The organism is Paenibacillus sp. FSL H7-0943 (assembly GCF_037963265.1).
Classification (GTDB): Bacteria; Bacillota; Bacilli; order Paenibacillales; family Paenibacillaceae; genus Paenibacillus_AQ; species Paenibacillus_AQ odorifer.
Genome location: NZ_CP150148.1, coordinates 1,557,128 through 1,672,470, shown reverse-complemented (window position 1 = coordinate 1,672,470; position 115,343 = coordinate 1,557,128). Strand labels below are relative to the sequence as shown.

The window sequence follows — 115,343 nt, the reverse complement described above, 5'->3', positions numbered from 1 at the left end:
TCCAGCTTGTCGGAATAAGCAAGGCAGCTGCGAGTAAGATCGAGATTACTTGTTTAAGCATTCTACTCATTTAATGCATTCCTCCTCTAGTGATTTTCATAAAAATCAGTTAATGACCTACCTTATTAGCACCAGCCCTATATTCCCACGCTAATTTCCTTACCTGCTAAATCCTTAATTTCAACAGTGGTACAATCATCCCGAAGAGCAGTAGAACATCATCACAAATGAATCTTTTTACTTACAGATCCCCTCCTTTTATGTAAACGCTTTCATGTCTACTCACACTATTTTACAGCCTCGCTGCTACGCACTACTACGCTAATATTAAAGGTGTTACCCCCCATAATTATAGGAAAACATAGGTATGATTAAAGATTCTACAAATTTAACCCAAAAAGAAAACCCCACTTACGGACCGTTGAACGTAACGGAAGGTAACGGGGAATTGGTTTGTTAGTTGTTCTGCCGCATAATTAAATGGTCTGTTTGGATAACGCTCCAAAATATTCTACAACTACCTCCCAAAATTCCAAAGCGGCCTGCGAAATGTACCGGCTCCTGTGCCACAATAAAGCTATCTCCCTTTCCAATTCGTGATTCTCTACTTGGAGGTATTGGATATCTTCCCGTGAATTCCGTGCCGTGCTTGGTATGAAAGCTAAACCAATTTCAGCTTCCACAAGAGTGCTAAGCCTTGCGGGCTCATCTCCCTCATACACATATTTAGGCACAAATCCAACTGATTTGCATACAGAGTCTATTAAATCGCGAGTACCATAGCCACTCTTTACCCCGACAAACCACTCATCCCTTAGCTCTATCAAAGATACGCTGCTTCGATTGGCCAGCCGATGCCCCTTTGGAACAGCCACAAGAATTGGATCGATAAAGACGATTTGACATTCGATGTCATCCCCTTTTATTGGAGGTGAGGATAAGCAATAATCAACCTCTCCTCTATTAAGAAGTGTAACCATTTCCTGCGTGGTCAGCATTTGCACATGGTATTGAATATCAGGCCGCTTTTTCCGAAACTCTCGCAGGATATTGGGTAATGTGCTTGCGGTCGTCACCGCTAATTCGAGTGTGCCATGTTCAGGACTGGATAAATCGCTAAGCTCCTGTTTTCCCTGCTCCAATTCAAACAATGCCCTTTCAGCTCGGCGAAGGAACCGGCTTCCGGACTCATTCAGTCGCAGCTTTCTTCCTACCCGATCGAATAAAGGTACCCCCAGATCCTCCTCCAAACGCTGAATCGTTTTGCTCAGTGAAGATTGAGTAACGTGTAGATTTCGTGCAGCTTCAGTCATATGTTCCAACCGAGCTACCGCGAGAAAATATTGCAGTTGCAAAAGTTCCAATTCGCACCTCCGTTCATTCCCTCAAGTCAATGAGATCATAACATAAAATGCGTTGGAATGAATAATCGATTTCAAGTACGATGACATTAATAAGCTTTAGGGGGATTTAAAATGAGTGTTCGCAACAGGTGGTTAATGATTTCAGTAGGTCTGGGGATTTTATTGAACCCTTTAAATTCTTCAATGGTGTCTGTGGCTATTCCAAGGCTGCAAAATGTATTCCAGCTTGACTATACAGGTGTTTCCTGGATTATTTTTTCTTTTTACATTGCAAGTAGCATCGCTCAACCTGTCATGGGAAAGGCCAGCGATTTATTCGGCCGGAGGAAAATATTTCTTACCGGGCTTGTCGTATCCTTCATTGCAGGTTTATTAGCTCCTTTCTCCCCAAACTTTGGCTGTCTCATCGTGTTCCGTATTGTGCAAGCCATTGGAACTAGCATGATGGTTGCCGTTGGAATGGCCATTGTGCGGATTCATATTACGGAGAAACAAGCGACCGCACTATCTGTTTTATCCATCTTCCTATCCGGCGCGGCAGCAATTGGTCCCTTTATTGGCGGGGTTATTATTCACTGGTGGGACTGGCCAGCTATCTTTTTCGTCAATATTCCATTCGTGGTGGCTAGCTTTCTATTATCTTGGAGGCATATCCCCAAGGACGAACCGTCAACAACCGTTACCCGGGGAATGTCCCTGCGCAAATGGTTTGATTTGATTGATGCGTCAGGAATCCTGCTCTTCACTGTGGGGCTGATTGCCGTGCTCCTTGGATTGCTTTCAGCAAAATCATCCGGACATATCTCATTAATACATGTCATTACCTGGCTAACAGGACTCGTTCTGCTAGGAGTATTCGTCCGGCATGAGCTAACAGCGGCATCACCCTTTATTCCTTTACGTACATTTGCCAAATACCCGGCAATGACTTGGGTTAATGTTGAATTCATGCTCGTTAATGTACTTTTTTACTCACTCTTTTTCGGGATCCCATCCTACTTGCAAATGGTACGTCATGTCAGTGAATTCCAAACAGGAATTCTCATGCTAACGCTGGGATTATGCTCACTGATTACTGCTCCAATAGCAGGACGCTGGATCGATAGATCAGGACCCCGGCCAGCATTGCTAGTGTCCGGGGTCCTGATGACATTGGGATCAGTGTGGCTTGTGACCTTAAATCAGACTTCACCAGTTATCAGTGTATGTGTGGCTTTAGCTGCATTCGGTATTAGCAACGGATTGAACAATGTCGGCCTGCAAGCAGCCTTGTTCCAAAGTTCTCCAAAAGAAATAATCGGTGTAGCCTCCGGATTATTTAATACATCGAGATACCTGGGAACCATTCTCTCTTCGTTGTTAATAGGTATCATAATGGGAGGTAAGTTTAGCTTCGAGGGATTTCAAGTCCTTGGGGTTATCCTCACGGTAATTGCATTGTCTTTGGTATTCATGAGTCGGAAGCACCGTGAGTCAGGGCAATTGCAGGAATCGGCTAATTCGGGCGCTAACAAATAGGAAAGTGCAGACAAATAAGACCTGTCATCAGACGGGTCTTGTTTTGTTATTTTAATGCGTAGCCTCAGCTCTTTATGAGTTTTATTTAACTCTTCAAGGTGGGGATAAACTCGATTCATAAATAGGATAATAAATAAAGCGCCCATAGTAAACTTGTGCTCGGTGAGCCAAAAACATAATGAAGAAACCAGATTTACATATATTTTTCCGTCCAATTTCAAGCTCAAAAGACACATTTATAATGTGAAAACAGTTTCGGCAGCTCGATATTTTGAAACTTGTCCCGGCTTGAACCGTAATTTTTAAGAACAAAGACACAGCACAGCAGAGAGGAGCTATCATTAGTGGAATATTACCGCAACAATGTAGCCGACAGTTTACAGGATGTTCAGAGTTCAGCTAACGGGCTTACTTCGGCAGAAGTCGACAAACGTCTGAAAGACTATGGTTTTAACGAATTAAAAGGAAAGAAAAAAGATCCTGTTTGGAAGCTTTTTCTTGAAAACTTCAAAGACCCTATGGTAGTCGTACTGCTTATAGCCGCCATTGTCCAGATTGTTATGGGCCAAGTTATGGAGTCGCTTATTATTTTCCTCGTGTTGATTCTCAATGCAGTTATAAGTGTCATCCAGACCCGTAAAGCGGAGAGTTCACTTGATGCCTTGCAGCAGATGTCAGCACCCGAGGCCAAAGTGCTGCGTGATGGAGAATTAAAAACCGTCCCGGCAAGGGAACTTGTACGCGGTGATATCGTATGGCTGGAAGCCGGCGATTTCGTACCCGCCGATGGCCGGATTATAGAATCGGAAAGCTTAAAAATAAATGAGGGTATGCTAACCGGAGAATCCGAAGCTGTGGAAAAGCATACGAATATCATCGCGAAAGAATCTCCGCTTGGAGACCGGCGTAATATGGCGTTCAGCGGTTCACTAGTTGTATATGGCCGCGGAACCCTGGTAGTAACGGGAACTGCACTCATTACCGAGATCGGAAAAATTGCTGAACTCATTGAAAGCGCCGAAGCTAAGCAAACGCCGCTGCAGCGCAAGCTCGAAACATTCAGCAAGCAGCTGGGGGTAGCAATTATACTCCTGTCCATTGTAATCTTTGCCATCCAGGCCGGACGTGTTTGGTTGTCAAATGATACTGTGGATACAACAGAAGCTATCCTGAATGCGTTAATGTTTGCAGTCGCTGTAGCGGTTGCTGCGATTCCCGAAGCTCTTTCCTCAATAGTAACTATTGTCCTATCCGTAGGTACTAACAAGATGGCTAAGCAACATGCGATTATTCGTAAGCTACCCGCTGTCGAAGCCCTTGGGTCAACCAGTGTCATCTGTACAGATAAAACCGGTACCCTCACCCAGAATAAAATGACTGTTGTAGATTACTTTTTGCCAGAAGGGGACCGTGATCAATTCAATCAAGCGCCTGAAGAATGGTCTGAAGAAGCCCGGCGGCTCCTGCATATAGCCGTGCTCTGCAACGACTCTAACATTAATGAGGATGGTAAAGAGCTGGGTGATCCTACAGAGGTAGCACTTATTGCCTTCAGCAACAGCAAGAATAAAGATTATAAGGAAATACGCGATAATTTCCCGCGCGAAGCCGAGCTACCTTTTGACTCGGATCGCAAGCTAATGACGACCTTGCATACTTTTAACGGGCAAAAAGCAATGATTACTAAAGGTGGACCCGATGTGCTCTTTGGTCTATGCTCGCATGTACTGTTAAGTGGAAAAGAAGTACCGATAACACCAGAAGTTCTTGAACGCTTCTTCGAAGCCAATGAGGAGTTCTCCAGCAGAGCACTACGTGTACTTGCCTATGCCTACAAAACCGTACCAAATACGGTTACTGAAGTAGGATTAGAGGATGAACAAAATCTGGTGCTCGTAGGTTTGACAGCTATGATTGATCCACCTCGGGAAGCTGTCTACGGCGCGATCGCAGAGTCTCAGAAGGCTGGCATCCGAACCATCATGATTACCGGTGATCATAAGACAACCGCACAAGCGATCGGCCGCGATATCGGTCTGATGACTGAGAATGAAATTGCCGTAACCGGCCAAGAACTCGATGCCATGTCTGACGAGGAACTTGATCAAAAACTCGAACAGATTGGTGTGTACGCCCGTGTCTCCCCGGAGAACAAGATCAGAATTGTCCGCGCGTGGCAGCGGAAAGGCAAAATAACAGCCATGACCGGTGATGGTGTAAATGACGCGCCTGCTTTGAAGCAAGCAGATATCGGAGTTGCCATGGGCAGTGGAACCGATGTTGCCAAAGATGCGGCTGCCATGATTTTGACCGATGATAATTTTGTATCTATTGTCAATGCTGTATCTGTGGGCAGAACGGTATTTGACAATATCAAAAAAGCGATCGCCTATTTGTTTTCAGGTAACCTGGGTGCAATTATCGCCATCCTCTTTGCCCTTATTTTCAACTGGATTAATCCTTTCACAGCGATTCAGCTTCTATTCATCAATCTGGCGAATGATTCTCTGCCCGCCATTGCTCTCGGGATGGAAAAACCTGAACCTAATGTGATGAACAGAAAACCAAGAGAGCTCAAGGAAGGAATATTCGCAGGAGGAATGATGCAGGCGATTGTCACTCGTGGTCTACTCATAGGTATAGCTGTAATCATATCCCTGTATATCGGACTTCAGGATTCGCCTGATATGGGCGTAGCTATGGCATTCACAACCCTGATCTTGTCTCGTACGTTGCAGACCTTTGCCGCCCGTTCGAACAGTCAAACTGCTATTGAAGCTGGCCTTTTCAGCAACAAATACGTCATCGGAGCCGTTCTGGTCTGCTTTGCCTTTTACGGCATTGCGGTACTGCCAGGGGTTAGAGAAATCTTCTCGATTCCGGCTTCATTTGGAATGTCAGAGTGGCTGATTGCAGCAGGCTTAGCCCTCGGCTCCCTCATCCTAATGGAATTAACGAAGGTTGTTCGAAGAGCTTTTACACCCAAATCTGTTGAACAGAACCCTGTAAATTCCTGAGTAAGCTATAATCGACCGAAAAGACAAAACAGCGATTCTCCAATGATGGAGTATCGCTGTTTTTCTGACATCTAGAGTTAAACCTAGAAAAGTTTCTGTTGATTTTAATCAAAATAAAATAATTCTTCGAATTTTTTATCCAACGCAATACATAAAATCAAAGCCAATTTTGCAGTAGGGTTAAACTGTCCGGTTTCAATCGAGCTTATAGTATTTCTTGAGACACCCACCATTTCTGCCAATTGTGCTTGCGATAATTTTTGTTCTGTTCTAGCTTCGCGCAGTTTATTTTTTAAAACCAAATGTTCACTCATACTAATCACTCATTCCATAAAAGTAAATAAACAAAAAATAAACACTTATAATTAATCCTAAAATGAATTTGAGTAAATCCATCTTTTTCTTAGTTACAGAATACATTCCAAGACCTTCAAAGCCCAAATATCCAAAAAACATAGCTATCATAGCTTTTAATGCAAAATTTGTTTCCTGACTATGATTATATAAATTGAAGACACTCAGAATGCAAAATACAATCAACATTCCAATGAATCCGCTTTTTCTGCCTTTAGCAAAAACAAATTCTTTTCCTTCGTCTCCTTTTTCATTTCTGCTTTTTTCTAATATTTCTTCCTTTTTCATAAAAATTTCTCCTTTCAGATTGAAAAGATGATGACAAGAAAACTTGTCATCATTATTATAATACGCCAAGTTTTCTTGTCAAATAAAAAAATAGCCCACTCCAATCCAAAGATTGGTAGTGAGCTATTTTCTATACCTTCATATATTCGTTATATAATTGCTCGAAAGTATTGTATCGTTCGACTTTCCTGCCTACCTTGTTGTATTCCTCCAGATATTCATCCATGACCTTCAGAAACTCATTCTTAAAGACTTGAAGATGGTCAGAATCAAAATACTGCATGATATCAAACTTTTTGGTTCCCTTCCATTCTGTCATTTCATCAAGAAAACCTTGTATGCCCATTGCTGCTAGATACGCATACGATCTATCACCCGATTCTACACTTGCTATAATCTTATTGCGGTAGTTGCACCATAACTCCTCATAAGTTCCGCCAAGATTATCATAGCTTGGGACTGGCTGCACTACAAAATCCTTATACATTTTATTATATAAATCATTGATGTTTTTAAGTGCCTTATATGCTGCACTTCTGATTTCATCGATAGTCTTCGCCTCTATCACAGCCATATATGTCTTTTCAAAATCATCAGGAACATAACGGTACGTAGCTATTTCCTCCAAATATCTTTTCATTCCCCGTTTGAAATAAGTATTGTTCAAATGAGTTAGCGCATTTAACAAATTGTATAAAACTTCGCTTGAAGCATACCTTACTGCTCCTATATCTTCAGAAAGTAATGTATTCGCATATTCCTGTTTTGCTATGTCTATACACTTTTTCGCTCTACTGATACATTCTCTCCCTATAGGCATTGCCAGAGCATCGAGTGCTCTCTGTTTATATAAATTTAGCTTTTCCAAATATTCGGGTTTTGCACAGTATAACACCTGTAAATCCACCAGACATGAAATCATTGGACTCTCGAGATTGGCTTGATCTTCTATCCTTGTTTCCCATGGCGTACAATATAGATCGTATCCAATATCATCCAAAATAAAACACGAAGATATTCCCCAGCCTTGCTCTGTGTTATTAATTATGATTAGATCAAGATCGCTTTTTTCATGAAAATCCCCAGTACTAAAAGAACCTGTAAGCCCAATAATTGCAATATCATCAGAAAAATCTCTCTTAGCCCGTTCAATGACCATGCTAATAAGCTTTTCATTTTTGATTAAGATCTTTTCTTTATGAACAGCATCCATATCCATGTCCCCTCTCCAACCTTATTAATTCTATTGTATAAGCATGTTGTTAGAGTAGGTATTCCAACTTTAATTATATTAAATCTATACCAAGCCTTTCCTCTCCTTCAAAGAAAACAAAAAAACGCGCTGGCAAGAGCATAATTAGCTTCTCTCCAACACGTTTTATAGTCGTTAGTGAATATTTTTCTTTTTGAAACTGCCACCTTTAACTTCTGCAACATCGTAGACTACTACAAAGGCATTCGGGTCAATTTCACGAATAATATCTTTTATTTTACTTTCTTCCAGACGGTTAATTACACAAGTAATTTCTTTGAATTGTTCATTGGAGTAGCCGCCATAAGCATCTGTATAAGTGGCTCCACGACCCAATCGGTCACGAATAGTCTCGACCATGATTTCCGGTTGAATGGTGATGATTTTAAACGTTTTAGAGCCACTCAAACCTTCTTCAATAATATGAATGACCTTAGAAGCAATAAAATAAGCAAGCGCTGATAGAATAGCCCCTTGTAGGCCAAATACTGTTGAAACAACAATAAAGACAAACATGTTTAGAAATAAGATTAAATCACTGGTCCCAAAAGGTAATTTTCGTGAAAGTAAGACAGCTAACATATCTATCCCATCTAATGCTCCACCATTACGTAAGGCTAAACCCATACCAAAACCGATAATAATCCCGCCAACAACGGTAATTAATAAGGTATCACCTTCTATAATCGTCGGTACATGATGCATAAGACTAGTGCCAACAGCCAGTGAAGCAATACCGATAACGGAATAAAGAGCAAAGCTTTTACCAATTTGCTTATATCCTAGCCACACAAAAGGGATATTAATTATGCCAATTAGCAGCCCTAGCGGTAAGCCAAACAGTTCAGAGCCAACGATGCTTAGACCTGTGACACCTCCATCTGAGACGTTGTTGGGTATCAATACGGATTCTAGACCATAGGCAGCTATTAGCGCCCCAATAATAATCATGAATACTTTTGTGAATATCTTGAGTTTATTTGATTTCTGTTTTCGCGTTTCAATCATTGAATTTCTCCGTTTCACATTGCTTAATTTAGTCCATAAAAATTTCCTCTAAAGGTCTTCCGTCACCTGGATTAAAATCAATCCCTAAAATCTTTGCCATCGTGGGGGCTATATCTACCATTTCGATGTCCCCTATATGATGCCCATTTCTAATCTTTTCCCCGGAGACAACCAAGTTGCATCTATAGCCGTCTTTATCAGGAGAATAGCCATGCGTGGCAAATTTAACGCCTTGTTTGTCCAAATCAACAATCGTTGGTTCATCCATACTTTCGTCGAAACAATAACCTCTCTTAGCCTCAAGCATATACTTTGTGGTTTGGCCCACATGAAAATAATCCAGTTCATCTCTAGCATACAATTTCTCTATACCTGAAGATTCATCTCTCATATTATCTCCAATAACAGCTAATGCTATTTGCTCAGCTTCTTCATCGCCCTGCCGGATATGCAAGTAAGCCGCTCCACCCCCACACTGAAAGTAAGCTCTCCACTTCATTTCGCCGTTCTCTTCATAGATCAGGCCCTTTTCCTGCAAAAGGTTGTTCAAATGCACCTTGTACCTAACATTAAACTGGCCATGGTCCCCCAAAATTAAAAAAATCGTATCATCCTTTATCCCCGCTTCATCCACTGCCTGCATAATATCGCCTAACCTTTTATCCATACGTGTGATTACCTGCATCACTTCGTCACTGTCAGTTCCATAAGCATGTTTGGCATCATCCAGATCGATCAGATGCATCATTAGAAGATTAGGTTTTTTGCGCTTAATCGTTTCTATAGCACATTTGGTCGTGAAGTCATCCAGATAGGGCTGCTCAATCCCTTTGCGGATCCGGCCATATTTCAGCTCCATATCCACGCAGTATAAGGGGCTTCCGCTTTTTAATATCTTCAGTGCCTGATTTTCGTTTTTGATGGCTCTGATTTCAGGTATATTGTATTGGATGGAGGATTTACCCGATACTGGCCATAGGATTCCGGCGGTGCTCATCTTATGCTCGCGCGCAACATCGTAAATCGTTGGCACCTTGATCGCATTTCTAAACCAGAACCAATTCTGCTCCTCTTCCTTAATAAAGGGTTGAAACGGATTGTTGTGATGGATGCCATGCTTATCCGGATATACACCGGTTGCTATGGTGGTGTGCACTACATATGTGAGCGTGGGATACACACTTTTCAATTTATGGCTGTGGGCTCCGTTTTTAATTAATTCCGCTAAGTTTGGAAGCCGGCTGGCCAATGCCCAGTGGTCTTCTGAAAAGGCATCGTAAGAGATGACGATCAAATGCTTGGCCATAGCCGTTTGTGCTTTAATTGACTTCATAGAATAAGCCCCTTAGATTCGTCATGTTCAGGCTGCTCTTTAGGTAAAGTTATAAATACGAATAATCCAATAATAAAAAGTGGGATAATCGCTAAAATACTAAATTTAGCATTACCTGTTAAGGTTGTTGTTAAAGACATTACAGCAGGACCAACAATGGCCGCGAACTTGCCAAAAATATTGTAAAAACCAAAGAATTCATTGGAATTCTCCTTTGGAATGATCTTCGCATAATAAGACCTGCTGAGCGCCTGAATGCCTCCCTGAGCGGAACCAATTAGCGCACCTAGAATAAATATATGCCACACTGAAGTGATAAAAAAAGCTGCGATGCAGGAAATGATATATGTAACAATCCCCACGATGATCAAAGTCCTGGCGGAGTATTTTTTGGCGAGATTACCATACAGGATTGCACAAGGAAAAGCGATGATCTGGATAACTAATAATATCCCCAGTAAGGTAAAGGTGTCAAAAGCATCCGCACCCAGAACCGATGTGGCATAGGGCACCACCATTTTAATAATCGTATCTACCCCATCAATATAAAGAAAGTACGCAATTAAGAAAACAAATACAACTTTATGCTGTCTAACATTCCTAAAGGTGTCCCCCAGTCTTTTAAAACTGTTGATTACAGGTCTTGGTTCAGGCTCAATATAATATCTCTGCTTTACATCTCTGATCATGGGTATGGTCAACAGCCCCCACCAAAGAGCAGTAATGATAAACCCAATCTGATAACCGATCGACTTATCCATCCCCATAAACAGAATCAATAGCAGGCTGATGCCAAATGGAATGACGCTGGCGATATATCCATAAGCAAAACCTTTTGTGGATACCTTATCCATCCTTTCATCAGTGGTTATATCCACAAGAAAAGAGTCATAAAAAATATTGGCTCCGGCAAAACCTATGACAGACAGGATGTAAAACACAATCAATAACTGCCACTGCCCGCTCGCAGGTGCAACGAATGCCAACGAAGCCGTAGCCAGCACACCGATCAAAGAGAAAAATAAGAAAAAGCGCTTTTTCTTATCCTTGTAATCTGCGATCGTGCCTAAAATCGGACTAAGGATAGCCACAAGAATACTAGCAATGGAGTTAAAGTACCCTAAATCCATGCTGCTGTTAACATTTGAAAACATGCCAAATACAATAGGCAATAATGCAGTTGTAACCGCCATCGAATAGGCTGAATTCCCGCAGTCATATAAAATCCATGATTTTTCCTCTTTGCTAAGTTTCATCTAACAGCCACCTTTTCACCTATTTGTAACTGTTATATCATTTCAGCATAAGAGGCATGTTAAATGAATGTTAATTCCATCACAACTTCTTCATAAAAAAACGACCTTTTAAAATCGAAAGGTCGCTTACTCGCTTTTATATATGAATTTAATATTTGACGATATATTCGCAATATTCATCCCCATTAACATTACATTTTATTTCCCGGACGGAAACCCGCTTTCCACGAATTTTAGTAAGTGCTCCTTCGATAATGGCTCCCTCCAGGTCACAAACCATTTTCCCTTCCATAATAGGTAACCCTTCGCAGAAACAATCGTGTACTGCAATCGTCATCCCCTTGTCATCTTCATGGGTTATTATAGGAATCCCTATCTTCAATTGTTCGAATAACTCGAATAGTTCATTAACCGAGGTAACACCAAATTCTTCCCCAATTTTTCTTCCTATAGTCAACGTTGTACCCTTACCATTCATGGGTAACGCTTGATATAAACCAATAAGTCTAATCGTTCTGAAAAGCTCCAAAGGTACGACATTACCTAAATTTTTTCTCTTTATTTTTTTCATATCTGTAAAAGTAAATTGATCCATGCCAGTAGCCTCCAATTGCTTATGTAATTTATATTTCAAATTTAATTGATATATTGAGTATAAACGTATCCAATAATTGCTTTGTGATCTTACGCACATCCTGATTTTTTGTAGAACCATAACAAAAAAAGCAACTTCCCTGTTGGCAAGTCGCTCCTTCATTCATTAGATGCAGCAGCATCTCAAATATGATAATCATAAACCCAAGGCAAAATAACCATCACGCTAGTTCCAACCTGAACCTCTGAATCTACCTTAATATGCCCCCCATACATTTCAATTAATTGTTTACAAATCGATAATCCAATCCCTGTCCCTTTTTGCTTGGTAGTAAAGAAAGGGTCAAATATCCGTTTTAATTTATCCTGTGGAATTCCTTCTCCGTTGTCTTTAAAGAGTAGAATAATTTCGTTTGTCTCAGCAGCTGTGGTAACAGAAATATCTATTCTGCCTCTAAAAGCTGTGAAGGAATCGATACTATTTTTCAAAATATTAAGAATTACCTGCTCTAGCTGAGAGGCGCTTCCAAACGTTAGTACTTTTTCTAAAGAGCACTCTACTGAAAGTATAATATCATCACTAAGTATGAGTTGATTCACAATGTTATTAACTCTATGTATAACCTCCATAACGTTAAATACTACGCCGTTATTTTTCGTACTGTCACCTTTTCGAGCCAGTATTAGAAAGTCCGTTACTAATCCATTCAGAGCATCAATCTCTTTGATGGTGATATCCAGATATGCACGCAATTCATCCGCTTTGATCTCCGGCTCATTTAGCCTGATATTTACAAGCTGAGCAAAACCTTTAATCGAAGCTAGCGGATTTCTTATTTCATGCGCCATTCCTGCTGCCATTTGTCCCATAACAGCAATTTTTTGTTCATGTAAATTGTCAATCTGTTGATTTTTATTAGACAAATAACCTTGTGCAAAGCCAGTAAAACGGGTCCAGTTGCATTCCATTAAACGATTATAAAAAAACAATCGGATCGCGGAATCATCTACAAACTCTTCAATGATCTTAAACATAATATTCTGAGCGGTTAAATTTAAATCCTTGCTCATATCAAGTAAAATATCAAAATGATCACCGAATATTTCTGCAGTATAAACCCCTTGCTCAGCCCCCTCTTTTTCTAGCAGGTTTAAGTATTGATCGTAACCAAAAGAATCAAAAAACAAGGCTTCTACCATACTCATTAATATCGTACTGAATGATGAATCTAACAATTCCTTATGCGTCTCTACAAACCAGGAGAATTCGATGTTTTTCATAGTCATGGAATGATAATGCCTGTTTAAAATGATTGGAACTGCTAAGATTAATGACGAACGCAATTCATTTTCTTTGTATGACATTGTCATCCTCCTTCTTTGTAGTTTGTATTCAAGATATGTGTATATTTTCCTGCTTCAAAAACACAGTAATTCACTTTGTTTTAATCATCATATTATATTCTGGACTTGACTGTTAGAGTGGCATCGAAGATAATTACAACCTCACCAAAAAACCAAAAAAACTATAATTAGGAAGATCATTGATTTTGAAAAGGGGCGGTCGTCATTAGCTGGTTAAGTGATCTCTACAAATTACAGAAGCAGGAGCTAAAGAAGGACATCGAGCCCTCTTTAGTCAATGCTATCTTTCGCATGTATGATAAATTTCCCAGGATTGGACTTAAAGAGCGGATCGGCCAGCAGGATATGTCTCTAGATATCGCTGATGCCTATATTAATGGTCGTAACGCGATGATTGAAGCTGGAGTCGGCATCGGCAAGTCCTTTGCCTACCTCATTCCCAGCCTGCTTATTAACCAAATCTCAAGGCAACCGGTTATTATTGCGACATCCTCCATACAACTTTCAGAACAAATACATAAAGATCTGAGATTCATCGGAAGTCGGCTCGGATTTACAAGGGTACGTTCGGTAGTTGGAAAAGGCATGGGGCAGTATGCTTGCCGGTATAGGGCAGCAGATCTGTTCCAAGCGGATGATTCAAACACCCCTCTGTCTGCGCTTGCTCAACAGATTGTGAATTATGAAATTGATGAGCGGGCGGATATTAAGGGCGGGGTTAGTGATGCAGTATGGTCTAACGTTTGTGTGAATGATTGCAAATTTGAACGTTGCCATTATAAAAGTACATGTACGTTTTATGAGATGAGAGCTAAAATTAATGCCAACGCGAGCGATATGGATTTTATTATCGTAAACCAGGATCTGCTCATCCGTGATTTAATCAAGAAAAAGGAAGGAACGAAGGGGTTAATCACTGAACGGCCGGCTCTGATCGTAATTGATGAAGCTCATAATCTGGAAGCAAAGGTTAGAGATGCAAGAACGGTCGAATTTACATACCGGGGAACCTGCCGTATTCTGGATGACGCCTTACAGATTCTCTTCAAGCAATCTGCCGATACGGAGCTTATGCCGCAATTTAAATTTATAAAAAGATGCGTTGGCCATATTTTCAAACAAGTAGAGGCAGACTTACTGCAAACAGCCAAGCAGGACAATGACCGTATAAAAATATCGCAGATCACAGGAATCCCCTTAAAACGAGCAGCTCAGGTTTTAAAAGATTTTAATCTCATCCTTTCCGTCTTAACTTCACGGCATGAGCGGGAGATTGACAATATTTTCGAAGCCATGAACGGACTTATCGACCTCTTTGATGTACTCGACGGAGTAGAGGATAACTATCTGATCTGGGCAAGCAATACTCAGCGGGAGAGTACCCTTAGTATCTGCCCTAAAGGGATAAGCCAGTTTCTGAAATATACCTTATTTAACGGGAAAACCTCTGTTATTTTAACGTCAGCAACGATGTGTCAAAACGGAGAAACGCTGGAGGAACAATACGCTTATCTCACTGAGTCCCTCGGTTACAGGGGAGATTATATGGAGCGCCAAGCTTCACCGTTTGATTATGATAACCACACCATGCTGTATATTGCCAAGGACATCCCCTACTATAACCATCAGCGGCGGGAAGATTATCTTGAAGCGGCATACAAGGAAATGATGAGGCTCTGTAATTTAACAGACGGGCGGACATTGGTTCTTTTTTCAGCTAAAGAGGATATGAAGTATATTCATAAGAAATTAAACTCTGAGAAGCTTGCATGGGCATTGCATGTTCAAAGGGAAGGTTCGTCCCAGGACGGGGTGATCGCTGACTTTCGGGGCAGTAAAGGCGTTCTACTTAGTACCGGTGTATTCTGGGAAGGTGTGAATATCGAAGGTTCCGATTTGTCGCAGTTAATCATTTTCCGTCTGCCTTTCCCTGTTCCTGCCGATCCTGTCTATGAATATAAGACTTCGATGGCAAAGAATCCCTTGAAAGAGGTTTTTGTACCGGACATGCTGCTTCGGTTAAGACAAGGAACCGGGCGCCTGATCCGCAGTGAAACTGACCTTGGTGTGCTCAGCATACTTGATTCCCGCCTGTCCATTGCCGCCAAAAAGGATTACCGGGATCAGGTACTGGAAGCCTTACCTTTTAAAAAGGTTACTGAGGATTTCAAGGTTCTGGAGAAGTTTGTGAAAGAAAAAGGGATACAGCTTAGTGATACGTAGAGAGATGAAAAAAAGCAACCCATCCGCAGACAAGTCGCTTCTAAACCCTATAACGTTATCTAGCAATTAAACTACTTTATGTTTGTATACCCGCATCGCTATTAAATAAGCAACTACTAGAATGGCTATGCACCATATGATGGCTCCCCAAATATCATTGCCAACAGGCTGCCCCATCAGGAGGGAGCGAACCGCCTCTACTATAGATGTAACGGGTTGGTTTTCAGCAAAGGCGCGAACGACTGGCGGCATCGATTCGGTAGGCACAAAGGCCGAGCTGATGAAAGGAAGGAAAATAATCGGGTAGGAAAAAGCAGTCGCGCCGTCCACCGATTTTGCGGATAGTCCAGCAATTGCTGCGACCCAAGTTAGAGCCAGCGTAAACAATATCAGGATGCCGGCAACCGCCAGCCATGAGAGCACTCCTGCCGATGAACGAAACCCCATAATCAATGCAACAAGAATGATGACGCTAACTGAAATCGCATTGGATATCAGGGAGGTCAGCACATGTCCCCACAGCATGGTAGAACGTGCAATCGGCATAGAATGGAATCTCTGAAAAATCCCTTTTTGCACATCATTAAACAGGCGGTAAGCCGTATAAGTTACACCACTGGCAATAGCGATCAGTATGATCCCGGGCAATAAATAATTCACATAGTTATCCGTACCCGCCTGGATGGCCCCACCGAACACGTAAACAAACAACAGCATAAATGCAATTGGCATGATAGTTACCGTGATGATGGTATCCATACTGCGGAGAATATGGCGCATAGAGCGTCCGAGCATTACACTCATGTCACTGAAAAAGTGCTTCTTAATCATTTCCATTTACTTTCCCTCCTTTTTGCCGATGATTGCGAGGAATATTTCCTCCAGCGTCGGCTGCTTTTCAATGTACTCAACTTTTGCGGGCGGAAAACGCTTTTTTAGTTCTTCGAGTGTACCGCTCGCAATAATTTTACCTTCATGTAGAATGGCGATTTGATCAGCAAGCTGCTCTGCCTCTTCCAAATACTGCGTCGTCAAAAAGACAGTCGTACCGCCGTCGGCAAGCTCCTTAACCATCTTCCATACATCAATCCTTGCCTCAGGATCAAGTCCAGTGGTTGGTTCGTCGAGGAAAATAATCTGCGGCTTTCCAACAAGACTCATCGCGAGATCTAATCTCCGGCGCATCCCGCCTGAATAAGTGGATACCTTGCGATCCGCGGCAGCGGTCAAAGTGAAGCGTTCCAGCAGATCGTCCGCAACTTGACGCGGATGCTTCTCATGGCGGAGCCTCGCAATCATGATCAGATTTTCCCGGCCGGTCAGAATCTCATCCACGGCAGCAAATTGACCCGTCAGGCTGATGGACTGGCGTACATAATCAGGCTTTGTGGCGACATCAAATCCGTTCACTGTAGCAGTCCCGCCATCTTGATTCAGCAAAGTGGTGAGGATTTTGACAATGGTGGTCTTGCCTGCACCATTGGAGCCCAGCAGAGCAAAAACGCTGCCCTGCTCCACTTCAAAATCCACCCCCTTTAAAACTTGAAGCTGTCTGTAGGACTTTTCCAACCCAACCACTTTAATGGACTTGTTCATTGCATTCCCTCCTCAAGGTTTTGTTAGCATATCTTTATGGAATTCTCCCCGCAAAACTCACTTCGGAAGCTCAGGCTTATAGAACTGTAACCTTTGTCAAATCAGCTTCCATGCCTTTGAGCGCAGCAAAGGTCAACTTATCCATCATTGCACCATCAAAGTTGATCGTTTTGATTGCACGATAAAACTTCTTGGATAACGAAAACCCGGAGAGGAATGACACATTCTTTAACGTCGCACCTCTAAACGAAATATCGTTCAGCGCCGACTTTTCAAACTTGACCCCGATAAAGGTCTGGCCGTCAAAACATAATCCCCGCAGATCAGAGGTTTTAAATTCCACACCGTCAAAGATACAGTTCTCAAAGATTGTTTTCGTGAGATCAGTCGTACACAGCTTGACGTCGGTCAGTCTTGCACTGATAAATTTCGCCCCTGTAAGTCCTGATGAGCTAAAGTTGGTGCGAACAAGAATAGATTTGTGAAAGCTCGCATTTGCGAGTTCAATGCCGGACAGATTGCAGTCGGTCAGATTAGCGCTGTCGAACTTGGCCTCGCCTACGTCACTGCCCGCGAAAGAACTGCCGGTCAAGTCAGCGCCTGTAAAATCGGAACCCCGCAACGCGCTCACTTTAAAATCCCCTTTATGGGCGGTAACGCCTGCAAAATCACTCTTCGATAAGTTGCTCGCCCTAAAGCTCGTCACCACCTGCCGCTCAAGTGAACGGGAGAGATTGGCAACCTCCTGCACCGTCTGTTCAATGTCGCCGATGCTGTCTATCGTCATCTTAAACGCCGTTTCATCATCCTTGCCTTCAGCCTTGAGTTCACTGAACCGCTCCTGCAAATCGGAAAGGAGGTCACTCTTTAATTCAGCAACGCTTTTTATCCCGTCATAGGGTGCGAATACGCCATTTAAATACATGTTTAATTTCTCATTCATATTATCAAGTCTCCTTATAATAAGTTTTCAAGCACACGCTTTGCGTACTCCCAATTAGTCTTGTTATTGGCGTAAACAGCTTTCCCCTTCTCGGTAATCCGAAAATACTTCCGTCGTCCCCCCTGAGACTCATCCCCCCAATACCATTCAATGTCACCGTCTGCCTCAAGCCGCCGGACGCTGGAGTACATCGTAGCTTCTTTTAATTCATACTCGCCTCCGGAACGCTCAGCAATCAATTTGACGATTTCATATCCATAACGATCGGCTTCGGACAAGAGCCGTAATACCATCGTATCGGTATGTCCTCGCAGCAGATCGGATGTGATTTTGTTCTCACTCATTTCATCACCTCATAATCGCATTGTATATCATACTACTGTGACAGTCAAGGTACTTTGATCATCATGTTTATACAAAATAAAAAAATGCCGTCCTTAGTTGTCTAAGGCAGCATTTTTCTCTTTTAAGTCTGCTGGTAATTCACAGCTACCTGCCGGCAACCCTCACACAAAAATGCATAATAAATCCCCTCGCTGTCCTCGGCCTGTTCCATGTCCATTTGGGCAATAAACTTCATCGTCGTCGAACAGCAAGGGCACACAGGATATTCCGCATCCTGAATCCAAGCCGGATGTCCTCCAATCTGCGACGCAGGCGCCTCAAGCATCCAATACGAATTTTCATAGGTTCCCATCTGCCGTTCCGATAGCTGCATGGCATGCCATGCTATTTCTTCCCTGTCTTCATTTGCAGGCAAAAAATCAGGAACGGTATTATATTCACTCCACGAATATTGGCCATCCAGCTCCGCTTTCATAAACACGGTGCCATAACAATTACAATGCATGCAAGCTGCAACCCTTAACCGCTGGCCGGAAAGCTTCATAAATTGAACCAGTGGATTCTGCAAATCGTAATCAAACAGCACTGTCAATTTACCGCCACACCAAGGGCAGGAATGCTCACCCTCCTGCAGCGCCGCTACCGCCGTATGATCCCGATCCAGCCCATTTTTTCCGTCCCTGTTTACTTCAAAATGATAACTCTCGGGGTAAAAGAGCAGCCTTTTCCCACCGTCGGGATCTAATTCCCATCCTGCTTCGTGAGCATAGGTTTCCGGAGCCACATTTAACTCCGATGTCCATCGAGGCGGATGCTGCCGCCATGTCTCGAACTGCCGTACAACCTCTTTATCGCCAATCCAGGCCAATGCAAGCAGCAAATGATTACGGTTTTCCGAGTCATGCTCTAACTGATGAATGATCATATCGCGGATCTCCTGACCCGCTTCTTTATAGAGAATACCGGGATAATACTTCCCTTTGTGAAAAAAAACCTCCAGCCCCCGTTCAATGCACGCACTTGAAAAACATATAAGCGACAGTAAAATAGCCTCAGCCTGGTCAAAATCATCTTCTTCCATCAATTCAATGGCGTAGGATTCCAATCCCTCCCTTTCGCTTTCAGTCAGTTGACGATACAATTCTTGCGCGGTTTTGTGATAGGAGATTTCGTGTTCAAGCGGGCTCCATCTCCGCGGTTTGTGCATGATTTTAAGAATTTCAACCGGATCATTCACACCTGCGTACAAATCAATGTCTTTTCGATTTTGTTCAATATAAGCCTTTTGCTCCAGCGCAAGCTTCCTTTGATGACAGGGCATGCAGATCCCCCCCGTCTTTAAAGCAGTTGCAGGAAGTATGCTTCCCTTGCAGCCTGAGGTTTGGCAGGGTATACGCTCGCTCATCGTATCTCTCCTATTCTGTATAAGTTATTCTCAAAGACTATTATTAATAAGCTAAACTGCATTATAGAATTAGCTATATTATAGAATTAGCTGCATTAAATATACCACCGGATTTAGCAGCTTTAAATTCATTTCAGATTTCAATTGGATATATCCCCCACCATCACCTTAAACGGAAACAAAAAAAGGTCAACCAAATATTTCTGGTTAACCTGATAAACGAAAACTCCCCCGGATAAAGAAGAACCGGTGCCCTTGTATTAGGCTTAATCCGTAATCTTCACATTTCCAAACACAGCCTTATTCCTCGAGTCATCCCCGGGATTGCTAAGTGCTATGCCAATGTACACCTTGCGGTTCATCGGAATCTGAACAGTTCCGACCGTTTGCCAGTTATTCCCGTTCGTCGAAATAGCCCCTTTGAAGGTATTTCCACTTCGGGTCAGCTTTAGCCATCTTGGAGCCGAGGCAGCCGCAGTCTGATCAACCATATTGCCCGCAGTCTCTGCACGATACTGGAAGGTGGCCCCATTTTCGGGGGTAAGCATCATATCTGCGTGCTTCGAATTATGACCCAGCGACTCCCGAATCATAATGCCGGCCTTGGCCCAGCCGTCCAATCGGCTAGTGGACTGCACTTTAACAATAATCTCCGCATCGCCCCGCACGGATTGGTATATATAATTCAGTTGATCTCCATTTCCCCAGATATCCGTAGAGCTGCTGCTGAGTGTAAATTGCTTATTGGAAGAATTGTAGGTAACGTTCCCCGGCATGGAACCAATATTTCGCGCCTTCCACCCTGCTGGTAATTGAGCCGGATAGTCTTGTTCTACCGGAGGCGTCCAGCCTGGCGTAGGCCAGGTTTCACGTTCTTTGATATTGGCTAGCTCATCTTCTGGCCAGGCCCCGTAAGCAAAGAACGACAGACGCTTCACACCTGGATAATTCTCGCGGATTCCCTTGTAAATCTCCTGATATTGATCATCTGTCCAGTCATTATCCAGCGTCGCAACAATTTCCACGTCACTGCCGCTAATCCGGTCGCTCGTATCCTTCAGGATTCCGTAGGAAGTGCTGTATACCCAATCACTGTTGAACTCCCAGTCATCAAAGTACGCCATTGGTGCAACAAAGTCGATATCATCCTTGAATTTGGCTACATTCTGCCCAACTTCAATGAATTCTGGCGGCAAAATATACACGCCGAGCTGCACATCCGGCTTCGAGGACTGTGTGATATCCTGACGGATATCGCCCACATACTGTCCGATTTGTTCGGTTCTCCATTCATTCCACTGCTCACGCTGAGGCGAATCTGTCTCGAAGTCAATGCTGAGCGGTGAATACCCGAACTGCGCCTGATACTTCAGGGCCGTGTAATCACTGACGTCCATGTTGTAATTGTCGAAGCGGATCCAATCCAGCACAACGCCATCCACATCATAATTCTCGATTACTTCCTGAATAATGGAACGCTCATACTCCTGCACTTCATGGTGAATCGGATTGACGAAGTATTCGTTGCCGTTAGAACCTGTAAACGGTGTCTGAACCCCGTCAACCAGCGCCTGCATCTGCCATTCATCGTGCTCCAGGAAAGCCTGCTGATCATGGAACTGCGGAATCCAGGCATGAACCTTGATTCCTACAGCATGGGCTGCCGTAATGACAGCCTGCAGGGCATCGAAATTCTGGTAGCCTTGGGCAATTGGTGCGATATCACTCTGATAAAATACACTTCCAGACGGAACCTCATCATCTTCATCCTGCTTCACGTTCATGCTAATAACATCGACGCCATAGCTTGTAGAGCGCGCGATGAAATTCTGGACATCCGCCATGTTCTTAAACTGGTTTACGGTCCGTACAATAACTTCCGTTTCGAAAGGGGGGTTACTCTCCTCTTCGGCCATAACAGGAACGGAACCACCGGCTATCGAAGAAACCAACACGATGCTTAACAGTGCTATGAACCTCGATCTCAACGCAAATGCCATAATCTCGCCTCCACAATTATAAGATTTTATAAATAGTCTTATTTCGTCGCGTTGATTTTCTTAACATTTTCCTGCCATTTTTCGGTTCTGAATTCAAGCAGCTTAGCAAGCCCCGCTTTTTCGGTGTTCTTTTTAGCTGTCTTTAGCGCCGACAGCACCGCTTCATCCGACTTCGCCTGAACCATCTGGGCGTAAGCAAGGGTATAAATATCCCCGATATTCTGTGCGATGATGCCGATCTCCGTATCCGGAATCGGATCGGTATTTACAAACTCTGTGATATCCAACGCGGTTTTCCAGGTCACCGTGGACTGCGCCACGGTCTCCCAGGATTTCTGGTTCGCGGAAAGCAGCGCCTCGAGGCTCATTTTCGCCGTATCAATAAAGGTCGTATTTCCCGCCCAGTTAAAGTCCTCGAATTTCCGCATCGTTTCCGTACGCTCGTTAGCAGGAGTCGTCTTGTATTTCTCGTTCGGGATTGGAGCTCCGTCCGCATCCTCTTCATCCCAGTACAAGCCTTTAGGACCGAAGAAAAGCACCTTCTGCCCCTCCGGACCCGTAATCCAGTCAAAATAAGCGAAGATGGCCTCTGGATCCTTGGCCTTTTTCGTAATGACATTAACGTTCCAACCCAGCGTCTCAAAGCCGCTTACAAACACTCGTGTTTTGTCTAGTCCGGATTTATGAATCGGCCATATAATCTCATAACCGCTGTCCGGATTGTTCGCTGTCAGTGCCCGGTGTCCCTCGGCTCCATACGTAGTGATATTGGATTCGACCATGACTGCTACCCGGTTGGTATTGACCTTTTCTTTGACCGCATCCTGGGTTTGCTGCAGTGCATCCTGCGTAATCAGCCGTTCACGATACAGCTTATTAATATACAGCACCATCTCTTCGTAAGCAGGATCATCCAAGATAGATGACAGCTTGTCGCCATCCGGATATCCCATGAGTGAAATAAACTTACTGGTGGAGTTCTCCTTAAAACCACCATACATAATTTCCAGACCTGCCCCCTTCTCCCCAACCTCCAGAGGTACTACATCCGGATACTTTTCTTGCACCTTAAGCAAATATTGATACAAATCATCAAAGGTCTCCAGCGCCGGTCTGCCGAGTTCGTTATAAATATCTTTATTCACCATCCATCCGCCGTTGCCGAATTGCCCGGATGTATACCAGTTCGGGATTTGATAGATTTTCCCGTCTTCTGAACGGAGCAAATTCAGGGTGGATTCCTTCACATATTTCTTGAAGTTCGGATACTTCTCATAGTAATCATCCAGCGCAACGAGTTGTCCTGCCTGCACCAGCCGCTCCACTGAGGATCCCCGGTCAGTAAAAATGACATCCGGTAAATCACCGCCGACGATCATCGTGTTGAGCTTTTCTCCGGCCGCTCCTCCGGATTGTATGGGTTCAACAGTAACCTTACGGTTCTCCTGAATCCATTTTGTCGCCTCATTATCCCCCCAGGGTGATGTCGTAAGCCAGTCATAGTTTCCATAGAAGCTGAAGGTGACGGGCTTGATCCCGCTGCCGTCATCTGTGGCGGCCTCAGTATTCAGATTTTTCTCGCTTGTGTTTGGTGAAGTGTTAGAATTTCCTCCTCCGCTACAGGCAGCGAGAAGAAGCACCAGTGAAGTCAGCAAAAGAGATACCCATTTCATACGATTGCGCATCTTTTCCCTTCTTTCTACATAATATGGAGACTGCTATTCTTTCATCGAACCAATCATTACGCCCTTAACAAAGTACTTTTGGAGAAAAGGATACGTCAGGATAATTGGAATGGTAGCGATCATCATCGTAGCCATAGTCAGTGACTTCGTGGTAATCGTCCGATTCCGGTTCATATGATCCAGCGCGATAGCATTCGATGAGCCAATTTGGGTCATGATGTTGGAGTTCATAATCTGGCGCAGCAGGGTCTGTATAGGGAGCAAGTGATCCTTTGTAATATAGATCGCTCCCGTAAACCAGTCATTCCAATAACCTACTGCGGTGAATAAGGCAATCGTGGCCAGCACCGGGCCGGAGACCGGAATGACGATTCGGAAAAAAATGCCGTAGTTGCTGCTGCCGTCGATTTTGGCAGATTCCTCCAAACCCTCCGGCAGAGCATGGAAGAAGGTGCGGATGACAATCATGTTCCAGACACTGATGATGCCGGGGATAATCAGCACCCAAAAGGTGTCCAGCATACCCAAAGAGCGAACTAGTAAATAACTAGGGATGAGCCCCCCACTGAAGAACATCGTAATCATGAAGAACACCATATATTGTTTTCGAAAAAGCAATGTCTTCTTGGACATTCCGTAGGCTAACAGTGCCGTGAAAAAGACAGACAATGCCGTGCCGCTTAACGTTCTAAGAATGGTGATCAGAAAAGAATTCAGCAGGCGTTGATCCTGAAACACAATATAATAATTTTCCAGGGTAAAAGCTCTCGGTAACAAGGTTACACCGCCGAGCGCCGTATCGCTCCCTAGATTAAAGGAAATGACCAACGCATTCCAAAACGGGTATAGCATGAGTAACGCCAGCAGCGTCAAAAGGGTATAAATACTCCGCTGCATGATTTTGTCGCCAAGGCTTAGTCTCATTGTTCACTCCTCCTAAAAGGTTTATGGAGCATCGGAAGCATTCGCTATGAGTAGTAGTACTACCAGAGACTAACATCTGCCCGGCGAGCGATTTTGTTGGCCGTCACTAGCAGAATGACACTGATCACCGCCTTGAATAGCCCTACAGCTGTCGCATAAGAGAATCTGGCATTTAAAATCCCAACACGGTACACATAGGTGTCGATAACATCGGAGTAGGGTCGCAGAATTGGATTGGTTGCCAGCAGCAAAATGTCCTCGAAGCCCGCACTGAGCAGACTGCCGATGGCAAGAATCATAAAGATAATGATAATGGGGGTAATGCTGGGGAGTGTAATCAAGTGAATTTGCTTAAACCGGCTTGCTCCATCTATAGAAGCGGCCTCATATAGGGTTGGATCAATGCCTGCAATCGCGGCCAGGTAGACAATGCTCCCGAATCCGACCTCTTTCCACACATTTACGCTTACTAGAATCGACCAAAAGTATTTGGGTAACGCCAAGAAGTTAACTGGCTCCCCTACCAAATTGAATCGCTCCAGCAAATAGTTCACCGTTCCGTTATCAACGGATAACAGCGAAAATACAAAACCGGATACAATAACCCAGGACAGGAAATAAGGTAAATAGCTGACGGTCTGGATAATCCGTTTAAAGCCCATATTCCCGATTTCATTCAGCATCAGTGCAAGAAGAATCGGGGCAGGAAAAGAGATAATCAATTTAAGCAAGCTAATCACAAGGGTATTTCGCATCACATTCCAGAACTCCGGCGCCTCGAAGAACATTCTGAAATGCATAAATCCAACCCAGGGGCTCTTCATAATGCCGCCAAAAATATCGTATTGCTGGAATGCCATAACCACGCCATACATCGGAATGTAGCTAAAAATGAATACAAAGATAATTCCCGGCCAAACCATGGACTGCAAATCCAATTGACTGATAAATTTCTTCCATCTACGCGGTTTCTCGGCCGTGTTCATCCGCTTTTCCTCCTCTGGACGATTCTAGTGAAACAACGGCAACAACGATTTGTTCTTCTCCAGCATTTCATCCAGCAGTTGTTCAGCTACGGTGACCGAAGGCACGAGCGGATGATGAACCATAGCCTGTAGGGCTATATCCCGGTCTCCGTGCACAGCCGCCTCGATGGTGAGGCTCTCGTATTGCTTGACCGCGGCCAGCAAGCCTTTGATGGGCTGAGGAATTATACGCAGCGGAATCGGCAGCGGGCCTTGCTTGGTTACCATACAGTTCACCTCAATAGAGGCATCGTCCGGCAAGAAGTCAATCATTCCGTTATTCCTTACATTCAACGTCTGGATATCGCGGGAATCATTATAAATGGAGCGCATCAGCAGCACTGCCGCCTCCGAGTAGTAGGCTCCGCCGCGCTGTTCCAACTGCTTGGGCTTTTCCTTCAGCTCTACGTTCCGGTACAGTTCAAACAGCTCTTCCTCCACCTTCTTCACTACCTCAGCGCGCGATCCAGTCGTTGCTGCTGCTTCCTTCTGTTCCGCAAGCATCGCGTCCGTCATATAGTAATAGCTCAGGTAATAAGAGGGAATCGCTTTCAAAGCATTCAGAAACCGGTAGTCCCAGGAATCAAACGGCACATTGCTCGCCTTGTAACTCTGCGGGTAATCAATGAGCTCCTGCAGCTTGCTTTTACCGTCAATCACGATATCGGATACCCAGTGCAGATGGTTGATGCCGACAAACTCCGCGTAGATCTTCTCCATAGGAAGTCCGAAGAATTCGGAGAGCCACTTTTGAAAACCAATCGGCGAGTTGCACAAGCCTACGCTTTTTACCGATGAGTATTTGTGAACAGCTTCAGTCACCATACCGGCCGGATTCGTAAAATTCAGCAACCAGGCATCCGGAGCCAGCTCCTCAATGTCTTTGCAAATATCCAGAATGACCGGGATGGTCCGTAGACCTTTCATCATCCCTCCGGGACCTGTCGTCTCCTGGCCGATGACATTGTATTGAAGCGGAATTAATTCGTCCCATTTGCGCGCTTCCAGCATGCCTACCCGGATTTGCGTACATACAAAGTCCGCTCCGGCAATGGCCTCCCTGCGCTCAAGTGTCTGGACCACGGTAATCGGCAGTCCGGACTCAGCAATCATGCGTTTGCTCAGTTCTGCAATCGTATGCAGCTTCTCCCTTCCCTCCTCAATATCCACCAGCCATACTTCGCGAATGGGAAGCTCTTGGTGATGCAGGATGATGCCTTCAATAAGCTCAGGCGTATACGATGATCCCGCTCCGATGACAACCAGCTTCAATGTTTCCTCCATGATAGACCCTTCCTTCATCTTTTTCATTTTGGTCTTATAAAAACTAGCCTATTGTGTTCAGTACTTTCCCCTGTGATAGATTATCTAGAACCTTCTGATCTACACGCATACCGCTGCTTTCCATAGCCAGAACGACCGATCCTACAACCGGCTCCCGGGTCAAAATCCTTAAAGTGCCATTCGGAGCCGACAACTTCACTCTTCTCTCAATGGCCCGCCGGATGATGCCTGAGCGGTCTCCCTTTGTCAGCAGGCTGCCTGCAAGTACGATGTCGAAGAAGTCCTCCTCCATGCCCAAGCGATGGATGGCCGATGCCGCGGCCAAACCCAGCTCATCCCCTTGCTTGACCAGCAGCTCGGTGGCAACCTGGTCCCCTTCCTCTGCCGCTTGAAACAATAGTTCAGCAATATGGGGAGGCAGGTCTCTGAAATGATCCAGGTAATCCTCTCTTAGCTCCGAAACATTGGAATAGCCCAACAATTCCGTTAAGCGTTCGGTTAGGACCGTCTCCTTCTCTCTTCCCTCATCCGCCCGAAGGACGCTACGGAATACCTCAATACTTAAATCATAGCCACCGCCATAATCCCCGAACCGGTAGCCGAATCCACCACATTGGTATGTAGCACCCAACGGATTTTTACCACTACAGTTCACGCCTGATCCGCAAATCAGCACGATCCCATAGTTCTTCTCTGTACCTGACCGCAAGGCAATCCAGGTGTCGCAGGAAATCTCAGTTTGGGGAAGATCAAAGCTGCTGATGATCGGTCGCAAAATCCGGAAATCAGCCTCTCTGTCCGCTCCCGCTAAGCCGAACCAGGAGTAATCCAGCTGATCCTTGGTCAGCCCTGACGCCATAATTGCTTCCGATATGGCCTGCTGCAAACTGTTCACCGCCTGCTCACGGTTTATTTGATGATTTCCGATCCCACCCTTGCCAACTCCGATGACCTTCCCTTGTTCATCTGCAATCATTGCGTGGGTTTTACTGCCTCCTGCATCAACTCCCAAAAAATACTTCACGGATGATTTCACTCCTAAAATTCAAGGTAATCTAACAGATGCGGTGGATTCACGAATGAGTAGCTGCGGAGCAAGCTTCGTTACAGCGGGCGGCATCACCTCCCCGTTGATCATTTTTAGTAGTAAATCAACGCCTATATTGCCCATTTGTGCCTCAGGTTGTCTGACCGTCGTTAACCGCGGGTAAAATTCACCTACGAACTGCTGATCATCAAATCCAACAATTGAGATATCGTGGGGTACTCGAATTCCCTCTTCCCGGAGAGCCTGAACCATTCCAAGAGCAATAAAATCGTCCCCGGAAAAAAAAGCTGTCGGCAGCTTATCTTCGCGGATCCATCTCTTGGCCACCTCATAGCCGCCGCTTACTGTAAAACTGCAGTATTCCGTTCCGAATGGCGTTAACCCGGCATCCTCGAGCGCTTGGACATAACCGCGCTTACGCTCCGCTACACTTAGAAATACCGAAGGGCCGCCAATATAGGCGATTTGAGTGTGCCCAAGATCGAGCAAGTGCTTTGTAGCCTCATACCCGCCTTGATAGTTATCGACCACGACGCTAGGCACATCCTCATGCTGAAACTGGTTATCCAGCAATACAAACGGAATATTTTTTCTTTTCAGTTCCTCTACATATGCCTTTTCTTCAAGTGGGGACAACAGGATAATTCCATCAACGCGATCCTTCTGAAACAGGAAATTATCGCCTTCATCCTCATTCTCGGCGATCGATAGGGCTAAAAAATACCCTTGCGCCGCCAGCTTCCGGTTCACCACGCGAATAACCCGGTCATAGAAAGAGTCGTTAAAGTTGGTAATCGACATCCCGATGACTCCCGTTTTGCCTCTCACAAGACTCCGCGCTGCTGAATTGGGCTGATAATTTAATTCCTCCATAGCTTTCAGCACTTTCTGTCTATTAGCTTCCCGTACAGAGGGTAAATTGTTAAGCACCCTGGATACGGTCACTACAGAGAGTCCCGACTTTTTGGCTACATCATGTATATTCATCTTAGCTTCCATACCTCCGTCACCCGAAAGTTTAAACGATTAAACTTTTTAGGTAAATAAAAAAACCTTACCTTTCGTGATATTTCTATGTTCTGATTGAAAATTGCACACTGAATGTCAGTTTTGCCTTTATCAAGAACACCAAAATTCTTTACAAAAGTTTTAAGGTTTTAACTAATTTACATTCTACTTACATTTCCAATATCCGTCAATACATAAAATGCAGCCAAAACAAAAAGCAACTCATCCGCAGACAAGTTGCTTTTTAGACACGCTATTCCCCCTTCCATTGCTTCTATCATCCTCAGGTTAATTGGTAATTACCCATTTTTGTCGATCAAGAGTAGGATCAAGCTCGCTAAGGGACAGTGTCGACCCATCCGCTGATACTTCCAGCGCTTTCTTATGATGAGCAGAAATAATACTTACGGTACCATCATCATTTTTGTGAAAAATCCAACGCTGATTGTTATATCCGAGATAAGGGTATAACTGGATTTTATTTTGCCCTGTGTCTAGATCAAGCGCCTGACCGGCTGTTGTACGAATAGAATAGGAGCCTGCATCGTCCCCCGTCGGCACGAATACCCACTCCTGATCCGTAAAATCATTCGCAGCCTTCAGTGTAACAGCTTCACCATTTGCGAGATTTGCTGTATAAAGGGATTTCTGTAGTTCTGCATTTACTAGACTGGAAGTGTATAGATCGGCAGGTGTTTCTCCGCTCACGTTAACGTTTTGATATGAAGCATATCCGCCAAATACATGTAGTCCAAAGCGGCCTTCTGCAAATGTGCCGTCCTGCAGGTCGATCACTTTCTGCCCATCCACATAAACCACGATATGCGGGCCCTTCGCTTCGATTTTCACTTTGTAGGTTTGACCCGGCTGAATGAACGTCGGAACTTTTGCTAGAATCTGACGTTCTTCAAAACGGCCGTCGATTTTATAAAACAGACGGATGGACTTCATATTCGGATCCAGATTTAAGTAGTATCCGCTGCGTCCATCTTCGCTGGCACGGAACAACATAGAGCCTGCTCCTCCGGATTTCCCTAACATCATCTCTGCTTCATAAGTAAAATCTCCTGCCTGCTTCTCTGCGATATAATTCGCGTCACTCCAGTAATTTCCACGAATCCCATTTTCACCAATGACCCAGGAGGCTGCAGATAGATCTTTAGTCCACCCACTTAAGTTCGTATGAAATTCACCCCCAGATACCTTAACTAATAAGCTAGCCGATGTCTTCCCATTTGGAGTAGAGACGGTAATGATAGACTCGCCTTCTTTTTTAGCTACAAGGGTTGCCTGGGATTTATCCACCACGTTTAGTTCAACAACATCCTTGTTACTGGAATTCCATTTAAGCGGCTGTGCCCCATTACCGGTACCATTCTCTACCATCGCCAAAAGTATGTCGCTTTGCCCCTTGCTCAGTTCGCGATCACTTGTATCCATCATTATCTTGGTAGCTGAGCCCGTCTCCTGATTCCATACAGAGCCTAACTGATTCACCTTCAGAGATACGACTTTTACGTTGCCTCCTTTGGTGTAAAAACTCAAAGCTCTGCTGGCTGGATCCGGAAAAATGACGTCAGAGAAAACAACTTTACCGTTGTTGCCAAAAACCTCAATAGAAGACTCATCTACAAGGATACGCATCTTAACTCGCTTGTTCTCCGTTTGCATTGCCGCTTCATGTCTTGTATTAAATAGACTCGAAAAATCCGTCAAACCAGATGCAGACCGATCCACGAAAATCCGACCCTCACCAGGTTTATATCCAACAACCGTTTTTTGACTTCCCCCTACACGAACGTTAAAGCCAAATTCACTAACCTGACTACCTGCTGGAATTTCTACTTCAGCTTCAATTTCGTATGCACCAGAGGTAACCCCTTTCAATAGATTCTGAGAAGAAGGACTCACCTCTTTGTTAGCAGTAGAATACAGCTGACTACGCAGCGATCCCAACTCCTTGATCGGGCTTTGAGCGAGCTGAATCCCATCTTTTGTCGTTACTAATGAGACTTCTCTTGGGATTGACAGTACGCCTTTCCAATGGCTTGTTGGAAAAGCAAACGGATAGTCCCAGTTTGTCATCCACGCCATCATTACGCTGCGATGATCTGGCATGTTTGAAAAAGACATTGAAGCGTAGAATTCTTTTCCAAAATCTGTTCGCAATACTTTCCCTGCCGGATTATCATTAACGAATTTACCATCCGCTGTTAAATGACCCACAAAATATTCAGCATCTGATCCGCCTGTTTTTGAATTCGCTCCTGTACTAATCATCAGAACCCATTTCTTCTGTGATGTTCCGTCTACCGAAAGCTGAAGCAGATCCGGACATTCCCATACACCGCCGCGAACATAGTCCCCGTATCCCCAACTATCTGTCAGGTTCCAATCAAGTAGATTCGTTGAAGCAAAGAAACGAATATGGTCTCCACCGGATACAACCATTACCCACCTGTTATTGTCATTATCACGAATCACTTTCGGATCACGGAAATCCCAGCCTCCCGGCTCCCCTCCATTATCGCCTGGATTTCCGATAACCATTGGACGCGTCTTGGAATATTCCCAAGTACGACCTTGGTCCTTGCTGTATGCAAGACCGATACGCTGATTCCCATTCGGGCCATCGGGATTATAGGAAGTGTAGTAGGCAATTAGACCTTTACCTCCTGAATCCCCGAACAAACCTGATGCATTCGTCAGATCTGCCACAGCTGATCCAGACCAGACATGCCCATGATCATTCCACGGCAGCGCAATCGGAAGCCGCTTCCAGTTCAGCATATCCTGACTGACAGAATGTGCCCAAGTGCCTCCGTCCTGATGGAATAGATGATATTCACCTTCGAAGTAGACAAGTCCGTTCGGATCACTGGCAGAACCACGAATTGGCGTATAGTGGTATTGAGGACGATATTTTTCACTATAATAATTGCTGGCATCCGTCACATAGGTATCCTGGAAGTAAGCTGTTCCCTGTTTAACAACGATTCCTGCATATCCATCGGTATAGGTTTTATCTGTTAGATCGATTGCGGCCGGGGTGTATCCGTCTAGAAAGACCTGAATTCTGTTTCCCTTCGCCTTTATCTCTACATGATGTTTTGCTCCGGTCTGACTTGGATAGATATGCTGTGAACTTGCAATTGTTGTTCCGTTAGCTTTCGTCAGACTTACACGAACCTGATTTCCTTCCTTTGTCAGGGCTGCTTCATATCCCTTTGTTCCATCAGCCGATGAACGAAAGGCGAGCGCTGCAACAGAATCAGGACGAAGAGATAGATTTCCTTCATATACAAAATCAGTAGCTTGTTTGTTATAAATTTGCTGTGACTTACTCTGGTTTACTACCATTCCTTTCTTGCCGTTGATATTAGGCTGCCATTGTCCTTTATTTGTAACCACAGCACCCAAATTTCCTTTCAGGTCGCTCACGAAAATATTTTGGAACAAAACAGAACCATTCCATACATTGAGTCCCAGCTTACCAGTACGATACGCATCATCCTGAACCTCAATCAAAGGTTTATATTCGTTGTCCCAATATACTTTCAGTGATGAACCCTCTGCTTTCACCTTGAGATGATAGATCTCTCCTGCCTTAATAGTAACCTTCCGCTCCTCTTTTAATTTCCCTTCACCATCACTTGCGTCTCGTAAGCGGATCATACCTGCATTCGGAACAATTTGGAGCATGTAGGAACTCCAGCCATCTTCATTAGAACGGAACAATAAGGTCGCGTCCGCTTGCATATCCTTGATCATGACATCATCTTCATAGATAAAATCCTCTGACACCGTTTCGGAAATTGCCATTACATTTTCTTGTGGATCAGAAGTCAGTAAAATCCCTTCCACAGTATCCGCCAACTTACCTTTTCCTTTTATTTGCCAACCTGTCAAGTTTGTGTTTGTTTTGGTTACGCTTTCAAAAATAGAAAGCCCCTCCTTAGCTTGTTTACTTACCTCCTGATCAGCGGGCGCAGCCCAACCCATACCGGGATTGGCTACATATATGCCTGCGGAAGTCATAACAAATCCTGTTGCCATGAGAAAGGATAAAACTACTTTTCCCTTATTAACCATCCTCTTCACCCTCTTTTTCTATCATCAATCATTTCTTTTATTGTAAAATAAGAAGGAGGTCAATTCATTGCACTGACCTCCTCTCTATATTCTTTTACAATTGAGCAGAACTCTGACTTTCCAGTGCTGTGAGTCCAAGAGCGAGAGCACCACATAATCCCGCCTGTTGGCCTAGTCCTGGTGGAACGATATACTCATCTATGTGTTCCAAAATAGTACTTGAGCTGACATAACCGTTCAGGTTCTGTAGCACGGCCTGCCGAATAAGTGGAAACAATTGTGACTGCTGCATAACACCACCACCCAGAATGATTTTCTGAGGAGAGTTAAGCAATATAGCACCCGTAATCGACTGCGCAATATAAAATGCTTCCATTTCCCATGCAAGGTGATCTATAGGAAGTTCATGTCCCTTCTTCCCCCACCTTGCTTCAATAGCAGGACCTGCCGCCATCCCTTCTAGGCAGTCCCCATGATAGGGACATCCCCCTGGGAATTCATCTTCAGGATGGCGTCTTGTAAGAACATGACCCCCTTCAGGATGCACAAGACCATGAATAAGTTTGCCTTCTGAATACACTCCCACACCAACACCTGTGCCAACTGTATAGTACAAACAGCTGGATAACCCTTGGGCTGCGCCCCATTTGGCTTCACCAAATGCCGCTGCATTGACGTCCGTGTCCCAGCCAAAGGGAACCAAAAAGTTTCTTTTCAAAGTGCCCAGCATATCGTAATTTCCCCAACCTGGTTTTGGTGTTGTTGTAACGTAACCATACGTCGGGCTATCTGGGCGTATATCGATTGGACCAAACGATCCAATTCCGATAGCTTCTACTGGTTTGTCTTGAAAATATTGAATAACTTTGGGCAACGTCAACTCAGGATGTTCTGTCGGGAAACTGATCTGATCTTCAATGATCCCATTTTCATTCCCGATGCCACATATAAACTTCGTTCCGCCAGCTTCAATCGCTCCTATACGCATATACAAGACTCCTCTCGGTGACTAATTCTTGTCTTGCTCAGCAGAGAGAGTAAGCTCATAGATATCCAGGGAAATCAGCAAGTCATTCTCATTTTCTGCAAACACAGCAATACCTTTAGATTCTAGTCCAGGGAATATAAGATCCGTAATCACTGCCTGGCCTCCATTACTAAACGCCTCAACGGAAGAGCGATCCACATAAATACGGAGATCATTTGACTCATCAAGCGCTGCGAGTTTGGCTGAATGATGTCCTACGAAATGTTCATGGAAATCATGCTGGCCCGAAGCCTTCCTGTCTACATAAAGTTCCTCTGTCTCACCGTTGATACCGATCACTGTTTGTTCATCCGCACCAACTCTTACCTTGAAACCTACAGATTTACCCCGAGCGAACTCAGCTATAATCTCATAAGATTCCAAGTGAATCTCTTTAAGAAGAGTATTGATTTCTTGCACCGTTGCATTTTTTATAGAAAGGACTTGTACACGAGCTGATTCCAACTCTTGTACCGGCTTCTGCACAAGAAAGGTTCCCCCTTGTCTTGATTCGAGCTGAAGTTCTCTTGCAATTGTCATCGCGCCACGGAATTCTTCTGCTGGCGTCTTGTTAGCATACATCCAGTTGCTCATCCAGCCGATAAATAGCCTTCTTCCATCTTCCGCCGGTATATCGGACCAACTTACACCTGCATAGTTATCTCTTCCATAATCAAGCCAGCGAACTTTTATCGAATCTTCATCTGGCGTGAACACTTCTCCATCAAAACCCCCTGTAAAATACTGTGTTCTTGATCCTTCCACAAAAGCGGGATCCGCACCGATGCTCACTAGCATCACCCATTTCGTGTTCGAAGGATCGCCATCAATGGCCAGCGGGAACAAGTCCGGGCATTCCCATACCCCGTCATGAGAACCGATTCCTTCTCCGAATTCACTGGCAAATGTCCAGTTCATCAGATCAGGAGAATGATATAGACACACCGTTTGACCACAAGCTACAATCATCACCCATTGATTAGTATCTTTATTCCAAAATACTTTCGGGTCACGGAAATCAATGAATGTATCATGTTCAAGCACCGGGTTTCCATCATATTTCGTCCAGGTTCTTCCGTTATCCTTACTATAAGCCAAGCTTTGACGCTGAATGGCTGGCTTGCCTTCCGGCATATCCAAATGGTGTGTAAAAATCGCTACTAGACCTGGTTTATCTTCAAAAAATCCAGTCGTATTATTCCAGTCAACTACGGCACTGCCGGAAAAAATCATACCTAACTCATCTGGAGCAAGAGCGATAGGCAGCTCCTCCCATGTAACCAGATCCTTGCTGACCGCATGGCCCCAGTGCATAGCGCCCATAGTCATTCCACCTGGATGGTGCTGGAAGAACAAATGATATTCATCCTCAAAATAAACCATTCCGTTTGGATCATTCATCCACTTTTCCTTAGGGGAAAAATGATACACTCCGCGGTAATTTTGTTTCGCAATCGTAGACATTATTGTTTTCTCCTTTACTCCCGAACACGGTCTTTACCGTATATTATTTATAGTTTATTATTTGCTTGCTCTGTCATAGCCGCCTTGTTTAATTTCAAGCCATTCTTGCAAGCCCAGACGGTCCAATTCTTTCAAATATTCATCCCACTGCGCTTCGACTTTACCGTTTTGGTACCATTCAGTACGCATTCTAAGCACGTAGGCAAAAAGATCCGTCTCAATTGTCGTAAGGCGATCAAGTTCTTGAATGGAATGGAATACACTCGGCATTACGTTTTCTGCTTTCATTTTAGGCGCCATGATGTTCTTGATAATATCCATTCTGCCTTTGGCATCATCCGGCATGGTTGTGTATTTGCCATAATAGGAATCAAGGATAGCTAAGGGTCCACCGACACTTGTTTTCTCACGTAGTTCTACAGGAGCTGCACCCTCCAGCGGCAAATGCTTCAGCATTTCTTTTTCTTTATCAAATTCGAAAATATTTTGCTGTTTATCGTCTCCATACGTTCCCCAGTTGTTCTGTACAGATTGAATCGGATCGTAGAGTTGATCAACCCATTTCGCTGTCGTTTCTAAGTTCTTATTGGCGCTAGTAACAACCATCTTACCTCTGCCCAAACCAAGCGCGTTCGTTCTTGTTACGTTAACTTCACCATCTGGTCCAGCAAGTGGAGGCATAACCTCGTAAATGTCATTTGCTCCAGTGATGTTAGCTTTATCCCATGAGAAGTAAAGTCCGTATCTCTGATCCTTTCCTTTTGCAAGGTAAGTACTCCAGTCCTGAGTATAGGCTTCAATATCAATGAGTCCTTCTTTATACAGCTCGTTAATAAAAGAAACGGCTTCTTTGTAATCATCTTGTGCCGCCGTAAATATTACCTTCCCATCATTGCTTACAACCGCGTGGTCGGGGTTCTCCCCCAATCCGAATGAAGCAAATAGGAAAACCAGATCTTCTGCTCCAGGCTTGTTAATAAAGGACAAAGGAATTTCGTCAGCCTTACCATTGCCATTTGGATCTTTTGTCTTGAAGGCAATTAATACTTCTTTTAATTCTTCTGTTGTTGTAGGCATATCAAGGCCCAGCTTCTCAAGCCATTCCACATTGATCCAAGGCATACTGTCTACCGCCTGGATTCTTTCTTTGCCATTGCCCAGCTCTTCGATCCACGGAAAGGCATAAATATTACCGTCTGGTGCCGTAATCATACTCTTGTATTCCGGTGCTTCTTCCAGCACCTTTTTGAAGTTGGGCATATTGTTCTCGATAAGCTCATTCAGCGGAATAATGGCACCATCTTTAGCAAGCTTGAGCAGCTCATAGTCGCTATAGTCCGCATTAAAAATTGCATCAGGAAGATCGCCGCTTGCCACAGCCAAGTTTCTTTTTTCAACAAATACGTCTTTCGTGAAATTCTTCCAATTAATATGAACATTCGTCTTTTCTTCAAGACGCTTATTAATCAGTTTTTCATTTGGATCAACGGGTGCAAGTGGAGAGCTTTGCGTAATAAAGTTCAAAGTTACTTTACCGCTGGTGTCCTGTTCTTTACTAGCTGCACTTCCCCCTCCTCCGCCGCCACCGCATGCAGTAAGGAACATAAACGAAGCAAGTACAGATGCAGAAGCTACTTTCGTTGATACTCTTGATTTCTTAATTCTTTTCATAGGGTATGACCTCCAAATTAGATATGAATGAATTAATCTTTATCTATGTGCAGCCTGTTTCCTACTTAAGGGAACCGACCATAACACCTTTTTCAAAGTACTTCTGGAAGAACGGATACATAACAATAAGTGGCAAACTGGAAACAACAATGGCAGCGTACTTGATGATTTCAGACAATCGTTTCATTTCCGCCATGGCGAGTTGATCGCTGATCATGCCCGGATCTACCTGATTCTGGATCAAGATCGACCGCAACACGAGCTGCAGTGGATGAAGATTCGGATTATCTAAATAGATCATGGCGTCAAAGTAGGAATTCCACTGGCCCACAAAAGCATAAAGAGCGAGCACGAAAACAATCGGTTTGGAGAGCGGTAATACGACACTGAAGAAAATCCGCATCTCCGAGGCTCCGTCGACATTAGCGGCTTCCTTCATTTCATTCGGTACTCCTTTGAAAAAAGTTCTAGAGAGAATGATGTTCCATACATTGACTGCTCCTGGAATGATCACCGCCCATACTGTATCAAGCAGACCAAGATTCTTAACGAGCAGGTATGTAGGTATAAGCCCACCCCCAAAGAACATGGTGATAATAAACAAGGTCATGAAGAATCCTTTTCCTTTGAGCCTGTCATCAGACAGTGCGTACCCTGCACAGATTGAGACGAGAACGGTAAGCATAGCAAATGAAACAGAGTATAAAACAGAGTTTCCAAAACCTCGGATCATGGCCGGATTAGAAAGAATTTTTATATACCCTTCTAATGACCAGTCCGAAAGGTTGAATGATAATCCTTTACTGAGCAGAACTGATGGATCCATAAAAGATGCAATCACTACATAAATCAAAGGAAGTACAATGATAAGTACGGCCAGTGTCAGGAAGATCGCGTTCAGCACGACGATAAAGCGATCTAATCCGGAATGTTTAATGGGCATAGCTTGTTGCTCCTTTCTTAGTAAAGACCTTCGCCCTCATTCAGTTTCTTCACGGTGAAGTTAACGGTGACGAGCAAGACGATGTTGATGATAGAGTTAAACAACCCTACTGCGGCTGAATAGGCATAATCGCCCGACTGCAAACCAATTTTATAAACGTAAGTCGGAATGATTTCTGAGGTTGGCAAGTTCATCGCCGTTTGCATGAGATAGGCTTTTTCGAAACCAATGGACATAATCCCACCAGCTGCAAGGATAAATACGATAGCCATAATTGGACGAATGGTTGGCAAATCGATATGGCGTATTCTTTGTAGAAGATTAGCGCCGTCAAGATTGGCTGCATTATGTAACTCAGGATCGACATTAGCAAGTGCTGCTACATAAATAATGGATGCCCAACCGGCTCCGGTCCAAATATCGGACAGAATGTAGATCGAACGGAAGTACTCCGGACGAGACATGAACATGATTGGTTCACCTGTAAGCCAGGTAAAAAACTGGTTAATCGGTCCCGTTGGGGACAAGAAGATAAACAACATCCCGACCACAACGACAACAGAAATAAAGTTAGGTGCATACAAGAACAACTGAATGTTCTTTTTGACGCCTGCACGGCGAATTTGATTTAACATCAACGCAAGCAGGATTGGGATTGGAAAACTCAGAATTAATCCGAAAAAACTTAATTTAAGCGTATTCATAAAGATAACTTCGAAGTTGGGGGATGACAGGAATTTCTCGAAGTTGTACAAGCCTACCCATTCACTCCCCATAATCCCTTTGATTGGGCTGAAATCTTTAAAGGCGATAATCGCACCATACATAGGACCGTATTTAAAAATCAGGGTCAGGATCACAGCTGGTGCGAGCAAAATATAAAGAAAGTAGTATTTCTTTAGATAGTCTAGTAAGGAGCTCTTATGTTTGGTCACCATTGTTCTGTGTTCAGCTTCTATTAGGTTTTGCAATGCCTTTACCTCCGTTCTTATCAATGTTTATATCTTGATGCAGTAAGGGCTTTCAATTGGCTTATGTCCTGCTGCTTTTACAATTTACCAAACACTTAATCGTTCGTCAATACATTTTGTAAAAATATTTATGTGCATATGACAAAATATTTTGTTCATAAATGACGCTTTAAATTTTACAAAATTACAAATACAGCCAATTTAAATAGGATTGTATACTTTAAAGTCAACATATTCTCATTAATACGAAAACAAAACTACCTTTTTCGCACACTTACCCACTGGTAAAATGTAAACTAAATTGTGCATTTGTAAATATTATATTGCTATTTTGAGTAAACTAATATACATTAAAGAGAGTTGGAATCATGACAAATAGTACACTATTTGTGGCGAAGGTTAAGAACAAGAATATAGAGGTGAATTACATAGATGGCCAGGGAAAAAGTAACCATACAAGACATCGCGGATGCTTTAGGAATCTCCAGAAATACAGCTTCCAAAGCCTTAAATGGAACGAATGGTATACCTGATGAAACCAGAAACAAGGTTATAAAGAAAGCGATAGAGTTAAAATATAAACAATTTGCTTTTATGGACACCGAGAGTGTTCAACCAAGAAACTCTGGAAATATCGCTTTATTAACAGAAAACTTACCTAACACTTCCCACTTTGGATCGAAACTGATCAGTGGCATGGAGAAACGAATCAGCGCGGAAGGATATAATTTATCCATGCACATTATAAGAGACATTGATCAGGAGTCCTTGTCTCTTCCAAATAATTTTGATGTCGCCAATGTAGACGGAATTATTTGTATTGAGTTGTTCAATTCCGAATATAGTAAGCTGATTACAAGTCTAGGCATTCCAACTATTTTCATCGACTGTTCTGCAGATATCTGCTACCCTGAATTCCAAGCAGATGTACTTCTCATGGAAAACGAACACAGCACATATCAACTTACAAAAAAGTTAATTGATGGCGGTTACACATCACTGGGGTTCATCGGGGACTATAATCACTGTAGGAGTTTTAATGAAAGATGGGTGGGCTTTAATCGCGCATTGATAGAATCTGGGATTCATCTCGATCTCTCACAATGTATTCTCGATGACGATCGACTATTTTTTTCGAGTCCGGAGTGGGCAGATGCTAAGCTAAGCCAAATCAATCAGCTTCCTTCTGCTTTCGTGTGTGCTAACGATTATATTGCGGTTACCTTTATGAAGTCACTCAAAAATATGCTTTCCATTCCTAATGACCTCGTCATTTGTGGTTTTGATAATGGTCCTGAATCAAGCATTGTAGAACCCCATCTCACTACTGTTCATATTTATAGTAATCAGATGGGTGTCAAAGCAGCTGAAATGCTACTTTCCCGAATTCATGATCCGAAGCAACCCTATCAGGTTTCTCATATTTATACCAAACTCATCCTAAGAGAATCTACACCTAATATCAGTTGATGGATTTAAAAAGAACCCAAGCGATTAAAAATTCCGTCGCTGGGGTTCTTTTTTTTCGTTGAATTGTTCCAATTACAATGTCCTGTATTTATAATCCCACAATTAGTTTAAGGAAGGATTGTATTCTTCATAGGATAGAACAATATGCTCTCGTTTTAGCAGACAATGCTCTATAATCGCCTTACGTTTCGCTTTCAGGACAATTTGTTCAATATCAGCAAAACTGCAACCGGAAAGACGTTCACATGCCTCCTCCATCAACCCAGCTTCACTTTCAAAGTCATTAATTAACAGTTCGACATATTGACGCCTACTTGATTCATCCGGGTTAGCATAAATCATTTTTGTATCAAACCTTCGCCAAATAGCTCTATCCAGTTCATTTTCTAGGTTCGTCGCTGCTACAAAAATGCTATTGTCACCAAAATCATCGAGACATTGCAGCAGTGTATTCACCGCACGAGCCATTTCTTTAACCTCGTCATTACTCTCCCGTGTTCTTGCAATGGCATCAAACTCATCCAGGAAAAGAACACAAGGAGATGCTTTGGCATACTCAAATATTTTCCGGATATTACTTCCAGTCTCGCCCAAATGGCTGTGAATAATTGCATCAAGTCGAACCAGGATAAGTGGAAGCTCCAGCATTTGAGCCATATAAAATGCCGTCAGTGTTTTCCCTGTGCCCGGTGGACCATACATAACCACTTTATTGGGAATGGGAACTCGATGTTCTTCAAATCTTTCCCTCATACCTAAGATTGTGATGAATTCTTCGACAATCTTTCGATTCATATCGGGTAGGACGAGATGTCTAACCTTTTTGGCACATTCTTTGGGTGTATAATAGGTACCCATATCAATCCCTTTTGCTCTGGGTAGACGTTGATTGGTGCTGCTTTTATTCATTATTTATTGAAGCTCCTTTAAAATGGTTATTTTCAAGAAATCCAAAAGATCCTTTCTGAATCCAGTTCAACCTGCTCTAATTGCCGCTCGAAGTTCTCGTGAGGAACGATAGAGTCCGCTTGTGACCATTCATTATCCACAAATCAATTCAAATACACATTGTTTTTATTCGTAATTATTACGATTTAAAATATCATACTTTCTTTTTGTTTATAATGTCAACCAGTAGCACAAAAAAGAGCCTTTATAATTCCAAGGCTCTTTTAGGGTATATCTATTAAATCGGCCACCAGGCAAAGCAGAAGTTTCAGCATTTTGCGTTCACATATTGTAAGTCCTGGCTAGCTTGGGCTTAGCTCTGAGCCGGGTGAATTCCTTAGTTACCAGGATTACCGTCCACACTACAACCACAGAATCAATTACAAGCGAACCCCAATATACTCCGGAGACGCCTAACCATCTTGGCAAAACAAGCATCACTGGCACATAAAAAACAAGTTGTCTGGTGATGCCGATAACGGCTGCCGGCTTCCCTTTATTAATCGCAGGGAAAAAGGTCATGGCCATAAAAATGAGCGACAATAACGGCAGAACCGCCATGTTCAACCGGAAATATAACATTTCGCTGGTCTTAAAGATTTGATCCGGCAGCATTAGCCCCAGAATGGAAGCCGGCGAGATCATGGAAATTATCCAGAAAGGCAAAGTCAGCAGCATGGAGACAAGGGTGAATATTTTATAGGCTTTGATGGCGCGCTCATACTGTTCTGCTCCAAAATTTATGCCGATGACTGGCTGCAAGGCGCGCATTAATCCGAATATCGGCGTCAACAGGAAGGTGAATACACGAAAAACCACACCATAAAATGCAATATCTGCTGTAGTCCCGTATCTCGACAGTGCATTAAATACTACAACAGCCTGTACCAGATTCATAAAGTTCATAATGAAAGAGGACATTCCCAGACCAATTATGGATTTGATTGTGGCAGCATCCCGATAGATTGCAAAGACATTCGTTCGGAATGAGGCAAATCCTTTGCCAAAATAAATCCATCCCAGCAAGGTGTAGACCAGCATCCCGATATTTGTAGCCCAGGCAGCACCCTCTACTCCAAAATCCAGCCAGGCTACCAGAATATAATTGGACAATACATCAACTGCCAGTCCAATGCCCATTACCACGGCTGCCGATTTCATTTTCCCTTCGGCACGTACAATCATGTTGGCAGCCAGTCCATAAATCCAGAAAAATGAACCAATCACCGTAATTCTAAAATAGCTGTCTCCAAGAGCCAGAGTTTCCCCTTCTCCTCCCATGATTCGCACCAGCTGTGTAGAGAAAAGCAAACCCAATACCATATAGATAAGCGTTACAAGGATGGACAGATAATTAACATTCCCCATCAAACGCTTCTGCATTTCTTTGTCCTGCCTGCCGAGGGCTAAACTTAAAGCAGAACCGGCACCCACCCCAATCAAGGAGCCCAGTCCCAAGCTGATCTGGGTTAAAGGATAAGCTACCGATACCCCAGCCAGTGCTTCCTCTCCGACAAATCTTCCCACAAATACAGCGGCAATAACCGCATTTAAGCCATAGAGGACCATTGCGATGATAGCGGGCCATGATAACTGGACCATAATATTCCAAAGATTACCGTTGAGAATAAAATGCGTCTGCTTGTCTTTGCTGTTGTTTATCTGTGTTACTGTGTTCATAATATGAATTTACTCTCCTTCTTTTGACTGAATATGCAAAGTCCTCGTTCAAAAATTATACGGGACTCCTTGCATTAACTAGTCTATAAGACATGTTGGCTAGCAACTACCGCAAAAAGGATTGTTTCTATCTCATATAGGATTTTATCTTTGAATTTATATAAATCTCCCCGGAATAGCCCACTCTCTCTTCCATTCCTATTAAAAAACTGCAGCAGGAGTGGTCGCGGCTCCGCAAGTTTCCGGTGCATGGTCAATTTTGAATGCTAGGCAATCATTTAGTCCCCCCTACTTAACTCAACAAAAAAAGCAACTTCCCAGTTGGCAAGTTGCTTTTAAAAAAACTCTTTTGTGATAAAGTAACGATGAAAAAAAACGATTGAAGTCAAGTCAAAAACCGACCTAATAAGCAGCGAACGGATCCGCATTATTCGAAAGGAACTGAGCCCATGTGAATTTGAATTCAGGACTGCCTACAACACTTTCTGCTATATCACCTGGAACAAAAAACACAGTGAATCCTGCATTAGTCAAGTAGAAGTTATCCAGGTATGCATTAGAATCTTTAGTTAACTTATTGAACAGGTCAATAGAGTAGATAGAAGACTCAGTACCTTTTTGGACTTGTTCTTGAAGTGATTTCTTAATAACCTGACTGTAATTGCTGTTGGATTTCAGCAAATCTCCCAGCTTCATTGTCCTACCATCCTGCAGAGAGTAAGTAAGACCTGTTTGTGAGCCGCCTCCATGAGCTCCGCCGAGGTATTGATAATTGGTAAGCAGGAAGCTAATCACTCCATTTTGATTGTAAGTCACCTTGTAGGCCAGTTCGAAATCGTATGTCGCTCCTTCCGCTGGAGCACCAGACTTAGCCAGTTGTTTTTCCGAGGCATCTAGAAACTTCTGTGCCTGAGCTTTCACCGCTTTATTAATTGCCACTTCGGCATTTTGATTCGCAAGCTGCGATACAACTGGATATACGATATTGATGGTTACATCCTTATGGGAATTAGAAGACTGGAGTTTACCGGCAGTTATAGTCAGTTCATTCATTCCTGCATTCGTGATATTGACAGTACGGGTTTGTCCGTTCCATTGGGCCAAATATCCGAAAGGTTCAACCAAGGCTTGCACTGCAACAAAAGAAGTTCCTCCGATTACCTGAGCTTCGTATCTTTGTCCCAGACCGCTTCCATTTAACTTTACAAGTGTACTGTCGATATCCTTTGAATAATTTACAGTATTCTCTCCCAGGGTAAGCTCTACACTATGATTTTTGTTATCGTATTTAACAGCTGCGCCTAATGCTTGCGCTGCGTCTTTAAGCGGAATGAGTGTATTACCTAATGGGCTTAGGAAAGCCTGAGTCCCGATTGCTTTACCTTTAACCTGGACGTTCACCCTGGAGGTTATTGTTGCAGTAGTGGATGCAGCATGAACTGATCCGACAGACACGGGTAAAGCCGCCGCTGTGCCAACTGCAGCCAGTGCTGCTGACAATAAAAGTACGGACATCCGCTTTTTAGTTGTGAATTTTTTAACTTGAGTTTCCATTTTGAAGATCTCCTTTTAGTCATTTTCTTACTATCACACTATAATCCCGTCATTTCCCGGATGGTTTACAGTATTTTCAGAAAAAGATTACAATTTTTACATGGAATTCGCTAATCAATGATGCATTGAAACCATAAAGGCAAATCCAAAAAGTGTCCAGTCATTTAGCACATGCACTATAAACGATGTCCAAATGTTTTTAGTCTTAATGTATGGATAGAGCAGAACAATCCGTACAATGCCGATACCGAGAATGGCTTGTGCAATATTCCAATTATAAGTTGGTAAATGGTATGCGCCAAAAATAATGGATACTACAATCCACGCTAAGATAATCGCAGACTTTCTGTTCAGTTTAAGTTTTTTTACTCCTAAGTACAAAATGACTAAGAATGGAAGGATCGTTATTAATTCTTCTCCAAAAAGCATCGGGAGCATTGTCAGGAACGTCGTAATTGTATCGGAAAAATTACCATTGAATCCTTCACTCACTGGATTTGCACTAAAATTAAATAATTTCGTAATAATAAAACCAACACCATAGGTCACAATAAGATTTACAATGTACGTCCCAAGAATTAATATAATATCTTTAGCAACTAATTTTCTGAAAAGTAATGTCCACTGACTCCGTGCAACAAAGATAACTGCTGCTAATGGGAAAATCACATTTATAAAAGGATGTCCATAAGTACCTCCAAACCCAATAAGAAACAATGCAAAACCTGCAGCAACAGCTATCAGAAATATTAGGCTGGTTTTCAAATTTAGAGTAGGGGATTGCAGTTCACTGTAGAATGGAAAATCATCATTTTTACGCTCAAATCTAAAAAAATTACTTTTACTCATCATTAATCAAATCCTTCCTGAAAATAATGAAAAGCTATACTCTCTGAATACTAAAACCAATGATGCGGAGAATAGAAATACAGTCAGCTGTTTTTTGTACTATCACACTATACTCCCATTTTTTTCTGAAACATTTACAATTTTTTCAGAAAATAATTACAATATTTACACGAGTTTTGAATAACTGAAATTAATTCATCGCTTAATTTTGCAAATTCATGAAAATGTTTTAAAAAAATGAATCTATTTCAGAAATAATTATGTTGTTTTGATAAAATAGACAGGTAATAATAGAATAAACAGTTCCCTTGTTAAAAAACTAAAAAGCGAGGTTTACCAATGTTATGGACCTGAAGCTGTTAAAAAAAATTAAAACGATAAATTTCTTCACATTCTTCTTTTTTTGGACTGTCATCTTTTTTGCTCTTGCGGATAAGCCACCACCTGCTGGTTTCTATGGGCTTATTGCCCTATTATTAGTTTATGGTATTTTACTTATTATCTATTTAAATGATTTTATTGAAAGCTTGATTAAGAAGCGAAGAGGAGTTTTTCTACTCAATTTGTTATATTTCTCCTTGGGAGGTTTTGCTTTCAGTCTAATTCTTTCAATTATTGTCATTAATCTTGTTTCAAATGTAGAAAATGAAGGATATCTAATCTCGGCATTCAGTTCAACCGTAATAGGATTCCTTAACGGGTTATGTTTTTATTTTTTCAACAAGCTGCTTGTGAAGAGGTACAACCTAATGATTGAGCAGAACCGCTCTGAATAATAAAAGAGCCGAACTAGCTAAAGAATGACGTATCGCCAAAAAGCAACTTATCCGCAGATAAGTTGCTTCTTTATCATGTTCGCCTTATAGAACTCATGATACAGCTTCGGAGCCAAAGATATCGATAAGTGCATCAGGTTTTCGTTTTCAATACAATGACCAGTGTTATCTTGAAGTGGCATACAAGAAAATGATGAGGCTCTTTAATTTAACGGATGGGTGTACATTGAAGCTAATTTTTCAGTCCCGTCAACGTGATTCCTTCTACGAAATATTTTTGACCAATCAGATAAAAAATGACGCCCGGCGCAAAGGACATACACGTAGCCGCCATCGTCAGCGACCAGTCCTGCTTTAGTTGGCCTCTAAAGGCGGTTAGTCCCAAGGCTATCGTATACTTATCGCTTGAGTTTATGTAAATCATCTGTTGAAGTAGATCATTCCATAAACCGATAAAGATAAATAATGCGACGACGATCATCGCAGATTTAATGGCCGGCATAATAATGCTGAACAAAATGCGGTAATATCCAGCGCCATCGATCGTTGCTGCTTGATCAAGCTCTCTCGGAATAGACATGATAAACTGCCTAATCAAAAAGATATTAAAAGCCCCGCCACCACAGAAATAAGGCAAAATCAACGGCAGATAGCTGTCATGAATTCCTAAACCTCTCGTCCACCCAATATATAGCGGAATAAGTGTAACCATGGCAGGTAGAAGCATCGAACCGACACAAAGAGCCCAAATCAATTTTTTGCCCCGAAAACGCAGTCTTGCAAAGGCATAACCGCATAAAGTCGCTGTAAAGGTTCCTGCCAAACAGGCGGGTACAATAATAATCATAGTGTTCCATAAATATTTCCAAAACTTAAAGATCTCTAGCGTTTCTGCATAGTTTGAAAACAACCAATTTCCTGGCAGCAGTGAAGGCGGATATTGGTATATCTCGGCATTCGACATGAGCGACGTGCGAAATATCCACCAGATTGGAAAGAGCACGAGTATAGTAAAAAAAATAACAACGACAAACGAGATCAGGTTCATCCATTGACTATTACGTTTTTTGCTCTTTAATCTTCCGTATGAGGCTACACTCATTTGTCATCGCCTCCTTCATTAAAGATCCATAGATTGGAGGTTTTGAATAATACACCAGTAAAGCCTGCAAGAATAACAAAAATAACGGCTGTTGTCGCACAAGCATACCCCAATTTATAATTTACAAAAGCTTGATCATACATCAGATAAGTTAAAAAGCGTGAAGAATTACCCGGGCCGCCATTCGTTAATGAAAGAGCCGGCGTAACAATTTGGAGATTGGCAATCAAGCTCATTAGCAAATTGTAAAAGATAATGGGCGACATGCACGGTAAAGTGATATGCAAGAATCGTTTCCATCCATTCGCACCATCCATTTCAGCCGCTTCATGGTAGACGACCGGAACATTTTGCAGCCCAGCTAAGAAAATAACAATTAAGTTACCTGACAGCCAAACCGAAATCAAGGATAGGGATGGAATGACATAGCTGGAATCCGCGATAAAAGAAACTTTGTTCAAACCCATCTCAGAGAGAATAAAGTTAAAAAATCCAAAATTAGCTTCGTATAACCAGGACCATCCTACATATATTGCGGCTGCCGGCAAAACGTACGGTACATAGAACACAGCCCGGAAAAACCCTCTAGCCGGAATTTTACGATTCAGTAGCATCGCAATAAAAAGTGAATAAATCATGCCTCCAACTACCGATAAGACGGCAAAGTAGACCGTAGCGATAATAGAATCTTTAATATAAGGATCAGTGGTAAATAGATTAATATAATTCTCGAAGCCAACAAATTTGGGGTCTGAAAGTCCCGTCCAATTCGTTAAGCTGATCCCGAGCACCCCAATAAGAGGTAGATACGTTAGAAAGATCAGCCCAATGAAGGCAGGGATCAATAATATATACGCGGCTCGTGCCTCACCTGCATGAATATGTGAACGACGTTTCGGAGATTTGTTAATCATTTCCATCTCTATCTCCCCACCTGAAGATCATAATATGGCCGCCGCGTGTGTGAGCTTGGCAGCGGCCAGTCTTTTACGAACTTTACTAATTGCCTGAATGGGCTGCTTTCAACGCATCGAGATTTTTAGAAATAGCATCCTTAGCGGTCGTCTTTCCAGTCCATACATCCCCTAGAACCGACCCGAGCAAGGTGTTAAACTCTGTCGTATGATTCGTATAGAACCACGCTGCGGACTTCACAGCAGGTGATTGCGCATAGTCGACTACTGCAGATTTATATTCGTCATAAACAGGGAAGTTAGGATTTTCGACCCATTTACGGGTAAGGGTCTCATCCGTGTACCACTTCTCCAGCGTCGGCATCCAGATCCCCGAGCTAATGAGGCCCCAGTTATTTTCTTCTGAGTTGTACCATTTCAGCCATTCCATCGCTTCTTTTGGATGCTTAGTCTGGGAGAAGACGACATTGGCGCCACCCGTGTTGAGGGTAACCTTTTCCTTCATGTAAGGCAATACTGCAACGCCATAGTTCAAGCCTTCATTCTTGGCCGTATTCAGACTAGTTCCCACGTTCCACGCACCGTTAGTAGCCATGGCAACAGTTCCCGCGATGATGGTTCGTTGAATGCCATCATCAGTCTGTCCGACAGACAACGGAGCAACATGATCCTTCAAGTAAAGATCTGCAACCTTCTGAATTCCCTCTATACTGGCGTCTTCTCCAATTCTCACCTCAGTCCCATCACCCGAATAGAACCCTCCACCATTACCAAGCGCCCAGGTCTCAAGCTGCCATGGTAAGTTTTCAACGGATGCGCCAAACTGTACGATACTCTGCTCATTAAAGCCACTCTCATCAGGATGTTTACCATTTTTATCAAGGGTCAGCTTCTTTGCTGTTATTACAAATTCGTCCCATGTCCACGCTTGGTCTAAAGCGGCTGGGGGATAGGGTACATTGGCCTTGTCAAACATATCTTTGTTGTAATAGAGGAGTAAGATTTCATTGGCAGCCGCGTAGGCTACGGTTTTCCCTTGATATTTGTAGGCTAAGCTATCCAGTGGTTTGCTGTCGCTTCCTTCGTACATTGTATTTACATCATTCAGCATGCCTTGGGTAGACCACTGAACGACCCCATCTTCTCTGAGCATCCCTGTATCAGGCAATTGCTCTGCCGTAGCCATTGTATTCAGCTTAGTCATGTAGTTTTCCCAAGGAATTGCTTGTACTTCTACTTCAATTCTGTCTTGAGAAGCATTAAACTTATCCGCCACTCCCTGGGTTACATTTCCCTCTTCCGCACTTCCCCACATCGAATAGATAATCTTGACCTTCTCCTCAGGCTTGGAGGTTGCGTTCTCAGATGCTTTGGGTGCATCAGATGCCTTGGTTGCTGTGTTTGTCTCGTCTTTCGCGCAGCCAATGACACTTAACGCTAGTGCAGTTGAAAGAATACCTACCCCGAATGCTTTACCTACTTTCATTTCCCTCTCCCCCTTCATAATTACATAGATATGTCTAACCGTTTGACCCCTTAAGTTATTGAGTTAAACGTTTAGTACCAACTTTTTTAATAATTTCAACCTTTGCTTGGAATCCGCAATTTCGGCCAGCAGATACGACTTTTAATATCGTAAATATTTTCAAAAAGTGGTATAGAGTCTTCATGAACTTGGGATGTTTTAATGAAGTAAGCGCTTTATTATTATTGTGTCATGATTTTCTTTTAGGGAAAATAGCATTTTTCAACCTGATTTTTAAAAATTCCAACCTTTAAAGAATCATCTTTTTCATAAAAACGGCAGAATCAGCTGATCCAAAATATTCACTTGCAGTAACGACAATAAGCAGAGCCGCCCTCCTACCCCACTGGTAGAAGCACTGCTCTGCCTATTTAGCATTTATACACATACACTGCTGTATGCAGCAACGCCGTTTTTCTCTTCTCGAAACATAACTGCGTGAGATCTCCAGCTCCTTAGTGATTTCCCGCTATGTTATCGAATTTCTTGAGGTTGTGGCCACGAACCGACGTCAAGAAAGAGGACGTCTCTTATTCGTTCCCCATCGTGCTGATGTCGATGACAAACCGGTAACGGACATCTGAAGCAAGCACACGCTCCCAAGCTTCATCAATCCGGTCAGCAGAAATGACCTCGATTTCAGAAGCAATATTATGTTCAGCGCAGAAATTAAGCATTTCCTGCGTTTCACGGATTCCGCCAATCATCGACCCGGCAAACGAACGGCGGTGGCCGATCAGCGAGAATACGTTAACTGCCAATGGATCAGCGGGCGCACCGACATTGACTAATGTACCATCCAATGCCAGAAGTGAAAGATAGGCATCAATATTAATTTGTGCGCTTACTGTATTCACAATAAGATCGAATGAACCGGCAAGCTGCTTAAATGTCTCCGGATCGCTGGTCGCATAATAATGATCCGCTCCTAATTGCAATCCGTCTTCCTTCTTCTTCAGTGACTGTGATAACACAGTAACCTCAGCTCCCATGGCATGAGCAATCTTCACAGCCATGTGCCCAAGCCCGCCAAGACCCACTACAGCTACTTTTTTGCCGGGAGCGGCTCCCCAATGGCGCAGCGGTGAATAGGTGGTGATTCCTGCGCATAAAAGCGGTGCAGCTGCGTCAAGCGGAATAGCGTCAGGAATCCGGACTACGAAGTCTTCTGTTACAACGATGTGCGTGGAATACCCGCCCTGTGTATAGTGACCGTGCCGGTCGATAGCCCCATAGGTGCCCGTATTTCCACTCAGGCAATACTGCTCCTCACCTTTCTGGCAATTACTGCACTCTCCACAGGAGTCAACCATACAACCAACCCCTACACGATCGCCGACTACGTACTTTGTAACTTCGGAACCGACCTGGCTGACAATACCGGCGATCTCATGCCCTGGAACAAGTGGATACTTAACCGGTCCCCACTCCCCGCGGGCTGTATGAATATCCGAGTGGCAAATGCCAGCGTATTTAATCTCAATAAGAACATCGTGCGGCTGCAGATTCCGGCGTTCAATTGTAGTTAGCTTGAACGGACCTTCCTGACTGAATGTAGCACGTGCATTTACTTTTATCATAGTGAAACCTCTCTTCTAGTTAATATAAAAAGCTGTAACGTCGACTTTACAAAACCTATGTTATTACTTAAAGTTAACTCTAAGTCAAGCACAAAATATAATTAAGACTGGAGATAGATGATGAAAACATACTCCATAAGTGAAGTTGCAGAATATTTTAATATGACATCACATACCCTGCGTTACTATGACAAGGAGGGACTTTTGCCTTTTATAGAAAGAACCCCCAGCGGGAAACGCGTTTTCAAAGAAACGGATATGGACGCTTTAAAAGTAATTGAATGCCTGAAGTCATCCGGGATGCCGATTAAGGAAATAAAACATTTCATTGAGTGGTGCTCTGAAGGGGACTCCACCTTGCAGCAGAGATATGACATGTTCTTGGAACGGAAAGCTTCTGTAGAAGCACAGATGGAAGAATTGAAAAAAACGATGGAAGTCATAGACCATAAATGCTTCTACTACAAGACCGCCTTGGATAGCGGCACGGAAGATGTTCATAAAAAAAATAACATTAAGAGTGCATTTACTCATTAAAAATGGACCTTCAAATTACAGTAAAGGCGGGGCAGATTGGTCTGCCCCGCCTTTCTTAATTTGGACGCTTTTTTGCCAGCAGCTTCTCCGTAAAATTCACATCAAAAAAATGAATAATGGGTCCCAAACCAAGTGCGGACACTAGAGTACCTAAGCCTATAACGCCTCCTGCCAGGAAGCAAATCAAAGCACAAAGAGCATCCGTAAACATCCGGTGCCAAAAATAAGATATTTTCGGGACGTTATCCCTCATAATCAGGGACAGGCTGTCGTAAGGAGCGACTCCCACAGCCGATGTCTGATACAGGGATACCCCAAAACTGCATACCACCACGCCAATCGCTACGACGACCACCCGCTGCCATAACAGCTGAGGTTCGCCTAACAGAGATAGCCAAGTACTATGAAAGAACGTAGCGATATACCCCAAAAAGATTGCGTTTACAAAAGTCCCTGCTCCAATATACCTTCGTCCGGTTATGAATTCGATTACAAACAATACCAGGTTCAGCAAGATCAGAAAATTTGCATATGTTATACCCACGCACTCTGCAAGTGCCATTACCATGCCGCTAAAGGGATCATTCCCCATGCCGGACAGCTTAAAAATACTAATTCCCATGCCCAGAAATACATTGCCGATAACCATAATAATCAATCGTTTTTTATCCACGTTATAAAGATAACCCTTCATATTGCCCATCCTATTTTTCATATTAAAATTGCACCTTATAACAACCACGTCATTATATCATATATTCTATTGTTTGACGGTTATCTTTATTGATAGTATTCAATGATTTGGAAAAGCAGATCGCTCAGGACTATATTGTTTTGATGGGAACTGAAAAAAACAAAAGCAACCCGTCCGCAGATAAGTCGCCTTTGTAAAACTTTAGTGTTAACAGATCTAACTTATGACTTTAAGCTCAGCGCTTAGCCTTTTAAAAATCATGATAAAGCTTCATAAGAGTATATTTCATTCCACCGGGTTCTATAAGTTAATTTCAGACTTCTCTACTTCATGCCATTGAAAAAGCATTAACACAGGAGGAATATAAATTGGCTGGCCCCAGCAATAAATCAAATCAGGTGTCAAATTCGCAAGCCATAGCTCCCCATTCTCATCTAGTTGCATTCTCCACTTTCCGCTGGCAACAACTTTTTCCTGCTCCATAAGGAAACGAGCCTCATCATATGAAACTTCAATTCCTTTATTGCGCTCTATGAAATCAAGGGCAGCTTGGTAATTACGTTCTTGCTCTTCTTCTTTTTCTGCAGTAAAAGCTGAATCGTATACCTCTGAGAAATCTAAGCCCTTAAGGTCATGGAGTTCCACTAGTTGTTTAAATGCGTCCGTTACAAAAAATTGAACGATAGCTGTTTCCTTTATTTTGAACAGTCTATAATCAACACTATCAATTACATTTGTGGTGTTAAGCAAAAACAACATCAAATCAGGATGAGCCAAGGGAAGTGTTTCGTCTTCTTCCGCAACAATTAGCTATCCAGGTAAATATCTCGAAAAATCATTGTACTTCCCCTTATTCTTGGTGTGCATGATTCTGGGTTCTCCTCCTTTTTTTGCTCTGTATGATTGTACTGACAATAAGGTACCAAAAAATCTCCAATCAAAGAGAAAATCACGCCATTGATTCCATCGGCTGGTTCGCCAATTATTGATATTATCCCAACACTACCCAAGCAATCTGTCACTTCTCATTATTTTATTTGTGTTCAAAACTCCCCGTTCTTTGCCAATGATAAGAGTAGAAGAGTCTCCATTGCCAGCCAGCTAGAGGCCGACTCTATCCACCCCTTCAGCAAATGGTTCAAACAAATGTCTGGCTATCCGCCAGGCAAGTTTCGCAGCCGCAGCAGGATGATTTAATATAGAAAACGGCGCTGCATCAGTGCAGCGCCGCTGTACCATTTTCAAGTTTGATCACAGCATCCAACCAACCTCCCTGTAGGCCCTCCAAAGCGCCTGAAAAGATTGCGACTGTGCCAGGTGTCATTTCGTACAACGTGTCTAGCAGCAGGAAACGAATCTCGATATCCATGCCATAGAGAGGCTCATCCAGCAGCAGAAACCATGGATCAGCAAGCATCGCCTGAGCAATCATAAGCCGTTGCTTGTTGCCGCCTGACAACCGCTGAATGGGCGTCTTCCACTCGGCAGTAAGCCCGAGCCGTTCACATAGCTCACGAGATCGTTCTTCAATGGTCGCCCGTGGCATCAGCTTCATCTCACCCACATAACGCAAGTATGCCTCGACATTCATATTGTCATAGTACGCTGCCTGCTGTGGCTTGTAGCCCAGATAAGGCTTGAAAGAATTGCCTGACAACGTCACGCCATGAAGCTGATAGGTAATCAGGCCGCGTACAGGCTGGTATAGACCAGCTATCGCTTTGAGCAATGCTGTTTTTCCACTGCCATTGGCGCCCTCCAGACCATACCAGCCTGGCGGCAATGCCAAATTCACATCCCCTAGCAGCAGGTGACCATTATCTGCAAGAAGTTCAACCGCGGTAAGTTTTAGTTCAGCTCCTCGCACCACTCTTCCCTCCTATCCATATTGCTTGTAATAATGCCGATGGCGCAGCAAAATACTTGTTATAACACCAAGCGCTATTGCCAGACTAACAGCAACAAGCTTGCTTGCAAGCCAGTGTTCGGACCCGTATTCGCTGAACAATTGAAATACGCCAAGCCTCTCGCCAGCGGAAAACTGGATGACGCCCACTGCGAGGACAACCGCGGTACCAGGCCATGTCCCGAAACGAAGCATTGCAGCCAGCGCTGCAAAAGCGCTCAGGCAGATCGGCAGTAATAGATCTGTGATCAGTAAAGTAGTGTTAGATCCGAATTCACCGCTGGTACCCGTCATAACGAGTATTCCATAAAACAACAGCGCTAGAAGGAGGTCATATAGCAGTATGGTTCCTATTCTGGCTACCATAAGCTGTACGGGTGTAACAGGAAAGGTCGCCTCAAGCTCACTCATTGGCGTATGCATGGATCGGAGTGAATAGGCCACACTGGCTACAGGAAGCAACAGAATCGTAAATAAAAATACATCCGGCTTGGCAGAGCTACTGAACCATTCACTTGCTACCAGCCCCTCAACGACTGCTCCTATGCCAATCATAAGCGCTGATGTAAGCCAAAACAGCCAATGCATCGTCCTTACCTGAGCTGCCATGCGTTGCATAAGCCTTACTGGTAAAGATATAGCGACTGTTGCTTGCCGCCCAGGTCTGTCATGTCTTGCCACTAGCTTGGAAGAGGGTACAGCAACCGCCCACTCAGGCTGTGTGGCATATGTGGCGGCAAGCGCCAGCAGAGATTCCGTCTGCTGGCCGCTGGGACCATCGACGGTATAGCGATCCAGTTGGCTAAATACGGCTCCGATCTGGTCATGCTCCCATCGATCCGCTGCTGCTTCACCCTTTTCCTCTAGTTGCCGCTGCTCTTGCAATTCCCTGTGCAGTTGACTGTCGCGACTAGCCTTATCGGCGCTACCGGCTCCGGATATGTAACTCATCCTGATCCTCTCCTTTCTGCAATGTATGGGCCAGTCGCCTGAACGCCCGATACAGCTTGGACTTGACCGTTCCAAGCGGCAGTTCCAGCAACTCGGCTATTTCATCCAGCTTGAGCTCCTCATAAAAACGCAAAATAACAATTTGCCGCTCCTCCTCAGGCAAAGCGCCAAGGGCAGCAATGACTGCTTCACGCTCATATTGCTTGTCTAAAAAAGACGCTACCGTATCCTTACCGCCATCTGCCGCATCATACACTCCGGTATCCTTAGCCGCTACTTCATAACGATAAGCTCCGGACTTCCATACATCACGGCACAGGTTCGTCGCAATTCGATAAATCCATGGTCGAAACCGTTCAGGCAACCGACCAGCTTGCAAAGCCGTGAATACTCTGACAAAACACTCTTGCACCAAATCTTCTGCGAGCTGACGCTTGCTGGTCAGTCGGTATAAATACGCATAGATGGTCTGATGATACCGATAGACGAACAACTCCAGCACGGCTGTATTTCCTTGCTTGTATTGCTCGAGCAGTTGCTCATCCGTAACAACAGCCCTGCTGTTCACTTGACTCTCTCCTTTCTCGCTCAGCACTATTGCCTGCACACGAGCCAACCTCTGCCTTTCCCCAATAGAAGCATACAGCAGAAAAGCAGTATTCCAGCTGCTGCAAATAATGCGATAGCGTTATGCGATTTATCTGTGAACCGGCTCACCGGCCAGACGGCTTGAAATAAATAGTACCGATTGAGCGGCATACTGGACATAAAATACTCCAGCAGCCACACCGTTGCCCCCACTCCTAGCCCGACAGCCATATTGCGCCCTAGCAGACTGCCCAATGCCGCCAGACCGCCAAGGAACATATTCACACTGAGGCTATGTTTAATTATGTAAGCTAGTTGTGCCGTACTTAAAACGATCGCCCAGCGGTCAATTGCCCAGAGCAACGCTGCTTCATAGATAACTAGCAATAGCGCAGCGACCGCTCCTCGCTCGGCGAACACGAGTAATTGTGAATATGGATAGCTGAAATGATGGGCAAAAGTACCCTCACTGAAATCATCGGCGAACAAGGCAGCACTCAAGGCAATCGCAAGTAAAGGCAGCACAAATATAAAAGCCACTTTGACATGATAAAAACCAGGAGAGGGCATCATCATTGGCAGCATGAGGCAACCAGCTGCTATCAGCGCCGCAATAATAGCTATAGCTAGCAAGTAGCCGCCCCATAGGATGCGCCAAGCATATTTTGCACGGGACAAAAGAATGAGGGCAACCTTCATTGTCCTCCCTCCATTTTCCTTTGCAAATAGCCTCGCAGAAGCGCTTCCATTTGTTCATCACTGTCCTCGATTAGCTGCTCTGTGCCAATACTGTCAAAGACAAGCTTGATGACATCGTAGACACTTTCAATACCGTACTGGCTGTATATGGTATTCATAAGGTCATAAACCTGATTCGGTGTACCGTTCAAAAAATAGCTGCTAACAGGTTCGAACAGTCGATCTGGCAGTTTCCCTCCGACCAGCTTGAGCTCGTTATAAGCCTGAAAAAAGTTATTCAGTGTATATTGGGCGTTTAAATTTAACATTCTCGCATTTCTAATCTCTCTACGTTTGGCACTGTAATCAAGCCAGTACTGCCCCGTTCTCAGTTGGATATTCCCATTTTTCCCTCGATCAATTTCCGCCCCAAAATAACTTGACACAGACACCTTAGACAAAAAGTGGACATCGCGAGCTTCCGGACCTCCAACTGATGCATCTACCATGCCAAGGGTGCTCATACTCACCATATTCAAACTATAATACGGATAATCGGCAAGTGCCATAGTAACCGTCTGGGGAAAACTCGTTGCAGCTTCTCCATCCAACTTTTTCAAAGTACGCGCCGCTTGGGCGTAATGCCTGGCTGCGAACTGTGCTGCTTCTTCGACAGAACGGGCAGGCAATTGACCAGATGCCAACAGACGCAACGTCTTGCCGTCTGCCGTCGCTTCTGCAAGTTGCAGATCGCCCCCAAATAATGTAAGTCCGCTTGCTTCATCCAGCTCCAGGCGCGTGATGGTCGCTCCCTTCTCTCCAGCCATCTTACTAGTAATGACAGAGGCGTTGGAGAACAGTTTCAAGCCACTTGGCCCTGTGATAGCAACTTCAAAGCCCGCCATAGGGCGCGGCAGTTGTGTGTCCAGAATATCTGTAGCGTGACGCCCCCATTCGTAGTGATCGGTAAGCAATTCCGATAGCCGGCTATTGCCGATAACAGGGTACCAGCCATAGAAAGCTGGCAGGAAAATCCTGTTATCGTCGACAACAGCGATCTGCTCCCATCTATCCCTGCTAGGAGCGACGGAATAATAATGCCGCCAATCATTTAGGGTACCTCTATATGTCATCTCGATCTCCAGATGCTCCCCTGGCATAACATCCGTTGCAGGCTTGATCCAAAGTACATCTGTAGCCTCTTCCCACTCATAGGCAGCAGCAGCACCGTTCACCTTCAGTTCCTGTACATCAAAGATATGTCGCAGCATGATTGGGAATCGCTCTAGTGTTGCCGCTTGTCCATTGCTTGCTTGCATCGTCGCCTGTATTTCTAACCCATGCCGCGGCAGTAATTCCAACTTCAGCTTGTAGCTGTTAATGTGTAGATCCTGGAACTTCATTCCGACAAGCAGATCTTTAATATGCGATACCGAGAGCGGATTGCTGGTATTCCCGTTTGTGTTAAGGGTGATCCGAGACATTTCCTCAATATCCGCCTCCGAATATTTACCCGCTGCAATTCCAGCAACGAGCAGTTGCTCCAATTCACGCTGTTGCGTGATATCATTGGCTGAAGTAAGACGTTCGCGATAGAAACGTTCATTGGCATCCGCAATATCTGCCCGTTCCTGCAGGTATCCGTACATCGCACTACCTGCCCATAACAATGCTGCACCTAGAATCAGCATCGTGGGATAGACCAGCCATGCCTTGACCCGTTCCCGCCTGCGTCTACATACTACAAGTAGAACAGTCATGACCATTCCTGCTGCTAAAGCTGCAACGATGCCGCGATGCAGCCAAAATGCCGGATCATATATAAATCCCCACATACGTGAGTAAGACTTACCAATATATTTAACTAGTGAATAATCGAACCAAATCTGCGTATGAGGGGGTAATGAAAAAGAAGGGCGATCGGTCTTAAAAAATTCCGGTAAAATAATTGCCAAGCTAAGCAACAGGACGAAGCTGATCAAGTAACTGTATCGCTTGCGGATAAGGATACCTACTAAGTAGGCAATTACAGTTGCAAATAACATCGGGATGGCAAAGGAAGCCAATACAGCAGAGGTATACCATTCACGCATTCCCCATGAGATGCCATCATTTACGACCAACCATACATAAGCCCCCATCGGCACGAGCGCAGCTGCTAACGGAAGGGTTACAGCACAGAGCAAGCGTGCAGCCTCCATTTCCCATGTTCGATACGGAAAGGTAGCCATCATGGTTGCTGTCTTCCATTCTTCATCCCGCCGTGCTATCGCTGTTGCCAGCAAAGGCAAAATAATGAGGGCTACAAGGCAATACACCTCAGAAATATCCATCACGTATACTGCACGATCCAATTTGGCATCGGCGGTCTGAAACATCAAATACAGGATGCCGACCACAGTTGCCAGCATTAGATACAAGCCTGGGCCACGCAGCAGTAGCTTGCACTCTGTTTTGTAATAGCGAATCAGGCTCATTGGCTATTCCCCGCTCTCATGACCGCGATATATCCGTCCTCAAGTCCTGCCTTTGCCTGGACTGCTCCAGGTAATGGGACAGAACTGGCAAGAACACGCGCCTCATAGCCGGCTCCTGAACGCTTTGCAGTCACGATGGCTGCAGTTTCTTTGAGCTCTGCAAGCTTCTCATCACCCACTTGGACCGTCCACACTTGTCCCTGCACACGCTGGAGCAATTGTTCTTGCGTACCGTGAAATACGATGCGCCCTCCGCTCATAATCGCCATACTCTTACAGTTATTATCAATATCGGCGACGACATGTGTAGACAGTAGCACAGTACGATCTTTACCCAGCTCAGTCAGCATATCACGAAATCGCATGCGTTCTTCGGGATCAAGCCCTGCCGTAGGCTCGTCCACAATAATGAACTGCGGATCACCTAGCAACGCCTGGGCAATACCGATGCGCTGCCGCATCCCGCCAGAATATTTGCCTATACGCACATGGCGCTTCTCCTCCAGATTGACTCGGCGCAACATTTCGGCTACTGCTTTCCTCCGGGCTTTTCCATTTGTAATGCCCTTCATGGACGCGACATAATCGAGATATTCTGCGCCTGTCAACTTGCGATATACGCCAAACTCTTGTGGCAGGTAGCCAAGCAAGCCACGAATTTCACGTTCATCCCGCCCAAGCTTGCAATGTCCAATTTGTACATCCCCTGATGTTTTCGGTATTACTGTTGCCAATATTTGCATCAATGTCGATTTTCCCGCCCCATTGGGACCGAGTAAGCCGAACATACCCGTACCCAATGTCAGGTTAATTCCGTTCAGTACTTGTTTACTGCCATATTTTTTGCACAATTGCTGGATAACTACATGCATCATTACCTGCCTCCATTCGTACTTGGCCAACTACCGTGCGCACGAGTAGATTGTCGAACAGTATAACGACACTCCCTTCTAAAAGTTTAAAAAACAGGTGATTTTTTAAAATAATAGTATCCTTGCGCTGCCAATATGACATTTGTTCGATGTGTCTACTACGACAAAAAAACCTCCAACCCCGTATATGCGGCTTTGGAAGTTATTCATTAACCTGCATTTCGCAGTTACTCTAAGTACAGAATCCCAAAATCACAGCTTCTATGAAATTCTGGTTTGTTCGAATGAACTTTGCTCCATGTTCCAAAGTGCGGATAAACCGTTTCATCGCCGCACTTGTAAAAGTTTCCTCTTATCCTTTTTCCCGGCACTGCCCGAAAATCCGAAAAATAAGATTGTACCCATGCCCATGAGATCGAAAAGCTTAATTCCCAATACGCTTCCCCTTTATCATTAATCTGATCCGTGGTGGATAGGACTTGGAAAAGTGCTGGATTGATAGTGATTGGGAAGCGATCATACCGATCCGCTCCTATCTGCAAGAGAATTGCGCCATTCGCATTAAATTCGAAATTCATATAGCGCTGGTCCGAATCCGGAGTAGGTTGAAAAAAGAACTCGATGCAGCTATCCTTATACACAGGATCATTCATGTTTCTATATGTTCGTATTGGATTCTGTTCGTAAACCTTAAACTGAAGCTTCAGATCCTCCTGACTGTAATTTAATCTTGCTGTAACGACCGGGTTATATCCTTTAAGCCATTGATACTGTTTAATGATCTGGAAATCTTCTGTAACTGAAACATCCGTCTGATTTATCAGGCGGGAAATCACTAAGGTTTCTAATTTTCTTTCCATGGTTCATTCCCTTCGGTTGGAAATCCCACTAGGCTAACACAGCAAAACAACCCTATTAATTAACTTGATTATTTAGACCCGCGACTTACCGGTTTTCCAATACGCAGTCTCGATCCCCGAAATTTCGCACGGCCGTCTGCCGTTACCTGTATTGGCGGATGATGGAACTGCACACTCTATATCCCCTCGGGCGCATCCCCCACTTCCCGATCGATGGTCAGATCCCCCCGTATCCGTTCTCCTGCAATGCGTCGAAATCTACCTTCACCTCGCCGAATGGAACCTCCCGGAATATGGCTCCGGAGCTTACTAGCCCTGCAATCCGTTGATGATCCAGCGGGTGGTACCCGACGGCACCGTATACATCCCTCAGTTCGACTGACTGATGTCGGCTGCCGTACTTTGCATGGGTGTGGACAATTTATTCCTCAGCAGGTGTACACCATGCACCGGTTCATCCCCTGTTACCATCACCATGTTGGTCAACCCTTATTTCGCGCAAGGTAACGTAATTCCTTCATGGATCGCCCGGTCGGCTAAGAGAGCGATCTCCATCGCCCGGCAGGCTTCCTCCATTGCCGGTATAGGGGGCAAGTTGTTCTCCAGCATGGACAGGAAATAGTCCAGCTGGGCACCCGTAGGCTTTACGGAGAAGTCCATATTGATCTGCCGGACCGCTCCTTTCTGGTAGTCTTCGACCTCGATCAGATTCCCCAGATGCTGATCCTCTCGCGGTCGTTCGTTCTTGTATATGATGCGAATCCGGCCTGCCGGTCCGATAAATTCCTTCCGGTTATCAGTCGGAAGCCCCTTGCCCCACCCTGTCTCAAAGTAGCCGATGGAGCCGTCCGACAGACGGAGGGTCATGAGTCCGTAATTGTAAGTATACGGCGGGACTTCTTCGTAGAGACGCTGCCCGATCCCATTGACGCTTACTACGTCCGCCCCTGTAGCCCAACGCATCACATCGATATAATGGACGCCGCAATCCACGATCGGCGAGACGTCCCGGAGCAGGGATAAGTGGGAAGCCCAATTTTTGGAGGGCTTCAATTGGGATAGCCGGATCACCAAAGGGAAGCCGATGGCGCCCTCCCGGATCATCTTCATAACCGCCTGGTACGTAGTGTTATGGCGAAGGATGTGACCGATCAGCACCTTGGTTTTAGCTCCACGGGCCAGCTTCATGAATTCCTGTGTTTCCCGTGCATTGCCCGCCATCGGCTTCTCGCATAGGATATGCTTCCCTGCAGCGAGACAATCTTTTGCGATCCCCAGATGGGAGGACGGGTACGTGGCGATAATGACCAGATCCACATCATCACGCTCTATCAAGACCCGGTAATCCGTGCTCCAACACTCAGCTCCGTATTGGCTTGCCACTAAGGAGGCCCTGTCCCGGTTCCAATCCGCCACGCCGATCAACCGGACCCGCACCTGTCGTGATATCGCGTCCAAGTGGAGAGAGCCCATATAACCGCAGCCTATCACGACCGCCCCGTACCTTTTCATGATGCATCCATCCTATCCTTCTCACTCGCAGAGGTTATTTTATGTTGATCCAAGCTCCTTGTTATGATACCTTGTCACCTTTATTATATAAGAATGATGGATATTTTTATTTAGCAAAGAAAGTTACTTTTTGCACGATTCCGTTATTCCTTCTAATTCTATGTAGGGGAAGGGCTCGGTTCATAGGTTCTTTCTTCTATCGCTTGCCGCAAGGTCTGCCATTTTTGTACGATGTATGCGGAACTTCAACCCTATAGATCGCCAATGCTGGGCGCACATAAAAAAGCAACTCCCTTTTTGCAAGTCGCTTTTAAAACACTCTATAGTGAATCTTAAGTTATTATCTAATATCCTCACCGCTTCACCTTATAAAACTCATGATACAGCTTCAGAGCCAAGGATATCGATAAGTGTAATTTCATTACCTTCCTTGTCTGTCCCAATCGGATCGTGCAGAGATACGTCTTTACGTGTTTTCTTGAGCGAACGCAGGTGCAACAGGATTTCGTTTTCAATACAACGAGCAGCAAATGTGGCTAGTTTGGTTCCTTTGTTCGGATGATAGCTCTCGATGGCTTTAATCAAGCCAATGGTTCCATGGAGATTAAGTCCTCCATGTCTTCTCCGGCATTATCGAATTTTTGAGGTTGTGGACACGATACGATGTCAAAATCCACTTTCTTGATAGAAAAGCGTTGATAGAAGTATGAAGGTTTTACCGGATGGATGGCTCTTTTTTTGTTATTCATTGTCCTTTTTTTTAATAGTCACTTCGTTTTCTTAAATTTTCACTTGATATCAACAACTTAACAGTTGAAAGACATGATATTTAACATAGTTTGAGCATGTTTACAGTCACATCCAGGAAAGAATTAGCTGTGTTACGATATATCTTATTACTCTAGAGGAGTATTAATAATGTCAACAACTTGCAAAAGAGGTGTGTAATTGAAACTTCCAACAATCCAATTCGGACATATTAAATCGAGAGTTCCTGTTATTCAAGGTGGAATGGGTGTAGGCATATCCTTAAGTGGACTAGCCGCTGCTGTAGCTAATGCAGGCGGGATCGGCACCATCTCTGGTACAGGGATCACTCCTGATGAGCTGAGAATGCATATTCGCAAAACAAGAGAACTCTCTAAAGGAAATGGCTACATCGGTGTGAATGTACTATTCGCAGTGAAGGACTTTGCCGAAAAAATGAAGATTGCTTTGGAGGAAAAGGTTGACTTTATTATTTCCGGAGCCGGAATCTCTAGAGATATTTATGCTTGGGGTAAAGAATATGGTACTCCTGTCGTAACTATTGTTTCATCCGCCAAATTAGCCCGAATTTCCGAAAGACTTGGTGCCTCCGCAGTCGTTGTGGAAGGGTTCGAAGCTGGAGGCCATTTAGGTACAGACAGATCCATGTTTGATATCCTTCCTGAAGTCTTAGAGGCCGTTTCGATTCCTGTTATTGCTGCGGGTGGAATTCTAACAGGGGATGATATCGCAAAAGCCCTTCGGATCGGCGCATCTGGTGTTCAAATGGGTACCCGTTTTGTGGCTAGCCTTGAGTGTGATGCTCCCTTAGCCTTCAAGCAAAAGTATGTAGATGCTCAGCAAGGAGATACTGTCCTAATCAAGTCTACTGTGGGTCTAGAAGGTAGAGCGATTCGGAATGAATTTACGGACCGGATCAGTGATGATGCCAAATTAAAGATAGTCAAATGCTATAATTGTCTAAAGGTTTGTTCACATCGCTTCTGTACAATGGAATCCCTGCTCACTTCCCTTAGAGGAGATGTTAAGAACGGATTGGTTTTTGCTGGGTCCAGAGTTCATGAGATTAAAGAGATTTTGTCCGTACAGCAGATTATCGACAATTTAATGGATGAGTATCAAGGGGCATTTAACCCGACAACTTAAGGTTGTTATAAGATTCAAAAGCACGATTAACCACTTAAGCAAGCTTGGGATTTCCGAGCATAAGTGGTTTTTTTATTTCGCTTGATACTCAAATTTAGTTATATTTAATAAGCTTTTGTGTTGTATTTAACTAAAGATTTCCGTACCTTTCTTTTTAATTGCAACAATAGCTAAATATCTTCACAGCCAAAATGCAATATGCCCAATCCCCAGGATAATCGCAAAAGATGACTGGATATATGTACTCTTCAGAGCACCACTTAACAATTTGCTCTCTCCCTTTCTCATGTATTTTTATGAGTTGGTTTAATACAAAAATTCGCTGAACTATATCTTCTCTAAAAAATTCTAATATGGTCCTTGAAGCTTTCTATGTATGCCGGTTAACGGATACTACCTTGTGATTATGAGTTTACCGCTTAGCCTTTTAAAACTCATGATAAAGCTTCATGAGCGCCCTCTTCTCTATCCTCGAAAAATAACTCCGCGAGATCCCCAACTCCTTAGCAATCTCCCGCTGTGTCCTCTCTTCTCCACCTGTATCCAGCCCAAACCTACCCACCACAACTTCTTTCTCCCGGTCATCCAGAATATCTAGGTTGCGATATATCTTACTCTTTTCGATCTTCAGATCGACTTCTTTAATGACATCATCAGCTTCAGAGCCAAGAATATCGATAAGTGTAATTTCATTACCTTCTTTGTCCGTCCCAATTGGATCATGCAGGGATACGTCTTTACGTGTTTTCTTGAGCGAACGCAGGTGCATCAGGATTTCGTTTTCAATACAACGTGCTGCAAATGTGGCTAGCTTTGTTCCTTTGTTTGGACGATAGCTCTCAATAGCTTTTATCAGGCCGATGGTGCCAATGGAGATCAGATCCTCCATGTCTTCCCCAGTGTTATCGAATTTCTTGAGGTTATGGACACGATGTGATGGCAAAAAATAAACCAATTACGATCGATTCTGATTCGAATTGGTTTCCTTTTGCATATTAAATTTAATTTGTAGTTTCCGATTGATTTTTTGTGTACATCCTGGTAATCCATTTAAATAACAATTACTTGATCAATCAACTCTAAGTGAGATATCAGATTATTCATACTTGCTAAATTGCGTCTAACAATATCCTCGGTTTCAATATGATAGCCACCGTTTTTCACACGTAGAACAATACATTCAATATTTAGCCGAACATCTGCTAATCCCGCATAAAACACAATAATTTCAAAGCCTTGTTCCTTTGCATCCCTCATCTGCCTTATAACGTTATCACCCGCTAAAATGGTTTCCACAATGAAATCCCACTTATTCCAGATACACTACCTGGCTATTCTTATGGCTTCTTTCCCAGCAGAAACTTTACTCTTTTCAGGATGCCCATTAGTGATCTTGCGGCTATGCATCTGGAATCATCAGTGATTCTGTTTTATGCCATGCTCCGATATAGAATCTTCCACTTTCATGAAATGAAAAACATAATATTCTCCGTTAATTTTTAGCTGTTCCTTTTCTTTTTGATTTCGTCAAATTCACATAAAGATAAGTGAAATTCAAGGTTTTTGGTGATGCAGCCAAATGATGATACTCAATATCCTATGGATTCTCAAAAAACTATCATAAATTGTAATCTATTTAATACTATACTTTACATATACATTACATAAAATAATTAAAAGAGCCGGTTTTTCCTTTTCACAAACTCAAAATATATTAAATTCATAATATTCATTGACTGAAACAAATACTAGTGTTATATTTCCTAACATTAAATAATAAAATACATACAGGAAAAGGAGATTACGCACATGAATAAGTTCAAACGTCTACGTGAAACTAAAAGAGAGCATTCTGGTTCCACCCGATCTGAATATTCACCAGCAAAAAAAAATTGGAGTAAAAAGCAATTTATAGCTACTTCAATTGTGTTATCTGTTATTGCTACGAGTGTAATTCCGTTCCAAACAGCTGACGCTTTAACTAGAGTTACTTCAGAAAGTGGCACAGTATGGGAGATTCACGATGTTTTTGCTCCTAGCTTAGACACAGGAAGTTTACGTACAGTTGGTTCTACACAAGTACAAGGTTTCGGCAATATCTTTGTTAAAGTGTCCTCGCCTTCAGCTCCGCTGATGAATGGTCAAATGATGCGTGGGTTTGACTTGAAATATGACGGCGTTAATAAGTTTACTTCGGCTCAATCTGTAAATCTAGGAAATGTAACTGTAACACGTGAGGTGTATGTGGATACTATTCATAATCGAACGAGATTCTTTGATACTTTCACTAATAAAAATGATGTGGCAATAAAAGTTGATGTATCATTCGGTGGCTCTTTAGGATATGGTACAACAACAAATGCTTCAGTAGTTAAGGCAACCTATTCAGGCGATCTAAAGGTAACTACAGATGATTCATGGATTGTTGTAGATAGTAGCGCCAAAAACAATAAGCCGTTAGGCGTTGCAGTGGGATCTCCAAAGCCGTTTGATAATGGATTAACCGGTCTAGGTAATCAGCAACAGGATCCATTCACAATACCATTAGCTGAGTATGGAAATGAAGCGAATTTCTATGGGTTCATTAATTCACTAAATATTGGCCCGGGCGAATCGAAATCCCTAGTAAATTATGTACAAGTTGGAGAAGCTGGTGAAGAAGGGTTGAAAAATCTGGTTGCTATGCTAGATGGACTTAATAGTCTTCTGGATGTAACAGGATTAACAAACGCACAAATTCGGTCAATTAGCAACTGGGATATATCTGCTATAGAGGGACTTGATACTGGAGATCATCTGGTTATACCAAATGCTCCTGCGCCTAAAGAATTAGTAACTTCATCGCCGTATGATGTTAAGAATAAATCAATTGCAGAAATGCAACAGGATATGATTACTGGCAAAACTACCTCTGTACAAATTACTCAAGCCTATTTAGATAGAATCAAGGTATACGATGAGGGACAATTGGGATTCCATGCATTCCTGCATGTATCTGAAACTGCGCTTAACCAAGCAAAAGCTGCTGACGATGCCCGTGCCCAAGGTGTAAAAGGTGATTTATTGGGTATTCCAATTGCGATAAAAGATATTTATGATACAAAGGATATGCCTACTACCGGTGGCAGTAAAGCTCTTGAAGGCTGGCAGCCTGATTCTGATGCATTCCAAGTGAAAAAACTGCGGGAAGCTGGAGCTGTAATTATTGGTAAAGTAAATACTTCTGAGTTTGCTAACAGCGGAAGTTTTAGTGAAAGCGGCTGGCAGCAAACATGGAATGCACTCTATCCATCGAAAACATCTTTTGGCTCAAGCGGCGGGTCTGCAGTATCTGTTGCAGCTGATTTTGCAGCAGCAGCAATGGGATCGCAAACAGGGGTATCTCTCTATGCACCAACTACAGGCGCTAGCTTAAAAAGCTTCCGGGGTACAGACGGTATGGCAAGTACTACAGGTGTACTGCCACTCACTTGGGGACAAGATTATGCAGGTCCCATTGCTAAAACAGTAACTGACCTAGCTATTATATTGAATGCTACAACGGGTACGGACCCACAGGATATTTTCACAGTCACTGCTGATGCAGATCATAAGCGTCCAGTGGATTGGAAGGAATCTCTGGATGTTAATGCATTGAAAGGAAAGAAAATTGGATACATTCCTGCATCCTTTGTATCTGCATATGCTGATGATGATACTGGACAGGCAGTGATGGATAAGTTCTCAGAGCTTCAAGCAGCGGGTGCGACTATGGTTGAAATGTCAGCTGTACCATCAGGCCCTAGTCGTCCTTCAGGTATTAATGGATCTACTGAAGGTTGGGCACGTTATATTGAGTTGCATAAGGACTTCCCTTATATTGATGGAGCAAGTGTACTAGCTTCAGATAAAGTGCTTATCTATAATCAAAGAGGATATAGTACCCCAACTCGTATGACTGAACAGGCTGTACAAGATTACATTAAGTATAGAACTGACTATAAGGATGTTATTAAAAGCTGGATGGACGCGAATGGCGTTGATGCTGTTGTTTATGCAGGTTTTATTAGTGACGTATATAACAATGACGCAGCAGCTTCTCAATTAAGTTCAGACCGTAACACAGGCGTATTAACCTCTACTATGGGTCTACCTACGGTAGTTGTTCCTGTAGGAACGAATGACAGCGGATATTCTATCTCTATGCAACTGGTTGGTAGAGCATGGGACGATGCAAAAGTTTTAGGCATGAGCTACGCTCTTGAGCAACAAAGTCAAGCTAGACTACTTACAACATTTGCTCCAGCACTTCAATACGTTTCAAACTCTACTAATCCTGATCCAAACACAGATAATGGACCACCCCATCCAAATACTGGAGGAGGTACGGTGACACCTCCAGCAATAACAACGCCTATAGAAACACCGTCACCTGCAGAAACAATAATACCAGCAGATAAACCGAAAGTTGTTAGTTTTGTAGATACAATGAATCATTGGGCAAAAACAAGCATTGACGCACTAATTGCTAAGGGATTATTGACGGGGTATTCCGATGGAACATTCCGCCCAAATTCAGGTTTGACTCGTGCCGAAGCAATTAAAGTAATTGCAACTTATATGGGACTTGAAGGACAAGAAAGTAACTTTATAGATGTATCTCCAACTCATTGGGCGAATAAGTTTATTGGTGCAGCTGCTAGATCAGGCTTGATGAACGGATATAGCGACGGAAGCTTCCGTCCAAATGAGAAGATTAGCCGTAGTGAATTAGCGGTACTAATCACTCGAGCTTTTAAGCTAACTGGTACTGGAAACACATCATTCAAAGATGTTACAAGAAATGCATGGTATTATGATTCCGTCGATGCACTCGCATCCAATAATATTATTACAGGATACGCAGACAGTACATTTAAGCCTGAAAAAGATATTACTAGAGCAGAGTTTGCAGCAATTGTTTCCAGATTACTAGAAACTACTAATTAAAAGAAATTCAATTAAAAATGACAGAGTACTCGAGTAACCACGTTTACAGGAAGGGCCATCCCGAAAGGGATGGCCTTATAACTTGCCGTTACAGATAGTGCGATGAACCGTATCATAAGTAGGGCTAACCCTATCCACACAAAAAACGACTCATCCGTAGACAAGTCGCTTTTCAAGTTTTATTATTAATGGATTATTACTGTGTAATTGTCATCAGTCTCACCGCTTAGCCTTATAAAACTCATGATACAGCTTCATGAGCGCCCTTTTTTCTATCCTCGAAACATAACTCCGCGAAATGCCAAGCTCCTTAGCAATCTCCCGCTGCGTCCGCTCTTCCCCGCCTGTATCCAATCCAAACCGCCCAACCACAACTTCTTTTTCCCGGTCATCAAGAATATCAAGATTACGATAAATCTTACTCTTCTCGATCTTCAAATCCACTTCTTTAATAACATCATCCGCTTCCGAACCAAGGATATCGATGAGAGTAATTTCATTACCTTCTTTGTCCGTCCCAATTGGATCATGCAGGGATACGTCTTTACGTGTTTTCTTGAGCGAACGCAGGTGCAACAGGATTTCGTTTTCAATACAACGAGCAGCAATTGTGGCTAGTTTGGTTCCTTTGTTCGGACGATAGCTCTCAATAGCTTTTATCAGGCCGATGGTGCCGATGGAGATCAGATCCTCCATGTCTTCCCCAGTGTTATCGAATTTCTTGAGGTTGTGGACACGATACGATGTCAAATTATTACGCGATTCTGTGCTTAAGATTTATTTAGATATCCGCCAAGTTAGTCTCCATCTTTTCATTGCAACCTAACCAGATAAAGATGGCATCATTAATTACCATTCTTCTGTAAGGCTAAAAGTAGCAGTAACAGAATTAGTAGCGCCGCTTAAATTTGCTACAGCCAGTGAGACAAATTCATTATCAGGCAATTGGAAATCCAATAATGAAGCAGATGCTGAAATTCGAGCCATACCTCCAGCTCCAGCTGCTAACCCTTGTAATAGGACCTGACCGCCTGATATTGTCGTTAGAGTATTATTAACTAGAAGAGCGGTCTCTGAAGAGGGGATATTAGTAGTCACAGTTGGGAAGTTTGTAAAAGCTCCATCAATCGTTCCACCGAGTATGAGTTGATAGTAAATATCTTCGGAAGTTACAAGATCAATCGCTTCGAGTTTTACACTGACTGAATTTGCTCTACTTGAACCTGGCGGGAAAATCTCCTTTCTTTGAAAGGACAAAACAGGTGTAAGGGTTCCTGACGCAGTTACTGTTCTTCTTTCGGAAGTTACCCTGAAGACTGGATTATATTTGCCTAAAATACTATATTGTCTTCCTCCAACAAATAAATTGAGTTCAGCTGCTGTGCCATTATTAAATATTTCTGCACGCAGGGGAAGATTAGGATCAGCAAGACTTGTCTGCCCGCTAGGTGAGAACCGGTGAACTGTAATTACTTCTTGTGCTAAAGTCGTAGCATTGGGAAGCACTACTCTAAATTCAATGACTCCATACCCATACCAAGTAAATACCATTTGAAAAATGTTACCTTCCGATAAATTAAGCGTTATCCCGCTTGGCCCCGTTCCATCTAATTTATCTGCGTTCCAGGATGTTTGAGGAATTACAGTGTCAACACTTGCTCTTCGAATTGCTACAAATATTCCATTCGCTACACTCTGACCAAAGAATAAGCCATTTTGATCGTCAAAAGCACCCCATCTCACCACTTGGCTTCCTGTCGGCGCAACCGGTAAACGGATGCCTATACCTGCTTCGGCAGCTAGACCTGATTCATACCTTCCTCTCTCCGAACTTTGGAGGATGGCAATATCTCCGCCCGATGCTGTCGTAGTTAACTGAAACTCCGTGTTGGTATTTCCAACTGTAGCACTGCCCAGTGTGGCAACAACGTCTCTTAGATTAGATAATCCATATACCGAGGTCAGTTCAATAATCGGGGTTTTTTCACTTGTTCTTAATTCGCTAAATTGAGAGCTAACATTTGGCCCTACTCCCACTATGGTTGCATTAGGATCGATAGTACTTGTTGCTTCTAGCAATTCTGAAGATACGATACGGTGAGGTGTTACAAGTTGCCCTGAAGCATTTTTCCCCCAAACGGACATTTCAATTTGATCTTCTGCTACACCGCTGGTTGTAAAGATAAACTCAAAGGCACTAAAGTTCGCATAATAATTCTTCGTTACTACCTCATTTGGGCTTATAATAATTGTTTCGAGTATATATAACGTTCTGGTCCCGTTTAGGTAGTATCCCTGGATCATGATGCTCGCATTATTGACTGAATCACGATTTTCGATTTTAACGGTCAATTGTTGTGTTGGGCTTTCACCACTGACCTGATTATTTTCAATCGGTCCGGTTGATAGGATAGCCATATCTTCGATTCTCCTTTGCCTCAAAATTTTGGATACAGTAAATCAAAATTCCAATCCATTTCACTATTTTACTGAACCTGAATTATTGAAACAGAACCATCCGTAAATGTAGTTGTTGCTGACCCATTATATAGAAAATCTAACGTAATAGCAGTTGAGGTAGTGTCCACTAAGAACGTACCAGATACGCTCACATTAGCATCTACAGTTCCAGTAACTGATCTGCCTGAAAAACGACTTTGAAATACTAGATTTAATCTTGGTGTAACAGTAACATTTCCATTTACTGAACTAGTTGCCCTGAAAGTAAAAGAAATTAAATAAATGTGTCCTATGGCCAGTACAAAGGTCGTATTTGACGGATGCAAAATATTAGCGCCATTAATGAATGAGGTCGCATACGAAATTGCCGTCCCATTTACTACTGATGCTACATTAACAGTAAATAGTCCGTTTTGTAATGTGCCACCTGTTCCGGTTGCACCGGTGACACCTGTCGCTCCGGTGAAGCCGGTAGCTCCTGTGGCTCCTGTTGCACCGGTAACGCCGGTAGCCCCTGTGGCTCCTGTTGCTCCGGTAACGCCGGTAGCTCCTGTGGCTCCTGTTGCTCCGGTAACACCGGTAGCTCCTGTGGCTCCTGTTGCTCCGGTAACGCCGGTAGCTCCTGTGGCTCCTGTTGCTCCGGTAACGCCGGTAGCTCCTGTGGCTCCTGTTGCTCCGGTAACGCCGGTTATACCTGTCGCTCCGGTGACGCCTGTAGCTCCCGTTGCCCCGGTTATACCTGTCGCTCCGGTGACGCCAGTAGCTCCCGTTGCCCCTGTTTCACCCGTCGCTCCGGTGACGCCGGTGGTTCCTGTTTCACCCGTGGCTCCGGTTACTCCCGTGGCTCCGGTAGCCCCAGTTGCCCCGGTGGCACCTATTTCACCCGTCGCTCCGGTGACGCCGGTAGCTCCCGTTGCCCCGGTTTCACCCGTCGCTCCGGTGACGCCAGTAGCTCCCGTTGCCCCTGTTTCACCCGTCGCTCCGGTGACGCCAGTAGCTCCCGTTGCCCCGGTTTCACCCGTCGCTCCGGTGACGCCGGTGGTTCCTGTTTCACCCGTGGTTCCTGTTTCACCCGTGGCTCCGGTTACTCCCGTGGCTCCGGTAGCCCCCGTTGCCCCGGTGGCACCTATTTCACCCGTCGCTCCGGTGACGCCGGTAGCTCCCGTTGCCCCGGTTTCACCCGTCGCTCCGGTGACGCCAGTAGCTCCCGTTGCCCCGGTTTCACCCGTCGCTCCGGTGATCCCGGTAGCCCCCGTGGCTCCCGTTTCACCTGTTGCTCCGGTGACGCCGGTAGCTCCCGTTGCCCCTGTTTCACCCGTCGCTCCGGTGATCCCGGTAGCCCCCGTGGCTCCCGTTTCACCTGTTGCTCCGGTGACACCGGTAGCTCCCGTTGCCCCTGTTTCACCTGTCGCTCCGGTGACGCCAGTAGCTCCCGTTGCCCCTGTTTCACCCGTCGCTCCGGTGATCCCGGTAGCCCCCGTGGCTCCCGTCTCACCTGTTGCTCCGGTGACGCCGGTAGCTCCCGTTGCCCAGGTTTCACCCGTCGCTCCGGTGACGCCAGTAGCTCCCGTTGCCCCTGTTTCACCCGTCGCTCCGGTGATCCCGGTAGCCCCCGTTGCCCCTGTTTCACCTGTCGCTCCGGTGACGCCGGTGGTCCCTGTTTCACCCGTGGCTCCGGTTACTCCCGTGGCTCCGGTAGCCCCCGTTGCCCCGGTGGCACCTATTTCACCCGTCGCTCCGGTCGCTCCTGTTATTCCGGTCACTCCTGTGGTCCCTGTTTCACCCGTGGCTCCGGTTACTCCTGTGCTTGCTCCTAACAATTCAGAAGATACGATTCGATGAGGAGTTACAAGTTGTCCCGCGGCATTTTTTCCCCAAACTGAAATTTCAATTTGTTGTTCTGCTAAACCGGTCGTTGTGAAGACAAACTCAAAAGCATCTAGGTCTGCAAAATAATCCATTGTTATTGCTTCATTTGGATTTAAACTAATTAATTCAAGTACATATAAAGCTCTCATTCCGCTTAGATAGAAACCCTGAATCAAAATACTTGCAACATTAACAGAGTCAGTATTATCAGCTTTAATGGTCAGCTGTTGTGTTGGCCTTACACCACTGACCAAATTATTTTCTATCGGTCCAGTTGATAGAATAGCCATTTACTTGGTCCCTCCTTCTCAAAGGTATGTAGAGTTCATGTTCTACATAGAGTATTCAAATTTTATCTCAAGGTGTGGACACTAGGTTCGAGTACAATTTTCTATTCCCACAAAAATATTACTACCCTGATTAAACTATATAGACTGAACTCATATAATTGAGAACCGACCAATCGGGTAAAAGACGAGAAACTTCTGAATCATGGACACAAAATGATAGTGCAAACAGGGTGACATGATCGTTATCCTTTCTAAATGCATGTTTATTAAAAGAAAAAGCAACTTATCCGCAGACAAGTCGCTTTATAAAAGCTCTATTGTTAACAAATAACGCATTGTGACTTTAAATTTATCTTTTCGCCTTATAAAACTCATGATACAGCTTCATCAGTGCCCTTTTCTCTATCCGCGATACATAGCTGCGACTGATTCCAAGCTCCTTAGCAATCTCCCGCTGTGTCCGCTCTTCTCCACCTGTATCCAATCCAAACCGCCCCACGACAACTTCTTTTTCCCGGTCATCCAGAATATCAAGGTTACGATAAATCTTACTCTTTTCGATCTTCAGATCTACTTCTTTAATGACATCATCCGCTTCCGAACCGAGGATATCAATGAGTGTAATTTCATTACCTTCTTTGTCAGTCCCAATTGGGTCGTGCAGAGATACATCTTTACGAGTTTTCTTCAAGGATCTTAGGTGCATCAGAATTTCGTTTTCGATACATCTGGCAGCAAAAGTGGCTAGCTTTGTGCCTTTGTTCGGGCGATAGCTCTCGATAGCTTTAATCAGGCCGATGGTGCCGATGGAGATCAGATCCTCCATGTCTTCTCCGGTGTTATCGAATTTTTTCACTATATGGGCAACGAGCCGCAAATTATGCTCAATCAACAAATTGCGGGCCTTGGCATCTCCCTCAGCCATCATCCCTAAGTATCGGCTTTCCTCCTGCTCCGAGAGCGGTTGTGGAAATGCATTATTCCTTACGTATGATACCAGCAGCGTCAGTTCTTTGATCAGCAACGCAATCGTGCTTAAGAATCCAGGCAACTTGGCGACACCTCCCGCACTTGTACAATGAAACCGATCTGTTTGCCTTACGGGTTCATGGTCATCCTTATTGTATGTGGGCGTGCGCCTAGAAGTGCCTGTACGGGGGAAATTGTACAACCACAGAAATTTATTTTTCATACGAGAAATCAGTCATACTCTACTCAATTACTTGTCTTTTTAACACAATGTTGTTAGCGGTAATTCTCACTCTCTTCTGATAATAAATTCCGCTTCACTAGACGTAAGAACCTTTATGATGTCCTTATCAAAAGTAACCTTCAAAATAGACTCAGGTGATTGTTCAAGAATACCACCGCAAGAATCTCCCGACGGATCACCGTATACAGCCGAAGCCAGCCAGTGGATTCCAGGCTCAAGGAAAGTCGTCAGTGTAGGCAAAACAGTCCGGGGATGAAGCAGGTTTGTGTTGGCATTAGGCCAAATTAGCTCAGCCTTTTCATAGCCGATCAAACCCTTGACTCCGCTTGTTCCCCATGCTGTAGATACTGCGGCGGTTGTAAGGCCGATCTGCTGTTCCACCCCCGCTTCCTGACCAAGTGCGAAGCCGCCCTCTGCAGCGTCCAACGGTCGTCCGGTCTCGATCCGGTGTATCCGAATATGCCAGGGCAGCCCAGCAACGATCCAGGTCCGAACCTCCACATTAGTCCATGGCTTCCAGACGGAGTACAGCACATTGTCCACAATTTTTGACTCCATATTCCGCCGTCTGACCCGATACAAGTTGTCCCCGCTCTCACTTAGAGCGAGCATGGAATCAAATGCCCCTTGAGACAATCCCCATTCGGAGCGGGGTACGCTGAACCCGAAGCCTGTTGAGTATACGAATTTCTCATACTTGGCAGACGTGTGGGTATGCTCATTCGTATATAGATGACCACTGTTGAAGGCAGCCACATGGCCGGAAGCAGGTTCGCGGACAATGACAAGATGCGCAGGTTTCTGGACTATAACTGCAGGAATATCCGGCAGCGGCAGTTCCTCTTCTTTCCAGAATGGATGCTCCGCGCTGAGAGCCAATGGCAGGAATGTCTTTAACGCCCAGTAGGGCGAACCGGGAGCGTTATAATTCTCCGCCATGACCAAGTTGGGGTAGGTATAACCAATCGTCAGAACGCCTCCGGCATCAAAGATCGGTTGGCTGAACCACCAGCGCAAATTGCGCAGTACTAATCCTTTGACCACACCTACAGGGAATACTTCAACGCCTGCATAGACGAGTGCGCTCCAGAAAGCAGACTGGGCAAAGCGGTAGGTTAAGCTCCTTCCATAAGGAAGGGCAGATCCGTCCGGAGCGAACCAGCCCAAGAATTCGGTGGCAAAAAGCCGGGCCCGTTCTTTGAACACCTGTGAACGTTCCGGGTCCTCCTGTTCCATCAGCTTCGCGTACAGTAACGCATAGTAATGGATGGCAAAAGGAACATAATAATCGCTATGCCCGTTAATTCCATCACTGTACCAGCCATCACCCAGATAAAAATCATCCATTCGCTTCAGATTGTTCTCTAGCTGCTCCGCGTCGTAGGGTCGGCCGATTCTGCGGAATCCGACATTAACTAGCACGTTGAAGAACAGCCAGTTGCAGTCATAGCAAGGATGGGAATTAATCTGATTCAGCCAGCTGTACAATTGCTCCTGTTCCTTCTGGGTAAGTGGTGACCAGATCTGTTCAGGAATGGCGGCTAAGGCGAAACCGAAGACCGCCATCTCTACCAGACGCTGGTCATAATCTTGAACTTCACCCCAGTATTCTTCATGGGCAGGATCCGTGCCGTGGCGTATGCCATCCAGCACAGTATCCCAAAGCCCGTTTTCTCCGCCTCCCATGAGCAGGGGCACTAAGCCCCACAATACCCGGGAGAAACCTTCCATTTCTGCAGTTGCTGCTGAATAGCTGGCTCCTGTTCCGCCGATTGCCAGCCGTGCGCCGCCTCTGCTGTAGAGCGGCCGAAGCGGATCTGTAAGCTGTTCAAGAGCAGAGACCAGATCCTCCCGGGTCTTTAGCGGATTTTTAGCAATAGTCGTAAAAGTCTTTTCAGTCTGCATTATATGCCCCCTATTCCCAGTAGAACGGTCCGGCATCTTTTAGCCGGGCTAGCGCTTCGACATAGAAGAAATCACCATAGATAAGCGGAACATCTATATTCCGATCTTCAGGATAGTTACTCGTACCATGAAGCAGCAATCCTTCTTCTTCTGCATTGTCCCAAGTTCCATAATTCCGATAAAGGGATTCAGTAATTCTTATAGCCCCGTTCCGATACACATGAGCCTCCGAGTCGTCCACCTGGCTAGCCAGCAGGAGCAAGCCACTCGCTGCACAGGAACCAGCAGAGCTATCACGAATCTCGCCAACTTCACCGGGAGCACGGAAATCCCAATGTGGAACGTGATCTTCGGGCAGACGGGTCAAGAAGAAATGCGCGACCTGCTTGGATGCATTGAGGTAACTCTGTTTGCCCGTATGATGATAGGCCAATGACAGTCCGTAGAGCGCCCAGGCTGCCCCGCGCGACCAAGCCGACTCGGGCGCATAACCTTGCCCGCCAAGCTTTTCAACCACTTCGCCCGATTCCGGGTTGAATTTGACGATGTGATAAACCGAACCATCCGGCCGGATGAAGTGCTCCAGCACCGTATCCATATGCGCCTCAGCGATATGCCGATAACGTGGATCCCCTGTTACTTCGGAGGCCCAAAAAAGCAGGCTGGTATTCATGCAGCAATCGATAATGGCTACCCCGCTGTTATCCTCGCCTTCACTCCATGGATTCCAGGCCCGGATGTAGCGTCCTTTCAGATTGAAGCGGGCCGCCAGATAGTTGGCTGCCTTCAACGCCCGGACTCGTGATGCTTCTCTGCCCGTGAGCTTGTAGTTCGCAACACTGGTCAACAGCCACATAAAACCTAGGTCATGGTCCAGCTTCACATAACCATCCAGCACCTCGTCAAGCCGTTCCTCACACTGCTCAGCAATCGCTTTCAAATCCTCATCACCACTCTCAGCATAGAGCTGCCAGAGCATTCCCGGCCAAAAGCCAGCCGTCCACCAGTTTGGTGCTTCAAGCACGTATTTGCCGCCTTGACTGGCATGGGGGAATTCTGCACCGATTCTCCGGCTGTTCGTTCTAGTCTTCTCCAAGGCTTTGCCCCAAGCCTCGTCTACCCAAGCTTGCTTTACTAATCTACTCATCTAAATCCCGCCTTTATTCGAATTAGCCTCTACCCTCTGATAGAGGATTTTTTATAAGCTCAGACCCATCTTTTATAGAAATTGAAAAGTGAATGCCAGTTTGCCCACCGCGCCAAGCTGAAGCACATGGAAGTCCAGACTATACCAGAGCTTCTCCATGCCAAAATGATCCCGGTACATATGCACAGTAATCTCCGGCTCAACTTTCAGCGAATCGTATGTCACTTCAACGCCGCGAGCCGTAGTCCCCGGCAGCAGCAAGGTACCCGGATGAAGGAGCTTAGGCTCACGCCAGGTGACAAACCGCTCCGTCCAGCTCGCCGGAATTCCCGCATACCGGTAAGTGTCTGTCAGCTCCAGCCGTGGACATTCCTCTTTATGCCAGACGAACGAACGGATTAAGGACTGTAGTCCTGTTACCTGATACGCCTGTGTCAGATCCAATGTCAGCTCATCATTCTCCTCCGCCGATGCATGCAGCACTGTGGAGCTGAACTCCCGACCGGCCAGCTGATACTGGCCATCAATGATCGGCAGCGAATGGCCCTGCGATCCATTGCAGTCATACTGGTAACGGCCAGCCCCAAAATAATCAGCGGTATACTCTCCGCTTCCAAGATCGGATGCGTAGATCTCTCCCCGGCCGCTCAGAATGAAATGTCCCAGATCATTATGGTTATGCGGTTCAGCATTGTGCCCGCCCTTGGCTGCGAATCCGAATGAACCCGCCTCTGACACATAACGCGAGACAAGCCAAGCGGCATCAGGGAGATAATAGCTGGCGGCTTGCCAAGCTTCGTCCTCCTTGCCAGCCCTGGTCCAGATCAGATTGCGGAAAGCCGGTGCAAAGCGGCTGCAATGATCTTCAGTGTAAGGAGCGCGCAAAGCGGATGGGGGGCGTTCGACATCCGTACAGACTTCCGCCAGATAATGAGACAATCCCATATGTACTAGCACCTGAGGCACTGAATCAGAGAAATTGGCTACATGACTTCCGTCAATGAAACATTTTTGTTGGAAGCGCGCGATTTGTGCTACCTTCTTTTGCTTGAACCAGTCCAGTCTGCCTGTGCTTCTGGAGCAGAGCAGATCGCTATAATAAGTGAAATAACCAAACCCATAATTCCAGTACCCAAGGCCTTCCAGACAGGCACCGTCCTCACCGAACCCTTCCAGGTAATACAACATGGCGCGCTCTGTCCTCAGCAGAATATCCGCAAGCATGGCTGGGTCCTCCACAGACAGCAAGGCAGCAGCCCCGATTGATCCCGCACAGACCGCTGCCCAATTATGCCGCGCTGTCTCCCAATCATAAGGACCATTTTCAAGAAATGGACGAAACAGTCTCCGCTCTACTTCATGGTGGATTCGGGATCTCAGAAGCTGCGAAAGTCGTTCCCCGAGCAAAAGTAAAACTTCACTTAAAGTAAATCCGGTCTCGGAAGAAAACAGATCAATATACCGGTTGATATCAGCTGCATTATGATCCGCTGGGAGGTGGGCCGGAAGACACCAGGTGTACTCATCGCATATAGCCCAGAGGATGTCCTCCAGCTTCTCCAGTACTTCCGGATGTTCCGGCTCCAGCAAAGCCAGAAATACATAAGTATTCAGCCTTCTTCTCCGTTCAAAATAAACCCGTTCATATTCCAGCCTCGAACCCGTACGCGAATAAATGGAAAATAACGTATACGACAGTTCAGGTATAGATTGCCCGTCCAGCCTTACCGCCTCCGCGCGGATCTCGCTGATATCTGCCTGTAGTACTCCTGATGATAACGCCCGTTTCCAAAAAGCAGCCGCATCCCCCTTTGGATAATACAAGCTCAGATCGACTGGCTTCATTTCATGCACTATTTCCAAAAGCATCTGTTTATTCATGCCTTTTTTCCTCCTTATAGGTCAGTCAGATCCGCGAAGCATCTTATTCATCACTAATATGGCTGAATACTTTTTATTCCAAGGCATGATCTCTCAAAACATTCTCACCGGCTGCAATTTTTAGTGAAGTCCATTTCATCTCTTCCCCTGACCAGAATGGATCAGAAGGGAGCAGCCCCAGCGGGAGGAATACGGAGGCGCATAAATAAAGACTGCCTGTATTGATATAGCTCTCCGCAAGCTCCGGCTGATAACCGTATACCCCCGGACGTAGCCATCCGGACTCATCAAGCGTACCCGGATATTCCATAATTCGCGTAATCACAGCTGTCAAAGCGCAGCGTACCTGTGCAGGAGGCAATGCTTCCTCCAAAAAATGCTGCAGCGCCGCCTGCGACAGCAGTTGAAATGCCCCAAAACGGTAAACGATCGAACGCCCGATAAAGGGAAAGGTTCCATCCGGTGCAATGATCCGTTCGAGAACAGTAGCGTATCGCTGTGCCCGTTGTTGAATCAGCGGTTTCAATGCGGAATATTGCTCAGACTCCTGTTCAAAAAGTGCTACCACATCCACCAGCATCGGCTGAATAACAAAGCTGTTGTAATAATCCCAGTGAAAGTCCTTGCCATCCCCGTAAACTCCGTCGCCCTTATACCAATCCATGAACATATGGACCGCATAACCAACGCGCATCCGGTCATATTCAGGATCGCCGAGTATATACAAAGCGGCTTCCACCATCGCGCTGAACAGCAGCCAGTTGCTGCCGCTTGGCGCTGTCCGGCGTGTCTGCTTCAGCGCTGTTATTACATTGCCTTTGACCCGCGCACTCAGCTTGCCGGCAAGCTGCTTTGGCGCACGCACCAGCGCGTGTGCCAAGAATGCCGCATCAACCAGCGGTTGGCCTTCAGTCTTGAATTCCATATAGTCAGGTGAATTCGGATCAACAGCGGCATCAATGGCTTCCAGCATTAGCCCGGCATAACGGGCTCTAAACTGTTCTTCCTCACCCTCAAGTCCCTCTAGCTCAAGCCAAGGGGCCATTCCGCATGCCAATCTCGCAAAAGCCTCCAAATGGGCAAACTGGCTCCGGTCACTATGAAACTTAGTAGGCAACTGTTCCTTTAATTTCCGCTCAGCCAAAGCATTCAGCACAGGCCCCCCGATCAGCAGCATTGTATCCAGCCAGTATTTACGCTGTTCCTTCCCATTCATGCACAATTCCACCCTTTCAATTGCATCTAATCAGCTACAGCTACTTCTCTTGCCTACCGCCTGAATCTTGTTATATTGCGTAATCTTCTACTATAGTTTAGTGTTGTATTATTGCAATGTCTTTGCGAATAATGATGTTTTATTGCGTATATTGTGATCAATCTGAAAGGGGCAGTTCCAATGAAGCATGCCCAGTATTATGAGCCGTTCGATGGAGATATTCTGGCAGGTATCGGAAATTCGCCGATCTCACCTACCAGGGATTTTCACATCCATGACCACTATGAAATTTTCCTGTTCTTCGGCGGCAAGGTGAACGGTTTTGTAGATCAGTTCAGCTATCCCCTGCAGCGGGGCAATGTCCTGTTGTTCAACAATCACGAGATTCATAAAATCATCAATTTATCTCCGGAGCCCTATGAACGGTTGACAATCCATTTCAAAGCTCCACTTGTCTATCCCTTCTGTACCGCAACTACAAATCTGCTCGCTTGTTTCCAGAACCGCCAGCCCGGAGAGCATAATCTCGCGCAAATGGATGAACCGCTGATTGCAGAGTATACAGCCCTTGCTTCCCGCCTGATTGAGACATTAGAGAATCAGCAGTACGGGAGCGAAGTTCTGGCTCTGACCTACCTGGTTCAGATCCTCGTCCTCATCAATGAGCTGTACAGCCGCACCCGATCTACCGTGCCCAGCATCATTTCCTCACATATTCAATCAGCCATGAGCTATATCGACAACCACTTGCATCTAAATCTGTCACTGGAGCAAATCGCTGGAGAACTGAACGTCGATAAATATTATCTCAGCCATCTGTTCAAACAGCAGACAGGCGGAACCATCTACCGTTACGTCTTGCTCAAAAAAATTGCGTTATCCAAGCAGCTCTTGTCCGCCGGGAACTCCGTATCCGATACCTGCTATCTGTCCGGCTTTAACGATTATGCCAATTTCATCCGTACCTTCAAGAACATCACGGGCATTCCACCCGGAAAATATAGTAAAAGAAGCTGAGCTTTAAAACTCAAATTCAAGGATTCTTCAAAAAAGATGCAATCGCTACTGCGGTGAATAGTTGGACTTCCGGCCGCTGTTTTCCTAAGCACTCCCCCGCCTCTCCAAATCTATAAAGAACCTGGCAGCCCGCTTAATGCAGCCTGCCAGGTTCTTTGAAATGCTACTTACAAATATCCCAGCAGATTGGAGATAACTTGCGCACCTTCGGCACGGGTCATCGTCTCTTGTGGCGCGAATTGCTTATTGCCGCGTCCCTTGATCAGTCCCGACTGTTCGGCGATGTTTGCTGCGTTCTTCGCCCAGTCATGAATCTGGGAATAATCACTGAACGATCCTACAGCAGGTTCATTGGTCTCGCTTCCCTGCAAATATTCATAAGCACGAACGATCATCACAGCCATTTCCTCGCGGGTAATGCTCTGATCCGGGGCGAACGAATCCGCACTGCGTCCGAGCACGATACCCGTTCCGCTAACAGCTGCAACGGCTTCGGCATACCAGGCTTTGGAATCCACATCACCAAATGTTGAATGGCTTCCTGCCTTAAGCCCAAGCGCGCGTGCAATCATAGCAGCGAATTGTGCCCTAGTTACATCCCCTTGCGGATTAAACTCCGTACTGGAAATGCCTTCAATAATATGCTTCGCAGCCATGGTCTTAATCACATTGCTGGCCCAGCTGTCACTGCTTACATCTGTGAACAGCTTATCGTATTCCAGGACTGCATACTGGCTGAAATGCCGTATTTCAGCAGTCCATTTACCATTAGTCAACGTTCCGCCCATGAATTCAAGCGCACCATTTGCAGAAACATAGTAGCTACCGAGCAAGCTTATATTGGCATCCGGATCTACGTTGAACGTAAGTGTCAACGGTTTATCAAAAGCAGTTACCGTTACAGCAGTGCCGTTGGCAGCAACAACCTCCAAGCTGAAGTTAATCACATCACTTGCCGCAGATAAATGTACGGAACCATTAACAGCCCGATTATTGATTAACTGTTCCACAGCATCTCTGGATACCTTCACTGCTGAGAGCTTAATTCGCGCCCCCTCCGTTTGACCTCCAGTAGCTTTTTCTTGAATGCTCTTCAGCACTTCTGGGGTCAGATCGATAGCAACCTTACTCCAAGCCAGACGTAGAGTGTTCTCTCCGATGATTCCTGATAGTCCTGCTGGAAGGAGCACGGATTCTGTAGCTTCAGTGAGCTGAACCGTTATTACTCCTCCAACCGGTGCCGTGAAATCCTTTCGATCAAGAACCTTTTCGGTCTGCAGCAGCGGTGTTGGCGTTGGGGACGGGATGACTGCTGGTGTCGGTGCTACCGTCCACACTGGTGCTTCCGTTGGCGCCGGCGTAGATGTTGGTGCTGTTGTTGGCTCCGGTTCCGGCGTCGATGTCGGTGTTGGTGTTGGTGTTGGTGTTGGCGTCACTACCGGAGGTTGCTCTGCTTCGCCCACTGTCACGGTTCTAGTCACTTCGATAGCCGCGTTGCCCGCCGCATCACTCACATTATAATGATAGGTGTAGATGCCTGCCGCCTTAGTGTCCAGTGCCAGCACATTCTCCTCATTCTTCGTAATCGTTGCTATAATAAGCTCCGTAATGTCGCCGTCACGGTCATCTACCGCTGTGGCTCCGGCATCCATATAGCTTGCGCCATTTTCCAGTTGAATGGACGGTTCACCAAGCAGTGTAATCACCGGCTTCATTACATCCGGATCAAGTGCAACGACTACTTTTCTTGTCACTTCTTCAGCCTCATTGCCCGCAGTATCGCTGACATTATAATGGAAGGTATAAATATCAGCTTTCGCTGTATCGAGAGCAGTCAAACCGTATACTTCACTGCTAACTGTTGTAGTTATACGGTCTGTAATATCACCATCCTTGTCATCATAAGCAGTCGCTCCTGCATCTGTATATTCAGAACCGATGTGCAAATTCACTATTGCATCACCTAACAGAGTAATCAAAGGCTGAACAGTATCCGGTTCCGGCAGCTTGATTGTTCCGCTCACCGAACTGTCCGCTGTGGCCTCTCCCTTACTCAGTGATACCGTAAAGCTGAAGCTGCCGTTAGTCTCATCGGTTGCTTCTTGGAAGGAAGACAAGGTAATCTCACCGATCGTAACTCCGGTATCATTGAGACCGGGCAGAGCGCCTATCGTCTGCAGCAGCCAAGTCTGGACAGCTTCTTCGCTGTTTGCCACTTCCTTCTGCACGCTGTATACCGCACCTTCTATGATACTCTTAGCCTCATTTACAGCCTGCTCATTAGCAACACTGGCTTTATCTCTAGCTACAGCCACATAGCTGATCAATGCAGCCTGATTGCCTGAATACGTATTGTTTATTGAGTATTTCACAGTACCGCTCACCGGAAGCGTGAAGTCATAGTTAATCATAGCGCCACTAGGACCTGCGACGAGTCCGGTTCGGACCGATTTGGTCACTTCTTTCCCTTCAGCGTCGATATAGCTAAGCGTAATATCCATCGTGCGGTTGGTGTTGTTCCACCAGTCCCGATGGAATGACGTAATCGTATATTTGCCTGCGTTCAAAGGGAGCAGGTATACAAGTGGATTATTTTTTGTATCCGAACCATAAACACCTGTCTGACTTTTATCAGAAGGAACTACAGCACCACCAAGCCCCTTAAGGAGGTACTTAGTACTGGTATGCCCCCATACCCCATTGCCTGTCGAAGGCTGATCCGCCTTGTTATTAAGCAAGCTGTCACCTACAAAATCCTTGATTAATGTATACGGCGGCGTGATACCGTCCACCGATACACCAGCATCGAGGAAGTATAAGAGCCCCTCCGGCACCACTTCCACATAACAAGTTGTTTTCAGATTTCCATAAGTGCCGGTTACAGCTACCCGTTCATACGGATTGTTGAAGCTGGCCGCATTTACATTCCACTTTACTGATACCAGCAATTTGGATCCGTCTGCCCGAGTGGCTTCCACCTTGTCTGGAAGATCCGGCAGTTTTCCGGCATAAGTAGCCAAATCCTGAGGAGCGACAAGCTCCCGTATATCTCCCGTAGTCAACTGGTTCTGGGCGGAGATCAGGCGTGCTTCAAGCTGAGTAACTCCTTCCTGATCCAATTTGTATAAAATAGGATTATCCAGTGCTCCCTGTGCATCGCTCTGTGCATCTACGAAGAGCTGCCAGTCTCTGTCCGAATATTCATCCTGTTTGTTCATTTCTTTCGCGGCTGTTACCGCCGCCTGAAGAGCAGCAGTATCTACAGTACCAGTTACTTCCCCGGAAACAACCGCCACCGCGTCGACAACCAAGGTGCCGCTTACCACCTTTATCTGCACATGGTGCTGGCCATATTTAAGCCCGCGGAGTGCGTACGTCTGGTACAGCTCCTTGGAAGCTACTGTATCAGCCAATAGAGCAATAACTTTTCCGTCCACCGTTACCTCAAGCTTCGCCGATCCGTTATTCGCTCCTAGAATATCCAGTCCGGTGCCTTCAAACGTATATTCCATTGCAGCGTCTACAGCCTGGCTGGTAGAAAGAGAACGCTGGTAAATGTACATGCCCGCTCCATTTATATGGCTCCACGACCCGGTATATATCAGTTTAGGGTTCGGAGCAGCTGCCAGGTCATACATCTCAAGATTGTCTAGAAGCTCTGAATAATACGGCGTGTAGCCCTCAACCTTCTCCACCTTCAAATTATCGAAGCGGACGTGATAGTAGCCGCTGGCCAGATCTACCCGGCCGGACAATTCAGGAGTAGGGTCGGTATAGGAAGCCAGCTTCACCCCATCCAGATAGGCAGTCACTTTATCACCTGCAACCTGAACGGCAATATTATGCCATGCGTCATATGCGGTATCGAATCCGTCGATCTTCACGCCGCCGGAACCGTTCGCGGCATTTCCGCTCGCAACTGCGCTATTGTTGACCAGCAGCTGCCAGCCGCCGTCGAACCAGAATTTCAGCACATACGGTGTACCGGTTATGGAGTGGGAACTGCCACCTCCCTGATAACGGGCGCCTATCGCAGCATAATTGGCTCCGCCCTGAGTATTGTTTGTTTCGAACGATACATCAACACTGGCCTTGTAGTTCATCCACCGGTTGTCGCCGATGGCCGTTACGGGATCTCCGCTGTTCCATGTGCCGCCAAGCCCCATGGTTCCCGTGTCCAGCTGCTGCCGCAGGACATAATTGTCTGAACCGTCCGGAAGATAGGCCTCAAATGCCCCGTTGCGGTCATGGGTATAACGCGGGATAACGCTTTGGGAACCGCCGCGGGATTCGATATAGCTCTGGGTACCCTCAGATTGACCGCCTGCACCAATCTTCACAACAGTCTGCTTGGAATAGTCAAAATCATCAGCGTACAGAATGTTGTCCCCAGTACTGTGTCCTGCTCCTGTAGCATCAGTATCCAGTACGGTACGCTCGCCTTCTACAGGCAGCGGTGTATTATATTCTTCTTTGTCCTTGTTCTTCAAAGTAGACACAGTCACGGTCGAATACGGTTTAACCTTAACGGTATACACCCCGCTGCCATCAGCAGTGGCATCACCGAGATACTGCATATAATTGCTGTTGAACGCTTCTCCTGCATCAGCGGCACGGGTTTCCCATACTTCCATGGATGGATTACCCGTATAAGCCATATTGACTGTCTGCAGCTTGTAGATTTTGGAATACTCGCTATCGTTCACGATAACCGTCGAGAAATCTTTTTTATCAGGTGCTGCAAGGGTTATATAGCTAGGGGAACCGTTGCGGCCGCTGACCGGATTGGTGCCTGTCGCACCTGTAGAGCTGGCTTGAGGAACCGCTCGCCAGATCCCAGCAGTATTATCCTCGTTCTCCCAGCCTACATTCGCAAACCAGCTGTAATGCTGCAGAGTGACAAGACCCGCATCATAATGAATCCATCCCGACCACGGATCGCGCATGCTGACCAATTCCTTGAAGGAATATTGTCCGCCTTCATAAAAGGAACCAATGGCTGGCTGGTAAATAAAGTGTGTCCGGCGGGAGTTAACGAATCCTTTAATAATCGTGTTACTCATCTCCAGCGGACTGCCGACACCACCAATGCCGGTTCCTGCCACTGTAGGATCTTTCATATTGTTGTTGGGACGGAAAGAGGAATTACTGAAGGTAGACTGCGCCTCGCTGTTCCAAACCTCAATATCATATTGTTCTGCAAGTTTTTTGAAATTGCCTGCGCTGTCGTCGTCCGTGTTGTAGTGGTATCCAGCGATCGGCACAGCTTCCCGCAGAGAAGGATCACTCACCATACTGGCACCGAAGCTGCCAATCCCGACTTCATCGGATATCACAGACTTGATCCGGTTGTACAGTTCCCGCTCTTCGGTGCTGTTGAAGCCTTCGCTGTCAGTCTTGACTCTCTCAGCGTACTGTTTGGTCCACGCCAAATCTGGAGCGTGCTCGTTGATATAAGGATTAACGTAATCGGCCATATAACCGTATTCACGATAAGCGGCCAGAATGGTTTTTTTGTACCAGGTATAGATTTTGTCGTTGTTATTCGCCCAGGCCGGAGCACTCCATCTCAGGATGCTCACTTTAAGATCAGGGTTCACTGCCTTGGCATCTGCGGCAAGCTGGAAGCCGGGATGCCGGGTAACATTTGCCTCTTCATCGGCCGTACGCATAGTCGCCGGGTCAGGTCCCGTGGAGTTATTGCGGTCATTGCCCATCTCGATTTTCACATGCGTCATGAGCGGATGTTCTCCACCGAACAAGATCTGTAGCATTTCTGCATAAGCCTCTGGATACTCTGACTTATAGTCCATCAAAAGCGCACTGGTGCTGTTAGCGCTTAGTACGCCAAATCCCTTGAATGTGAGGCCGTTGACATTGTCAGCTTGGATATCGTTGCCGTCAAGCAGAACCTTGACCATAGAAGCTGCGCTCTGTGTAGCCTCTTCGATCTGTTTCTTGATTCCGCCCTTGGCAACGGCGAACCAGCTCAAAATAGGTTTTTCGTCAGCAACATAGGCGTAAGTCAACGTCATTGGACTACTAACGTCAATGTCTCCAGGAATGGTGAATTCGCCGGAAATTAGTTTAGTCACATTAGTGTTGAACTGGTCAAACAAGATGTTCTTGGTTGCCCCGCTAGCATCCTTATACTCGATCTGAGGACGTATTACACGGGAGCGGCTGCCGTACCAATCATGGAAACCGCTGCTGAGCGTATAGGTTCCAGCTTCAAGCGCTTTTAATTTATACACGATATGATTGCTGGCAGGGTCGGCACGAAGTCCGACAGTCCATAGGGACGGATCGGTGGCTGGATCGGTAAGTCCCCCGTCTTTGGAATTCTTGACCTTGTTTACGGAATCATCAAATCCCCAGTCCGCCGTACCGCTGATATACTTCTGGTCGGGTGACTGGTTGAGCAAATCGCTGCCGCTCAGCGTGCGGACCGCTTCGTACAGCGGCGAGGAAGTAGGCCCATTGCCTACGGAATCGCCCCCTCTACCGCTATCCACAAAGTAAACCAACGGATTACTTGCGGGCGGAATAACTTCAACACTGGCTACGACCGGCCCCCCGTTTGCTGTACCGCTGACGGTCACGGCATCGTATGGCACGGCAAAGGTATCTGCTCCAATATTCCAGTTCACTGCTGTGCTCTGGCCTCCGATATCAATGCTGGCTGGCAGCGTTGTATCTGCAATTGTTGTAGCCCCCATATGGGCGGCAGCGTAGATAGAATTTACGGTAGCAGCAGAGGCTGCAGGCAGAGTGAATGCCGGAAACATCCCAACTACGAGCGCAGTAGTCATCGTTATTGAGAAAAGCCTTTTTCGAAAGTGCTTTCTGTTCATTCTCTTCTCCTCCTTTGATGGCCAATAATAAAAGAAAGCGTATTCATTTTATTGTTAAATGAATAATTACTAGAGTTATACAGATCCCTTTGACTTATAAAAAAACCTGGCAGCCTATGAAGCATGCAACTGCCAGGTCAAATACGGTTCTAGCCCTTAATGCCCGATGCTGCAACACCTTGTACAAAGTACTTTTGCAGAGCCAGGAAAACAATTACAACCGGAATAATGGACACCACACTCGCGGCCATAATCAGGCCATATTCGGCGGAATATTGCGAGATGAACATTCTTAGTCCGATTTGGATAGTCTTGAGTTTCGTATCTGTCAGATAAATCATTGGCCCCAGGAAGTCATTCCAGGTGGCGACGAAGGTGAAGATCGTCAATGTAGACAAGGCTGGCTTGGACAGCGGCAGCATGATTCGCGCCCAAATTCCATATTCGCTCAAGCCGTCAATACGGGCAGCTTCGCATAATTCATCCGGAACACCTTGATAGAACTGGCGCATCAGAAATACTCCAAATGCCGAGAATGCCTGCAGCAGTATGATTGCCAAATGCGTATTGTTAAGTCCCATGTAACGCATCAGGATAAATTGCGGCACCATGTAAGCCTGCCAAGGGATCGCAATCGTTGCAATATATCCAAGGAATAGAATGTTTTTTCCCCGGAAATGCAGTTTGGAGAACGCGTACGCAGCAAAGCTGGAAGTCAGTAGTTGTAGAATCGTTACGATAATCGATAGTTTCGCCGTATTGTAAATAAAACGGCCCAGCGGAATGCGTGTCCAGATATCCGCGAAATTCTCCCAGCGCGGATTCTGTGGAATCCACTGCATTGGGAAGGAAAAGACATCTTTGTTCATCTTGAGTGAAGAAGACAACATCCATATATACGGAACCAGCATCGCCAGTACTGTCGCAAACAACAAAATATACACAAGAACCATAATGCTGATTCGAAGTCCTTTACTTTTACCAACCATATCTTTTGAATCCTCCTATTGTCCGTATTTCTTCTCGCCGCGGAACTGGACGATGGTGATGCCAAGTACCAGCAGAAACAATACAATGGCCATGGCGCTGGCATATCCGTAATCAAGCGAGCGGAACGCCGTATTGTAGATTTGATACACCATAACCCTTGTAGAATCATTCAACTGGTTATCGGCGCCGGCAAATAGGTTGATAAAGATATCGTAGACTTTGAACGAATTGATGACTAGAATCATCAGAACAAAGAAAGAGGTAGGCGCCAGTTGAGGGACCGTCACATTGCGGAATCTTCTCCACGCGCCCGCACCATCAAGTTCAGCAGCCTCATACAATTCAGGGTTGATGCCCTGAAGACCTGCCAAGTAAATAACCATGTAATAACCCATGTTTTTCCACACTGTAAACAGTATTACTGTGAACATCGCCCAGTGTTTATCCGCTGCCCAGCGGGGAAGATCCTCCAGCGGGATACCGGTAAGGGTATGCAGGATATTGTTGATCGGACCCATCGTAGGACTGAAGATAAAGTTCCATACGGCAGCAACGGCTACCAGGGATGCTACATAAGGGAAAAAGAATACGGTTCTCATGAAATTGCGGGCCATTATCTTCTGATTAAGCAGAATCGCCAGCGCCAGCGCGACAATCATGGTGAACGGTACTACGCCAATAGTGTAAACAATGGTATTCCATAATGCTTTGTGAAATGTTGTATCTCTGATCAACCGGGTGAAATTGTCCAGCCCGATAAACTTCATTGGATTGGCCCCGTCCCATTTCACAAAAGCAAGGATAAAGGCAAAAAACATAGGTACCAGTGTAAACAGGGCAAATCCGATAAAGTTCGGCGCAATGAAGCTGTAAGCTACCAGGTTTTCCCGGACACCTTTTGACAAATGACGTTTAGGGATCTTTTTTGTACCCAATATGGTTTCGTTCTGCATTCTTTCTCCTCCAAACCTTCTAAAACTTTCCCCACAAATCTATACTTTTTAATATAAAAGGCGGGCTTTCACCCGCCCTTAGAACCGGCTCTCTTAAGGTTAATTATTCAAGAGCTGCTGTACGCGAGCATTCATATCATCCAAACCTTCGTCAATCGAAGCATTTTTAGTCATAATATTGTCATGCGCTTCATTCAAAATAACTTCGATGTCTGCGCTCTTTTCATGCATAGGCATTTCCAGATAAGTCTTAACAGTAGTCAGTGCCGCTTTGCTGTTCTCATCCGTAGGGAAGCCCTCGATGGAAGTAATGGAATTGATAACTTCATCATTCTTAATCGCTGGAATGGTTCCGGTGGAAGCAATGACTTTAGCGCCTTCTTCACCAGTCACGAATTTCATGAAATCAAGTGCGGCTTCTTTATGTTTGGATTTCTGATTTACAGCTAGGGAAGTAATTGTACCCAGGGTTGTACCGGCTTCCACACCATCCGGATGAGGGTATTTCGCAATGCCCCAGTTAGCCGATTGGGACTCGCCACTCTTCACTTTCTCAATCTGTGTAGCGATAAACCAGCTGCCCATGTTCATAGTAGCAACGGAATTATTGTAGAATACGCCAGAATAGTGCGTGCTTGAAGTCTTCAGTGTGGCGTAATCCATTACGATGCCGTCTTCCTGTTCTTTCAGGATCCGCTCATAGGTTGGCTTCAAGAAATCGTAGTTTCCGTCAACAACAGTGTTCTTGCCGTCCAGAATACCGAACAGTTGAACCGCACTACGCCAAGTATGGTAGTGAGCTCCGTACACTTTTTCAGAACCGCTGCCGGAAGTCATTTTTCTGGCCAACTCATCATATTGCTCGAATGTCATATCATTGCTTGGATATTCCACGCCTGCTTTGTCGAACAAATCTTTATTGTAGTAGAGAATCCAGAAATCGCTGCGGAAAGGAAGCGCATACACCTCATCGTTCACTTCGATTTGTTCTACAGTACCTCCATATACCGAAGGATCAATAGCGTTGCCACTCATAAAGCTTTTAAGCGGCTCTAGGTGATTCTGTTTCACAAGGTTCGAGTAGCCCGGAATATCTTTAATTGTAAGTACGTCCAGATCTGCGCCACCGGACAGTTGTGTGCTTAACATGGTCATATAGTCCGTCGACCCCAGATCGACATATTCGATTGTTACATTCGGATGCTCAGCTTTATAGGCATCGATTAGCGGCTTGTAGTAAGCGGTAGCTTCCCAATCCCACAAGGCCCATTTCAAAGTCACAGGCTCCTGGCTCGGTTCAGCGGAAGCGTTTGCAGAATTCCCCGTTGCTGGAGCTGTCGTTGCAGCAGCACCTTCGTTGTTGTTATTACCAGAACATCCAGCCAACAGACTCATGGAGAATACTGTGGCGAGGGTTATGCCATAGAATCTTTTCAGTTTCATTTAAATATCCCCTTTTCTTCTGATTGTGTAACTACGATCGGCTCTTCTGAGCTTAGTTCAAAGTTTATAGCTTTTTTCGCAAGAATGGCATGCATTATCAAACAAAGTTCATTCACTTTTCTGTGTTCTTCTTTCCTGCTCCGGTTCAAACCTGTAATTTTCTATCTAAAACATGTAAAATATTCAGCTTATGTACCTCCCCCTGTATCGGAACGCAGGAATATGCTATGGTATATGAAAACGCTTTATATGTTTTCACATTTTGTAGAGGAGTGTTAAATACGGTAAGAAAATCCACCATTAAAAGTCGCATTATTCTGCTCATGGCCGTATTCGCACTGCTGATAGCGTCGCTGTTGTCTTTTTTTAGCTATGAATTAATTACTTATTATCAGCGTAAAACAACCATCCAGGCGACCGAGTTCAATCTGCAGCTGGTATCCCATATTATTGAACAGGATTTAATTGATCTGTCATCGCTGGCGATGACCTGCAGCACTAACTCTTCTACTAATACCCTGATTACAGACTACTTCAGCTCACCTAAGGCTAGCTCTAAGGAAGCAGTTAATGTATTCAACTCGATGCAGCAGGACTTCCTGAACAACCGCTCCAACAGCTATGCCCGCCGTCTGATTGTTACGGACAGCAACGGAAAGTTTCTGCAGGTGGATAAAACCGGCACCTCTGTTCCGCTTACCATACACAATATCGGTCAAATTACCGGCCTTAGCAATGATGCCGAGGAGAAATGGGACCGGGTGATCAAGGACCCGCTGTCTAATACGAACGGGATTCCATTTGTTTTTCCTATTTACGGCAAAGGGGCTTCCCGGGTTGGAACGGTGTACCTGTTAGCAAATACCACTGTTATTACCGACAAGCTGAAAGGGTACTCCCTGCCGAAGAATTCCCGGCTGCTGCTGACGCTCGGCAATCATCATTATCAGCTCATCGGCGATCAGGTCATCGCCATTGCAGAGCCGTATGAACCGGTGGCCTATACCAATGATAAACCTGTCGGTCCGCAAACTGAGCTGTCCATGGTCAAGCTCGAGGACGAGAAAGAGAGCCATATCGTGGTATCTTATCCCGTCCGCAGCGGAGTCATTCTGTCACAGACTTTATCCAATGACCTGTTCGCTCCCAAGACAAATATATGGATTCTGGTTATGCTCGGCGTCTGTCTCCTGGTTATTGTCTTAAGCGCTATCATTACGCTGTATCTGACCCGTACCATCAGTCTTCCGGTGGAAAAACTGAAGAAGCGGATTGATAAGATCGCCCAGGGCAATTTCCTGCTGGACCGCAATATCGAATGGAACAGCGAGCTTGGCGATGTCGGCCGGGGCATTAACCGCCTGTCCCAAGATATCGTAGCGCTTATGGACAGCCGGCTCGCTGACGAGAAACAGAAGCAGGAGCTGGAATACCGGATGCTGCAGAGTCAGATCAATCCCCATTTCCTGTACAACACACTGAATTCGATCAAATGGATGGCTACAATTCAGAATGCTACCGGCATCGCGGAAATGACCACTTCACTATCCAGACTGCTGCGCAGCATCGCCAAAGACAACCGTAGACTAATGCCGTTGAAAGATGAGCTGAGCCTGCTGGATGATTATTTTCTAATTCAGAAATACCGCTATGGCAGTACGGTCTCTATGGTAAAGGAGATTGACAACGAGGAACTGCTAACCGGCCTAATTCCACGATTCACGCTCCAGCCCCTGGTCGAGAACGCCATCTTCCATGGCATCGAGCCCAAAGGCAGAGGAGAAATTCTCATTAAGGTGACCAAAAGTGGATTCGCCGATATTCTAGTTACGATTGAAGACAATGGTGTAGGGATGAAGGAAGAAGAAATCTCCACGATTCTGTCGAATCCAGGTGATGGAAGCAAAGAAATGCCCGAGAATATTGGACTCCGCAGCGTAAATGAACGTTTGCGCCTGGCATTTGGGGATAATTACGGTCTTTCGATTGAGAGTGAGTCGGGCCAATATACCCGGATGAAGATTCTTCTGCCGTTCCTGCAAAAGGAATAGAGTAGCATATCAAGCAAGGATGTGATGGAATTGATCAAGTTGTTAATTGCTGATGACGAGGCGCTGGTCTGCATCGGCTTGCAGTCCATGCTGAAGTGGGAGCAATATAATATAGAAATTGTCGGCATTGCACACAACGGGGCTCAAGAGGAAGAAATGATTGACACCCTACGTCCTGACATCGTAATCAGCGATATAAAAATGCCAATTAAAAGCGGCTTAGAAGTTGCCAATGCGGTACGCAAAAAACACGGCCGGCTTCCGCTGTTCATCATCTTAACAAGCTACGAGGAATTCGAATACGCGCGTGGAGCGATTGAAGTGCAAGCCACAGATTATCTAGTGAAGCTAGAACTGACACCAGAGGCACTTGATGCCTCGATTCGGAAAGCAATTTCCCAGTTGGAGGCTTTTCAAACCCTAGACAGCTATCCCATGCTTGCTCATAGAGGCAATCTACAAGCTCAACGCGATAAATTTTTCATCCGCCTGTTCAATAACTTATTCGCAAATAAAAACCAGTACCTTTTGCAGAGAGATGATTTAAACCTTGAGCTCAAGGAACCTGCTTATCTAGTCTGCACTTGCCGTATTTTGGGGCCAGACAGTGTCCCGCCCCGCGGCGATAAAATGGTTGCTCTGTGTTCAAGTACCGTCCAAATGGCCAAAGATACGCTTACTTCCATAAGACCTTGTTATGTGAGCAGTCTGGACTTGCGCAATTTTGCTGTAACCCTGCCCGTCAACGGGACGGATTCACGGCAATGGATGCCTGAGATTGAAATGCTATTGACCCATATGGCCTCCATACTCCATAACTACTTCAATGTAAGGATCATCGGCGCGATCGGCTTTGCGGTCGAGGATCCTTATTTGCTGCGGGAAAGCTACCTCGCTGCGCGAAAAGCGCTTCCTGCTGCGGTTAAAGCACAGTCGTTTGTGTTTTTTGCCGAAGGAGAGTCGCTGGAGCAGGATCATCTGTTGTTTGATTTCTCCGAATTGCGTACAGAGATCCGCCGTGCTTTTGAAGAAATGGATACCCAAGCTTTATACGCCATTATCTCCAAAATGATCGAAATCTTCGACGGCCGGGCCGACCTGCTGGTTCCCGCCACTGATGCCGCCTGCAACATTCTGTACATGGCCACTTCACTGCTCGCAGACGGTGAGAACATTGTGGAACAAATTTTCGAAAATGAACCGGAGGGCTACCGGGCTATCTACCAGATGCATACGATTGAAGAGATCGCTGGCTGGCTGATCCAGTTCCGGGACGGTTGCTCAGACATCCTCTCTACCCGCAGACAAAGCTACAAGGAGCAGCTCGTCAAAAATGTCCAAGAGTATATTAAACGAAATCTCGGAACTAAGCTCTCGCTCAATCAAGTGGCTGATGTCTTCAATTTCAGTCCCAACTATCTAAGCCACCTTTTCTCCAAGGTTGCCAAGGTCAACTATGTGGAATATATCACGGAGATCAAAATCACGACAGCCAAAGAAATGATGGCACGTGGGGAAGGTCGCATCTACGAAATCTCACAGAAGCTGGGATATGAGAGTGCCTTCTATTTCAGTAAAGTTTTCAAAAAGGTAACCGGAATTTCCCCCAGGGAATACATGCAGCAACTTAAAGCAGATTCACCATCTGACCGAAGCCTCGGAGTGAACAACCGTTCTTGAGATCAAGAGATTATTAAGAATAATCCCACTTCGCAAAAATAAAGCCAATAAATCTGCAAGGAGCAGGCTCTGTTCCTTGCAGATTTATTGGCTTGCTATCACCCTCAGCAGCATCCCTAAGTATCACCCTTATTCCTGCAATTTTTTTATTTTTATTTTTAAACTAGCAAAATGCTAATACTCCGGTCTTTCTGCCCTAAAAGTCTACCAAAAAACCGCTTACGAGACACTTTCCCAGCTATTAAGACTGCTGTTCCCATATTGACTTTTCAACATATAGTAATTAAAATAAACAACGCACACTAAATATAGTATAGATACGATTTTTCAGTATTTATAGCTTATCCATTCAGTTTTCATACTATTTTCAATAGTTTTTAATATTTACAGGGGGACAGACACCATGCTAGTCGCGTATGATTCAAAAACAGGAAATGTCAGACGCTTCATCAGCAAACTTAAGTTGCCGGCTGTGCAGATTGAGGAGCATATGACGATTGATGAGCCCTATGTGCTTATTACATATACCACCGGCTTTGGACAGATTCCAGAAAAGGTGTCTACTTTCTTGAAGAACAATAATGCCAATCTGAAGGGCATCGCCGCCAGCGGCAATAAGAACTGGGGCGAGCTGTTCGCGCACAGCGCGGACTTGATTGCAGATCGGTATAACGTGCCCGTTATCGGTAAATTTGAGTTATCGGGTACATTTGGCGATGTAGAACGGATTAAACAGGAGGTGAGCCGGGTTGCGGCATATTGAATTAAACAACATGTTGATGAAGAGAGACGAAAGTGGCTTCTTTCAGCTAGACAAAGATCTTGAGGCAGTAGCCGAATTTATGCGGGATGTAGAGCGGCGGAGTCTGGTTTTTGCGAATACAAAAGCCAAGGTTGATTATATGATTGAACAGGATTTCTACGAGAATTTTTATGAACAGTACAGCACGGCGGAAATTGAAGAAGTCTACCAGATTACCCACGCCTACAACTTCAGTTTTCCATCTTATATGGCAGCTTCGAAATTCTACACGGATTACGCTGTAAAAACCAATGACCGCAAACAATATCTGGAGCATTACCCGGACCGTGTGGCGGCAGTCGCCCTTCACCTGGGACGCGGCAATGCCGATACTGCGGGGGTACTTGCCCGTTCGATGATGGAACAGCGCCTGCAACCTGCGACACCAACCTTCTTAAATGCCGGTAAGAGCCGGCGTGGTGAGCTCGTCTCCTGCTTCCTAATCGAAATGGACGACTCGCTCAATTCCATCAACTATGTGCTGAATACCTGCATGCAGTTGTCGAAGATCGGTGGCGGTGTGGCCGTTAACCTATCCAAGCTACGCTCCCGTGGTGAAACTATCAAGGGTGTTGAGGATGCTGCGAAGGGAATTATACCTGTACTTAAGCTGATGGAAGACGGCTTCTCCTATGCAGATCAGATGGGTCAACGTAAAGGATCAGGAGCAGCCTATTACAATATTTTTGGCTGGGACGTTCTGGAATTCCTCGACAGCAAGAAAATCAACGCCGACGAAAAAACAAGACTCAAAACCCTGTCCATCGGCCTGATTATTCCAAACCGCTTCTATAAGCTGGCGAAGGACAATGAAGCGCTGCATGTATTTGCTCCTTACAGTGTGTACAAAGCCTACGGCACGCATCTCGACGATATGGATCTGGATGACATGTATGATAAGCTGCTGGCCGATCCACGTGTCAAAAAGAAGAAAGCTATGAGCGCACGGGATATGCTGACCAAAATTGCCATGATCCAGCTGGAATCTGGCTATCCATATATCATGAACAAGAGCAATGCCAATGCGGCCCATGCCCTGAAAAACGTCGGTCAGATCAAAATGTCCAACCTTTGTACTGAAATCTTTCAGCTGCAGGAGACCTCAGAGATTGCCGACTACGGACAGGAGAGTACAATCCGCCGCGATGTAAGCTGCAATCTGGCTTCCTTGAACATTGTTAACGTGATGGAACATGGCAAAATCCGTGAATCCGTACATGAGGGCATGATCGCCCTGACCGCTGTTAGCGATATGACCAGTATTTCCAATGCCCCAGGCGTAGCCAAAGCAAACAAGGAAATGCACTCTGTCGGTCTTGGCGTCATGAATCTGCACGGCTATCTGGCTAAGAACAACATTGCTTATGAAAGCGAGCAGGCCCGCGATTTTGCCCGGACCTTCTTTATGACTATGAATTTCCACTCGCTAGAGAAAAGCATGGAAATCGCTGCCGCAACGGGCCGATCTTTCCATGGATTTGAGGCTTCTGATTATGCTACGGGAGCTTATTTCGAGCGTTACCTGACTACTGATTACCGTCCAGCTACCCCAAGGGTACAAGAGTTATTCGGAGATATTTATATCCCATCCCCAGCAGACTGGGAACAATTGCGGGATGCGGTAAAAACAAATGGCCTATACCATGCTTACCGTTTGGCGATTGCGCCAACGGCCAGCATTTCCTATATCCAAAACGCCACTTCAAGCGTTATGCCGATTGTTGAGCAGATTGAGACTCGGACTTATGCTAATTCAACTACTTATTATCCGATGCCGTACCTGCGGCCGGACAATGTGTTTTTCTATAAATCGGCTTACCAGATGGACCAGTTCAAGGTAATCGATCTGATCGCGGAAATTCAGCCCCATATCGACCAGGGTATCTCGACCGTTCTGCATGTTAACAGTGATGTTTCCACCAGAGAACTGGCCCGCTCCTACCTGTATGCGGCGCATAAAGGCTTGAAGTCGCTGTATTACACACGGACCAAAAAGCTGTCCGTCGAGGAATGCCTCACCTGCTCGATCTAAAAGGAAGGCTATAGCCGCAGAAAAGGAGATTGCAATATTATGACCGCTATCCAAGCCGTTAACTGGAACCGTCCCGACGACGATTTCTCATTGATGTTCTGGAATCAGAACATTATGCAATTCTGGACGGACGATGAAATTCCATTATCCGATGATAAAATGTCCTGGCTCACGCTCAGTGAGCAAGAAAAGGACTCCTATATGAAGGTGCTGGGCGGTCTGACACTGCTGGATACGATTCAAGGCGGAGTCGGAATGCCACAGATTATGGAGCATGTCGAAGGCCTTCAACGTAAAGCCGTACTGGGCTTCATGGGTATGATGGAACAAATTCACGCCAAATCGTACAGCAGTATTTTCACCACTTTGTCCTCTACAGAGGAGATCGACAGTGTATTCCGCTGGGTAGAAGAGAACCCCTTCCTCCAGTTCAAAGCGGAGACCATCTCACAATATTACAAAAACATAGACTCACCAAAAGACCTGTACCTCGCCATGGCAGCCTCCGTGCTGCTCGAGAGCTACTTGTTCTACAGTGGTTTCTTCTATCCCCTATATCTGGCTGGGCAGGGCAAAATGACTTGCAGCGGTGAGATCATCGACCTTATTCTACGGGATGAGAGCATCCATGGGGTATATGTCGGCGTGCTGGCACAGGAGATCTTTGACGGGCTCCCAGAAGACGAGCAACGCGAACTTCACCATACGCTGGTAGAATTGCTTCGACTGCTGCATGAGAATGAAGAGCGTTATACCGAGCAGATCTATGCCCCTATCGGATTGGTGGACGAGGTTAAGACTTTTCTAAGATACAATGCCAATAAAGCGATGATGAATCTGGGCCATGATCCGCTATTTGACGAGGAAGAGATCAACCCGATTGTTCAGAACGGGATCAGCACCCACACCAAGCAGCATGACTTCTTCTCGAAGAAAGGCAACGGATATGTCCGGGCGCTTAATGTGGAGCCACTGAAGGATGAAGATTTTCAATTTTAAATATAGATAAAACAAAAAGTGCGGAGAAAGCTCTCCGCACTTTTTGCTAACTCTATTTATTAGATTATTGCAATTTTTTCAGTACTGTTCTAGCTTCTTCATAGGTATCGTAAGCATCAGCAAAATCTCTGCCAAAAATACGTTTCAATTGCATTTTCCAAATTGGGTTTTTAGTTACATAAGCCCATCCTGCTTGGCCAGCTGCTTTCGCCATCTCACCTGTTGGAGCCAACATTGCTGCAACTTCAGGGGAAAGTACACTTGCAGATTCAGTTACATCAGTTGTACCTGTAAATTTAGGACTAACAAGCTTCATGATATTCTCAAAATCCTTCAAGTATCCTGGAACATCCTCAGCAGAAAAATCGATAGATACTACATCGATGTGGTTTTCACTTTTGTTGTATTTAATTGTGTATGACATAATTGTATTCCTCCAAGTTTTAATAGTTATTTTTTAATAATAGAAAGTAATGTATGTAACTCCAACAGACAAAAAATTTCTGCCCAGGCTTTTCAGTAACTTCTACTTTTGGCAACTGGGTTTGGAACAAACTGCCTTGTTTAAATGATGCCATATCGTTACAATCAATAGTTAATGACATCTATTTCCTGTATCGTTTTATTGCAACATCCTTTCTAATATATTTTAACTCATACCTATTACCTATATTATTATCGACAAATTTCTTTTTTTATTTATATTAAAATACAAATTTCTACAAATTCCAACATATCCATGGTTATATTTGCCTTAATTTCATTCACAATTGTGTAATTCCGTTATCATTTAGAAACAACTAAAAAAGGCTCTGCGTGCGCCTTCCAACTCCAGTCCATTCATCCTACAGGATTTTCGAACAGGAATACGCCGCAAAGCCTTCGATACTAGATGCTTATATAAGTAAATTAATCCGTCTAATTACTTAGTTGCGGAGTAGCCCCCGTCAATCACATGTGCTGTACCTGTAATAAATGAAGCCTCATCACTTAGAAGGAAACATGCAAAAGCAGCTACTTCCTCAGGCGTACCATATCTGCCCAAAGCCGTTCCAGAAGCGATAAGAGATTGAAGCATCTCTACATCATCAGACAACAACTTTTCGTATCTGTTCATGGTTGGTGTAGGAATAGGACCAGGGCAAATAGCATTTACTCTGATATTACGGTGACCCACTTCTTTAGCAACCGATTTAGTCATGCCCACAATGGCGTGTTTACTTGCTGAATAAGCTGCATCATTTGCCATCCCAATAAAAATACCATGCAAGGAGGAACAGTTTAGAACGGAAGCACCGGATTTCATATGTGGTAATGCATAATGCAACATGTAGAATTGGCCATTAAGATTTGTCTGAATCACCTTTTGAAACAATATCGGATCATATTCTGTAACATCCGCATTATCTCCTGTAATTGCTGAGTTATTATAAAGGCAATCAATCTTTCCATAAGCTGCTAAGGTTTGATCTACGATATTTTTGCAGTCTGCTTCAACTGAAACGTCTGACCGCACAAACAGCGCTTCTCCACCTAAAGCTTTGATTTCTTCGACTGTGTTAGCGCCAGCATCTGATCGATTGGCAACTACTACAGTACCACCCTCTCTTGCTACTCTCAATGCTGTAGCTTTTCCGATTCCGGTACCAGCACCCGTAATAATAACTACTTTGTTTTCAAATCTGTTGCTACTCATTATGCGCACCACTTTCTTATGTCTTTTTCAGGAAGAGGATTTGAACCTCATAGACCCTAATGTCACCTGATACAATGTGGATTGGAACATTTTTGCAGAAAAATCGACAAAATTATCCTCTATATGACAACTTTATTGTATTTAATTGTATATAGCAATCAATATTTTAATCTACTTTTCCAACAATTGAGAATTTGGTTTTGATCGTCATAAAAAATACACCCCTTAGAATTTCATCAGATAAACCAGAAGTTTTATCCAATGTTATTCTAAGAGGTGTAATAAACCTCTACCTAACTCCACGAACTGGGACGTCGATTCGAACTTGACCTCCACTCGTCAGGGGAGAATTGCTAATATGCAGACTACCCTGATGCTGCCTGACAATGGTGTCGGCAATGTAAAGTCCCAATCCATAGTGACTTTTGGAGGTACGGCTACTGTCCCCTTGATAAAACTGCTTAACTGCTGATTGGAGTCCCTCACTTGTAAATCCTGATCCACTGTCTGTTACCGTTATACTCCACCGATCTTGTTTTGCCTCAACCTGCAAATAAATCACACTCTCATAGGGGGAATACTCTACCGCATTAGCGAGTACATTCATCATAGCCCGATGAAGTAGCTCATCGTCAATCAACACCTCAGGGGGCAGATTATTGTCCTGGTGAAATTCTATCTGAAGACGCTTAGGGACAACCAACGCATCTAACTGCATACGAATTTGCTGGATAAAGGCATCCGTTGCAACCCATTTAGAGCGGGGAGAAATTTGTTTTCTTGTATTAGAAATCTCAATGAGTGTTGCCATGTATTGTTCGATTTGATCTGCATTTTTGGAAATATACCCTATATATTCTTGCTGATTCTCTGCTAAATCTGAGTCTATCAGCAAATCTGCATTTCCTTGAATAATCGTAAGAGGAGTCTTAATGTCGTGGGCAAGCGCAGAAATCTGCTCTTTTTTCATTTGTTCCAGATTCCATTGCTGTTCTAGCGACTTTTTCAATTCCTCTCTCAGCTGTTCCAGGGATGATAGCACCTCATCAATTTCACTGACCCCAGAATACACGACAGTAAAATCCAAATTCTTAGCTTCAATGTGATGTGCAGCTTCCTGCAAGGAAGCCATTTTTTGACTCAGTCTTCGAGCGAAAAATCCAGAAATCAGAATAACTTCCAGTAACATCAGAACTACAAAAAACAGCAATAGCGTTAATTGCGGATTAGGCAGCGTGTTATGCAGAAAATTCGAGGTGAACTGCGGTACGATCGCATATTGCAGTACGATAACCTCATGCTCCCGCTCAATCACATCGCTGCAGTTTGTACCCATGAGATTGCAACTGCTTAGATTCTTCTGCAATATATCTAGAGCACGTTCTTTAGGAATATTTCCTGAAATATAGTTCTTTTGCTGATCCAATACCGCATATTCCGCTCCCCAAGGGATCATTTCTTCCGTAATTTGTGGCGCACGCTGCAAAACATCCCAAGACTTTGCAATGGATTGCTCGGTATGGTTTGCTGGAACAATCATTCCATACTGCATTAAGAGAGTAAATACCCCTAAACACAGAAGTGCCAATAATAGAGTACACGCACCTAATGATAATAAATATTGAATGAAGACTGTACGGAGCCGTATTCGTTTCACACCCATTTGTAACCTATCCCCCAAACGGTTTCAATCGGTGAAACCTCCCTCGCACTCAGCTTATTGCGGATATTTTTCACATGTTCTGTAATAGTTGAGCTATCGCTTTCTCTGTCATAGCCATAAACCGATTCATAAATTTGTTCTTTGGAAAAAACCTGACCTTTATTTCTAGCAAGAAATTCACATATCTGATATTCACTTTTAGTGAGATTTATTTTCTCTTTATCAACAAAAATCTCCTTTGCCGAGAGATTGAATTTCACTCCAGATGCGCTTAACATATGATTTTTCCCTCGATTTTCACGCCGCAAATGAGCGTTCACCCGAGCCTTCAACTCGCCTGCGCGAAAAGGCTTCACGATATAGTCATCTGCACCTACACTAAGTCCAAACATAATATCCGTTTCCATTGATTTAGCTGTAAGAAACAGAATCGGACAGTCTACGATATCCCTGATTTGAGTACAGAGCTCAAAACCATCGATATCTGGCATCATCACGTCCAACAGGATTAAATCAAATGTCGAGTACTCATTCAAAGGCATATGTCGTGCACTTGTTTTTATCGTAACCCTATGGTGATCTTTGCTAAGAATATTATTTACTAGCGCCAAAATATCAGGTTCATCATCTATTATTAAAATATTAGCCAGTGACCTCACTCCTATTTATTCATATGATTTCCTACCCTGAAAGTAATGAAACCATATCAAGCCTAACACTGCCATTACCATTGTACTAATAAGTATAGCAGGTACGGAATGAAGAAGTTGCAGCTTCAATACTTCCGTTTCAATGAGCCCGTTGGGTTGTGCATAAAATAAGGGAAGTTGAATTATCCGCATCGACCATGCCCACGGTATGTATAACCACACTTTATCGCCTACAATTGTTCCACCTACGATAGCTGCAATTAGCGTACCTGCACTACCCACCGTTAGAGAAAGTCCCATGCCTCCAGCATAACTTAAGATGAGATGAAAGATCATTAAGATTAGAGCAGTGCCTACTACCCAACAAGCTCCTTGCCAGAATATTAGATATTGTATCCGCTCTATATGCAAAATTTTTTTCATGCCCAGTATTAGAATTGATGTTGAACCGAATACGATCCATATCATCGCCAAGATTATGAACCCTAGTTTTCTTATATAACACTTCGGACGTGAAAGAGCACTTAATAGATTATAGAATCCCCCTGCCCCCTCCTCTAAACCACTCATTAAAGCAGAGAATAATCCTATCCCAACAGGCAACCCAAAGGCTAGTAATGAAAAATAACCATCATAGATGTGAAGCTGATCCGCACGCTGTGAAAAATACCAAAGTACCATCATCGGATATAGAACAGGAACAAGGAATATCAACCAACGAATTGCAGTGTGCTTAGTCATCAACCATTCAGCTTGTAATAGTCGGAGTATCACCATCTCTATCGCACCTCTCTTCTACTAAACCAGCAGCTAGTTAAGGTGAGGGTTACCAAAAAGAATACAAGCGACACCACAATTCCAGGTAAAATAACCGAAGAGTCTCTTAGAGCATCCTGTGCTGAAAGAGCCACACCATTGGGACGCACACCAACAATGGGACACATTAACCTTAAAGCCCAACTCCACGGAACATAAATCCATGAAGGTTGATCCGCTGCTAGTACACTCACAATCATCCCAAACAGACCTGCAAGAATAGATACTACCGCCCCAAATTGTTCGGCTAAGAATAGATAGATTGGAATCATCCCCAAAGAGGTCAACCAAACAACAATAGCGGCTGTTGTAATTTCAGATAAGGGTGCTGCACCCAAAGGAAACAAAAGACCAGATAGGTACATTACTGCAATTAGGAGCAGCGAAGACAGCAGCAAATAATATGACACCACAATTATTTTACTGAGCCAAAGTTTAGCGATACTAATTCCGTGACTGCTTAAGCTACGGTACCCTCCAGCCTTACGATCCTTGTTATTCGATAGTGTAGACAACAAAGCAGATCCTATGGTCATGAATAACAGCGGCCACCAATTAAATACCATTTCCATAAAATAGTGGTCTTCCGTTTGCAGGTTCTGTTGTGTGAAAAATGAAAATAGAAGAAAAAACAGTGGCACCACGACAATCAATTTTCTCGAAAATGTTCGTTTGAATTTAAGATTTTCGGATAACAGATAGTGGATCATCTTGTTACCTCCTGTCTGTTCCGAGTCACGACTTCCATGAACAATTTCTCCAAATCATCACCAGGATATATTGCATTCTGATACCCTAGAACACCATTACTAATGATCCCAATATGATCGGCAATTTGCTCCACCTCATGAAGAATATGACTCGATAAGATGACGGTAATCCCTTGTGCAGGAAATGAGCGTATAAGCTCACGTAATTCCTGAATCCCAATGGGATCAAGCCCATTTGTCGGTTCATCCAGAATCAAGAGTCTAGGTTGATTTAACAAGGCGATCGCAATCCCGAGACGTTGCTTCATGCCCATAGAGAATTGTCCCGCTCTTTTTTTGCCTGTTGTTGTTAAATCAACAATTTCAAGAACTTCCCGAATCCGAGAATCCGGTAAGTTTAATATTGTCGTATGTACCTTCAAATTTTGGGCAGCAGTCAAATTCCCGTAAAGTGGCGGGGACTCAATCAGCGCTCCAATGTGTAGTAAATCCTTACGTGTCCATGGATGACCGTCAAATAAAATTTGTCCTGACGTCGCTCGAAGAATCCCTGTTATCATTTTTAGGGTCGTCGATTTACCTGCGCCGTTTGGGCCTAGCATTCCATAAATCGAATTAGTTTTTACGGTTATGCTGATATCATTAACCGCACACTGCCCCCTAAAATTCTTGCATAAATTATTAGTTTGTAAAATATATTCTCCCATCCTATATCATCCTCTCATTTGCTATACGTTGATCATATATAGCAAATCTAAGGACTTTATAAGGTTTTACTGAGCTCAAATTATACGGGATTATAACGAGCATAAAAAAAAGCTCGGTTCAAATTTAACGTTGAACCGAGCCTGTTGAATTTTTATCATCATGCTCTGCGAATTGTAAATTCAAAATCCATATCTAAGGATGGATTGATTTGATATTCATCAAGAACTGGAGCTCCCCAGCTGTCATCCCCGCCTACGCCCATTTGACGTCCAGCAATGGTAACAACGGTATAGTGAACGTTCGGCAGCTCATAATGATGTGTCGCATTCTCCAGCTCCATTGCCGAGTAAGGCGAGATATTGGCTTCAACAGGGGCTGTAGCTGGTGCCGATATTATAATGCCTTGACCATAATCGTTCTTAATGGATACTTCGCGCACACCTGTGCGGTTGCCCGATTCCTGCGGCACCAAATAGGACGACACATTATCCACCGCATGATTCTGGAAGCGACACAATCTTGCTCCACACGCACGGTCGATATAATTTTCTTCCGGCCCATTTGCATACCAATTCAGCTGGTGATAATCCGCTGGCACCTTAAAGCTTAAAGCGAAGAGTGGAAGCTTTGGTAAACCCGCTGCTCCATGGTAGCTTGATTTCACCTGTATGCTTCCATCGGAGAACACTGTGTAAGTTACACGTACACGTACCTCCTCTAATACACTAAGCTTATACACGTAAGTCACGGTCGCACGATCTTTCTCCTCCACGAGCTCGAAGCTTAACGTTCTACGGGTCAAGCTTGCTGCATACCAAGGGGAAGAGTCGAAATGCATTCCTGCCCCCTTATCATTGTCTGTCATTGCTCTCCAGAAGAGTGGTGCCGGCGGTGAAGAGATCATTTCCTGTCCTGAATATTTAACAGAAATTAATGTACCCGCCTGCTTTGAGAACATTACGGAGAAGTCACGACCATGTACACCAATATTCACATCTCCTTCAACCACGCGAAAATCATTCACGACAGATGTTATTTTAGCATCTGTTAAAGACTCCTCGGCTGACGTATTGGCCACTTGAAAAACATGCTGGCCAAAAGCGATTTCATAACCGCTATTCGCCCATAATGAATCTTCCTTCAGGACAAGTGAAACATCCAAGCTATACTCGCCAGACTGATTCTTGATATCGGGTAGATCAACTTCTACATATTTTTCCTCGCCTGGATTAACCTGAGCGAATACAGTTCCACGCTGGATGACCCTACCCTCATAGTTCAGAGCGTATTGTAATTCATAAGCATCCAAGCCCACAAATAAGTTTTCATTTCTGATTGTAAAACCCTGACTGTCCGGGAGCAGCTTGACGTTCTGATACAGAAATTTCACTTCCTGCATTTTTGGCGACCATCTCCGATCCGCATACACAATTCCGTTACCGGAGAAGTTGTAATCGGTTGAACGGTCATCAAAGTCTCCTCCATAAGCCATGAAGGGCTTACCGTATCGATCATTTTTTATAATCACCTGATCCATATAATCCCAGATAAATCCACCCTGATACATTGGATACTTCTGTTCTAGCTCTGTGTATTTATGCAGTCCCCCGACGGAATTACCCATCGCATGCATGTATTCACAGCTAATATATGGCTTTAACGGATCTTCTGTTAAATATCTTTCAATATCTGCCGCTTTCGCATACATGCGGCTTTCCATATCGCTCGAATCATCATATTCACGGTTATGGAACACCCCTTCATAATGAACCAAACGAGTAGGATCCTTCTCTCGAAAATAATTGGCTACGTTCAAAATTACTTCTCCTGCAAAAGATTCGTTCCCACAGGACCAAATTAGAATGGAGGGATGGTTTTTGTCTCTCTCTACCATGGAAATCGCACGATCCATCACGATATCCTGCCATTCAGGCTTATTGCCGGGGATGTTCCAAGACGGCTCAATGGCCCCCATTTTCTGCCATGATCCATGCGACTCTAAATTCATCTCGTCAATGACATAGACTCCGTATTCATCACACAACTCATACCAGAGCGTCATATTCGGATAGTGCGATGTCCGCACAGCGTTGATGTTCGCCTGCTTTAAGGTTTTTATGTCCCATAGCATATCTTCTTTTGTAATGCTGCGTCCAAAGCGCGGATTAAACTCATGTCGGTTGACACCTTTAAATACAATACGTTTGCCGTTTAAGTGCATAATCTTATCTATCATTTCGAATTTCCGAAAACCAATTTTTTGCGGCACAACTTCTACAAGATCCCCGGATGCGTTGTAAACAGAGACGTAAAGGGTATACAGATTAGGAGCTTCTGCGCTCCACAGCTGCACCTTTGTTGCCGCAAGCGTAAGCGAAAGGGAATCTCCTGAAACTTCACTTTCCCCACTAGCTACAAGATTACCTGCTCTATCCTTTAGCTCAAGGAGCACTTTTGAGGCAGAATTACCTATCAATTGCATGACAGCCGTCAGCGTTCCTTGCTCAAACTTTTCATCCAAATCGGTTTGAACGTGGAGATCCCGCACATGAACATCCGGCACGGTGTATAGATACACCTCACGAAAGATTCCCGAAAAGCGCCAGAAGTCCTGATCCTCCAACCAACTCCCCGTGCTGCGCTGATAGACTTCGACCGCCAGCTTATTTTCACCTTCCGTCAAGTACGATGTTAAATCAAATTCACTCGGTGTAAAGCTATCTTCGCTATAGCCAACAAATTCCCCGTTTAGCCATATATAAAAAGCCGATTCAACTCCTTGAAAAGATATATACACCGGACGTTGCTCCCAGCCCGCAGGAACTTCAAAATATTTGACATAGCTGCCTACAGGATTGTGGTCCTCAGAGATCATCGGAGGTCTAAGATGCTCATGACCGTCCCATGGGTACATCGTATTCACGTACTGAGGCTGCCCATAACCCTGAAGTTGGATATGACCGGGAACTTTAATATCCTTCCAGCCTCTGCAAGACACGTTCTCCTTATAAAAATGAACCTGTCGTTCCATGGCATTTTGGGCATAGCTAAATTTCCAGCTGCCGTTCAGGCTGTGGCGCCAGGGCATTTCTCCAAGCGCTTCGGCTTCATTTTTCGTTTGGTAATATCGATGGTCAGAATGCGCGTGCACTCTGCCTATTGCATAAATGGAAGGGTCTGATAACCATTCCAGACTTGGAGTGAGGTTTCGTTCAACCTGCTGCTTCATCTATATTTCCTCCTCTATTCATAACATGATCGCTAACTTATTTAACCGAACCCGTCATCCCAGCTACAAATTGCTTTTGCATCATGAAGAACACTAGTGCTGTCGGCAAGGTTGTAATGACAATCGCAGACATGATCAGACCATAGTCAGGGGCATAACCTGAGCCTAGATTCGAGATAAGAAGAGGCACAGTCATATTTTCTGGTGATTGCAATACGATCAAAGGCCACAGATAATTGTTCCAGCTGTTTAAAAATGTGATAATCGCTGCGGCAGCGTAAGTTGATTTCATCGTTGGCATATAAATGCGGAAGAACAAACCAAATTCCGAAAGACCATCGATGCGCCCAGCCTCCATCATATCCTTAGGAAACATTTTTGTACTTTGACGAAAGAAGAAAATTAGAAATGCTGTTGTAAATGTCGGAAGAATGACCGCCGATGCTGTATCGATGCCCAGAAAAGGCACTACACTAGATACTTTTGCGAACATTTGAAATAGAGGTACCATGATCGCCGCAAATGGAATCATCATTGAAGCAAGTAAAATATTGAATACGATATCTTTACTCCGGCTGCGGTACATTTCAAAACCATATCCAGCCGCCGATGCGACTAGCAGTGAAAGCACAGTAGTCACCACAGAGATTTTTGCAGAGTTCCAGAGAGCCTGCCACATATCCACTGAACTAAATAGATTGTTTATATTTTCCACTAGATGTGCACCCGGCAGCAATGTCCCTTTGGTTACATCAACCGACTGGTTCGTGGCGCTTATAACCATCCAGATAAATGGAAAGATAGAGATCAGCGCAGCGATGATTAGAAATACGTAAGTAAACATGCGTTTGGTTTTCATTATCTCTTATCCCCTCCTACTTTGTTCTGAATAAGCGTCAGAATGAGCACCATTACAACAATCGAATAGGAGACAGTTGCAGCATATCCAAAGTTAGGTGTGTATTCAAAGGAAAGGTTATAAATATATTGGGAAATCGACATGGTTGCATTGCCGGGTCCACCTTTCGTGATGTTAACCACCTCGTCAAACAACTGAAGGGTACCAATGGTCGATGTGATCGTCGTGAACAAGATAATCGGCTTCAATAGGGGAATTGTAATTTTGAAAAATTGTGTAAATGCACTCGCACCATCTATATGAGCAGCCTCATATATTGATTTGTCGACATTTTGCAGTGAGGACAAATAGAAAATCATATTATAGCCAGTAAAGCGCCAAGTGATAGCGATAATGATAGTGACTTTGGCCCAGAAGGGGTCAGTAATCCATTGAATCGGTTCGCTGATTAGATGCAGATTCACCAGAAATTTATTGACGATACCTTCGGCTCCAAACATGTACTTGAAAACAACGGAGTAGGCTACAAGTGAAGTTACCGTTGGCAGAAATATGGCCGTTCTGAAAAACCCTTTAAATTTCAGTCTTTCGTCATTTAGCAGCACAGCGATAAAGAGCGCCAGCACCAGCATAACTGGGACCTGAATAATCAAATAAATAAAAGTGTTTTTGACGGCTGTAAGGAAAGTGGTGTCGCTAAACAGCCGAATATAATTATCAAGGCCGGTAAAATGAAGATTATTGCCTCTACCTGTCTTGAAGGATAGAATTAAAGCTTGAATCATTGGATAGAAATAGAAAATACTGATCATAATTACCGGCACAATAACGAATAACCAACCTGTCAGATGGATCTGCCGTTGACCCTTAGAGCTTTTATGTCTTTGAGAGCTTAGCCCTGGCTTTACATTTTCCACTCCACTTCACACCCTTCTGTCTGATTTATTAGAGATGAAAGCCCCTGCTACCCATCCTTCTGTAGAAATCCAATTTACAGGAGAAGTAGAAGCAAGGGCTTAGATTGTACAGCCTAAGTGTGATTAGCGAACTTGGGTATCTGCTTGCTTCTGGGCATCCTTCAGAACAGTATCTACATCTTTTCCACCAAGATAAGATTGCACTGCTACAACCATAATGTCCTCTATTGCGTAAGTGTTCATGCCGTAGTTGACGTTAGGAATTTGCTCGGTCCATGCCGCAAAATCTGATACAACCTTTTGACCTTTGAAAAATTCATCCGCTGCTGAATAAGCTTCTCCGCTTGCCGCAGCTTTTAAAGTGCCGATAACACCAACTTTTGTATTCAACGTCTGATACAAATCAGCATCAGAAGCAAATGTTTTTGCAAGGAACTCCGCAGCGGCTTCTTTACCATCTACATTCATTACATACCAGGAGCTGCCCCCAAGGTTAGATGCATGGACGGAGCCTGCTGTTGCTGCCAGCTTAGGAAGTGGAGCTACTGCCCACTTACCGGATTGGGAAGCTTCGGCTTTAATTGAAGGGGTAATCCAGTTACCCGTCGGCACGGTTGCCACTTCACCACTATTAAATGCGCCTACAAATTGGCTCCAGTCTGAGTTAACTTTCACGATGCCGGAATCCATCATTTCTTTGTACAATACAAGTGCCTCTTTCAAAGCAGCGTTGTCTGCAATGGTCGGAATCTGACCGTCTTCACCTGTATACCATGCACCCGCCGATTGAATCATGACCCGGATAAGTCCAAGATCATTGGGATCCAGTGTGATCATGCTTTTGCCGGTTTTTTCTTTTACAGCTTTACCGATCTCGATATATTGCTTCCAGTCGATATCCTGTAGTGCATCCAGGCTGTAGCCTGCTTGCTCAAGATAGTCTGTCCGTACATACATTCCAGTCACACCAGAATCAAACGGAACACCGTATTGCTTGCCGTCAACACTGGTCGGGCCAATCTTATAATCCGCAAAATCAGCGGCTTTTACAACATCAGTCAATTCATAAAAGGAATCCGGATACGCTTGTAAAAAGCTTTGCGCACGGTAATCCTCGATCAATACAATGTTAGGAAGACCCTTCGTAGATCCAGAGTTCAGCCCTGTGTTCAGCTTTTGCACGATATCAGCCTGCGCGTTCTCTACGACGTTTACCGTTATGTCTGGATTGACCTTCGCATAAGCTTCTTTGGCAACATTCATGGCTGCAATGTTAAACGCTGGGTCCCAAGCCCAAACTGTGATTTCTTGTGGCTTACTGCTACCTTCGCTTCCGGAGTTGCCCGTTTCGTTTTTCGTTCCACCTGAGGAACATGCCGAAAGTAGAACCACACTAGCCAGCATCACGGATAATAATTTTTTCACTTCGTAACCCCCTTGTTAATCTGTAAAATAATAAAGATGGAAGCGTTTTCTCTGCTACAATTCCATATTATCATTTTGTATTCGCTTTCTTTGGCAGTATCTTTGTTAGCTTTGGTGTTATTATTGGATTCTATTTTCCCTCTGAGATCGACACTGGTACTAATTTTAGATTTTTGTAAATTTTTTAGCCTTTTAACAATGGAAGCGTAATTATAATCTTCGTACCTTCATTTCGTTTGCTTGTAATGTTAATACCGTAACTCTCTCCGTACAGTAATTTGATTCTGTCATCCACATTCCGTATACCGATCCCGGAGAACAATTGGCGTTTGTGCTTCGAGGCTGGCAACTGTTCTTCTTTCAGAAAATTAGGATCAAGGTCCATCCCGTCACCATTATCTACAACTTCGCATACAAGCTGATCTTCCTGAACGGCGATCATGATTAGAATTCTTCCCTCATCTTTAAGATTGAATGCATGAAAGAACGCATTTTCGATAAAAGGCTGCAGAATTAGCTTTGGCATATGATAATCCAAGCTTTCAGGCTCCACAAAATAATTCACGCGGATCTTCTCGCCATACCTTACATGATTGATATATACATAATGCTTCAGCGATTCTAATTCCTGACTAACAGGTATAGTGGATTGAACATCACTGACAGTATTTTGGAGGAGTGAGATTAGCGAATTTATCGTGCCAGCTGCTTTTTCCTTGTTGCCCTGTTGCACCAGAAATTTGATAGAAGCCAGTGTATTGTATAAAAAATGGGGATTGATCTGCATTTGAAGGGCGGCCAGCTCCGCATTACGCTGCTGCTTCTGGGTCTCCATCAACCGATCAACATAATCATGTAGTGAATCAAGCATAAAATTAAAGGCATTGCCTAGCTCCTTAACTTCATAACTACTAGTGGCGACATCCACGTGGTTATCGAATCCTCCCTTAGGAATACTCGACATCTGTTCAACGAGTACACGCAGGGACTTCGTCATTTTCCTTGTAATTAAAAATACAATAATAAGCGAAATGGCTACGATAGCCATGATCGTCAACGACACTGCTTTGGCATTAACCATCTGCCCGGTCACAGCTTTTTTATCGATCAGATTCACCAAATAAACATCAAATTCAGGCAAGTATTCTGAGAATACTACCCGTTCATTCCCCATCACATAGACAGATTCTCCATTGTCTCCTGTGCTCTGTTCATCAACTACTTCTTGAAGCAGCTGTTGATCGTTCAGCCCAATCAGCTCTGTCCTGTTGCTGGATACGATTTGCCCTTTTGCATTCAGCAACACAACATCATTACCTTCACTCGTAAAATTGGCATAGAAGGCCTTGAAATCGCTATCACGAATTGCAATGTACATAGTGCCATAGATACTGCCGGTCGAATGATCAAATAGAGCTTTAGAAGCCACTAACATGATCTCTTTCTTATGCGTTTGACCATCCTCTTTTTGATAAAGCTGGTACAGAATTTGCTGCGGATGAGCCACTGTCGCTTTCGTAATCGGGTGGTTCTTCAATTCTTCAGCAGTAGCAGACCAATACCAAGGGTCAGTTGAGTAACTTCTGCCATTCGCACCTACAATCATAATCCCCACATCAAAAGCACTGAGGTTGGAGCGGACTGCCCGCATGCTTTCTGTCATCTGGTAGGTTTTGATAGCGAGTGTCAATGAATCCGTCTCTCCCCCAGACAAATAGCTGCGGATGGCACCTTTCTGAGCTGTCATTGTAGCACCCGTAGCTACAACGTTGTTGTAGGACTCCAAGTTTGTCTTCATCTGATTTAGTAGTTTGCCATTCGTTATGCTGAAGGTCTTTAAGAATAAATTTTCTGACATACGGATGGTAATGGACAAAGTCAGCAGGGATACAGCAACAATGCTTATGAGGGTCACAAGAAAAAGCTTGAGAAATAGGCCCTGCTTTCTAATCTTGTTAATGATAGTTCCAATCATGGTCGCTCTACGTCCCGTCTTCGGTACTGGCTCGGAGAAATACCAGCCTGTTTCTTAAACACTTTAGTAAAATAACTCTGATCCGAATACCCCACACTAGCGCTGATATCAGAAATTGTTTTTTCCGTCGTCACGAGTAACTCCATGGCTTTCTCCAACCGGACCTTGTTCAAATATTCATTAAATCCTTCACCATTCTGAGCAGTGAAATGGCTCGATAAATAAGAAGCGTTGAAATGAAACTGCCGCGCAACCCCAGTCAACGTGATGGGATCAGCGTAATGAGTCTGAATGTATTCAAGCAATCGGGTCATATTGGGATTGATCGTTAGGTTCGTCTCACCAATCGCACGTTCAGCTTCGCGAATAAAGGCTTCAGCAACAGCGATTGCGTCTCCGGCATACATCGCTTCATCTATTTTTCGAAAGAAGTCGTATTTGGATGCCTCCAAGCCTCCAGTCTCGTACTTCATTTTTCCAAGTGTGGTCGTTACGTTAAATATGAAATTCCCCAATAACGATTTGAATTCGAAAA

Annotated in this window: 87 protein-coding genes and 1 pseudogene (2 of these 88 running past the window's edge); 13 read left to right on the top strand and 75 right to left on the bottom strand. The window is 44.6% G+C overall.

Annotated features, from left to right (window positions below; translation table 11 throughout):
- Positions 1-70: the beginning of an endo-1,4-beta-xylanase gene (locus NSQ55_RS07305; protein WP_339172295.1), read on the bottom strand. 4,529 nt of this gene lie to the left of the window's left edge; 70 of the gene's 4,599 nt are visible here — the first part of the coding sequence; it begins with the start codon at positions 68-70; the stop codon falls past the left edge of the window.
- 406 nt (positions 71-476) lie between these two features.
- Entirely contained in the window at positions 477-1,364 is an 888-nt protein-coding gene (locus NSQ55_RS07300) for a LysR family transcriptional regulator (RefSeq protein WP_339172292.1), read from the bottom strand.
- 111 nt (positions 1,365-1,475) lie between these two features.
- Between NSQ55_RS07300 and NSQ55_RS07295 the strand changes: the two genes are divergently transcribed.
- Positions 1,476-2,882: an MFS transporter gene (locus NSQ55_RS07295; RefSeq protein ID WP_248547734.1), complete on the top strand. Its 1,407-nt coding sequence runs from the start codon at positions 1,476-1,478 to the stop codon at positions 2,880-2,882.
- Between the two features lie 344 nt (positions 2,883-3,226).
- Positions 3,227-5,899, top strand: coding sequence for a cation-translocating P-type ATPase (locus NSQ55_RS07290; protein WP_339172289.1), 2,673 nt, complete (start codon positions 3,227-3,229; stop codon positions 5,897-5,899).
- 104 nt (positions 5,900-6,003) lie between these two features.
- On the opposite strand, the gene NSQ55_RS07285 is transcribed toward NSQ55_RS07290, so the two are convergent.
- The 8 genes from NSQ55_RS07285 to NSQ55_RS07250 form a co-directional block, all read right to left on the bottom strand.
- On the bottom strand, positions 6,004-6,213 hold the full coding sequence (locus NSQ55_RS07285; protein WP_076125269.1) for a helix-turn-helix transcriptional regulator: 210 nt from the start codon (positions 6,211-6,213) through the stop codon (positions 6,004-6,006).
- A 1-nt stretch (position 6,214) separates the two neighbouring features.
- Positions 6,215-6,541, bottom strand: a complete 327-nt coding sequence (locus NSQ55_RS07280; RefSeq protein WP_076185332.1) for a DUF6442 family protein — start codon at positions 6,539-6,541, stop codon at positions 6,215-6,217.
- Positions 6,542-6,671: 130 nt separating this feature from the next.
- The gene (locus tag NSQ55_RS07275; RefSeq protein ID WP_248547736.1) at positions 6,672-7,760 is read right to left on the bottom strand and encodes a nucleotidyltransferase domain-containing protein; all 1,089 of its coding nucleotides are present in this window, start codon (positions 7,758-7,760) and stop codon (positions 6,672-6,674) included.
- A 168-nt stretch (positions 7,761-7,928) separates the two neighbouring features.
- Positions 7,929-8,801 (bottom strand): YitT family protein, encoded by an 873-nt coding sequence (locus NSQ55_RS07270; RefSeq protein ID WP_339172283.1) that lies wholly within the window; start codon positions 8,799-8,801, stop codon positions 7,929-7,931.
- 28 nt (positions 8,802-8,829) lie between these two features.
- Positions 8,830-10,134 (bottom strand): ectonucleotide pyrophosphatase/phosphodiesterase, encoded by a 1,305-nt coding sequence (locus NSQ55_RS07265; RefSeq protein ID WP_339172281.1) that lies wholly within the window; start codon positions 10,132-10,134, stop codon positions 8,830-8,832.
- Positions 10,131-11,390 carry an MFS transporter gene (locus NSQ55_RS07260; RefSeq protein WP_339172279.1) on the bottom strand — a complete coding sequence of 420 codons (1,260 nt, stop codon included), beginning with the start codon at positions 11,388-11,390 and terminating at the stop codon, positions 10,131-10,133. The genes NSQ55_RS07265 and NSQ55_RS07260 overlap by 4 nt, the downstream gene beginning before the upstream one ends.
- A 148-nt stretch (positions 11,391-11,538) precedes the next feature.
- A complete protein-coding gene (locus NSQ55_RS07255) occupies positions 11,539-11,985 on the bottom strand; it encodes a V4R domain-containing protein (RefSeq protein ID WP_076185335.1) in 447 nt (148 codons plus the stop codon).
- Positions 11,986-12,167: 182 nt separating this feature from the next.
- A complete protein-coding gene (locus tag NSQ55_RS07250; protein WP_076308012.1) occupies positions 12,168-13,349 on the bottom strand; it encodes an ATP-binding protein in 1,182 nt (393 codons plus the stop codon).
- A 291-nt stretch (positions 13,350-13,640) separates the two neighbouring features.
- Here NSQ55_RS07250 and NSQ55_RS07245 point away from each other — a divergent pair, with 291 nt between their 5' ends.
- Positions 13,641-15,572 (top strand): ATP-dependent DNA helicase, encoded by a 1,932-nt coding sequence (locus NSQ55_RS07245; RefSeq protein ID WP_339172275.1) that lies wholly within the window; start codon positions 13,641-13,643, stop codon positions 15,570-15,572.
- A gap of 66 nt (positions 15,573-15,638) precedes the next feature.
- Here NSQ55_RS07245 and NSQ55_RS07240 read toward each other — a convergent pair whose 3' ends face one another.
- From NSQ55_RS07240 to NSQ55_RS07155, 18 genes are all read right to left on the bottom strand, one after another.
- Positions 15,639-16,409, bottom strand: coding sequence for an ABC transporter permease (locus NSQ55_RS07240; RefSeq protein ID WP_036675795.1), 771 nt, complete (start codon positions 16,407-16,409; stop codon positions 15,639-15,641).
- A complete protein-coding gene (locus NSQ55_RS07235) occupies positions 16,410-17,168 on the bottom strand; it encodes an ATP-binding cassette domain-containing protein (RefSeq protein ID WP_339172273.1) in 759 nt (252 codons plus the stop codon). It abuts the gene before it with no gap.
- Positions 17,169-17,244: 76 nt separating this feature from the next.
- A complete protein-coding gene (locus NSQ55_RS07230; protein ID WP_076125280.1) occupies positions 17,245-18,111 on the bottom strand; it encodes a pentapeptide repeat-containing protein in 867 nt (288 codons plus the stop codon).
- 14 nt (positions 18,112-18,125) lie between these two features.
- Positions 18,126-18,455: a PadR family transcriptional regulator gene (locus NSQ55_RS07225; RefSeq protein ID WP_036675798.1), complete on the bottom strand. Its 330-nt coding sequence runs from the start codon at positions 18,453-18,455 to the stop codon at positions 18,126-18,128.
- A 122-nt stretch (positions 18,456-18,577) separates the two neighbouring features.
- Positions 18,578-19,861: a hypothetical protein gene (locus NSQ55_RS07220; protein ID WP_076193484.1), complete on the bottom strand. Its 1,284-nt coding sequence runs from the start codon at positions 19,859-19,861 to the stop codon at positions 18,578-18,580.
- Between the two features lie 266 nt (positions 19,862-20,127).
- A complete protein-coding gene (locus tag NSQ55_RS07215) occupies positions 20,128-21,861 on the bottom strand; it encodes a family 10 glycosylhydrolase (RefSeq protein WP_339172269.1) in 1,734 nt (577 codons plus the stop codon).
- Between the two features lie 38 nt (positions 21,862-21,899).
- Positions 21,900-23,546, bottom strand: coding sequence for an extracellular solute-binding protein (locus NSQ55_RS07210; protein WP_076219658.1), 1,647 nt, complete (start codon positions 23,544-23,546; stop codon positions 21,900-21,902).
- A gap of 33 nt (positions 23,547-23,579) precedes the next feature.
- The gene (locus NSQ55_RS07205) at positions 23,580-24,470 is read right to left on the bottom strand and encodes a carbohydrate ABC transporter permease (RefSeq protein WP_076185342.1); all 891 of its coding nucleotides are present in this window, start codon (positions 24,468-24,470) and stop codon (positions 23,580-23,582) included.
- A gap of 59 nt (positions 24,471-24,529) precedes the next feature.
- Positions 24,530-25,456, bottom strand: coding sequence for an ABC transporter permease subunit (locus tag NSQ55_RS07200; RefSeq protein WP_076185343.1), 927 nt, complete (start codon positions 25,454-25,456; stop codon positions 24,530-24,532).
- A gap of 24 nt (positions 25,457-25,480) precedes the next feature.
- Complete coding sequence (locus NSQ55_RS07195; RefSeq protein ID WP_076305020.1) at positions 25,481-26,779, bottom strand: 6-phospho-beta-glucosidase; 1,299 nt, start codon at positions 26,777-26,779, stop codon at positions 25,481-25,483.
- Between the two features lie 43 nt (positions 26,780-26,822).
- Complete coding sequence (locus NSQ55_RS07190) at positions 26,823-27,803, bottom strand: BadF/BadG/BcrA/BcrD ATPase family protein (protein ID WP_076125294.1); 981 nt, start codon at positions 27,801-27,803, stop codon at positions 26,823-26,825.
- 21 nt (positions 27,804-27,824) lie between these two features.
- Entirely contained in the window at positions 27,825-28,826 is a 1,002-nt protein-coding gene (locus NSQ55_RS07185; RefSeq protein WP_076125296.1) for a LacI family DNA-binding transcriptional regulator, read from the bottom strand.
- Between the two features lie 297 nt (positions 28,827-29,123).
- Entirely contained in the window at positions 29,124-32,927 is a 3,804-nt protein-coding gene (locus NSQ55_RS07180) for a GH32 C-terminal domain-containing protein (RefSeq protein WP_339172263.1), read from the bottom strand.
- A gap of 94 nt (positions 32,928-33,021) precedes the next feature.
- Positions 33,022-33,915 (bottom strand): ROK family protein, encoded by an 894-nt coding sequence (locus NSQ55_RS07175; protein ID WP_076185347.1) that lies wholly within the window; start codon positions 33,913-33,915, stop codon positions 33,022-33,024.
- Positions 33,916-33,936: 21 nt separating this feature from the next.
- Positions 33,937-35,418: a glycoside hydrolase family 32 protein gene (locus tag NSQ55_RS07170; protein WP_339172261.1), complete on the bottom strand. Its 1,482-nt coding sequence runs from the start codon at positions 35,416-35,418 to the stop codon at positions 33,937-33,939.
- A gap of 57 nt (positions 35,419-35,475) precedes the next feature.
- Complete coding sequence (locus NSQ55_RS07165; RefSeq protein ID WP_339172259.1) at positions 35,476-37,089, bottom strand: ABC transporter substrate-binding protein; 1,614 nt, start codon at positions 37,087-37,089, stop codon at positions 35,476-35,478.
- Between the two features lie 61 nt (positions 37,090-37,150).
- Positions 37,151-38,032 carry a carbohydrate ABC transporter permease gene (locus NSQ55_RS07160; protein ID WP_036675818.1) on the bottom strand — a complete coding sequence of 294 codons (882 nt, stop codon included), beginning with the start codon at positions 38,030-38,032 and terminating at the stop codon, positions 37,151-37,153.
- A 17-nt stretch (positions 38,033-38,049) separates the two neighbouring features.
- A complete protein-coding gene (locus NSQ55_RS07155) occupies positions 38,050-38,970 on the bottom strand; it encodes an ABC transporter permease subunit (protein WP_076185370.1) in 921 nt (306 codons plus the stop codon).
- Between the two features lie 465 nt (positions 38,971-39,435).
- Between NSQ55_RS07155 and NSQ55_RS07150 the strand changes: the two genes are divergently transcribed.
- Entirely contained in the window at positions 39,436-40,473 is a 1,038-nt protein-coding gene (locus NSQ55_RS07150; protein ID WP_076279555.1) for a LacI family DNA-binding transcriptional regulator, read from the top strand.
- Between the two features lie 102 nt (positions 40,474-40,575).
- On the opposite strand, the gene NSQ55_RS07145 is transcribed toward NSQ55_RS07150, so the two are convergent.
- The 8 genes from NSQ55_RS07145 to NSQ55_RS07110 all read right to left on the bottom strand — a co-directional run bounded on the left by NSQ55_RS07145 (position 40,576) and on the right by NSQ55_RS07110 (position 51,401).
- Positions 40,576-41,382 (bottom strand): ATP-binding protein, encoded by an 807-nt coding sequence (locus NSQ55_RS07145; protein ID WP_175619978.1) that lies wholly within the window; start codon positions 41,380-41,382, stop codon positions 40,576-40,578.
- A gap of 321 nt (positions 41,383-41,703) precedes the next feature.
- Positions 41,704-43,101 carry an MATE family efflux transporter gene (locus tag NSQ55_RS07140; protein ID WP_280752628.1) on the bottom strand — a complete coding sequence of 466 codons (1,398 nt, stop codon included), beginning with the start codon at positions 43,099-43,101 and terminating at the stop codon, positions 41,704-41,706.
- A 402-nt stretch (positions 43,102-43,503) separates the two neighbouring features.
- Complete coding sequence (locus tag NSQ55_RS07135; RefSeq protein ID WP_339172255.1) at positions 43,504-44,655, bottom strand: DUF4163 domain-containing protein; 1,152 nt, start codon at positions 44,653-44,655, stop codon at positions 43,504-43,506.
- A 114-nt stretch (positions 44,656-44,769) separates the two neighbouring features.
- Complete coding sequence (locus NSQ55_RS07130) at positions 44,770-45,507, bottom strand: CPBP family intramembrane glutamic endopeptidase (RefSeq protein ID WP_076193517.1); 738 nt, start codon at positions 45,505-45,507, stop codon at positions 44,770-44,772.
- 1,005 nt (positions 45,508-46,512) lie between these two features.
- Positions 46,513-47,382 (bottom strand): carbohydrate ABC transporter permease, encoded by an 870-nt coding sequence (locus NSQ55_RS07125; protein WP_339172251.1) that lies wholly within the window; start codon positions 47,380-47,382, stop codon positions 46,513-46,515.
- Positions 47,379-48,296, bottom strand: coding sequence for a sugar ABC transporter permease (locus tag NSQ55_RS07120; protein ID WP_339172248.1), 918 nt, complete (start codon positions 48,294-48,296; stop codon positions 47,379-47,381). Before NSQ55_RS07120 ends, NSQ55_RS07125 begins: the two co-directional genes overlap by 4 nt.
- Before the next feature lie 85 nt (positions 48,297-48,381).
- The gene (locus tag NSQ55_RS07115; protein ID WP_339172245.1) at positions 48,382-49,782 is read right to left on the bottom strand and encodes a sugar ABC transporter substrate-binding protein; all 1,401 of its coding nucleotides are present in this window, start codon (positions 49,780-49,782) and stop codon (positions 48,382-48,384) included.
- 569 nt (positions 49,783-50,351) lie between these two features.
- Entirely contained in the window at positions 50,352-51,401 is a 1,050-nt protein-coding gene (locus NSQ55_RS07110; RefSeq protein ID WP_339172243.1) for an NAD(P)-dependent alcohol dehydrogenase, read from the bottom strand.
- Positions 51,402-51,521: 120 nt separating this feature from the next.
- Here NSQ55_RS07110 and NSQ55_RS07105 point away from each other — a divergent pair, with 120 nt between their 5' ends.
- A complete protein-coding gene (locus tag NSQ55_RS07105; protein ID WP_076185357.1) occupies positions 51,522-51,938 on the top strand; it encodes a MerR family transcriptional regulator in 417 nt (138 codons plus the stop codon).
- A 55-nt stretch (positions 51,939-51,993) separates the two neighbouring features.
- Here the strand turns inward: NSQ55_RS07105 and NSQ55_RS07100 are convergent, their stop codons facing one another.
- The 12 genes and pseudogenes from NSQ55_RS07100 to NSQ55_RS07045 form a co-directional block, all read right to left on the bottom strand.
- A complete protein-coding gene (locus NSQ55_RS07100) occupies positions 51,994-52,653 on the bottom strand; it encodes a hypothetical protein (RefSeq protein ID WP_248547753.1) in 660 nt (219 codons plus the stop codon).
- 279 nt (positions 52,654-52,932) lie between these two features.
- Complete coding sequence (locus tag NSQ55_RS07095) at positions 52,933-53,409, bottom strand: hypothetical protein (protein ID WP_076141168.1); 477 nt, start codon at positions 53,407-53,409, stop codon at positions 52,933-52,935.
- 439 nt (positions 53,410-53,848) lie between these two features.
- Positions 53,849-54,499 (bottom strand): ABC transporter ATP-binding protein, encoded by a 651-nt coding sequence (locus NSQ55_RS07090; RefSeq protein ID WP_339172236.1) that lies wholly within the window; start codon positions 54,497-54,499, stop codon positions 53,849-53,851.
- A 12-nt stretch (positions 54,500-54,511) separates the two neighbouring features.
- Positions 54,512-55,489, bottom strand: a complete 978-nt coding sequence (locus tag NSQ55_RS07085; RefSeq protein ID WP_339172234.1) for a hypothetical protein — start codon at positions 55,487-55,489, stop codon at positions 54,512-54,514.
- Positions 55,464-56,057: an RNA polymerase sigma factor gene (locus tag NSQ55_RS07080; RefSeq protein ID WP_076125358.1), complete on the bottom strand. Its 594-nt coding sequence runs from the start codon at positions 56,055-56,057 to the stop codon at positions 55,464-55,466. The genes NSQ55_RS07085 and NSQ55_RS07080 overlap by 26 nt, the downstream gene beginning before the upstream one ends.
- A gap of 26 nt (positions 56,058-56,083) precedes the next feature.
- Positions 56,084-56,776 (bottom strand): hypothetical protein, encoded by a 693-nt coding sequence (locus NSQ55_RS07075; protein ID WP_076302149.1) that lies wholly within the window; start codon positions 56,774-56,776, stop codon positions 56,084-56,086.
- Entirely contained in the window at positions 56,773-59,232 is a 2,460-nt protein-coding gene (locus NSQ55_RS07070; RefSeq protein ID WP_339172229.1) for a hypothetical protein, read from the bottom strand. Before NSQ55_RS07070 ends, NSQ55_RS07075 begins: the two co-directional genes overlap by 4 nt.
- Positions 59,229-60,107: an ABC transporter ATP-binding protein gene (locus NSQ55_RS07065; RefSeq protein WP_249267678.1), complete on the bottom strand. Its 879-nt coding sequence runs from the start codon at positions 60,105-60,107 to the stop codon at positions 59,229-59,231. Before NSQ55_RS07065 ends, NSQ55_RS07070 begins: the two co-directional genes overlap by 4 nt.
- A 224-nt stretch (positions 60,108-60,331) precedes the next feature.
- Positions 60,332-60,964, bottom strand: coding sequence for a carbohydrate-binding family 9-like protein (locus NSQ55_RS07060; RefSeq protein ID WP_076098916.1), 633 nt, complete (start codon positions 60,962-60,964; stop codon positions 60,332-60,334).
- A 489-nt stretch (positions 60,965-61,453) separates the two neighbouring features.
- A complete protein-coding gene (locus tag NSQ55_RS07055; protein ID WP_249267684.1) occupies positions 61,454-62,068 on the bottom strand; it encodes a Gfo/Idh/MocA family oxidoreductase in 615 nt (204 codons plus the stop codon).
- 256 nt (positions 62,069-62,324) lie between these two features.
- Positions 62,325-62,483, bottom strand: a complete 159-nt coding sequence (locus tag NSQ55_RS07050; RefSeq protein WP_248547758.1) for a hypothetical protein — start codon at positions 62,481-62,483, stop codon at positions 62,325-62,327.
- Positions 62,484-62,860: 377 nt separating this feature from the next.
- Positions 62,861-63,120: pseudogene (locus NSQ55_RS07045) on the bottom strand (sigma factor); the annotation flags it as partial.
- Positions 63,121-63,424: 304 nt separating this feature from the next.
- Here NSQ55_RS07045 and NSQ55_RS07040 point away from each other — a divergent pair.
- On the top strand, positions 63,425-64,390 hold the full coding sequence (locus NSQ55_RS07040) for a nitronate monooxygenase (RefSeq protein ID WP_339172217.1): 966 nt from the start codon (positions 63,425-63,427) through the stop codon (positions 64,388-64,390).
- A gap of 427 nt (positions 64,391-64,817) precedes the next feature.
- On the opposite strand, the gene sigK (NSQ55_RS07035) is transcribed toward NSQ55_RS07040, so the two are convergent.
- Both sigK (NSQ55_RS07035) and NSQ55_RS07030 read right to left on the bottom strand, forming a co-directional pair.
- Positions 64,818-65,345, bottom strand: a complete 528-nt coding sequence (sigK, locus tag NSQ55_RS07035) for an RNA polymerase sporulation sigma factor SigK (RefSeq protein WP_339172215.1) — start codon at positions 65,343-65,345, stop codon at positions 64,818-64,820.
- Between the two features lie 95 nt (positions 65,346-65,440).
- A complete protein-coding gene (locus NSQ55_RS07030; protein ID WP_076302154.1) occupies positions 65,441-65,686 on the bottom strand; it encodes a hypothetical protein in 246 nt (81 codons plus the stop codon).
- Positions 65,687-66,199: 513 nt separating this feature from the next.
- On the opposite strand from NSQ55_RS07030, the gene NSQ55_RS07025 reads away from it, so the two are divergent.
- Positions 66,200-69,358, top strand: coding sequence for an amidase family protein (locus NSQ55_RS07025; protein ID WP_339172212.1), 3,159 nt, complete (start codon positions 66,200-66,202; stop codon positions 69,356-69,358).
- 219 nt (positions 69,359-69,577) lie between these two features.
- Here NSQ55_RS07025 and sigK (NSQ55_RS07020) read toward each other — a convergent pair whose 3' ends face one another.
- From sigK (NSQ55_RS07020) to NSQ55_RS06985, 8 genes are all read right to left on the bottom strand, one after another.
- Positions 69,578-70,135 carry an RNA polymerase sporulation sigma factor SigK gene (gene sigK, locus NSQ55_RS07020; protein ID WP_339174427.1) on the bottom strand — a complete coding sequence of 186 codons (558 nt, stop codon included), beginning with the start codon at positions 70,133-70,135 and terminating at the stop codon, positions 69,578-69,580.
- A 72-nt stretch (positions 70,136-70,207) separates the two neighbouring features.
- Positions 70,208-71,776 carry a hypothetical protein gene (locus NSQ55_RS07015; RefSeq protein ID WP_175617412.1) on the bottom strand — a complete coding sequence of 523 codons (1,569 nt, stop codon included), beginning with the start codon at positions 71,774-71,776 and terminating at the stop codon, positions 70,208-70,210.
- Positions 71,777-71,844: 68 nt separating this feature from the next.
- Entirely contained in the window at positions 71,845-73,977 is a 2,133-nt protein-coding gene (locus NSQ55_RS07010) for a collagen-like protein (protein WP_339172209.1), read from the bottom strand.
- A 349-nt stretch (positions 73,978-74,326) separates the two neighbouring features.
- On the bottom strand, positions 74,327-75,028 hold the full coding sequence (gene sigK, locus NSQ55_RS07005) for an RNA polymerase sporulation sigma factor SigK (protein ID WP_036675850.1): 702 nt from the start codon (positions 75,026-75,028) through the stop codon (positions 74,327-74,329).
- 207 nt (positions 75,029-75,235) lie between these two features.
- The gene (locus NSQ55_RS07000) at positions 75,236-77,095 is read right to left on the bottom strand and encodes a DUF2264 domain-containing protein (RefSeq protein ID WP_339172206.1); all 1,860 of its coding nucleotides are present in this window, start codon (positions 77,093-77,095) and stop codon (positions 75,236-75,238) included.
- Positions 77,096-77,105: 10 nt separating this feature from the next.
- Positions 77,106-78,242, bottom strand: a complete 1,137-nt coding sequence (locus NSQ55_RS06995; RefSeq protein ID WP_339172204.1) for a glycoside hydrolase family 88 protein — start codon at positions 78,240-78,242, stop codon at positions 77,106-77,108.
- A 72-nt stretch (positions 78,243-78,314) separates the two neighbouring features.
- Positions 78,315-80,123 (bottom strand): hypothetical protein, encoded by a 1,809-nt coding sequence (locus NSQ55_RS06990; protein WP_339172202.1) that lies wholly within the window; start codon positions 80,121-80,123, stop codon positions 78,315-78,317.
- 73 nt (positions 80,124-80,196) lie between these two features.
- Positions 80,197-81,339: a DUF2264 domain-containing protein gene (locus tag NSQ55_RS06985; protein ID WP_339172200.1), complete on the bottom strand. Its 1,143-nt coding sequence runs from the start codon at positions 81,337-81,339 to the stop codon at positions 80,197-80,199.
- 180 nt (positions 81,340-81,519) lie between these two features.
- Here NSQ55_RS06985 and NSQ55_RS06980 point away from each other — a divergent pair, with 180 nt between their 5' ends.
- Positions 81,520-82,356: an AraC family transcriptional regulator gene (locus NSQ55_RS06980; RefSeq protein WP_339172198.1), complete on the top strand. Its 837-nt coding sequence runs from the start codon at positions 81,520-81,522 to the stop codon at positions 82,354-82,356.
- Between the two features lie 167 nt (positions 82,357-82,523).
- Here NSQ55_RS06980 and NSQ55_RS06975 read toward each other — a convergent pair whose 3' ends face one another.
- The 4 genes from NSQ55_RS06975 to NSQ55_RS06960 form a co-directional block, all read right to left on the bottom strand.
- Positions 82,524-89,210 carry an S-layer homology domain-containing protein gene (locus NSQ55_RS06975; protein ID WP_339172195.1) on the bottom strand — a complete coding sequence of 2,229 codons (6,687 nt, stop codon included), beginning with the start codon at positions 89,208-89,210 and terminating at the stop codon, positions 82,524-82,526.
- 149 nt (positions 89,211-89,359) lie between these two features.
- Positions 89,360-90,199 (bottom strand): carbohydrate ABC transporter permease, encoded by an 840-nt coding sequence (locus NSQ55_RS06970; RefSeq protein ID WP_081383301.1) that lies wholly within the window; start codon positions 90,197-90,199, stop codon positions 89,360-89,362.
- A gap of 15 nt (positions 90,200-90,214) precedes the next feature.
- Positions 90,215-91,153: a sugar ABC transporter permease gene (locus tag NSQ55_RS06965; protein ID WP_036675858.1), complete on the bottom strand. Its 939-nt coding sequence runs from the start codon at positions 91,151-91,153 to the stop codon at positions 90,215-90,217.
- A 99-nt stretch (positions 91,154-91,252) separates the two neighbouring features.
- A complete protein-coding gene (locus tag NSQ55_RS06960; RefSeq protein WP_036675860.1) occupies positions 91,253-92,596 on the bottom strand; it encodes a sugar ABC transporter substrate-binding protein in 1,344 nt (447 codons plus the stop codon).
- Positions 92,597-92,823: 227 nt separating this feature from the next.
- Between NSQ55_RS06960 and NSQ55_RS06955 the strand changes: the two genes are divergently transcribed.
- The 5 genes from NSQ55_RS06955 to nrdF all read left to right on the top strand — a co-directional run bounded on the left by NSQ55_RS06955 (position 92,824) and on the right by nrdF (position 100,160).
- Positions 92,824-94,647 (top strand): sensor histidine kinase, encoded by a 1,824-nt coding sequence (locus tag NSQ55_RS06955; RefSeq protein ID WP_081387872.1) that lies wholly within the window; start codon positions 92,824-92,826, stop codon positions 94,645-94,647.
- Between the two features lie 30 nt (positions 94,648-94,677).
- Positions 94,678-96,327 carry a helix-turn-helix domain-containing protein gene (locus NSQ55_RS06950; RefSeq protein WP_076185377.1) on the top strand — a complete coding sequence of 550 codons (1,650 nt, stop codon included), beginning with the start codon at positions 94,678-94,680 and terminating at the stop codon, positions 96,325-96,327.
- 403 nt (positions 96,328-96,730) lie between these two features.
- Positions 96,731-97,090 carry a class Ib ribonucleoside-diphosphate reductase assembly flavoprotein NrdI gene (nrdI, locus tag NSQ55_RS06945; protein WP_036675861.1) on the top strand — a complete coding sequence of 120 codons (360 nt, stop codon included), beginning with the start codon at positions 96,731-96,733 and terminating at the stop codon, positions 97,088-97,090.
- Complete coding sequence (nrdE, locus tag NSQ55_RS06940; RefSeq protein WP_339172188.1) at positions 97,077-99,161, top strand: class 1b ribonucleoside-diphosphate reductase subunit alpha; 2,085 nt, start codon at positions 97,077-97,079, stop codon at positions 99,159-99,161. Before nrdI ends, nrdE begins: the two co-directional genes overlap by 14 nt.
- A 39-nt stretch (positions 99,162-99,200) precedes the next feature.
- Positions 99,201-100,160 carry a class 1b ribonucleoside-diphosphate reductase subunit beta gene (gene nrdF, locus NSQ55_RS06935; RefSeq protein ID WP_076099522.1) on the top strand — a complete coding sequence of 320 codons (960 nt, stop codon included), beginning with the start codon at positions 99,201-99,203 and terminating at the stop codon, positions 100,158-100,160.
- Between the two features lie 64 nt (positions 100,161-100,224).
- Here the strand turns inward: nrdF and NSQ55_RS06930 are convergent, their stop codons facing one another.
- The 13 genes from NSQ55_RS06930 to NSQ55_RS06870 form a co-directional block, all read right to left on the bottom strand.
- Complete coding sequence (locus NSQ55_RS06930; RefSeq protein WP_036675871.1) at positions 100,225-100,584, bottom strand: hypothetical protein; 360 nt, start codon at positions 100,582-100,584, stop codon at positions 100,225-100,227.
- A 498-nt stretch (positions 100,585-101,082) separates the two neighbouring features.
- Positions 101,083-101,856 (bottom strand): SDR family NAD(P)-dependent oxidoreductase, encoded by a 774-nt coding sequence (locus NSQ55_RS06925; protein ID WP_036675873.1) that lies wholly within the window; start codon positions 101,854-101,856, stop codon positions 101,083-101,085.
- A gap of 289 nt (positions 101,857-102,145) precedes the next feature.
- A complete protein-coding gene (locus NSQ55_RS06920; protein WP_339172185.1) occupies positions 102,146-103,408 on the bottom strand; it encodes a HAMP domain-containing sensor histidine kinase in 1,263 nt (420 codons plus the stop codon).
- 101 nt (positions 103,409-103,509) lie between these two features.
- The gene (locus NSQ55_RS06915; protein WP_339174424.1) at positions 103,510-104,169 is read right to left on the bottom strand and encodes a response regulator transcription factor; all 660 of its coding nucleotides are present in this window, start codon (positions 104,167-104,169) and stop codon (positions 103,510-103,512) included.
- A 15-nt stretch (positions 104,170-104,184) separates the two neighbouring features.
- Complete coding sequence (locus tag NSQ55_RS06910; protein ID WP_339172184.1) at positions 104,185-104,946, bottom strand: lantibiotic immunity ABC transporter MutG family permease subunit; 762 nt, start codon at positions 104,944-104,946, stop codon at positions 104,185-104,187.
- Positions 104,947-104,948: 2 nt separating this feature from the next.
- A complete protein-coding gene (locus NSQ55_RS06905; protein WP_248547802.1) occupies positions 104,949-105,695 on the bottom strand; it encodes a lantibiotic immunity ABC transporter MutE/EpiE family permease subunit in 747 nt (248 codons plus the stop codon).
- Positions 105,692-106,402 (bottom strand): lantibiotic protection ABC transporter ATP-binding protein, encoded by a 711-nt coding sequence (locus NSQ55_RS06900; protein WP_076185383.1) that lies wholly within the window; start codon positions 106,400-106,402, stop codon positions 105,692-105,694. The genes NSQ55_RS06905 and NSQ55_RS06900 overlap by 4 nt, the downstream gene beginning before the upstream one ends.
- Positions 106,403-106,560: 158 nt before the next feature.
- A complete protein-coding gene (locus NSQ55_RS06895; RefSeq protein WP_339172182.1) occupies positions 106,561-109,632 on the bottom strand; it encodes a glycoside hydrolase family 2 TIM barrel-domain containing protein in 3,072 nt (1,023 codons plus the stop codon).
- A gap of 37 nt (positions 109,633-109,669) precedes the next feature.
- Positions 109,670-110,491 (bottom strand): carbohydrate ABC transporter permease, encoded by an 822-nt coding sequence (locus NSQ55_RS06890; protein ID WP_036675882.1) that lies wholly within the window; start codon positions 110,489-110,491, stop codon positions 109,670-109,672.
- Positions 110,491-111,303 (bottom strand): sugar ABC transporter permease, encoded by an 813-nt coding sequence (locus tag NSQ55_RS06885; RefSeq protein WP_232061505.1) that lies wholly within the window; start codon positions 111,301-111,303, stop codon positions 110,491-110,493. The genes NSQ55_RS06890 and NSQ55_RS06885 overlap by 1 nt, the downstream gene beginning before the upstream one ends.
- Before the next feature lie 228 nt (positions 111,304-111,531).
- Complete coding sequence (locus tag NSQ55_RS06880) at positions 111,532-112,833, bottom strand: ABC transporter substrate-binding protein (protein ID WP_339172179.1); 1,302 nt, start codon at positions 112,831-112,833, stop codon at positions 111,532-111,534.
- A 184-nt stretch (positions 112,834-113,017) separates the two neighbouring features.
- Positions 113,018-114,808, bottom strand: coding sequence for a sensor histidine kinase (locus NSQ55_RS06875; RefSeq protein ID WP_076192957.1), 1,791 nt, complete (start codon positions 114,806-114,808; stop codon positions 113,018-113,020).
- Positions 114,805-115,343: the 3' portion of a helix-turn-helix domain-containing protein gene (locus tag NSQ55_RS06870; RefSeq protein WP_339172178.1), read on the bottom strand. Its footprint extends 1,021 nt past the window's final position; only the last 539 of its 1,560 coding nucleotides appear in the window; its start codon lies off the right edge, out of view — the gene reads right to left on this strand; its stop codon occupies positions 114,805-114,807. Before NSQ55_RS06870 ends, NSQ55_RS06875 begins: the two co-directional genes overlap by 4 nt.

Excerpts from the sequence above, each read along its gene's own strand:
- NSQ55_RS07260 (WP_339172279.1), bottom strand. The coding sequence starts at position 11,390 with ATGAAACTTAGCAAAGAGGAAAAATCATGGATTTTATATGACTGCGGG.
- NSQ55_RS07200 (WP_076185343.1), bottom strand. The coding sequence starts at position 25,456 with ATGAACACGGCCGAGAAACCGCGTAGATGGAAGAAATTTATCAGTCAA.
- NSQ55_RS06970 (WP_081383301.1), bottom strand. The coding sequence starts at position 90,199 with ATGGTTGGTAAAAGTAAAGGACTTCGAATCAGCATTATGGTTCTTGTG.
- NSQ55_RS06875 (WP_076192957.1), bottom strand. The coding sequence starts at position 114,808 with ATGATTGGAACTATCATTAACAAGATTAGAAAGCAGGGCCTATTTCTC.
- NSQ55_RS07105 (WP_076185357.1), top strand. The coding sequence starts at position 51,522 with ATGAAAACATACTCCATAAGTGAAGTTGCAGAATATTTTAATATGACA.
- NSQ55_RS06960 (WP_036675860.1), bottom strand. The coding sequence starts at position 92,596 with ATGAAACTGAAAAGATTCTATGGCATAACCCTCGCCACAGTATTCTCC.
- NSQ55_RS06985 (WP_339172200.1), bottom strand. The coding sequence starts at position 81,339 with ATGAATGGGAAGGAACAGCGTAAATACTGGCTGGATACAATGCTGCTG.
- nrdI (WP_036675861.1), top strand. The coding sequence starts at position 96,731 with ATGCTAGTCGCGTATGATTCAAAAACAGGAAATGTCAGACGCTTCATC.
- NSQ55_RS07055 (WP_249267684.1), bottom strand. The coding sequence starts at position 62,068 with ATGATCCGGGAGGGCGCCATCGGCTTCCCTTTGGTGATCCGGCTATCC.
- NSQ55_RS07175 (WP_076185347.1), bottom strand. The coding sequence starts at position 33,915 with ATGCGTATAGGAGCGATTGAAGCTGGCGGAACGAAGTTTATATGTGGC.
- NSQ55_RS07115 (WP_339172245.1), bottom strand. The coding sequence starts at position 49,782 with ATGAAAGTAGGTAAAGCATTCGGGGTAGGTATTCTTTCAACTGCACTA.
- NSQ55_RS06975 (WP_339172195.1), bottom strand. The coding sequence starts at position 89,210 with ATGAACAGAAAGCACTTTCGAAAAAGGCTTTTCTCAATAACGATGACT.
- NSQ55_RS07125 (WP_339172251.1), bottom strand. The coding sequence starts at position 47,382 with ATGAGTGTAGCCTCATACGGAAGATTAAAGAGCAAAAAACGTAATAGT.
- NSQ55_RS07070 (WP_339172229.1), bottom strand. The coding sequence starts at position 59,232 with ATGAGCCTGATTCGCTATTACAAAACAGAGTGCAAGCTACTGCTGCGT.
- NSQ55_RS07025 (WP_339172212.1), top strand. The coding sequence starts at position 66,200 with ATGAATAAGTTCAAACGTCTACGTGAAACTAAAAGAGAGCATTCTGGT.
- nrdF (WP_076099522.1), top strand. The coding sequence starts at position 99,201 with ATGACCGCTATCCAAGCCGTTAACTGGAACCGTCCCGACGACGATTTC.
- NSQ55_RS07160 (WP_036675818.1), bottom strand. The coding sequence starts at position 38,032 with ATGCCCATTAAACATTCCGGATTAGATCGCTTTATCGTCGTGCTGAAC.
- NSQ55_RS06955 (WP_081387872.1), top strand. The coding sequence starts at position 92,824 with ATGGTATATGAAAACGCTTTATATGTTTTCACATTTTGTAGAGGAGTG.
- NSQ55_RS07295 (WP_248547734.1), top strand. The coding sequence starts at position 1,476 with ATGAGTGTTCGCAACAGGTGGTTAATGATTTCAGTAGGTCTGGGGATT.
- NSQ55_RS07060 (WP_076098916.1), bottom strand. The coding sequence starts at position 60,964 with ATGGAAAGAAAATTAGAAACCTTAGTGATTTCCCGCCTGATAAATCAG.
- NSQ55_RS07155 (WP_076185370.1), bottom strand. The coding sequence starts at position 38,970 with ATGGTGACCAAACATAAGAGCTCCTTACTAGACTATCTAAAGAAATAC.
- NSQ55_RS07220 (WP_076193484.1), bottom strand. The coding sequence starts at position 19,861 with ATGAGCGAGCGTATACCCTGCCAAACCTCAGGCTGCAAGGGAAGCATA.
- NSQ55_RS07240 (WP_036675795.1), bottom strand. The coding sequence starts at position 16,409 with ATGGAAATGATTAAGAAGCACTTTTTCAGTGACATGAGTGTAATGCTC.
- NSQ55_RS06980 (WP_339172198.1), top strand. The coding sequence starts at position 81,520 with ATGAAGCATGCCCAGTATTATGAGCCGTTCGATGGAGATATTCTGGCA.
- NSQ55_RS06900 (WP_076185383.1), bottom strand. The coding sequence starts at position 106,402 with ATGGGAGAATATATTTTACAAACTAATAATTTATGCAAGAATTTTAGG.
- NSQ55_RS07205 (WP_076185342.1), bottom strand. The coding sequence starts at position 24,470 with ATGAGACTAAGCCTTGGCGACAAAATCATGCAGCGGAGTATTTATACC.
- NSQ55_RS07185 (WP_076125296.1), bottom strand. The coding sequence starts at position 28,826 with ATGGAAGCTAAGATGAATATACATGATGTAGCCAAAAAGTCGGGACTC.
- NSQ55_RS06905 (WP_248547802.1), bottom strand. The coding sequence starts at position 105,695 with ATGATCCACTATCTGTTATCCGAAAATCTTAAATTCAAACGAACATTT.
- NSQ55_RS07010 (WP_339172209.1), bottom strand. The coding sequence starts at position 73,977 with ATGGCTATTCTATCAACTGGACCGATAGAAAATAATTTGGTCAGTGGT.
- NSQ55_RS07165 (WP_339172259.1), bottom strand. The coding sequence starts at position 37,089 with ATGAAAAGAATTAAGAAATCAAGAGTATCAACGAAAGTAGCTTCTGCA.
- NSQ55_RS06910 (WP_339172184.1), bottom strand. The coding sequence starts at position 104,946 with ATGGTGATACTCCGACTATTACAAGCTGAATGGTTGATGACTAAGCAC.
- NSQ55_RS06965 (WP_036675858.1), bottom strand. The coding sequence starts at position 91,153 with ATGCAGAACGAAACCATATTGGGTACAAAAAAGATCCCTAAACGTCAT.
- NSQ55_RS06895 (WP_339172182.1), bottom strand. The coding sequence starts at position 109,632 with ATGAAGCAGCAGGTTGAACGAAACCTCACTCCAAGTCTGGAATGGTTA.
- NSQ55_RS07150 (WP_076279555.1), top strand. The coding sequence starts at position 39,436 with ATGGCCAGGGAAAAAGTAACCATACAAGACATCGCGGATGCTTTAGGA.
- NSQ55_RS06930 (WP_036675871.1), bottom strand. The coding sequence starts at position 100,584 with ATGTCATACACAATTAAATACAACAAAAGTGAAAACCACATCGATGTA.
- NSQ55_RS07065 (WP_249267678.1), bottom strand. The coding sequence starts at position 60,107 with ATGATGCATGTAGTTATCCAGCAATTGTGCAAAAAATATGGCAGTAAA.
- NSQ55_RS07085 (WP_339172234.1), bottom strand. The coding sequence starts at position 55,489 with ATGAGTTACATATCCGGAGCCGGTAGCGCCGATAAGGCTAGTCGCGAC.
- NSQ55_RS07215 (WP_339172269.1), bottom strand. The coding sequence starts at position 21,861 with ATGGCATTTGCGTTGAGATCGAGGTTCATAGCACTGTTAAGCATCGTG.
- NSQ55_RS06990 (WP_339172202.1), bottom strand. The coding sequence starts at position 80,123 with ATGAATAAACAGATGCTTTTGGAAATAGTGCATGAAATGAAGCCAGTC.
- NSQ55_RS07135 (WP_339172255.1), bottom strand. The coding sequence starts at position 44,655 with ATGGAAACTCAAGTTAAAAAATTCACAACTAAAAAGCGGATGTCCGTA.
- NSQ55_RS06890 (WP_036675882.1), bottom strand. The coding sequence starts at position 110,491 with ATGAAAACCAAACGCATGTTTACTTACGTATTTCTAATCATCGCTGCG.
- NSQ55_RS07285 (WP_076125269.1), bottom strand. The coding sequence starts at position 6,213 with ATGAGTGAACATTTGGTTTTAAAAAATAAACTGCGCGAAGCTAGAACA.
- NSQ55_RS07130 (WP_076193517.1), bottom strand. The coding sequence starts at position 45,507 with ATGATGAGTAAAAGTAATTTTTTTAGATTTGAGCGTAAAAATGATGAT.
- NSQ55_RS07255 (WP_076185335.1), bottom strand. The coding sequence starts at position 11,985 with ATGGATCAATTTACTTTTACAGATATGAAAAAAATAAAGAGAAAAAAT.
- NSQ55_RS07270 (WP_339172283.1), bottom strand. The coding sequence starts at position 8,801 with ATGATTGAAACGCGAAAACAGAAATCAAATAAACTCAAGATATTCACA.
- NSQ55_RS07145 (WP_175619978.1), bottom strand. The coding sequence starts at position 41,382 with ATGAATAAAAGCAGCACCAATCAACGTCTACCCAGAGCAAAAGGGATT.
- NSQ55_RS07110 (WP_339172243.1), bottom strand. The coding sequence starts at position 51,401 with ATGATAAAAGTAAATGCACGTGCTACATTCAGTCAGGAAGGTCCGTTC.
- NSQ55_RS07120 (WP_339172248.1), bottom strand. The coding sequence starts at position 48,296 with ATGATTAACAAATCTCCGAAACGTCGTTCACATATTCATGCAGGTGAG.
- NSQ55_RS06995 (WP_339172204.1), bottom strand. The coding sequence starts at position 78,242 with ATGAGTAGATTAGTAAAGCAAGCTTGGGTAGACGAGGCTTGGGGCAAA.
- NSQ55_RS07250 (WP_076308012.1), bottom strand. The coding sequence starts at position 13,349 with ATGTCATACAAAGAAAATGAATTGCGTTCGTCATTAATCTTAGCAGTT.
- NSQ55_RS07170 (WP_339172261.1), bottom strand. The coding sequence starts at position 35,418 with ATGTCTACGATTGCGAAACAAAATTACCGCGGAGTGTATCATTTTTCC.
- NSQ55_RS07245 (WP_339172275.1), top strand. The coding sequence starts at position 13,641 with ATGTATGATAAATTTCCCAGGATTGGACTTAAAGAGCGGATCGGCCAG.
- NSQ55_RS07280 (WP_076185332.1), bottom strand. The coding sequence starts at position 6,541 with ATGAAAAAGGAAGAAATATTAGAAAAAAGCAGAAATGAAAAAGGAGAC.
- NSQ55_RS07235 (WP_339172273.1), bottom strand. The coding sequence starts at position 17,168 with ATGAACAAGTCCATTAAAGTGGTTGGGTTGGAAAAGTCCTACAGACAG.
- NSQ55_RS07100 (WP_248547753.1), bottom strand. The coding sequence starts at position 52,653 with ATGAAAAATAGGATGGGCAATATGAAGGGTTATCTTTATAACGTGGAT.
- NSQ55_RS07140 (WP_280752628.1), bottom strand. The coding sequence starts at position 43,101 with ATGAACACAGTAACACAGATAAACAACAGCAAAGACAAGCAGACGCAT.
- NSQ55_RS06925 (WP_036675873.1), bottom strand. The coding sequence starts at position 101,856 with ATGAGTAGCAACAGATTTGAAAACAAAGTAGTTATTATTACGGGTGCT.
- NSQ55_RS07000 (WP_339172206.1), bottom strand. The coding sequence starts at position 77,095 with ATGCAGACTGAAAAGACTTTTACGACTATTGCTAAAAATCCGCTAAAG.
- NSQ55_RS07180 (WP_339172263.1), bottom strand. The coding sequence starts at position 32,927 with ATGGTTAATAAGGGAAAAGTAGTTTTATCCTTTCTCATGGCAACAGGA.
- NSQ55_RS07265 (WP_339172281.1), bottom strand. The coding sequence starts at position 10,134 with ATGAAGTCAATTAAAGCACAAACGGCTATGGCCAAGCATTTGATCGTC.
- NSQ55_RS07225 (WP_036675798.1), bottom strand. The coding sequence starts at position 18,455 with ATGAGTGAGAACAAAATCACATCCGATCTGCTGCGAGGACATACCGAT.
- NSQ55_RS07210 (WP_076219658.1), bottom strand. The coding sequence starts at position 23,546 with ATGCGCAATCGTATGAAATGGGTATCTCTTTTGCTGACTTCACTGGTG.
- NSQ55_RS07195 (WP_076305020.1), bottom strand. The coding sequence starts at position 26,779 with ATGGAGGAAACATTGAAGCTGGTTGTCATCGGAGCGGGATCATCGTAT.
- NSQ55_RS06885 (WP_232061505.1), bottom strand. The coding sequence starts at position 111,303 with ATGATCAGTATTTTCTATTTCTATCCAATGATTCAAGCTTTAATTCTA.
- NSQ55_RS07230 (WP_076125280.1), bottom strand. The coding sequence starts at position 18,111 with ATGAATGAGAAATTAAACATGTATTTAAATGGCGTATTCGCACCCTAT.
- NSQ55_RS06920 (WP_339172185.1), bottom strand. The coding sequence starts at position 103,408 with ATGCAGTATGGAATGATTGTTCCAGCAAACCATACCGAGCAATCCATT.
- NSQ55_RS07075 (WP_076302149.1), bottom strand. The coding sequence starts at position 56,776 with ATGAAGGTTGCCCTCATTCTTTTGTCCCGTGCAAAATATGCTTGGCGC.
- NSQ55_RS07050 (WP_248547758.1), bottom strand. The coding sequence starts at position 62,483 with ATGCATCATGAAAAGGTACGGGGCGGTCGTGATAGGCTGCGGTTATAT.
- NSQ55_RS07275 (WP_248547736.1), bottom strand. The coding sequence starts at position 7,760 with ATGGATATGGATGCTGTTCATAAAGAAAAGATCTTAATCAAAAATGAA.
- NSQ55_RS07015 (WP_175617412.1), bottom strand. The coding sequence starts at position 71,776 with ATGGCTATCCTATCAACCGGACCGATTGAAAATAATCAGGTCAGTGGT.